Here is a 114,290-nt window from a genome sequence, read left to right as displayed (position 1 = left end):
GTTGGCGAGCTGATTGCCGCCTTTCTCGAGCAGTGCGACGTCAAAACCGCATTCGGTGTCATCTCGATCCACAACATGCCGATCCTCGACGCGATCAACTCGCGCGGCAACATCCGGTATGTCGGCGCGCGCGGCGAAGCGGGCGCGGTGAACATGGCCGACGGGCTGGCCCGCGTGTCGGGCGGCCTCGGTGTCGCGTTCACGAGCACCGGCACGGCGGCGGGCAACGCGGCCGGCGCGATGGTCGAGGCGCTGACGGCCGGCACGGCACTGCTGCACATCACGGGGCAGATCGAGACGCCGTACCTCGACCAGGATCTGGCGTACATCCACGAAGCGCCGGACCAGCTCACGATGCTCGATGCGATCTCGAAGGCCGCGTTCCGCGTGCGCACGGTCGAGACCGTGCTGCCGACGATCCGCGAAGCCGTGCGCATCGCGCAGACGGCGCCGACGGGCCCCGTGTCGGTCGAGATCCCGATCGACATCCAGGCCGCCGAGATCGAATGGCCGGAAGATCTCGCGCCGGCGCACGTCGCGGTGCGCGAGCACGACGACGCACGCGTCGCGAAGCTCGCCGACGCGCTGGCGGCCAAGCGCCGTCCGCTGCTGTGGCTCGGCGGCGGCGCGCGTCATGCGCGTGCGGAAGTCGAACGCCTGGTGAAGCTCGGCTTCGGCGTCGTGACGAGCGTGCAGGGCCGCGGCGTGCTGCCCGAGGATCATCCGGCGACGCTCGGCGCGTTCAACGTGCATTCGGCGGTCGAAGCGTTCTACAAGACCTGCGACGCGCTCGTCGTGGTCGGCTCGCGCCTGCGCGGCAACGAGACGCTGAAGTACAAGCTCGCGCTGCCGCAGCCGCTGTTCCGCGTCGACGCCGACGCGCTCGCCGACAACCGCGGCTATCGCAACGAGCTGTTCGTGCACGGCGATTCGAAGCGCGTGCTGGCCGAGCTGGCCGATCGCCTCGAAGGCCGCCTGTCGGTCGATCCGCGGTTCGCGGCCGATCTCGCGGCGGCGCGCGAAGCGGCCGTCGCGAGCGTGGCGGAAGGCCTCGGGCCGTACAAGCAGCTGGTCGATACGCTGCAGGGCGCGGTGGGCCGCGACTACAACTGGGTGCGCGACGTGACGATCTCGAACAGCACGTGGGGCAACCGCCTGCTGAAGATCTTCGAACCGCGCGCGGGCGTGCATGCGCTCGGCGGCGGCATCGGCCAGGGCATCCAGATGGGCATCGGCGCGGCGCTGGCCGGCTCGGCGGCGAAGACGGTCTGCCTGGTCGGCGACGGCGGCCTGATGGTCAACGTCGGCGAGCTCGTGACGGCCGTGCAGGAAAACGCGAACGTGATGATCGTGCTGATGAACGACCAGTGCTACGGCGTGATCCGCAACATCCAGGACGCGCACTACGGCGGCCGCCGCTGCTTCGTGCAGCTGCACCAGCCGGATTTCGCGCAGTTCTGCGCGAGCTTCGGCCTCACGCACTACCGGATCACGTCGCTCGACCAGGCGGAAGCGATCGTGCGCGAAGGGATCGCGAAGGAAGGGCCGGTGATGGTCGAAGTCGACATGCTGTCGGTCGGCTCGTTCGCATCGCAGTTCGCGGGCCCGCCGGTGAAGAAGGAAGAGACGCCGTCGGAGCGCCAGTATGCATAACGGCCAGCGACACGGGCATGCGCCCGTCGACGTCGCGATGATCGGCTTCGGCGCGATCGGTGCCGCCGTGTATCACGCGGTCGAGCACGATGCGTCGTTGCGCGTCGCGCACGTGATCGTGCCCGAGCATCAGCGCGACGCGGTGCAGCGCGAGCTCGGCGGTGCGGTGGAGGTCGTGTCGTCGGTCGACGCGCTGGCTCGCCGCCCCGAGTTCGCGCTCGAATGCGCCGGTCACAGCGCACTCGTCGATCACGTCGTGCCGTTGCTGAAGGCCGGCACCGACTGCGCGGTCGCATCGATCGGCGCGTTGTCCGACCTCGCGCTGCTCGACGTGCTGTCGCAGGCGGCCGACGAGGGCGGCACGACGGTGACGCTGCTGTCCGGCGCGATCGGCGGGATCGACGCGCTGGCGTCCGCGAAGCAGGGCGGCCTCGACGAAGTGCTGTACGTCGGCCGCAAGCCGCCGCTCGGCTGGCTCGGCACGCCCGCCGAGGAGCTGTGCGACTTGCGTGCGATGACCGGGGAAAAGGTGATCTTCGAAGGCAGTGCGCGCGACGCCGCGCGCCTGTATCCGAAGAACGCGAACGTCGCGGCGACGGTCGCGCTCGCGGGCCTCGGCCTCGACGCGACGCACGTGCGCCTGATCGCCGACCCGGCGGTCGAACGCAACGTGCACCGCATCACCGCGCGCGGCGCGTTCGGCGAGATGTCGCTCGAAATGAGCGGCAAGCCGTTGCCCGACAACCCGAAGACGTCCGCGTTGACCGCGTACAGCGCGATCCGCGCGCTGCGCAACCGCGCGGCCCGCTGCGTGATCTGAGCAGGCAGACAACCCGGACAACCAGGCCGACGCGGCCATTCGGGCCATTGAACGGCCGCCGGCGCCACGGCGCGGGCGGCTGCGCAGAGACAGATTTGTGGGACTTGTGACATGACTCCATTCGATACGAGCCTCGTACCCAACGGCGACATCCTGATCGGCGGCGAGTGGCGGCGCGGCCGCGGCGCGCCTTACGCGAGCATCTATCCGGCCGACCAGTCGCTGAACATGGAAGTCTCGACGGCGAACGCGGAAGACGCGGCCGACGCCGTCGTGGCCGCCGACGCCGCGTGGCGGCGCGCCGACTGGGCCGGCCTCAAGCCGCACCAGCGCGCGCTGGTGCTGTACCGGATCGCCGACCTGATCATGCAGCGTCACGAGGCGCTCGCGAACCTGCAGCGCCGCGACAACGGCAAGCCGATCGGCGAGACGCGCGTGCTGGTGGCGAGTGCGGCCAACACGTTCCGCTATTTCGCGGCGTGCCTGGAAACGCTCGACGAAGAACTGACGCCGTCGCGCGGCGACTACCTGACGATGAGCGTGCACGAGCCGATCGGCGTGATCGCGGCGATCACGCCGTGGAATTCGCCGATCGCGTCCGACGCGCAGAAGCTCGCGCCCGCGCTCGCCGGCGGCAACGCGGTGGTGCTCAAGCCGGCCGAGGTGACGCCGCTCGTGTCGCTCGCGCTGGCCCGCATCTGCGAGGAAGCCGGCGTGCCGAAGGGCGTGCTGAGCGTGCTGCCGGGCAAGGGCTCGGTGATCGGCGACGTGCTGGTGCGCCATCCGCTCGTGAAGAAAGTGTCGTTTACCGGCGGCACCGAAGTGGGCCGCGGCATCGCGCGCATCGCGGCGGAAAAGCTGATGCCCGTATCGCTCGAACTCGGCGGCAAGTCGCCGACGATCGTATGCGACGACGCGGATCTCGATCACGCGGTGAACGGCGTGCTGTACGGCATCTTCAGCTCGTCGGGCGAAGCGTGCATCGCGGGTTCGCGGCTGTTCGTGCAGCGCTCGGTATACGACGCGTTCATGAAGCGCCTGGTCGCGGGCGCACGCAAGCTGCGCGTGGGCGACCCGACGCGGCCCGACACGCAGATGGGCCCGCTGATCACCGCGAAGCATCGTGAATCGGTGGAACGCTACGTCGCGCTCGGGCTGGAGGAAGGCGGCCGCCTGCTGTGCGGCGGCGAACGGCCGTCGGGCGACGGGCGCGAGGACGGCTTCTTCTACCAGCCGACGATTCTCGAAGGCTTGCCGAACAGCGCGCGCATCTGCCAGGAGGAAATCTTCGGGCCGGTGCTGGTCGCGATGCCGTTCGACGACGAAGCGTCGCTGATCGCGCAGGCGAACGACAGCGTGTTCGGCCTCGCCGCCGGCATCTGGACGCGCGACTACAAGCGCGCATGGCGCATCGCGCGGGCGCTGGAGACGGGCACCGTCTGGATCAACACGTACAAGCTGTTTTCGATCTCCACGCCGTTCTCGGGCTGGAAGGAGAGCGGGATGGGCCGCGAGAAGGGCCGTCTCGGCATCCGCGAGTACATGCAGCAGAAGAGCCTCTACTGGGGCTTGAACGACGCGCCGCTGCCGTGGGCGAACTGAGCGAAGGGGAATGACGCAATGAGCATCTTGGGTATCGAGCAGATCACGTACGGTGTCGACGACCTCGCGACGTGCCGGCGCTTTTTCGCCGACTGGGGCCTGAAGGAAGTCGCGCACGACGACACGCGCGCACGTTTCGAAACGCTGAACGGCTGCACCGTGCTGGTCGTGAAGGCCGACGATCCGTCGCTGCCGCCCGCATTCGAAGCGGGCCCGACGCTGCGCGAAGTCACGTGGGGCGTCGCGACGCAGCAGGAAGTCGACGCACTGCGCACGAAGCTGGCCGGCCAGCCCGGCTATTACGCGCAGGACGATGCGGTCGGCTGCATCGATCCGAACGGGATGGCGATCCGCATCGAGGTGACGCGCAAGCGCGCACTCGACATCACCGGCTCGCCGTCGAACGTGTGGGGCCGGACGGCTCGGGTCGACCAGCCGAGCCCGATCTATGCGCGCGCCGAGCCGGTCGAGGTCGGCCACGTCGTGTTCTTCACGAACTGCCTCGACGCGCAGGAGAAGTTCTATCACGAGCTGCTCGGCTTCGAGACGTCGGACCGCTATCCGGGCCGCGGCGCGTTCATGCGCTGCGCGCCGCACGGCGGCCACCACGACCTGTTCCTGCTCGCGTTGCCCAATGGCAAGCGCGGCCTGAACCACGTCGCGTTCACCGTGCGCGACATCCACGAAGTGTTCGGCGGCGGCATGCACATCGACCGCTGCGGCTGGGAAACGCAGCTCGGCCCGGGGCGTCATCCGGTGTCGTCCGCGTATTTCTGGTACTTCCAGAACCCGGCCGGCGCGCTGATCGAGTACTACGCGGACGAAGACGTGCTGACGCCCGAATGGCAGCCGCGCGAATTCGAACCGGGCCCGACCGTGTTCGCCGAATGGGCCGTCGACGGCGGCCTCGACGGCAACACGCGCCGGCAGAAGAATGCGAAGGCGCCGGAAGGCAAGTTCATGACGGAGCGCAAATCATGAGCGCAACGAACTCGCAGGAACCGGCCGCGCCTCGCACGGTCGTCGTGATCGGCGGCGGCCAGGCCGCCGGCTGGGTGCTGAAGACGCTGCGCGCGGAAGGCTTCGCGGGCCGTCTCGTGATGATCGCCGACGAGCCGCATCTGCCGTACGAGCGTCCGCCGCTGTCGAAGGCCGTGCTGGCCGGCGACGCGGACATCGAGACCGTGCGCGTCGTGCGCCCGGACGAATTCGCCGCGCTGAACGTCGAGGCATGGCAGCCGGAACGCGCGGTGTCGATCGACCGTGCGCGCCGCGTGGTGAAAATCGAAAGCGGCCTCGAAGTCGAATACGACCGCCTCGTGATCGCGACCGGCGGCACGTCGCGCCGCTTGCCTGACTCGATCGTCAGGACCCCGAACCTGCATTACCTGCGTACGCTCGACGAAGCGGCCGCGCTCGGCGAGAAGCTGCGCGCGAGCCGGCGTGTGCTCGTGATCGGCGGCGGCTGGATCGGCCTGGAGGTCGCGGCGACCGCGCGCAAGCTCGGCGTCGAAGCGGTGGTCGTCGAAGGCGCGCCGCGGCTGTGCGGCCGCTCGGTGCCGCAGGTCGTGTCGGACTTCCTGCTCGACCTGCATCGCGCGAACGGTGTCGACGTGCGCCTCGGCGCGGCGCTCGCATCGCTCGACGCGCAGCCGGACGACGCATCGAAGGTGCGCGCGACGCTTGCGGACGGCACGACGATCGACGCCGATTTCGCGGTGGCCGGCATCGGCCTCGCGCTGAATGCGACACTCGCGAGCGACGCGGGCCTCGCAGTCGACGACGGCATCGTGGTCGACGAGTTCGGCGCGACCAGCGATCCGGCGATCTTCGCGTGCGGCGACGTCGCGAACCATCACAACGGCTGGCTGAAGCGGCGCGTGCGGCTCGAATCGTGGGCGAACGCGCAGAACCAGGCGATCGCGGCCGCGAAGGCCGTGCTCGGCGTGCGCGCGCCGTACGCCGAGATTCCGTGGTTCTGGTCCGATCAATACGACGTGAACCTGCAGATCCTCGGCGATCTGCCGGCCGATGCGCAGCTCGTCGTGCGCGGCGATCTCGCCGCGCGACGTGCGACGCTGTTTTTCGTGGGCGACGGACATGTGAGAGGTGTCATCGCCATCAACAACGCGCGCGAGCTCAAGCTCGCACGCAAGTGGATGAACCAGGGCCGGGCAGTGAACACGGAAGCCCTGGCGGACACGACCCAAGCGCTTGCCTGACCGGCGAAACCGGTACAAAGACCCAGGAGACACCTCGCATGAGCACTTTCGACAACGTCGTGGCCGGCAGGGCCACGATGGAAGCTGCCGCCTCCACGCCCGGCGCGATCATCGCGCGGCTCGAGCGGCTTCCGGCCAACGCGATGCAGATCCGCGCGCGCGTGCTGATCGGCACCGCGACGTTCTTCGACGGCTTCGACGTGATCACGATCGCGGCGACGCTGCCGCTGCTGATTCACAAGTGGGGGCTGTCGCCGACGCAGATCGGCATGCTGATCGCGTCCGGCGCGATCGGTCAGCTGATCGGCGCATTCCTGTTTCCCGCGCTCGCGGAGAAGCATGGCCGCGTGAAGGCGATCGCGTGGAGTTCCGCCGTGATCGGCATCACCAGCATCGCGTGCGGCTTCGCGCCGACGTTCGAGGTGTTCGTGCTGCTGCGGATCCTGCAGGGGCTCGGCCTCGGCGGCGAGCTGCCGGTCGCGGCGACGTACATCAACGAAATCACGCGCGCGCACGGCCGCGGCCGCTTCGTGCTGCTGTACGAAATCGTGTTCCCGATCGGCCTGCTGGTATCGATGGCGCTCGGCGCGTGGCTCGTGCCGCGGTTCGGCTGGGAGATCATGTATTTCGTCGGCGGGCTGCCGCTGATTCTCGCGCTGGTACTCACGCGTCTGGTGCCGGAATCGCCGCGCTGGCTCGCGTCGCGCGGGCGGCTCCCGGAAGCCGGGCGTGCGGTCGGCGTGTTCGAAGCGTCGGTGCGCGGCGAACTGCCGCCGGTCACGCAGGTGGCCGCGTACGACGAGATGGTGCGCCAGCACCCGAAGCGCCGGATGAGCGACCTGTTCAGCGCCGCGTATCGCAAGCGCACGCTCGCGGTGGCGACGCTGTGGGCGACCTGCGGGTTCATCCAGTACGGGCTGTCCACGTGGCTGCCGACGATCTACAAGAACTTCTATCACGCGCCGCTGCAGCTCGCGCTGAATCTCGCGGTGATCGGCTCGGTGATGGGCGTGCTCGGTTCACTCGCGTCCGCGCTGCTGGTCGACAAGCTCGGCCGCAAGCCGGTGATCGTGTGGTCGTTCGTGCTGTGCGCGCTGTCGCTGGCGTTCGCGGGCATCTACCACGCGTCGTCGGTGTACGTCGTCGCGACCTTTTGCTCGCTGTCGCTGGGGCTGATGGCATCGGGCTTCATCACCGCGTACGTCTATACGCCGGAACAGTATCCGACGAGCATCCGCGCGTCGGGCTGCGGGCTCGGCAGCGCGTGGCTGAAGATCGCGTCGTTCGCGGCGCCGATGATCGTTCCGCACGCGATCATCGGCGGCAATCTCGCGCCGGCGTTCTACCTGATCGGCATCGTGCCGCTGATCGCCGCCGTGACCGTTCATTTCGTCGGGATCGAGACGAAGGGGAAGGTGCTCGAAGCGCTCGAGGCATAAGCGCGGCGCGTGGCAAAGGCGATGTGGAAGGCCCGGACGATGTGTCCGGGCTTTTTTCGTTTCGGGCAGCGGATCGTGCGTGCCGGACAGCGCGAACGCACGCGATGGCCGGCCTCCGGACAGCGTGTTCTAATTCATGCTTGCGTTTTTTCCCCGGCCGCTGCGATGCCCTTGTTCGAACCCGTCACGCTGCATACGTCCCGACTCGTCCTGCGTCCGCTTCGCGACACGGACGCTCACGCGTTCTTCGACCTCTGGTCCGATGCGCAGGCGATGCGCTATTCGTCGTTCGCGCCGCTCACGGATTGGCGGCAGGCCGCCGAGCGCGTCGCGCGCAACCTCGCGACGACCGCCAGCGGCCAGGATCTCGTCTGCGTGCTCGAAGCCCGGGACACCGGCGACGTGCTCGGCGAATGCGTGCTGTTTCATGCGCACGAGCAATGCCGGCGTGCGGAAATCGGCTTCAGCCTGCGGCGCCGCTACTGGCGTGGCGGCTATATGCGCGAGGCCGCGTCGGCGGTCATCGACCACGCGTTCGGCACGCTGCGCCTGAACCGCATCGAGGCCGACATCGATCCGCGCAACGTCGCATCCGCCGCGCTGCTCGAACGGCTCGGGTTCGTCAGGGAAGGCGTGCTGCGCGAACGCTGGATCGTCGGCGACGAGGTGTCGGACAGCGCGCTGTACGGGTTGCTCGCGCGCGATCGTCGCGGGTGATGCGGGTGACGCGGCGTGTCCGGTGCGAACGAATGACGCATCGGCATCGTTCCCGTAGTCGCGACGCAGGCGCGGCGGCCGATCCGGTCGGCGGCTTGCCGGATTGCCGTGTCGAACGTACGCTTTGCCTACCCCCGACTCCATCAGCAGGTTACCGCCCATGCAAGCCCATCCTCTGCGTCTTTCCCCCGGCGACGATCTGCGCGCGTCGATCGAGCAGGCGTTGCGTCGACTCGACGCGCATGCAGCATTCGTGATCCAGGGCATCGGCAGCCTGAACGTCGCGCAGCTGCGCTATGCCGGCGTCGCTGCGCCGACCGAGCTGCGCGGCGATCTCGAGATCCTGACGCTTGCCGGTTCGGTCTCGCCGGACGGCGCGCACCTGCACATGGCGGTGTCCGACGCGCACGGCCGCGTCTCGGGCGGCCACGTCGCGAGCGGCTGCGTGGTGCGCACGACCGCCGAGATCCTGCTCGTATCGTTGCCCGCGCATCGTTTTTCCCGCGAGCACGATGCGCTCACCGGGTTCAACGAGCTGGTGGTCCGTCCGGCGAAAGACTGAGATCGCGCGGGCCGAGTCGTTCACGATCGTGCGTCCATCGCAACGACGCACGACCGGCGGCGACGTCAACGGACCGTCTTGCCGACCACATGGCGCCGGCAATGTTCGAGATACGCCTCTTCGTGCGCGGCCATCAGTTCGATGATGCTTCGCCACAGCCATGACGGCGCGTCGGCCGTCTTCGGGTGCTGGCGCCGCAACTCGCCGCACCACGCGCGTTGCGTCGCGTGGTCCATCTGCGCGGCATGCGCGTTGCCGATCACCAGCGCCAGATAGCGCGCGACTTTGACCGCATCGGCCTCCGACATCCGTTCCGCGTCCAGTTTCAGATCCTGCGGCATCAATTCGCGTATGACGACGGGGCATCCGTCGAGGCGTGCCGCGCACATCCGGCTGCCCAGCATCGGCGATACGTGCCGCGCGCCTTCGAGCACCCGTTGCGCGGGATCGCGCGGCATGCGCACGCCGGGATCCTTCGGGGCCTTCGCCGCCGCGGCCTCCTTGATGTCGATCAGATACGGCGGATGGCCGTCGGAACACGCGTCGTCGATATCGAGCATGACCGCGAAGCGGCGCCGTCCGAGCGAGCTGCATCCCTTTACCCAGAAGGCGGCGTCGAGCACCTTCATCCTCGCGTCGCGGTGTGGCGCGCGGCTGAGCGCCGCGCCGATCGACGAATCCGGGGTGGATTCGAACAGCGCGTGGATGGCGCTCCGCTCGCGCTCGGACAACGGCCAGAAGCGTTTGCCGAGCGGAATGCGCGGCGTGACGTTCTGGATCGTCTGCCGGTCGAGCTTGCGCCACGATCGGTGCAGCGCCGCCTTCATCGCGATCTTGATCGCGGCTGGGCGTTGCAGGTGACTGGTCTCGGCGCGGTGCCGGCTGTCGAACGCCTGCTCGTATCCGGCGATGAGCGCTTCGACCATCCGCCACGTGATGATCCCGGGCAGATCGGAACTGCGCGCCGCGGTCGCGAGCGAGAAGCCGAGACGCAGCAGGTCGTGTACGGGATTGCCGATCACGCTCTGGTCGAGATCGCGGATCTGCACGGCAACCTCGCCCGTCTTCGCCGCGACGGGCCCCAGATTGCCGAGATGGCAGTCGCCGCCGATCCACACCGCGGGGCCGTCGGGCAGGGTGCCGGAGCGATGGTCCGCGAGCCATGCGTAGAAGCGCTCGGCGCTGCCGCGCGTATACGTGTGTATCGAGCGCGCCATCTTGAGGCTGCGCAGGCGCGCGAGAATCTGCGCGCGCTGGTCGCTGGACGGCAGCCGTGCCGATCCCGGTGCTTTCTTCGCCACGATGCGTTCTCCTTCTGTTCCGCGGCATGCGTCGCCGGTGCGTGTGCCGGCTCGCGTGACGCCGGTGTATCCGGTGCCGCGCCGGCCGGCGCGGCTTCACCTGCTCAACCCGGCACGAACACGCCCAACGCCGCGACCGCCATCGCGAACGTCGCGAGCCAGCCGCCCCAGGCCAGCAGGCCGGTGATCGCGAACTTGCCCATGATGCGCGTGCTGTGGGCCATCAGCATCATCACGACCATGATCGGCACGGCGGTCACGCCGTTGATGACCGCACTCCAGTAGAGCGCGCGGATCGGGTCGAAATGCATGAACGTGATCGCGACGCCGCCGATGATCGCCAGTGCGATGACCGCATAGAACTCGCGCGCGACGCCGAATTGCAGCGCGAGGCTGTTGCGCCAGCGGAAAGTGCCCGCGGCCGCATAGGCGGCTGACCCCGCGAGGACCGGCAGCGCCAGCAGGCCGGTGCCGATGATTCCGAGCGCGAACAGCACGTACGCGAAGTGCCCGCCGATCGGCTCGAGCGCCCGCGCGGCATCCGCCGACGTCTTCACGTCGATGTGGTGCAGGTTCAGCGTGGCCGCGGCCGTCAGCGTGATGAAGAACGCGATGACGTTCGACACGCCCATCCCGACCCACGTATCGAAGTTGATCCGGCGCAGCTGCGCGGGGGCCTGGTGAGGCGCGTGCCGCAACGACTGCTGGTTCGGCACCGCGCGCAGTTCCTCGACTTCCTGCGATGCCTGCCAGAAGAACAGGTACGGGCTGATCGTGGTGCCGAGCACGGCGATGACCGTGGTCAGGTAGGCGGCGGAGTACTGGACGCGCGGCAACACGAGCGCACGGCCGACCTCGCCCCACGGGACGGGCACGATGAGCGCCACGGCGACGTAGGCGAGCAGGACCAGCGCGGTCCATTTGAGCAGGCGCGCGTAGCGGTCGTACGGCACGAGGATCTGCAGCAGGGCCGATGCGCCGCCGAGGCACACGACGTAGAGTTCTTGCGGGCCGTTCAGCAGGAGCTTGACCGCCGCGCCCATCGCCGACAGGTCGGCCGCGATGTTGATCACGTTCGCGACGATCAGCAGCACGACGGTGACGTAGAGCAGCCACGGGGGATAGTGCGTGCGTATGTTCGACGCGAGGCCCTTGCCCGTCACGCGGCCGATGCGCGCGCTGACCAGCTGGATCGCCGTCATCAGCGGATACGTCAGCAAGAGCGTCCACAGCAATTCGAAGCCGAACTGCGCACCCGCCTGCGAGTACGTGCCGATGCCGGACGGATCGTCGTCCGCGGCACCGGTGACGAGGCCCGGCCCGAGGCGGCGGAGCCACGTTGCGGCACGCGGACGCTGCTCCGCGGAATCGAGGGACTCGTTGTCGTTCATGATCGCGACTCGTGGGGAGGGGGCAATCGAGTCGCAATTGGCATGCCCAGGAGGAAGGGGCGGCTGGGGCGGGCGGGTTACGGGATGCGGCCGCCAGACGCGGTGCAACCGAACGCAACTTGACGCGATGGAAAACCGGCTCGGCTAACGGGCGGGAAGCGGCGGTACGAAAGGGAGCGCACGACGTGCTCGCGTGCTCGTGACGGGGGGAACCCGGTAGGAGAAGCGATGGACGGTGCCGAGCGATTCGCGCAAGTCGCTATCGCTGCGACGTGCGTGACGTGTCGCGGCGAACGCTCATCGGTCGCCGCGATCGTCGGATGGTTGGCGTATTCGTACTGCCGCTACCGGCGAGCCAATGCCGCCGGTGGCAAGCGAAAGAACCTCGGAAGGCGCCACGGATCACAGTTGGCGCCCAGGCGCCGCGACACGCATGCGACCGGCGCGGCGCCCGGTCGGCCTCAACGGGCCGCCACCGCGACGTCCTGATTACCGCGCCCGGACACGAGGCAGCTCGACATGAACGCTTCGCTCTGGCTGTCGGCCGCCGCGCTGCCGAAGCCCTTGCCGAGCGCGGCGTATTTCACCTGCTCGGCGCCCTGCGAGCAGGCGGTCGGGCTGGCATCGCGGCCTTGCGCGTGCAGCAGTGCGCGATCGCCGATCAGATAGACCAGCAGCGCGAAAAAAGCGATGTGTACGACTCGTCTCATGGTTCGTCTCCTCGTCGCTCAAGCGTAACGCGGAGACGTTTCTCGAAGCACTTGGGGCTTCCCCCGGTAAACGTCTGCAGAAATGACGATAGGCCCGGTTGATCGCGTCCCGTTTTTACCGTGCGGACGACGAAAAGGCACGTTGGCCGCCCGCACCGCCGCGCGATTGACGCGAGCTTGACGAATGTCAGACGGCGGGCAGGGCGAGACGGTCGTGCCGGCGGTCAGAGCGATAGCATGAATGCATGTTTCAACGGAACGCGATGCGCGGCAGGCGATGGGCGCTGCGGCTCCGAATGCAGCGGGTACGTATTGAACATCGCTATCGAATTAGTGAGGAATCCAAATGCTTAACGTATCGTCCGTCCTGATCAGTCTCGCGCCGATGTGGGCGATTCTGCTGGTTGCATCGTCAGCCGCGACCTATCTCGTGTTCTGGCGCAAGGTCATCAAGTAAGAAGCGGCAAGCGCCGCATCGCGTGCCGCTCATCTGACCGCCGTCACCGGCACGTTCGAAATCCGCACGAGGCGGCCCATCATGCTGCGACCGAACATCGACAGCATCTGATGAAACGGATCGTGCCGCGGCGCGACGACGACGATTTCGTCGCAGCCCGTCTCGGCCGCAACGGCCGCGATCGTGTCGGCCACCGGCCCGACCTTCTTCACGACGCTGTATCGGACGCCGGCTTCCCGCAGCACCCGCTCGGCCGTCGCCAGATCGTCGCACGCGAACTGGTCCTCGATCGAGCGCAGTCGCGACAGCGAGTGAAATGCCTCGAGCCGCGTCGCTTCGAGCGGCGGCTGGACGTTGATCAGCACGATTTCCGACGCGCAGCGTTCGCGATACAGGAAGGTCGCATGGCGGACCGCCTGCAGCGAACGCGGCGAATGGCCGACCGGAACCAGCAGTTTGAGCATGGGAGATGCTCCGGAATCGAGATGTTTGCAGCGTAGCGCGGCGCCGGATCGCCCGACCTAAAGAGATCGGGCGGCCGCGTAAAAATGTCGTCAACGTCCGCCGCGCCTATTAGAAATATAAGAAATTTAAGTTTATGCGCATAAACGTTTTCACTGACCGGCCGCGCGGCGGCCCGGGGCGGGCCGTCGAGTGGCGCACCACGCCGATTTAGTCGGATCCTCAATGAATCGCGGCGGAAAATATCGGAGGTCGGCGATCCGGCGTCGCGTAGAGTAGTGCATCGGCCGCGGCGCGGCCTTCTCCCGGGCTGTCCAGATCGTTCGGGACGGACCGCCGCCACGCTGCGGCCCGCCATTCCATTCCGATTCCAGGAGACCTCGCATGCCGCATGGCGCCCCGCAGCTTCTCGCACCCGCTTCCATCACAGTCGACCCGATCGTGCGCCTGTCGGCCGGCGAACTCGCGTCGGCGATCCGCGGCAAGGCGGTCTCGTGCGTCGAGACGATGCGTGCGTATCTCGATCACATCGAGCGCGTGAACGGCGCGGTGAACGCGTTGATTTCGCTGCGCGATCGCGCCACGCTGCTCGCCGAAGCGGCGCAGAAGGACGCGGCACTCGCCCGCGGCGAGTACCACGGCTGGCTGCACGGAATGCCGCAGGCGCCGAAGGATCTCGCGATGACGAAAGGGCTGCGCACGACCTACGGCTCGCCGATCTTCCGCGATCACGTGCCGCAGGCCGATTCGGTCGGCGTCGGCCGGATGCGCGCGGCGGGCGCGATCTTCATCGGCAAGACCAACACGCCGGAGTTCGGCCTCGGCTCGCATACGTTCAACGAAATCCACGGCGCGACGCGCAATCCGTACGACCTGACGAAGAGTGCGGGCGGCAGCAGCGGCGGCACGGCGGCGGCGCTGGCCGCGCGCATGCTGCCGGTCGCGGACGGCAGCGACTTCGGCGGCTCGCTGCGCAATCCGGCCGCGTTCTGCAACATCTACGGCTTGCGTCCGTCGCAGGGCCGCGTGCCGCGCTGGCCAGGCGTCGACGTGTTCATGCAGCAGCTCGGCATCGAAGGGCCGATGGGCCGCACGGTCGGCGACGTCGCGCAGCTGCTCGCGATCCAGGCCGGCTACGACTCGAACGATCCGCTGTCGCTCGCGGAAGATCCGGCCGTGTTCGCGAAGCCGCTCGACACGGACCTGCGCGGCAAGCGCATCGCGTGGGTCGGCGACTGGAACGGCTATCTCGCGACCGAGCCGGGCGTGCTCGCGCAGTGCGAACAGGGCCTCGCGACGCTGCGCGAGATCGGCTGCGACGTCGATGCCGCGCTGCCGGCGTTCGCACCGGAGCGCATCTGGCGGCTGTGGCTCGCGCATCGGCACCTGCTGTCCGGCGGCGGGCTGCTCGCGCACTATCGCGACCCGGCACGGCGTGCGCTGCTGAAGCCCGAGGCGATCTACGAGGTCGAAGGGCTGCTCGCGATGCAGGGGGCCGAGGTGTTCGACGCGAGCGTCGAGCGCACCGCGTGGCACCAGGCCGTGCTGGGCTTCTTCGATCGCTACGACTTCATCGCCGCGCCGACCGCGCAGGTGTTCCCGTTCGACGTCGAGCAGCGCTGGCCGAAGGAAATCGCGGGCCGCGCGATGGATACCTACCACCGCTGGATGGAAACGGTCGTGCCGTGGACGCTGGCCGGCTGCCCGGTGATCAGCGTGCCGGTGGGCTTCAACGATGCGGGGTTGCCGATGGGGATGCAGCTGATCGGCCGGCCGCGCGCGGATCTCGCCGTGCTGCAGCTCGCGCGCGGCTACGAGCAGGCGGCCGACTGGGTCGGCCGGCGGCTGCCGGGCTGGATGGCTGCGTAATGCGACGGCCGGCGGGCCGGTGACACACGCCGAACGCAAGTGACGAACCGGGCGGCCGCGTGCCGCCCGGTTCGTTTCCACACCTCGAAACGCGCTGGCTAATCCTGCCATTCGTGCGCCGGGCATCACGCTGTCGCACAACAGCGCCGGCCGACACCGGCGCAGCGCCGGCGCATACCGGGCGTCGCCGGGATTGCCGCGATGCAGGAACGAATCGCGGCGCCAGCCCTATATCACGCGGCAAATCCGGATGAATCCGCGCGCCGGGCGACGGTCGTGCCGGGCGATTTCGTATCGATGTGTTTCAGTCGTTGCGGCGGCGCGCGGCGCGCTTCGACAATATCGGCCTCAAACATATTCGGGCACGAGGGAAACACATGAAGCACATTCGCGCGACGGGCAAGCACCTGGCATCGGCGGGCATCGCCTTCGGCATCATGCTCGGCGTGAACGGCACCGCCCATGCACAACTCGACCTCCAGTCGATCGGCTCGGCGCTGCTCGGCGGCGGGCAACAGCAGGCCGCACCCGCGCAGGGCGGCGTCGCGCAGTTGATGCAGGCGTACGTCGGCGCGAACCAGCAGGTGCTGGTCGGGCAGTCGTCGCTCGCGTCGGCGATGGGGCTCACCGGCGCGGCCGGTCAGGCGCAGCAGGCAGCCGGCCTGCTCGGCGGCGGCAATGCGCTGACGCCGGCCGCGCTGTCGCAGATGGGCGGCGCGCAGCAGTCGGTGTCGCAGGCGCTCGGCCAGGCGTTCGCGAGCGGCGGGGCGTCGCACGGCCCGATCGACAAGCAGGCGTTCAGCAACGGTCTGGCATCGCTCGGCCAGGGTCTGACGCAGTACTCGCAGCTGCAGTCGGGGCTCGGTAATCTCGGTTCGACCAGCGCGGCATCGCTGCTGCAGTCGGGCCTGAATCCGCAGAACATGCAGGCCGCGTCGTATATCGCGCAAAGCGCGCCGGGCCAGTTGCAGTCGCTCGCGTCGACGCTCAGCCAGGCCGTGCAGTTCGCGACGAGCCAGGGCATTGCGGTGCCGTCGGTCGCGTCGTCCGCGCTGAAGCTGCTGCCGTAACGCGGCCGCACCCGCTGCGGCGCCGGCCGCGCGCGCGGCGATCCGGGATGGCCCCGCGCAACATGGGGATATCGCTCGATGCTATCGTGGCGTGTTCCCCGTTTCCGGTGCCGGTTCATGACTGACTCGTTCGACCTCTCGCGCTACTTCGCCCGCATCGGCTACGACGGCCCGGCCGAGCCGACGCTCGACGTGCTGCGACGGCTGCACCTGCTGCAGCCGCAGGCCATTCCGTTCGAAAACCTCAATCCGCTGACCGGCGCGCGCGTCGCGCTCGACCTGCCCGCGATCGTCGACAAGGTGGTCGGGCGCCGCCGCGGCGGCTACTGCTTCGAACTCAACAAGCTCTTCTACACCGCGCTCACGACGATCGGCTTTCGCGTGACGCCGCTGATCGCGCGCGTGCGCTGGATGCGGCCGCCCGAGCTCGTCACCGCGCAGACCCACATGCTGCTGCGCATCGATCTCGACGGCGCGGCGTGGCTCGCCGACATCGGCTTCGGCAGCGCGACGCTCACCGCGCCGCTGCGCTTCGTGCCGGGCGAGCGGCAGCTGACGCCGCATGGGGCGTTTCGCGTCGTCGACGCGCCGGTCGACGGCGAATTCGACATGCAGTTCCAGATCCCCGACGGCTGGCAGACGACCTACCGGTTTTCGCTGAAGCCGGCCGAGTGGATCGACTACGACGCCGCGAACTGGTTCACGTCGACCTATCCCGAGTCGATCTTCGTCAACGACCTGATCGCCTGCCGCGTGCTGCCGGACGGCCGGGCGGCGCTGTTCAACACCGTGCTGACGCTGCGCGACGCGGCGGGCGCGGGGCGCACCGTCACGTTCGACGACGCGGCCGCGTGGGGCGCGTGCCTGCGCGACACGATCGGCATCGATACGACCGGCTTCGACCTCGACGCGTTGTTCGCGCGGGTGGCGGCGCGGGCGAACACGATGTAATGCGTCGCGGGCCGCGACATGAGCGTACGCAATCCCGACGGCCGTGCGTGGCGCCTGCGGGCGCCGCACCAGCCGCGCGCATGAGGACGAGACGATGACCGACCTTCATCCGGACGCCCCTGACAGCACCGCCGCGCGCGTCGCGCTGTGGCGCGCGCTGCACGTCGAGCTCGATGCGCCGCCGCACGTGCTCGTGGACGAAATCGGACTGCGCCTGCTCGCGCCGGCGCCCGGCTGGCAGCAGCGCGGCGACATGGATCCGCAGTTCACGCGGCCGTTTCGCGCGTCGATCGTCGCGCGGGCGCGCTTCATCGAGGATCTCGTCGTCGAGCAGGCCGCGCGGGGCGTGAGCCAGTACGTGATCCTCGGCGCGGGCCTCGACAGCTTCGCGCAGCGCCGGCCCGAGATGGCGTCGCGCCTGACCGTCTTCGAGGTCGATCCGCCCGCGCCGCAGGCGTGGAAGCGCCGCCGGCTGACCGAGCTCGGCTTCGGCGTGCCGGACTGGCTGCGGTTCGTGCCGGTCGATTTCGAAGCGAAGCAGTCGTGGCGCGACGCGCTCGTGCGCGCGGGCTTCGATGCAGGCAAGCCGGCGGTCGTCGTGTCCACCGGCGTCAGCATGTACCTGACGCGCGACGCGAACGCGGCGGCGCTGCGCGAAGTCGCGTCGCTCGCGCCGGGTTCGACGTTCGCGATGACGTTCCTGCTGCCGCTCGAGCATGCCGATCCGGACGTGCGCCCGGGGCTCGAAATGGCCGCGAAGGGCGCGCGCGCGAGCGGCACGCCGTTCATCAGCTTCTTCATGCCGGCGGAGATCCGCGCGCTCGCGACCGGGGCCGGCTTCGCGCGGGCCGAGCATGTGTCGGCCGCGGAACTCACGCGCCGCTACTTCGCCGATCGGACCGACGGCCTGCGCCCGCCGGACAACGCGGAAGAGCTGCTGGTCGCGACGGTGTGACGTCGCGACCTTCCATCACGCGCGTTCGAGCACGGCCATCTCGCGCACGATCACGAGCAGCACCGCGAGGCTCGCGCCGCCCGAGGCGCGCAGGTCGGCGAGCAGGTGCTCGTAGCGTTGCAGCGCGGCTTCGCGGCGTTCGCGCCACGCGTGGACGATCGTCTCGGGCGCCGTCGAGTCGGCCGATTCCGCGAGCGCGCTGGTGGCGAGCGTGCGCTTGAGCCGCGCGACTTCCGCGAGCGCGGCCGCGCGCGCCAGCATGTCCCAGTGCGTCGGGGTCGGCAGCGAGGCCGCGCGTTCGCCGATCCACCCGTAGTTCAACAGCGTGCCGAGCGAGAAGTAGACGCCCGCGACCAGCTCGAGGCTGCGATCGCAGGTCGCGGCCACTTCGGCGATGTCGAGCAGCGCGGCCGAGATGTCGCCGCTCGCGACGCGTACCGCGAGCGCGCTCTCGACGCCGGCTTCGACCAGCGCGCGCTGCCGCTCGGACAGCGCCTCCAGATCGGCGGTTGGCAGCAACGACGGCAATTGCGGCGCGATGCGCTGCACCGCGTCGCGGCACCGCGCGATCAGGCCGGCGACGCCGCCGTCGGCCACCGTGCCAGACTGCAACTGCCGCAGGAACCACAGCGCCGCGCGCTCCAGCAGCCGCGCGACGTCGACGAACATGCGCGCCTGCACGTCGTCGGCGACGCGGTTGTCGAGCGCGTCGATGTCGCGCCACACCGCGTCGAGATCGAACACGTCGCGCGCCATGATGCAGGCGCGCACGATGTCGCCCGGCTTCGCGTCGGTTTCCTCCATCAGCCGGTGCACGAACGCGCAGCCGACCCGGTTGACGAGCGCGTTGGTCAGGTGCGTCGCGAGAATCTCGCGGCGCAGCGGGTGGCGCTGCATCGGTTCGCTGAAGCGCTGTTGCAGCGGCTTCGGGAAATAGTCGACGAGCATCGCGGCGACGAGCGGATCCTCGGGCACGTCGGATTCGAGCAGCGCGTCGTACAGCCACATCTTGCTGTACGCGAGCAGCACCGCGCGCTCCGGCGACGTGAGGCCCTGTTTCGCCGCCTGCCGTTCGGCGATCTCGTCGTCGGTCGGCAGGAACTCGATCACGCGGTTCAGGCGGCCCGCGCGTTCGAGCCAGCGCATCAGGCGCGCCTCGGCGTCGAGCAGCTCGACGCCGTAGCGGCCCGCGATCGACAGCGCCTGCGTCTGGTAGTAGTTGTCGCGCAGCACGAGCAGCCCGACTTCGTCGGTCATTTCCGCGAGCAGCGCGTTGCGCTGCTTCTCGGTCATCTCGCCGTCGCCGACGACGAGCCCGAGCAGGATCTTGATGTTGACTTCGTGATCCGAACAATCGACGCCGGCCGAGTTGTCGATCGCGTCGGTGTTGATGCGCCCGCCGCGCTGCGCGAACTCGATGCGGCCGAACTGCGTGCAGCCGAGGTTGCCGCCTTCGCCGACGACCTTGCAGCGCAGGTCCGCGCCGTTCACGCGTACCGCGTCGTTCGCGCGATCGCCGACCTGCTGGTGGGTTTCGCGCGCGGCCTTCACGTAGGTGCCGATGCCACCGTTGTACAGCAGGTCGACCGGTGCCTGCAGGATCGCGCGGATCAGCTCGGTCGGCGGCAGCGCCTGCGCGTCGATGCCGAGCGCGGCCTGCACGGCCGGCGACAGCGGGATCGTCTTCGCGGTGCGCGGGTAGACGCCGCCGCCCGCCGAGATCACCGACGTGTCGTAGTCGGCCCAGCTCGAGCGTTCGAGCGCGAACATCCGCTGGCGCTCCGCGAAGCTCGTCGCCGGGTCTGGGTTCGGGTCGAGGAACACGTGGCGATGATCGAACGCCGCGACGAGCCGGATATGCGGCGACAGCAGCATCCCGTTGCCGAACACGTCGCCCGACATGTCGCCGACGCCGACCACCGTGAAGTCGGTCGTCTGCGTATCGATGCCCATCTCGCGGAAGTGCCGCTTCACCGATTCCCACGCGCCGCGCGCGGTGATCGCCATCTTCTTGTGGTCGTAGCCGACCGAGCCGCCGGACGCGAACGCGTCGTCGAGCCAGAAACCGTATTCGTGCGAGATCGCGTTCGCGTAGTCGGAGAAGGTGGCCGTGCCCTTGTCGGCCGCGACGACGAGATACGGATCGTCGGGGTCGTGGCGCACCACGTCGGGCGGCGGCACGATCGCGTTGCCGGCGAGATTGTCGGTCAGGTCGAGCAGGCCGCGCAGGAAGGTCTGGTAGCACGCGATGCCTTCGCGCATCCACGCTTCGCGATCGCTCGGCGGCGGCGGGTTCTTCACGACGAAGCCGCCTTTCGAGCCGACCGGCACGATCACGACGTTCTTCACCATCTGCGCCTTCATCAGCCCGAGCACCTCGGTGCGGAAATCCTCGCGACGGTCGGACCAGCGCAGCCCGCCGCGCGCGACGCGCCCGCCGCGCAGGTGCACGCCCTCGACGCGCGGCGAGTACACCCAGATCTCGAACATCGGCTTCGGCTCGGGCAGGCCGGGCACCTTCGCCGGATTGAACTTGAACGACAGGTACGGCTTCGATTCGCCGTTCGCGTCGTGCAGGAAATAGTTGGTGCGCTCGGTCGCGTTGATCACGCCGAGAAACTGGCGCAGGATCCGGTCCTCGTCGAGGTTCGGCACCTGGTCGAGCGCCGTCTCGATCGCCTTCAGCAGGCGTTCGGCCTGCACGTCGCGCGTGCCGCCCGTGGCCGGGTCAAAGCGCACCAGGAACAGCTCGACGAGCTGCCTTGCGATCGCCGGGTTGCCGGTCAGCGCGCGCTCGATATAGGCGTCGCTGAACGTCGAGCCGACCTGCCGCAGGTATTTCGCATACGCGCGCAGGATCGTGACTTCGCGCGCGCTCAGGTGCGCGCGCAGCACGAGGCGGTTGAAGTCGTCGTTCTCGATCCGGCCGCTCCAGATCCGGTCGAACGCATCCTCGAACAGGCCTTTCACACGCTCGATGTCGAACTCGGTATCGTCGGCGAGTTCGAGGCCGAAGTCGTGCACCCAGGCGGGCGCGGCATCCTGCGTCTGGATCCGGTACGGCCGCTCCTCGTCGACGCGCACGCCGAGATGCTCGAGCATCGGCAGGCTGCGCGACAGCGCGATCGGGTCGCCCGCGCGATACACCTTGAAGCGGAACGCGCGCGCGTCGGCCTCGATCGGGCGGTACAGGTTCATCGCCAGCTGGCCCGACGCCTTCACGCGCTCGATCAGCTCGATGTCGCGCACGGCCGTGCGCGCCGGATAGTCGTCGCGATAGCCGGCCGGGAACGAGTCCGCATAGTGCTGCAGCAGGCGGTTGCCTTGTTCTTCGCCGAACGCGTCGAGCAGCGCGTCGGCGAGATCGTCCTGCCAGCGGCGTGCCACCTGCACGAGCCGCGTTTCGAGTTCGCGCGTGTCGACGTCGGGCATCGTGCCCGGTTCCGCATGGACGACGAAATGAATCCGCGCGATCGCCGATTCCGACAGCAGCGGCGTGAACTCGACGTTCACGCCGTTGTACGCATCGACGAGCAGCTTCGCGATGCGGCGGCGCAGGTCGGTGTTGTACTTGTCGCGCGGCACGAACGCGAGGCACGACACGAAGCGGTCGAAGCGGTCGCGCCGTACGAACAGGCGCGTGCGCTGGTGTTCCTGCAGGCGCAGGATGCCCAACGCGATGTCGTAGAGCTGGTCTTCGTCGGCCTGGAACAGTTCGTCGCGCGGATAGGTTTCGAGCACCGTCACCAGCGACTTGCCGAGATGCCCCTTCGGCAGGAAGCCCGCGCGCCGCACGATGTTCGCGCATTTGCGGCGCACGATCGGTATCTCGGTGTACGAACCGAAATAGGACGTCGACGTGTAGAGTCCGATGAAGCGCCGTTCGCCGGTCACCTTGCCGTCGGCGCCGACGAGTTTCACGCCGACGTAGTCGAGATAGCCGGGCCGGTGCACGGTCGCGCGCGAGTTCGCTTTCGTCAGGAAGATCGGCCAGGGGCCGGTGATGATCTCGGCGGCGGCCGGCGGCAGCGGCGTCACGTCCGGCGCACCGGGCGCGCGCAGCGATTCGCGCAGCAGGCCGCAGCCGGAGCCTTCGACGCCGCGCAGGCCGAAACCCGTGCCGTCCGACACGAGCGCGTAGTCGCGCTGGCCGAGGAAGGTGAAGTGGTCGGCGACCATCCATTCGAGGAACGCGCGCGCCTCGATGTCTTCCGCGGTGGATTCGCGGGCCTTCATGTCCTTGATCGTCGCGCGCGCGATGTCGACGATCTTCGGCCAGTCCTCCACCGATGCGCGCACGTCGCCGAGTACGCGCGCGATGTCGTTGCGCAGCGTGTTGAGCAGCGCGGCGTCGCCGCAGCGGTCGACTTCGAAGTGGATGAACGACGCGAGCTGCGACTGGCCGTCGCCGGCCGTCGCGCCGCCGGCGTCGACGCGCTCGATCGCGCCGTCGCCGCCGCGCCAGATGCGGAACACCGGGTGCAGCGCCGAGTGCAGCGCGAGCCCGAGGCGGTTGACGGCCATCGTCACCGAGTCGACGAGGAACGGCATGTCGTCGTTGACGATCTCGATCACCGTGTGGTCGGAGTGCCAGCCGTGCTGTTCGAGGATCGGGTTGTACACGCGCAGCCGCTCGCTGCCGGGCACGAATTTCTGGGCGGTCTGCCAGTGCGCCATCGCGGCGCCGTAGAGGTCGGCGATGCCGCGATTCTGCAGATCATCGGCGTCGACGAAATCGTAGTAATGACGCAGGAACGGTTCGACGATCCGGAACGTGGCTTCGGGCAGGCGTCCGCGCGCGAATTCGACGACATCGGAGAGCAGGTGTGCGACGACTTCTTCGTTCTTCGCTTCCATGGCGGTCTCCTGGTCGGGTGGCCATTGGCTGCTGCGTCTGTGCCGCATTATATGCGCCGATTGCGTGACAACGCGATGTGCGGGCGCACAACGCGGCGCAGGGAACGAAGGCCGCGTGCGACGCCGGTGGCCGGCGTCGCACGGGCGGGTCAGGCGAGGTCCGGCGGCTTCAGGTCGGGGTGCCGCGCGTAGAGCGGATTCATGAAATCGAGCAGCATCGTGGTCAGCAGTTGCGACACGAATTCGCGGTAGGCGACGAATTCCGAATCCGGACACGACGCCTTGACGGTCAGCAGGGAGCGATCCAGATCGGCTCCCATTTGCAAGATCATGTCGCTAAGGGCACTTGCGATTTGCTTGTCAGAGATCACTTTTTTGCCTTTTTGGCATCCCGCCAACGCGTTACAACTGTTGACGCAGAGATGACAAACTGGCGCCAAGTGGCATGCGTCCAAGGGCCGGACGCACACCAATCCCGGGGCGCGTCAGCGTTCGTCGCTCCACAGCTTGCCGCCCGTCGCCCAGTTCCCCTTCTTCACGTCGGCGAGGATGATGTCGACCGAGCCCGGGTCGCAGCCGAGCGTCTCGCACGTGACGCGCGTGATCGCTTCGACGAATGCGCGCTTCTGCTCGACCGTGCGGCCTTCGAACAACTGGATATTGAAAGTCGGCATGACTGGATGCTCCGATGGTTGGGGGTAGGGAAGTCGGGACGCGAGCGGCGTCAGTCGCGATACGACTGATCGATCCGGTCGAGGCGGCGCAGCAGCGCCGGCCATTCCAGTTCGCCCTCGATCGCGCCGCCGTCGCGCAACTGCGCGGCGGTGCGCTCGGCGACGGCCGGCTCGGGCAGCACGAGCGGCCCGCCGCCTGCCTGCGCGCGCACCTGGATGTCGCAGGCCTTGATCAGCGTATCCATCAGCACATATGCCTCGGCGACGGTCCGGCCGACCGTCAGCGTGCCATGGTTGCGCAGCAGCATCGCGGATTTCGCGCCGAGGCTGGCGGTCAGCCGCGTGCCTTCGGCCGGCGAGAACGCGAGCGCCTCGTAGTCGTGGTACGCGAGGTCGCCGTGAAACCGCAGCGCGTGCTGCGACGCGGGCAGCAGCCCGTCGCGCTGGATCGACACGGCGATGCCGGCCGTATTGTGCAGGTGCATCACGCAGACGGCGTCCGGCCGCGCGGCGTGCACGGCCGCGTGCAGTGCAAAACCGGTCACGTTGACTGCGTATTCGCTCTCGCCGATCCGGTTGCCGGCCAGGTCGATCTTCACGAGATTCGATGCGCGAACCTCGTCGAACGCGAGGCCGAACGGGTTGATCAGGAAGTGCCCGGGTTCGCCGGGCACGGTCGCGGAAAGATGCGTGTAGATCAGGTCGTCCCAGCCGTTCAGCGCGACGAGGCGATAGGCGGCGGCGAGATCGACGCGCAACCGGCGCTCGGCGTCCGAGATCGGGCCGCCGGGCTTCACGGTGTCAGGACGGTGTGCGAACGACGACATCGGGTTCTCCGAGGGTGAAGCGGCGCGCGACGATCACCGTGATCCACGCGGCGATCGCGAACGGGGCCGTGAACGCGGGGAGGCCCGCGCGCGTCGCGAGCCACTGGATCAGCGCGGCGAGCGCGGCGGCCGCGAACGCCGCGCGCGGCCCGCGCGGCATCAGCGCGAGTGCGGCGAGCGCGCCGTTGAAGCCGAGCAGGCCGTCGGCGAACGACGCGCCGTTCGCGCCGGCCGCGATCAGCAGCACGGTCGACACGATCGTGCCGCCGAGCGCGAACGCAGCCGCGCGGCGCGACGCGACGGCGAGGCCGGCGACGATCAGCGCGCCGGCCCACGGGCCTTGCGCAAAGGTGGTTTGCGCGACGCCCGACAGCAGCGCGTCGGCGATGGAAGGCAGCGTCAGCGGCGCACCGGCTGTCGCGTCGCCCGCATGCTGCGGCGCGACAAACGGCAGCCACAGCGCGGTGACGGCGAGGCACGGGCTCGAATACGGGCACTGGCGCCAGCGGGCGAGCGGCACACGCATCGCGCGTTGCACGAGCGCCGCGCCGATCGCTGCCAGCGGTACCAGCGCGACGGCGGCGAGCGAGGCAGGCGCGAACAGCACGGCGATCAGCGCGGCGAGCGCACCGTTGAAGCCGTGCAGCCCCTGTTCGACGTCGCGGCGCTCGGCACCCGTCAGCACCGCCGTCATGCTGGCGGCGGCCGAGCCGACCAGCGCCGCGGACGCGAGCCGCAGGTCGGTCAGTGCCAGCGCGGCGAGCAGCAGCGCGCCGGTGACGGCATGCGCCTGCAGCACGATCTGCCCGATGCCGCGCAGCAGGATGCGCAGGTCGATCGACGGCGAGGCGGGGCGGGCGGTAGGCATGGCGGCGGTGGAACAGGACGAGCCGCGAGCATAGGACACAATGCCGTGCACCGGAATAGGGAATTCTGGATAGTCAGGATTTGTGGCGCATGCCCTGAGTTGGGGCGGGGCGCGAGTTTCGGCGTCTTGTCTGCCCGGGGCAATGGCGCTTTCGCGGGATTGCGGGGCCGGGAAGCGAAATTTTGGCCGCAGCCGGATTTTTCGTGCGTATGCTGACGCGTCGGCGTTTTCGGGGAGGAACGAATGCGTGAACTGCGCTGGGCGTCGCTCGAGGGCGACGGAATCGAACACCTGACGTTCGACCGGGGGGACGCCGGCATCGTCGTCGAAAGTGCCGTGGTCGGCCAGCGGTACGGCCGCGCGTACGGGCTTGCGTACCGGGTCGAGTGCGATCCGCAATGGCGGGTCAGGTATGCGGTGCTCAAGGTGATGGGCGGCGGCACGCTGGAACTGCATGGCGACGGGGCCGGGCACTGGCGCGACGGTTCAGGCAGCGCGCTGCCGGAGCTGGATGGCTGCGTCGACATCGACATCGCGGCGACGCCGTTCACGAACGCGCTGCCGATCGGCCGCCTCGGGCTCGCACACGGCGAGCGGCGAGCGATCGACGTCGCATACATCTCGACGCCGGACCTGAAGGTGACGCCGGTCAAGCAGGCATACGCGTGCATCGAGCCGGGCCGGCGCTACCGCTACGAAGGCATCTTCCGGAATTTCACGGCCGAGATGGACGTCGACGCCGACGGGCTCGTGATCGACTACGAAACGCTGTTCAAGCGCCTGCCGCCGTTGCGCTGAACCGCCGCTCGCGGTGCCGCGGGTGCTGCCGCGACCGCCGGTCGTTCATGCGTCGAGGCAAACCGGTCGATCCGCGCCGCGATCAGGTCGGGATTGTGCACCACGACCCAGTGCCCGCCGTCGATTTCCTCGCGCACGTGCTCGCCGAGCCAGCGCTCGAGATCGACCGACATTTCGGGCGTCACGTAGCGGTCGTGCACCGGCACGAGGATCTGCACCGGCGCCTGCGCATACCGCTCGCGCGGCTTTCTCGCCCGCGCGAGGAAATTCGCGCGGTAGAGCTGCAACCCGTTCAGCGCGTTCTTCAATTGCGCGGGATCGCGCTCGGGCCGCACGCGTTCGGTCAACTGCAGCCAGCGCGGCCACAGTGCGGCGCCGCCGAGGCGCCACACCAGCGACGGCACGACCGGCAGGTGGAAGAACGCGATGTACCACGATTTCAGGCTCTGCCTGAGCCGCATCTTCGCGCGGAACACGTGGTCGAGGCACGGGCCGGAGATCGACGTGTACGACGCGATCCGGCCGCGCAACGCAGGGTCGGTCACGGCCTCCCAGCACTGGATCGACCCCCAGTCGTGACCGACCAGATGGAACGGCCGCGCGCCGCAGGTCGCGTCGGCGACGGCCTTCAGGTCGTCGGCGAGCCGCGCCAGCGTGTAGTCCGCGCGGCGGCGCGGCGCATCGGATGCGCCGGCGCCGCGCACGTCGTACGCGATCACGCGGTAGCGCTTCGCGAGCCGCGCGCGGACCGGCGCCCACACGGCCGACGAATCGGGATAGCCGTGCACGAGGATCAGCGGCGGCGCGCGGCGCGGGCCGCTGACGTGGACGGCGAGTTTCACGTCGCCGGAGCGGACGGTCAGCATCTCGTGCGTGCGCGCCATGACGTCATGCCTGCGGAACCGGATGCAGCGGCACGCGGCGCGGGGCGGCCTGGGCCGCATGGCGCGCGTTGGTCGCGTCGATGTTCGCGAGCAGCGTGTCGAGCCCTTGCAGGTACTGATGGTTGTCGTGGTCCCACGGATGGAAGCCCGGACGGAAGTAGTCGAGCCATTCGCGCGTGATGCTCGGGAACACGCCGGTCCGCGGGCTGTACAGATACTTCACGAGCCGCCACATGCCGCCGAACCTGCCGTGTTCGCGACGGTGCGCGCGCATCAGCCGCACGTGGAAGTCGAACACGATCGTCCAGAACATCAGGGTCGTGAGCAGCATCGTGCTGGTGCGCAGCAGGTAGCTGCCGAGGCCCGGCTTCATCACGGCGTTCCATACGTCGTACGACACCGCCTTGTGCTCGGTTTCCTCCATCGCGTGCCACATCCACATCTGCTGATAGCCTTCGACCGACCCGTCGATCCGGTGCTCGTGGCCCGACAGCAGCTGGTTCGCGAGGATCGCCGTGTAGTGCTCGAGCGCGATCGTGATCGCGAGCTGCATCGAGTGCGGCAGCGTCTTCTTGAAGAAGCCGAGGATCGTCCAGAGCCGCTTGTCGAGCTTGTGCGCGGGCAGGCCGGACGACTGCAGCAGGTCGTTGTACTCGATGTGCTCGCGCGTGTGCATCGCTTCCTGGCCGATGAAGCCGAGCACCTGCTTCTTCAGCTCCGGATCCTCGATGCGGTCGCGGTAGTGGCGCACCGAATCCATGAAAAAGCGCTCGCCGGCCGGGAACAGCAGCGACAGCGCGTTCATGAAGTGCGTGACCGGCACGCCCTGGACGTGCCAGTCCTTCGCGCGTTCGGGCGGCAGCGCGAAACGGATGTCGCGCCGCACCGGCATCATGTTCGGGGTCGTCATGATTGTTCTCCTCCCTGATTGCCTGCGTTGTTGTAGGTGGCGTGAAGCGGCGCGGCGGCCGGCGTGCCGTAGCGGGCGGCCGCGCGGCGGGCCTTCGCGGCCTCGCGGCGCGTCGTGAGCACGACGAGCGCCTGGTACGCGGCCGGCAGGATGCGCGCCATCCAGTCCGCGGCCTTCGCGTCGCGGCCGATCAGCACACGCCGCTTGTTGCGGCGCACGCCGGCGAGGATCGTGCGCGCGGCGTCGTCGGCGGTCGTGATGAAGAACTTCTCGAAGCTGTCCTTGCCTTGCTGCTCGCTCTCGACGATGAAGCCGACCATGTTCTTCGCGACGCGGCTCGACTGCGCGATGTTGGTGCGGATGCCGCCCGGATGCACGCAGGTGGCCGACACGCCGCACTTCATCATGTCCAGTTCCTGGCGCAGCGATTCGGTGAAGCCGCGCACCGCGAACTTGGTCGCGTTGTAGCCGCTCATGCCCGGCTGCGCGAAGATCCCGAAGATGCTGGACGTGTTGATCACGTGACCGTCGCCGCTCGCCTTCAGGTGCGGCAGGAACGCCTTCGTGCCATGCACGACGCCCCAGAAGTTGATGTTCACGATCCACTCGAGATCGCCGTATTCCATCCCTTCGATCGTGCTCGACAGCGCGACGCCCGCGTTGTTGAAGATCAGGTTGACCTTGCCGTGTTCCTGCGCGGTATCGTCCGCCCACGCGAACATCGCGTCGCGGTCGCCGACGTCGAGCACGCGCGTCGACACGCGCACGTTCGGCGCGATCGCGCGGACGATCCGCTCGGTTTCGGCGAGGCCGACGCCGTTCTTGTCGGCGAGCGACACGTGGCAGCCGGCCTGTGCGAGCTGGACCGCGAGCGAGCGGCCCATGCCCGAGCCGGCGCCCGTGATCGCGGCGACCTTGTTGGCGAAATCTCTCATGTCGTTGGCTCCTTGTCTGGCTCAGGCCGCTTCGGCGGACGTGGAAGCGGAAGCGGCGGACGCGGCGGGCGCGGCGACGGGCCGCCCGCTCGTGTCGTGGTGCGGCGCGCGATACGCGTGGTAATCGGCGATCGAGAAGTGCGCGGTCGCCTGGCGGAAGCGCCAGGTGAAGCCTGGCCACAGCGTCGTGTTCTTGCCGGTGCGCGGGTCGAGGTACCAGCTCTTGCAGCCGCCCGTCGACCAGATCGCCTTTTGGAGCCGGCCCTGCAGGTCGGTGTTGAACTGCGCCTCGACGAGCGGGCGCACCTCGATCGCATCCGCGCGTTCGCGCTGCATCGCGTTCAGCGCGCCGAGGATGTATTCGATCTGCGACTCGATCATGAACACCATCGAGTTGTGGCCGAGGCCGGTGTTCGGGCCGACGATCATGAAGAAGTTCGGGTAGCCCGGCAGCGTCGTGCCGAGATACGCGTGCGCGCCGTCGCGCCACGCATCGACGATGTCGAGGCCGCCGCGGCCGATGATCGCGCCGCGCGGAAACGGATCGGCGACCTGGAAGCCCGTGCCGTAGATCAGGCAGTCGACTTCATGACGCTTGCCGTCGGTCGTCACGACCGCGTCGGCTTCGATGCGCTCGATGCCGGTCGTGATCACGTCGACGTTCTTGCGCGACAGCGCCGGGTAGTAGTCGTTCGAGATCAGCACGCGCTTGCAGCCGAGCGTGTAGTCGGGCGTGACCGCACGGCGCAGTTCCGGATCGGGAACCTGCTTGCGGATATGGCGCAGCGCGAGCTTCTGCACGTTCTTCATCAGCGACGGATGGATCGCGAAGCCGAGCACGCGCGATTCGAGCATCCAGTAGATGCCGCTGCGCACCGCCTTCTGCGTGAACGGCAGCGTGCGGAACAGCCACTTCTCGAAGCCGCTCAGTTTGCGGTCGGGCTTCGGCATGATCCACGGCGGCGTGCGCTGGAACAGCGCGAGTGTCTTCGCGCGCGGCGCGATCTGCGGCACGAACTGGATCGCGCTCGCGCCGGTGCCGATCACCGCCACGCGCTTGCCTTCGAGAGGGTAGTCGTGATCCCACTGCTGCGAATGGAACGCGCGGCCCTTGAAGGTCTCGACGCCGGGAATCGCCGGCAGCGCGGCGCGCGACAGCCCGCCCATCCCCGACACCAGCACGCGCGCCGACAGCCGCTTGCCGTTCGCGAACGTGAGGCGCCAGCGTCGTGCGGCCTCGTCGTATTCGGCGCGCTGCAGCTCATGGTTCAGGCGCAGGTGCGGGCCGACGCCGAAGCGCTGCACGCAGTCTTCCAGGTACGCGCGGATCTCCGGCTGGGGCGCGAACATGCGCGTCCAGCGCGGGTTCGGCGCGAACGAGAACGAATAGACGTGCGATTGCACGTCGCAGGCACACCCGGGGTAATGATTGTCGCGCCACGTGCCGCCGACCGACGCGGCCTTCTCGAGCACGACGAAGTCGGTCACGCCGGTCTGCCGCAGGCGAATGGCCATCCCGAGACCGGCGAAGCCGGTGCCGATGATGGCGATGTCGGTGGTTTCGTCCGGGCCGTCGTGGCCGGGCGGGCCGAAAGGCAACGTGCGAGCATTCATCCGGGTGTCTCCGATTTGGCTCATTTTTTAATGTTACATTGGTTGATGTAACGATAGTGGGTGAACCCGGAAACCGCAAGAGGCTAGAAGCGGCGCTCTAAGGGCCGGAAGCCGCGCGGGAAAAGGCTGAGCGGGGTTTGGAACGGTCTGCTTTCCGCATTGCGGAATGTGCGGAAACGGCCGCCGGCAGGGCTGGAGAGGCGGGAGACGAAGGCCGCCGACACGCGGCGACCTGTTTGAAACGCTATCAGGGACGGATCGGGCGGGCGGCCGTCTCATGGAAAACCCCGGCGACGATCGTGATCTGCGCGAGCGCGTAGAGGCCCCAGATCAGGTAGTCGATGCCGGGAAAGCCGCCGAGGAAGCGTCCGACGCCGATCAGCGTGTCGGAGCCGACGAAGATCAGGCTGCCGACGGCGACCAGCGGGCCGCGCGTGCGGGCCGCGAGCGCGAAGCTCGCCATCGCGCACAGCACGAGCATGTAGACGGCGACGGGTACGAGTAGTTCGCCCAGATGCGGAAGGAACGCTGCATAGAACGCCGGCGCGGCGATCCACAGCCCGATCAGTGCGAGGAAGCGCCAGCCGTGCGGCCGCGCGCGCCAGCGCACGAAGATCGCGCAGTAGCACAGGTGCGTGAGCAGGAACGCACCGAGGCCGAGGACGAACGACAGCGGCCACTCGGGCAGCGCGAGCAGCACGTCGCCGAGCACGGCCGTGACGAGCGCCGCGCACAGCCACGCGCGTTCGCGCGGTGCCGCGCAGGCGCTGCCGGCCGCGAGCAGCAGGATGCCCATCGCGGCTTTCGCGGCGGCCTGGCCGGGATAGGGCGCGGCGGCGAGCGACAGCCCGTACAGCAGCGCGGCGGCGATGGCGAGCGGCCAGAGCCGGCGATAGGGGGCGGGAAGCGTGGCGATCAAGGCGGGTGTCTCCGGGGGTGTCGTCGTCTGCGGTGGACGGCGCGCCGGCGGGGGCGCGGCTGCGGCCATTATCCGGAAGAAAGGGCGGGCGAGAACCGGCGAATCCTTCTAGGCGCGGCATGGCGACGGGGGGCGGCGGTGCGGCGGTCCGGCGGCATGGGATCGGGCGATGCGGCGCCGGTGCGCCTGCCGCCGCGCTGATCGTTTCGATGCGTTTGCCCCGGTCGAACCGGGGCAACACGGCGGTTTCGGCTTGCTATCATCGCCGCGTATCGACGTTGTCCCGCCCGGCCGCGCTACAGGGTTCGCAGGCCGGCGCGACGGCCGCGCCCGGCGAGGGCATGCCGCCGCGTTTTCATTGAATCCGTGCCGAGTCCCGCCAGCGCACCCGATGCAGTGGCAGGGGCCGGTCCTCCTGACCAACAGGTTCGACATGACCGAACTGCTCCACGGCGACGGCGCGATCCGTCGCACGACGCCATACGGCTCCTCGATCGAAAACACCTATGCGGGCGTGCTGTCGTTCATGCGTCGCAACTATTCGCGCGCGCTCGACGGCGTCGACGTCGCGATTTCCGGCGTGCCGCTCGACCTCGCGACGACCTATCGCTCGGGCGCGCGGCTCGGGCCGGCCGCGATCCGCGCGGCGAGCGTGCAGCTCGCGGAGCTCAAGCCGTATCCGTGGGGCTTCGATCCGTTCGAGGATCTCGCGACCGTCGATTACGGCGATTGCTGGTTCGATGCGCACAACCCGTTGTCGATCAAGCCGGCGATCGTCGAACATGCGCGCACGATCCTGCGCTCGGGCGCGAAGATGCTGACGCTCGGCGGCGATCACTACATCACGTATCCGCTGCTGGTCGCGCACGCGGAGCGCTACGGCAAGCCGCTGTCGCTGATCCACTTCGATGCGCACTGCGATACGTGGGCCGACGACGAGCCGGACAGCCTCAATCACGGCACGATGTTCTACAAGGCGGTGAAGGAAGGGCTGATCGATCCGGCGACGTCGGTGCAGGTCGGCATCCGTACGTGGAACGACGATTTCCTCGGGATCGAGCGGCTCGATGCCGCGTGGGTGCATGAGCATGGTCCGCGCGCGGCGGTGGAGCGGATTGTCGACATCGTCGGCGCGCGGCCCGCGTACCTGACGTTCGATATCGACTGTCTCGATCCGGCGTTCGCGCCCGGCACGGGGACGCCGGTCGCGGGCGGGTTGTCGTCCGCACAGGCGCTCGCGATCGTGCGTGCGCTCGGGGCGGTGAATCTGGTCGGCGCGGATGTCGTCGAGGTTGCGCCTGCTTACGATCACGCGGACATCACCGCGATCGCCGCTGCGCATGTTGCGTGCGATTTGCTGTGTCTGTGGCGGCAGAAGAAGGTGGCGGGGCTTTGAAGTCGGGTGGGGCTGGCGGACACGGCCATAGCTTCCCGGCCCATTGCCGACCTTCAACGCCCCAACGTCAAGCCGAAAAGAGGACGTTCAACCCGACGCATAAAGCCCCATGCGGCCCGGCAACACCGCTTGCCGCTCAGGGATCGTTGACCGTTTCGGGCTCTGCCGGGATCAGGATTTCGAGCAGCTCGCAATCATCCGACCAGCCTATTACGGTATGGCGGATGCCCGGTGGCTGAATCCAGCACGACCCGGCCACCAGCCGCTGCGGTCCAATGCCTTCAAAGTCGGTCTGAAACCAGCCCTTCAGGCAGTAAACCAGCTGAAACTGCACGTCGTGGTGGTGTCGCACGCTCAATTCCGGACGGAACGGCGCAATCATGCGGACTACGTGCGCTCTGACAAGGCCGCTGGTTGCCGCCGCAACGCCCAAGTCCCGGTAAGTGGAGTAGCCGCGCAGGCCGCCAGTCTTGAAGTCGTCCTCCGCGTAATGGCTGATGACGAAACGCTGCGGCGCGTCGGGAAGAAAATGTTCCATGCACCCCTCCGAAGGAATGGGTCAGTGGAAAATGAAATACCGAACTGATCCGGAAAGCAATCGGTAGCGGCACGCACGCGGGGACGTCGACGTAATTGTCCGAGCAGAACCAAAACAGGCCGACGGGCAGGGTACCCGTCGGCCTGTTCGAAACGAGTGCGAACCGTGCGTTACTTCGCCGCGAGCGCGCTTGCCACGCCCTTGTCGGTCCACGCGTTATCGGCGACGTTCAGCTTCTGCGGAATCAGCTTCGCCGCATGGAACGCATCGGCCACGCCCTGCTGAACCGCGACGATCTTCTCATCGACCGGCACCGCGCCGAACGGCACACGCTTGATCCACGTTTCCACGAGCGGCTGCGGCAGGCCGACCTTCGGCGCGATCAGCGCGGCCGTCTCGGCCGGATGCCCGTTGACCCACAGGCCCGTCTCGCGCAATTGCTTCAGGATCGTGCCGACCACGTCGGCATGTTGCTCCGCGAAGCCACGCGTTGCCTCGTAGAAGTTGTTCGCGGGCGTGAGGCCCGTGTAGTCGGACAGCGTGCGGATCTTCAGCGAATTCTGCGCGGCCGCGTAATACGGATCCCACACGGCCCACGCGTCGACGTTGCCGCTCTCGAACGCGGCGCGCGCGTCGGCGGGCGGCAGGTACACCGGGTGAATTTCGTCGTAGCGTACGCCGGCCTTTTTCAGCGCTTCGAGCAACAGGTAGTTCGCGCTCGAACCCTTCTGCAGCGCGACCTTCTTGCCGCGCAGGTCGGCGAGCGAGCGGACCGGCGAATCGGCCTTCACGAACACGGCCTCGTTGTGCGGCGACGGCGGTTCCGCGGCGACGTACACGAAGCGCACGCCGGCCGCCTGCGCGAACACAGGCGGCGGCGCGCCCGTGTAGCCGAAGTCGATGCTGTTCGCGTTCAGCGCCTCGAGCAGTTGCGGGCCGGCCGGGAATTCGAACCACTGGACGGTGTAGCCGAGCGGCTTGAGCCGCGTCTCGAGCGAGCCCTGCGTCTTGACGACCGACAGCAGGCCGGCCTTCTGGTAGCCGATGCGCACGACCTTGTCGGCGCTGCCTTGCGCGAACGCCGATGTGGCGGCGACGGCGACGAGCGCCGTCGCGGCGGTGCGGGTGATCCAGCGGGTGAAACGAATCATCGAACGGACTCCATGCGAAACGTCTTCGGGGAGCGGCGTGTGCCGCTCGGTTGGAAGAATCGTCGCATGGGCGGTCGGGCCCGCAAACCAAGCAATGCCGATATGAATATGACGGCGGCGGTCCTATGCTTTGTCGCCGTCGCCTTGCGGGCCGGACGCATCGGACCTATCCGACGTGCCGGCCTGGCGTGCCGCTTCGTCACTGAGTTTCCTGTCGAGGATCGTCGCGACGCGGCCGCCCAGATACGCACTGGCGGCGTTCTCGAGCGCGCGGTTCGTCTCGCCCTCGACGAACACGGCCGCGAGCGGGCGCAGGCGCCAGATCGCATCGACGAGCGCGGGCACGTCGGTGACGGGCGGCAGCGTGCCTTCGTCATAGCGGTCGAGCCGCTTCACGACGAGATCGACGAGCAGCCGCGCGATCGCGTCGAAGTGCGGCCGCGCGAGGCTGATCACGTCGAGCAGCTCGCGCGGCGGGATGCCTTCCTTCGTCATCGCGGCTGCCGCCTCGAGCAGCGCGGGGCTTTTCGCGACGAACGACAGGCCGCGCCGTTCGAGCAGGCCGAGTTCGGTCACGCGCGACAGTTGCGACGCCGTCTGCGGGCCGAACATCTGCGCGAGTTGCGCGAGCGAATAGGTTTTCGGCAGTTCGTGCGACCAGCGGCCGCCGATCGCGTTTTCCAGGCCGAGGATCGAGCGCAGGTCGTGACCCTCGTCGATCGCCATGATCAGGTCCTGGATGTTCGACAGCGTGTAGCCGCGCGCGAGCAGGTGGTTGATCAGCTTCAGGCGCGCGACGTGCGTGTCGTCGTAGATGCCCACGCGCCCGCGCTTCTCGGGCGGCGCGAGCAGCCCGCGATCCTGGTACGCGCGGACGTTGCGCACGGTCGTGTCGGACACGCGAGCGAGTTCATCGACCGTGTACTCGTTGCGGGAATCCGGCGCGGCCTCGTCTGGCATGGTTGGAGTCTGTTTTGACATGCGGCCATTCTAGCGCGACGCGACAGGCTCGGGCGCGGCGGGGAGCGTGCGTGCGCCGTCGCCGAGCGCGCGCTGCATCAGCGCGGTGTCGATCCAGCGGCCGTGCTTGAAACCGACCGCCTTCAGCACGCCGGCCGGCTCGAAACCGAACGCGCGGTGCAGCGACGTCGACCCGCCGGTGCCGCCGTCGGCGATCACCGCGATCATCTGCCGCCACGGGCCGGTTTCGCAGCGCGCGATCAGTGCCGCGAGCAGCGCGCGGCCGATGCCGCGGCCGCGCTGCGTGTCGTCGATGTAGATCGAATCCTCGATCGTGTGGCGGTACGCGCTGCGCGTGCGATACGGCGTTGCGTACGCGTAGCCGGCGATGTGGCCGTCGCATTCCGCGACGAGATAGGGCAGCCCGTGACGCAGCACTGCGTCGCGGCGCGCGCGCAGTTCGTCGACGTCGGGCGGCGCCTCCTCGAACGACGCGACGCTGTGGCGCACGTGGTGCGCGTAGATCGCGTGAATGGCGTCGAGATCGGCATCGGTCGCGTCGCGGACGACGCAGGCGGCGGGTGTGGCGGACATGGCAACGGGCGGAGGCATGGGCAAACCCTTACTATGCGGGCGATTGCCCGGCGCGTAAAGCGACGGCCGGGCGACGGCCGGACGTCGCGCGTCGTCGCATTCAGTTCGGCAGCCGCTTCCTCTGCGTATCGCGCGGCAACTCGTTGAAGCGGGCGAAGTAATAGCCCGAAAAGCGGCCGAGGTGGCCGAAACCGAACGTCAGCGCCGTATCGGTAATGCTGGCCATCGGGTCGGTCAGCAGTTGCACTCGGGCGGCGTCGAGCCGGATGTTGCGCAGCAGTTCCATCGGGGTTGCGCCGTGGTAGCGGCGGCACAGCACGTTCAGCGTCCGGAAGCTGACGCCGGCCGCCCTGGCGAGATCCTCGAGCGAAATGGGCGCGCAGAGTCGCGCATGGATGAATTCGAGGAGCGCGTCCATTTGCCGGATGCCGCCCGGGGATCCGGATGTCACCGGTGGGTTGCACGCTTCCGGTGACGCGAGGGCATTCCCGGTTGCCGACGGCGGCGGGCAATGTACGAGCAGGAATAACGCGAGGCTGCGTTCGAAGTGGTCGCGCCACTCGGCCCGAATGCCGCCGTCGCCGGCCAGCGCGAGGACGTTGAGCAGCGACTGTGCGATCAGGTCCCATTGCGAGGCCAGTGCAGGCGGCAACAGAAATCCCGGCGCGAGGGCGGGCGGTCCGTCGTCGGGCGGGTGGCCGGAAACCGCCCGCAGCAGCGCATCGGGGACCTTGACGATCAGTTGCCGGGTGCCGGGCCGCCAGCGCAGGCGCACGCGCGTCCTGGGCGCGAGCACGGCGGTCCGTCCTTCGAGCACGTCCATCACATGTCCGTCGCAGTCGATTTCGGCGCCGCCGGCGAGCGACGTGTGGACGAGCGAAAAGCCGTCGAACGGGCGCGGCACGACCTCGACTTCGGCGCCGTACTGCAGCGCGTAGACGCTCAGACGATTCAGTCGCCCCTTGAAAAGCGCAGCGTCGGGCACGCCGTGCTTCCAGCGCAGCACATGCTCGGCCAGTTCCGCCGAAACCTGCTCGTGCGCATCCGTGCGCGATCCGGATCGGAACAGGCAATTCCGGTACAGCGCGGACAGCACGTCCGCATTCGGCGTGAGGGGCATGGGGCGTCTCCTGTGCGGCATTTCCGTGCAGTGCATCCGGCTGGGCCGCGGATGCGCGTCGTGCCGCATCGGTTTTTCTTGCGTGCGCGAAATCTCCTGAATGGATGATATTGATCTTCGTCAGGCTTGTCTAAGGTATCGCACGGGGTTGCAAGAATCGGACAGTCCTGTCCCCGCTCAGGAAAAATCCGGATAGCGCCCGGCGTGAGAAAAAAACGGATTGAATTCGTGCGCGGCCTGCAAATTCCGGATAGTGGGAATCATTGTGGCTTCCTACACTGCGTCGACGTTCGACCGGAAGCCGGTGCATCTCGTAAATAAATTCGGATAACTACTAAATATGCGGGCCGGCCGATCGTACTGATTCGAAGCCTCCCCACTGGAAAAGGAAGGAACTCCATGCGTCAAATCAATCTGCAGGCGCTCTCGGACGATGCGCGGCTGGGCCCGCTGCACGGTGTCGTGCTGTTCTGGTGCGCGCTGATCATCGTGTTCGACGGCTACGATCTCGCGGTGGCCGGCATCGCGCTGCCGGCGATCATGAAGAACATGGGCGTCAGCCCCGCGCATGCCGGCTTCATGGTGAGTTCGGCGCTGTTCGGCATGATGTTCGGCAACATCGTGTTCGGGACCGTCGCCGAGCGGATCGGGCGCCGGCGGGCCATCGCGGCCTGCCTGACGCTGTTCAGCGTCTTTACCGCGGCGGCCGGGCTGGCGCCGACGCCCGCGTTGTTCGGCGCCGCCCGCTTTCTGGCGGGGATCGGCATCGGCGGCGTGATGCCGAACGTGATCGCCCACATGACCGAGTACGCGCCGCGCCGCATGCGCAGCACGCTGGTGACGCTGATGTTCAGTGGCTATTCGGTGGGCGGCATGCTGGCGGCCGTGATGGGCAAGGGGATGATCGAGGCGTACGGATGGCGGTCGGTGTTCGTCGCCGCGGGCGCGCCGGTGCTGCTTGTCCCGCTGCTCATGAAATGGATGCCGGAATCGATGTCGTTCCTGATCAGGCGCGGCAGGACGGGCGAGCTCGCGCGCATCGCGTGCCGGCTCGATCCCGCTTACCGGCCCCGACCGGACGACTGCCATGTCTTGCCGCGGGAGGAACAGGCGGGCAACGCGCCGGTGCGCCGGCTGTTCGACGACGGTCGCGGGTTCAGCACGGTCATGTTCTGGATTGCCTGCTTCATGTGCCTGTTCATGGTGTACGCGCTCAGTTCGTGGCTGACCCGGCTGATGGCCGGGGCGGGCTACAGCCTCGGTTCCGCGTTGACGTTCGTGCTGGTGCTGAACGCCGGCGCGATGGTCGGCGCGATCGGCGGCGGCTGGCTGGCCGATCGCTTTCCGATCAAGACGGTGCTCGTTTCGATGTATCTGCTCGCGGCGATCTCGATCACGCTGCTCGGCTACAGGATGCCGACTGCGCTGCTGTTCGTGCTGGTCGGGCTGGCCGGCGCGTCGACCATCGGCACGCAGATCGTCAACTGCGCGTATGCGGGGCAGTTCTACCCGGTCGCGATCCGCTCGACCGGCATCGGCTGGACGCTGGGCATCGGCCGCGGCGGGGCGATCCTGGCGCCGATCGTCATCGGCGTGCTGGTCGGCATCGATCTGCCGCTGGAGCGCAACTTCATGGCGATCGGGCTGCCCGCGCTGGCGGCGGCGCTCGCGGTCGGCCTGATCGATCATCGACGCTCGGCTTCGCATCGAGATCAGGCGGGCAGCCCCGGCGAACGGCAGCAGGCATATGTCAAGCAATCCTGAGCAGTGCGCCGGCGCAAATGCGGCACGACGGGGCGCTGCGTCGTGTGGCGCATGGAAAGCCCCGGTCATGCGGACCGGTTCCGCTGAGAGGCGGACGGTTGCGAAGCGGCGAGCGCTTGCATGGGCGCTGATGGCGGCATCCGGCATCGCGCATGCGCAAGGCGGCACGACGTTGTACGGCATTGTCGATACTGGCGTTTCCTATTACAACCGAGCGGCGAAGGGCGGATCGACGGTGGACATGCCGCACCTGACGGGCGCAATGCCGTCGCGGTGGGGCGTGAAGGGCGTCGAGGAGATCGGCGGCGGATACCGGGTGTTCTTCGTGCTGGAAAGCGGCTTCCAGCCCGGCACGGGCCGGCTCGGTGGCGGCGGGCGATTGTTCGGCCGGCAGGCGAACGTCGGGCTGGGCGGCGCCTATGGAACGCTCACGCTCGGCAGGCAGATGAACATGACGGCCCATGCGCTCGCCAACGCCGACGTGATCGGGCCGTCGATCCATTCCCCGAGCAACTTCGACGCGTATCTGCCGAATGCTCGAAGCGACAATGCGATCGGCTACCTGGGCAAGTTCGGCCGATTCACGATCGGCGGCACCTACAGCTTCGGGCGCGACGCCGCCGGGCCGGCCGGCCCCTCCGCCACCGGCTGCGCGGGGCAGGTGCCCGGCAATCCGCTCGCGTGCCGGCAATATACGGCGCTGGTCGCATACGACACGCCGCGTTTCGGTTTCGCCGCGTCCGGCGATGTCAAGCGCGGCGGACCGGGCGCGGCGGCGCCGCTCGGCAGCAGCGCCCATACGAGCACGCACACCGTCGTCGACGGCTACGCGTTGGTGGGGCGAGCGAAGCTCGGCGCGGGGTGGATACGAAACAACGTCGCGGCCTCGGCCCATGTGCAGACCGATATCCTGTTCGCCGGCGTGACCTACGCGCGGACGCCGGCGGTATCGTTCGACGCGCAAGGCACGCGCTACCTGCAACGCGGGTCGGCGCGCAATACCGGCGCGAGCGCGACCCTGCTGGTCGGGCGTGCCAGTTACCTGCTGTCGAAGCGCACGCGCGTCTATACGTCGGTCGGCTACATGCTGAACGGCCCGACGGCGGCCAAGGCCGTCGCCGCCGGCGGGACGGTCGACGCGGGGCGTGACCAGTTGGGAATCATGGCCGGGTTGCAGCAGAAGTTCTGACGGGGCCGGGGCGTCAGAGCCGCCCCTCGGCCGCATGCACCGCGTCGGCGATTGCATCCGCGACGCGTTGCACGCGCGGCGACCGGCGCACGTCAGGATGAACGACGAGCCAGATTTCGCGCTCGATGTCGCAGCGTGGTGCGGCAGTGAGTTCGACGAGCGCCGCGGGGGCGGCTGCGTCGGTTGCCGCGGCGGCACGGGCGGGTTGGTGGGCGTTGGCGCGGGCACCGGCCGCGGCGCGGGGACCGCCGGTTTCGGATTCGCCGGGCGACCGGGACGCTGCCGGCAGGGCGTCGAGTGCTGGATCGTCGACGAGAAAGCGCGGCAGCAGCGCGATTCCCGCACCGGCCACGCACGCACGATGCAGCGCGGCCAGGTCGTTGGCGACGAACGCGAAGCGGCGCCCGGCCGCGAAGCGCTCGAGCCATTGCTGCTGCGGCATTTGCGCGAGCGCGTCGTCGTAACCGAGGAATGCCCAGGTGTCGGGCGGCGTGGCGGCCCAGTCGGGCGACGCGCACAGCGCGAAGCGCATCGTGCCGAGCCGGCGCGCGGCCAGCCCCGGCTCGTTCGGTCGTGACAAGCGCACGGCGAGGTCGGCTTCGCGCGCATACAGGTTGGCCGCGTGCATTTCGCCCATCAGGTCGATCCGCAGCGCGGGCCACGCGCGCTGCGCGCGGGCGAGCCGCGGCGCGAGGAAGTGGCTCGCGAACACCGGCGACGCGGACACGCGCACCACCCCCTCGAGCGCCGCCGCCCCCTGCGCGGCGCGCGCGAACGCATGTACGTCGGTTTCGACGCGCGCCGCATGTTCGGCGAGATGCAGCCCTTCGTCGGTCGGCGGCCAGCCGCGCGGCAGCCGGTCGAACAGCCGGATGCCGAGCGCGGACTCCAGCGCGTCGATGCGCCGGGCAACCGTCGAATGCTGGACCTGCAGCGCCCGCGCCGCGGCCGACAGGCTGCCGCCGCGCATCACCGCGAGGAAATAGCGGAGGTCGTCCCAGCTCATCGGCGGCGCGGACACTGCCGTTGGTTCGGTCGAATTTTGCACGGTAGATGGGCGCATAACGGGAATTCCGTTCGATTATGCACGATGGGATGATCGTGTCACTTCATTCGATTGCGAGGAACGTCATGACCCAAACTGCCACCGCCACCCGGATCGGGATCGACCGCTACGGCGACGCCGGCGTGCTGCGCCGCGTCGATGCGCCCGTCGCGCCGCCCGGCGCCGGCGAGGTGCGGATTCGCCAGACCGCCGTCGGCGTGAATTTCGTCGACATTTATTTCAGGACCGGCGCGCACCCGTTGCCGGCATTGCCGGACGCGCTCGGCGTGGAGGCGGCCGGCGTGGTCGAGGCGGTCGGGCCCGGCGTGACGGCGCTCGTCCCGGGCCAGCGCGTTGCCTATGCGGGACTGCCGACCGGCAGCTATGCGAGCCTGCGCACGCTGCCTGCCGAGCGCGTGGTGCCCGTGCCCGACGGCGTGAGCGACGACGCGGCCGCGGCCGGGCTGCTGAAAGGCATTACTGTTTACATGCTGCTGCACCGCGTGCGGCAGGTCGGCGCCGGCGAGACCGTGCTCGTGCATGCGGCGGCCGGCGGCGTCGGCTTGCTGGCGACGCAGTGGGCGCGCGCGCTCGGCGCACGGGTGATCGGCACGGTCGGCTCGGCCGCGAAGGCGGCGCTGGTGCGCGCACACGGGGCGGAAGCGGTGGTCGATTATCGCGAGGCGGATTTCGTCGCGGCGGCCCGCGCGTTCGGCGGCGGCGCGGGTGTCGACTATGCGATCGACGGGATCGGCGGCGACGTGCTGACGCGTACGCTCGGCGCGGTCCGGCCGTTCGGGATGGTCGCGAGCATCGGGCAGGTCGCCGCGATCGGCGCGCGGCAGACGATCGATCTCGACGAACTCGGGCCGGCCCGCTCGATCGCGCTGGCGCGGCCGAGCGTGCTGGGTTTCATCGCGCGTGACGTGGCGGGGTATCGGGAAGCGGCGCGCGCGACGCTCGAGCGGCTCGCGGGCGGGATGCACGTGGAGATCGGCGCGCGGCTGCCGCTCGAACAGGCGGCCGACGCGCATCGCTTGCTGGAGTCGCGGCAGACGACGGGCGGGGTGGTGCTGGTGCCGTGACGGCGGGCGGGGCGGCACGGCGATCGCAAATCGGGAGAACGGTCGCCTCGTGGCTTCGATCGGCCGGCGATCGCTGCCGCCGGCCTGCGAATCAGTTGTGCTTGCGCAGCGGCGCGCTCTCGACGAACCAGGCGAGCACGAACGCGATCGCGATCACGCCGGCCGCCGCGAGATACACCACATGCAGCGACCCGGCGAACGCATGCAGGTAAGCATCGCGCACCGCATCCGGCAACTGGTGCACGGCCGCCGGGCCGAGCGCGGGCGGCAGCTCGGTGCCGGCCGGCAGCGCCTGCACGATCCGCGACTGCAGCCCGTGCGAGAACAGTGCGCCGAACGCGGCGACGCCGAGCGAACCGCCGATCGAGCGGAACAGCGTCGCGCCCGACGTCGCGACCCCCATGTGCCGGAATTCGACCGTGTTCTGCACCGCGAGCGTCAGCACCGGCATCACCATGCCGAGCCCGATCCCGAGCAGCGCCATGTATGCGTACATCGTGTGCAGCGGTGTGTCGAGCGACAGCGTCGACAGCAGCGCCATCGCGACACCGCCGATCAGCGTGCCCGCGATCGGAAACGGCCGATACGTGCCGAGCCGCGAGATCAGCCGACCGCTGACCACCGACATCGCGAGCATCCCGCCCATCATCGGCAGCAGCTGCATCCCGGCCTGCGACGGCGTCGAGCCTTTCACGACCTGCAGATAGAGCGGAATGAACGTGACCGACCCGAACAGCGCGATGCCGACGACGAAGCCGATCAGGCTCATCAGCACGAAGGTGCGCTGGCGGAACAGTTCGAGCGGCATGATCGGCTCGGCCGCGAGCCGCTCCTCGTAGATGAAGCCGCCGACCGCGACCACGCCGAGCACCAGCGTCATCCATAGTTGCGGCGACGACCACGGCAGCAGCGAACCGCCTTCGCTCGTGAACAGGATCACGCAGGTGAGGGCCGTTGCGAGGAACGCCGCGCCCATGTAGTCGATCCGGTGCTTCACGTGCGCGGTATGCGGCCGGAACGCGATGCCGATCACCGCGAGCGCGACGCAACCGAGCGGCAGGTTGATCGTGAAGATCCAGCGCCACGACAGGTGTTCGACCAGGAAGCCGCCGAGCAGCGGCCCGACGATCGTCGCGAGGCCGTACACGCCGCCGAACATCCCCTGATAGCGCGCGCGGCGGTCGGGCGGCACGAGGTCGCCGATCGCGGCCATCGTGACGACCATCAGCCCGCCGCCGCCGAGCCCCTGCAGCGCGCGCAGCACGATCAGTTGCGTCATGTCCTGCGCGATGCCGCACAGCGCGGAGCCGGCGAGAAACAGCACGATCGCGGCCTGCAGCACGATCTTGCGGCCGTACAGGTCGCCGAGCTTGCCGTACAGCGGCAGCACGACCGTCGACGACAGCAGGTACGCGGTGACGACCCATGACAGCTGGTCGAGGCCGCCGAGCTCGCCGACGATGGTCGGCAGCGCGGTCGACACGATCGTCTGGTCGAGCGCGGACAGCAGCATGACGAGCAACAGCGCGGCGACGATCAGCCCGGTCGGCGCGTCGCGGCGGGCCGCGTCGGCGGCCGGCGGGGCAAGGAGGGTATCGGTTCTCATCGAGATATCTGCCATGGCAGGGAATTGAGCGAAATATAGAGATAATTTATTGCCTGGTCAATTTCTGCCGGGCCTCGATTTGTTGCATCGGTAACAGGAGATTGCCGGCCGGGAAAAATTGATCGCGATCAGCCCGACGGCGGACCGGACTCAAGTTTTTTGCAGGCAAACCGTAATCCAGAGTGCCGCGGACCGATTGCCGCGGCACCCTTTATCGCTCCCGTCCCGTCATGAACCTGAACGCCCTGTTTTCCCGTTTCTCGATCCGTACGCGGATTTTTTCCACGCTCGGGCTCGTCGCCGTGCTGCTCGTCGTGTCGGGCCTGATCGGCCTGACCGGCATGCAGCGCTCGAACCGCGCGCTCGACGAAGCCTATACGCGCGAGCTGGCCGCGAAGACCGCGCTGTCCGCCGCGAGCCTGAACCTGACGATCGTGCGCACCACGCTCGACCGCGCGATGCTGCATCCGGAGGCGCCGGACGTGCCCGAGCTCGTCAACAAGGCCGAGGGCTATCTCGCGAAGGCCGACGCCGCGTGGCGCACCTACGCGACGATGCCGCACGACGGCGACGAAGGCCCGCTCGCGACCCGGCTCGACGCCGCGCGCCAGGCGCTGATCGGACAGGCGTTGAAGCCGATGATCGATGCGATCCGCGCGGGACGCCGCGACGACGCCGACCGCCTGCTGATGACGGTCGCGCCGCCGCTGTCGGTCGCGCTCACGCAGGCGACCGACGCGCTCGACGCGTACCAGGCCGCGCGCGGCAAGGACGTCTACGACACCGCGCAGACCTATTACGGCTGGATGCGCGCGGGCGCGATCGCCGGCATCGCGTTCGGTCTCGCCGCGTGTCTCGGCTGCGCGGTCGGCCTGCATTTCGCGATCACGCAACCGGTGAACCGCCTGCTGTCGCATTTCCGCCGCCTGTCGGACGGCGACCTGACGTCGGAAGTGCGCTGGTCGTCGCGTGACGAGATGGCCGAGCTGGTCAAGGGTGTGACGGGCATGCAGCGCAGCCTTGCCGATACGGTGCGCCAGGTCAGCCAGGGTTCCGAAGCGATCTCGACCGCGACGCACCAGATCGCGGCCGGCAACACCGACCTGTCGCAGCGTACCGAGGAGCAGGCGTCCGCGCTGCAGGAGACGGCCGCGAGCATGGAACAGCTGACGGCGACCGTGAAGCAGAACGCCGATCACGCGGTCGAGGCGCAGGCGTGCGCGGACAACGCGAGCGAGATCGCGACGCGCGGCGCGACGGTCGTCGGCGAGGTGATCGGCACGATGAACGAGATCGACCAGAGTTCGCAGAAGGTGGCCGACATCATCGGCACGATCGAGGGCATCGCGTTCCAGACCAACATCCTCGCGCTGAATGCGGCGGTCGAAGCCGCGCGCGCGGGCGAGCAGGGCCGCGGCTTCGCGGTGGTCGCGGGCGAGGTGCGCACGCTCGCGCAGCGCTCGGCGTCGGCCGCGAAGGAGATCCGCACGCTGATCGGCGAGTCGGTCGAGCGCGTCGCGACGGGGTCGCGGCTGGTCGGCGTGGCCGGCGCGACGATGCAGGACATCCAGCAGGCGATCGGCCGCGTGACGGGCATCATGACCGAGATCGCGGCCGCGTCGAACGAGCAGCGCGACGGGATCGAGCAGGTGAACCGCGCGGTGTCGCAGATGGATCAGGTGTCGCAGCAGAACGCGGCGCTGGTCGAGCAGGCGGCGGCGGCTGCGGCGTCGCTCGAGGAGCAGGCCGATGGGCTGCGGCGGGCGGTGGGGGCGTTTCGGGTGGCGTGATCGTTAGCGGGGCGGGCAACACACCGGGGCGGCATCGTGGCTGTTCAGGCGTGGCGCCCGCGACGCGCTTCGCGATGAGGCTCAGTCCAGGTTGTCCCGAATGATCCGGTCGAGAACACTGGCGTCGTCCGCAGGGCTTTCAGAGCCGATCAATTTACATCCTTCCACGAGCTCATCTTGGAATACGTTCGCTTCGACACGCTCAAAACAAAGGCAATCTGGCGCGAAGCCAATCCCACTTGGTGGGCGGAATTTTCAGATATTTGTTGTGGTTTGACTCATCGGTCAAGTCGATGTAGCGGACCACATTGCCCTCATAGCTTAAGGGTTGGTGAAAGCTTTTCCCGTGATACCAGTTGACGGAGAAGTATCTCTTCGCCACGAGCTCGCCCTTGTCGTTGAAAACCTTCAGTTCTATTTTGTCATTCGTCCCGTTCTGATCATTTCCGCCAGTGCCGCACATCATGAATCGATAGTAGACTCCATTCATGTGTCTTATGCCGCCGTCTAATGTTTCCGGGTGATCGTAAAAGTCGCATCGTCCATAGGCAGGGCGGTTGAGGTGAATGGCCAGGCCGGTGGCGATATAAAAGATAACAACTAAGCCAATGTATCTGATGGTTCTAGTCTGCATATCTCACCAAGATTGAGATCGATCGGCTTATTCAGCTTTAGATAGACGGGTTTTGAATATATCATGAAGTCCTTGCCTCGTTGATGCTTTTCTCTCCAGCGATTATAGTCCGCGTTGTAGACTGGAAAGTAAACGTCGGATTTTTTGAATTTTCCAAGCAAGCCTTTTCGCGTGTCTACGGGTTTGTTGATGCTTTTCGCCCAAATATCGAGGTCGGTTTCCCGCTTTGGCGAACTGGAGTCGGCGAGCATTGAGCCCGGCGCAATGACCACTCCGAACTTGTTCCAATGCCCCAAATACTGCTTTCCGTTGAATGAATAGTTGTCTTTCACGTAGGCATAGATGTGCGTGATTTTTCCGGTGGCATTGATGCAGTAGAGGTTTCCTGATTTCTCGTATTTGAAGTATCTTTCACTTGAAATCTCAACATTTCCTATGGCGATGTAGATGTTGAAATTGGCCAGTGCTCCCGTGAGATCCGTTGGGGAGAGATTTTCCAGGGTATCCCAATTTATTATTGGTAGCAGCTGAAATTGCCAATCGTTGTGAAATTTTGGCAAATCGCGGATGAATCGTGAGGTGTTGAAATTGAATGTTGAATTTCTTTCGAGAAATAGTTTTTTAACGAAAGGCTTGGCGATGTTGGTTGCTGTTTCTACGGATCGCCTGCTATAAATGCCGTTCGCGAGGAGGTATTCGAATTTCCTCCGGATGCTGCCAAATTTCAACGTCCAATCGAGTGTGATGCTGTCGTCGTTCAATGGCTGGGGTGACGTTGGCTCGTCGTTGTACGTATGCGCAGAACCAGCGAACCAGATTCGCGCAAGCTTGGCTGAGACTTTCCAGCCCAGATTGTCCATCGCAATCGGCACGTCCTGGAGGTCGAAGGCCGGTGGGTTGTCGCAAACTTCCGATTCCCGTTGCTTCGGCGGTTCCTGCGTGATCGTCTGAGCGGCTTTCGGCTGAGGCCGAGATTGAGGCGCGGCACTTTGTTTCGGCAGTTTCGAGGCTTGAGAAATTGTCTCGGGAGGCGGTGGCTTTTGCCCCGGTGCAGGCCTGTCGATGGACACGCTTCTCTGCGTATCGAGAGGAATGCATCCCCGATGGCCCTTGTATTCCTTCAGTTCTGGTCCGAACCAGCCTTTTTGCGGCTTGTAGTACGGCACCTTTTTTACATCGGTCATGGAATATTCCGTTTGCAACGAATGGCCTGGCATCGTACTGACAGGCTGCAAACGGATAAATCGCCAGGTGCTGCCGGAACCGGGCGAAAGACGGCTGGATAAGCGCGCCGGGCAGAACGAAATGTGCCCGATTGTCAATGAACATCACGACGGAGAGCATCCTCGTGCCGAGAGAGTCGTTCCGCCGCGTCATCCACCCGCAAGCTGCGCCGCCGAGCGAGCCGACGCGACGAGCAGCAGCTTCATCGTCGCGCGCGTCGCGCCGACGAACAGCTTGCGGGCCGCACGCGCATCGAGCGTGTCGAAGTCGATCTCGGTGAGGATCACGCACGGCGCGGACTGGCCCTTGAAGCGGTAGATCGAATCGAGCAGCACGTCGCCTTCGCGATATTCAGGGTTGCCGAACAGGTCGTACTTGCCGGTGAAGCGCTTGACCCGGTGCGGGCCGAGCTGGTCGAGCCGCGCGAGCACCGAGCTTTCGCGGCCGCGATACGACAGCACCGCGATGTCCTGCTTGCGGAAGCCGAGCGACAGCGCGTGCGTGATCGCGCGCTTGGTCGCGTCGATGCACGCTTCGGCGAGTGCGTCGCCCGACGCGCCGTCTTCCCCGTATGACGACACCGACGGATCGGAACCGTCGAACGGGCTGCCCGAGCGCAGTTCGGCCGCGAGCGGCTCGACGCGGCCGACGACGTCGCGCACGAATTCGAGCAGGTCGCGCGGGCTGCGGTAGTTCGTCAGCGCCTTCAGCGTGACCCAGCCGGGCAGCGCGACGGGCTCGCGCAGATAGAGGTTCTGCAGCGGGTCTTCCAGCCACCACCACGCGGCGTCCGGCGCCAGCAGGCGCTCCAGTGCCGCCGCCCACGGCGCGTGGAAGTCCTGTCCTTCGTCGACGATCAGCACATCGAAGCGCCAGCGTTCCGGAATCGGCGCTTGCGCGAAGCGCGCCTCGAGCCGCTCGAACGCGCCGGGCGTGTCGAAGTCGGGCGTATAGCCGCCGTCGCGGGCGACCCAGTCGCACAGCTGATGGTAGTTCGCGATCTTCGCGCCGGGCGGCGCGATGCGCGCGATGTAGTCGGCGAGCGGCCGGTTGAAACACACGTAGAGCACGCGCTTGCCGGCCGCGACCGCGTCGCGCATCGCCTGCACCGCGAGCTGCGTCTTGCCCGAACCCGCGGTGCCCGTCACGCGCAAGCGGAACGGCGTGAACTCGAGCTGGCGCGCCCACTCGGCAAGCCCGCCCGACAGCCGCGTGACGAGCGTGCCGGCTTGCCCGACGAGCGCGCTCGTGTCGGGCGTGAGCGCCAGTTCGTCCGCGAGGAAGTGATGCAGCTTCGCTGCGTTCGGCAGCGGCTCGTCGTGCTCGGGCAGGATCTGCAGGATCACCTGCGCGAGCTGCGCCTTGCGCGACGCATCGACGATGCGGTCGGCCGCGACGCCGGCGATCGCCGTCTCGCGGATCGCGTAGTCGGGGCAGTACAGCAGCGCCTCGACGCCATAGACGCCCGCGCCGAGCCCAGCGGTCAGCCGCCGGTGCAGCGTCTCCTGCGTGCGCGCGAGCTGGATCGGGACGTTGCGCTCCTTCTGCAGGTAGACCTTCACGAGCCCCTTCGGCGTTTCGCGCAGGAAGCCGGCCTTCTGCTCGATCAGCAGCACGCGGCCGGCCGGGCTCACGACGACGAACGCCGCTTCGCCGAACACCGAGAAACCCTGGTCGGCACGCGTCCAGTGCACGCCGTGATAGACGGTGTAGTTGTCCGGCAGCGCGTGTTCGAGGGCGGCAAGCGTCTCGCGCTCGCGTTCGGCCGCGCCGGTGGCGGCGAGGCTTTTCCAGTCGTCGGGAATGAGGCGGGCCATGAAGTCGGGCGGCGGATGCCGGTCGTGAACGGGGTCCGGCTATTGTACTGAGGAACCTGTTCACGACCGCCGCGCCGCCGGGGCGCCGGCCATGCGAAAGAGGTAGACGGCGTGCGGGAATTACCCGCGTGCGAGCCGCTTCGCGAGGTCGGCGCTGAGGATCGCCATGCGCGCGGGTTTTTCGTAGCAGACGACGTCGAATGCGCGGATCACTTCGCTGATGTCCGCTTCGCTCGCGCGGCCGGTGAGCAGGTCGCCCGTCAGCACGAAGATCGGCGCGCCCGGATTGTCGGACGTGCGCACCGCCTTGATCGCGGTGGCGGCCGTGCTGTCGTCGAACAGCCATTCGGTGACGACCGCGTCGAACGCCTGGCCCTGCAGCGCGTCGACGAACGGTGCGAGGCCGTCGAACGCGGCCGTCGAGAATCCCTGCCGCTCGAGATAGCGGCACAACTCGGTCGCGCTGACGCGATCGGGATCGATCACCGCGACGACGAGCTTGTCGCTCTCCGCGCGGCGCGGATAGATCTCGATCTTGTGCACGTCGTACGCGTTCTGATACAGCACGCCCGTATGGCGCAGCACGCGCCAGCGGCCGTTCTGTTCGTACGCGACGAACTCGGGGCGCGCGCCGGCTTCGAGCGGCGCGCCGATCCAGGCGGTGCACGGAATTTCGGCGACGCCGGCGTACAGGACGGCCTCCTGCGAATAGGCGCCGACCATGCCGGGGTCGAGCGTCTGCGCGCCGAACAGTTGAGCGGCGGGCTCGCCGTAGGCTTCGGCGACTTTCTTGATTTGCGCGAGCGTCCAGGGGCTGCTGCCGCGCAGCTTGCGGTGACCCTGCGAAAAGCTCAGGTCGAGGATGCGGCACAGCTCGGTGGTTTGCTGGCGCTTGCCGATGCCGTTGCGGGTCATCAGCTCGCGCACGCGCTCGGCAACCGCGAGGGAATCCGTGGTGATTGCTTCAGTGGTCATGCTACGGGAACGGATCGTGACGTTCAGAACGACGCCTTGCGGCAGTCTCGGCGGACAGTCTTTACGACGTCCAGGGGCGAGCCGACCGGCCACGCGCGGAAAAGATAACTTTACCGCAAAACGAGTGTCATTCCATGTCGCAATCGGTGCCTTTCTGTGAAAGGTGTGTCACGACGTTACGCTAGATCCACAGGCGTGCGTCAGGCACCACTGGCCCGTTCGCAACCTTCGGACGCGGATCGCGAGACGCCGGGACACGATTCCTCGCCGAGCGGCACGTAATCGCACCGCACTGCCGACGAAATGCACCAGAGCAGGGCGTGTCGGCGACCCGAAGCGCGGCATCGTGCCGCTGCGTCGGCGACAAATTTTTACATGGCGTCCGAGTCGTGCCAGCTGGCCCCGGATCTTACACGCGGATGGTTCGACGGCTTACTCTAATGAAACCGATGGGGATGCTCTGGTCGGGCACGCGCATGAACGCGGCGGAACCCCATGCTACGATTCGCCCGTCTCAAAATAGTGTTGAAGCGATGCAGAAGAAATTTGTGATGCGCGGGTACGAAATGAACTGCGAACCGCGCGTGACGGAGGACGGCAAATATGCCGCCCAGGTCGAGGTCACGAAGCTGGGTTTCAGCCGCGAGGCCGCTTTCCGCAAGCTGGGCGAATTCGATACCGAAGCGGACGCCGTCGCCTACGCGAAAGCATTCTCCGAAGCCTGGTTGAGCCGCTACGCGTAGCGCGTCGTTTGCCCGGGCACGACGGGCGCCGGCTCGACCGGCCGGTGCATGCACTGTGAGCCATTAGGGCGCCGAACGGGCGCCCCCCATTCAAAGCGAAAATCACGAGTAACGCCCGGAGGCGCGGCGGGGTCGCGCGCACCTTCTCGCCTTTGCCGCGTGGCGCCGTTGCCGCATGGCGACGCGCCCGGATCGTCGCGCCCGGCAGAAAGGTTCGCGGAAGGCGATGGACAGCCGGCCCGCGATTGATTCCTGATGGTTTCGAATATCCGGGGAAGCGAGTAGATTCATCGCCCGGGTTGTGAGGTATCGTTCGATGCTCGATTGAAGGCAACGCAATTGGAGGCAGCGAATGGCCACTTTGTGCATGCAGATCGTCGTTCTCGGTAAAACTGTCCAGCTCATGTTGTCGTCGGAGCACCGTACTGCCAGGATTTACATCGTCGACGCCGACGCGGGCAGCCATCCGCCCCGAACGATGAGCATCGAACAGTACGTCGACGCCGGCATGACGGACGACGAGATCGCACGGCATGTGCTCGAAGTCGTCACGATGTCGATCGAACAGCTCGCGCGGCTTCAGCCGTACAACCGCACGGTGCGCGCGCAAACGCGTCGGTTGAGCTATCCACACTGATCACCCCGATACCGGTTGCACCGGGATCGTCCCGGCGCGAACCGCGCCTTTCGATCTTCGATAACGTCCATGTGGCGCGATGACCTCGCGGTCATCGCGCCTTCGGCATTGATCAATGAAGCATGGCCTGCCCGACGCATTGCACGGGAAAGTATCGTCATGTCGTCATGATCAGGAAAACGAACGACATCGAAGAACCCTCGAAAAACGACCACCGAATTCGAATCGCCTTACGCCGGCATATACGTGAACGGCTCTCCGTCTTCCCGCTCGACGGACAGCAGCCGCTTGAGTTGATCGAGCGCGAACAACTGCTTGCCTTCCGCGGCCGCTTCGGCGATCGCGGCATCGACGAGTTTTCGCGCGCGCGCGAGGATCACGGATCGCTGACGCGCGATCTCGAGCACCATGCGTTGCTCGATGTTCTGCCGGCTCGATTGCCTGTCGCTCAGATGGCGCCAGCGATCGCGAAGCTCGGCCCAGGTGATGCGCTGGAATTCCGGAATCGTGCAGGGAAGCGTGCCGGTTTCCGCGGGTTCGGGCTGCGCGCGCAATGCACATCGCAGCACTTCACGCGCGCGCCATTCATCGGAAAACGGTGCATACACGTCGCGCGAGCGGCCGATCGGATTCGCGCGCTCGATTTCCTTTTCGAGCAGGTAGGTCAGCCGTCTCAGTGCGGAACCGTGCGCGAGCATGGCCGGATCGAGCACGCGGATCCCGCGCGATGCATCCGCGACGTGCGCTTTCAGTTCCCACAGCGTCAGACGAAGGTGCTGCACCTCGAGGATCAGGCGCTGGACGTCGGCGTAGGTGCACTTCGTCCACCATTCGGTGAGGTCGTTCAGCTTCGGGGGATCGAATGGGGGGAGGATCATGTTACTGCTGAAGAAATACTGTATGGATATACAGTTTATCGCGCGGTAACATAGCGCCGTCAAGGCGAAAAAACAGGGACGGTCGACGGGCAACCGTCACCGATGGCGGGGCCGCGGCCGCGCACCGGATCGTTCATCGACTTTCCCCCACGTTCGCCCTCCCGATCCTCAATCCGGGCGCCTGTCCGGCGCATGCCATCGCGAACGCCGATGAGTGTGCCGGCGTATCGACGCCAACAGAGAACAATGACGACCACCTATCCGCTGCACGACGCATTGACGCACGCCGACACGGCGTTTCCGGCCGAAGCCGACATCGTGATCGCCGGCGCCGGCATCATGGGCTGCGCGGCCGCCTACTACCTCGGCCTGCGCGGCCTGAAGGCCGTCGTGCTCGACAAGTCGCGCATTGCCGGCCAGCAATCGACGCGCGCATGGGGCTTCGTGCGGCAGCAGGGCCGCGAGTCCGCCGAAGTGCCGCTGATGATGGCCGGCATGCGGATCTGGGAAGGGCTCGAGCAGGCGCTCGGCTTCGACCTCGAATGGCGGCAGGGCGGTTGCCTCTATATCGCCGACAACGACGACGACTGGGCGTCGTTCCAGGCGTGGCTCGCCGTTGCGCGCGAACACGGGCTCGACACGCGCACGCTGACGCGCGCGGAAATCGACGAACGCGTGACCGGGCTGTCGACGCAGGCGCGCACGCTCGGCGGGCTGTATACGGCGACCGACGGGCAGGCCGAACCGCGCCGCGTGGCCGCCGCGTTCGCGGCGCGCGCGACGCAAGCCGGCGCGCGTTTCTTCGAAGGCTGCGGCGTGACGGCGATCGAGACGGCCGGCGGCGCGGTCGTCGGCGTCGTGACCGAGCGCGGCACGATCCGCACGCGGCGCGTGATCTGCGCGGCCGGCGCGACCAGCTTCCGGCTGCTCGACGGCGTCGGCATCCGGCTGCCGCAGCAGGCCGTGCGCGGCACCTGCATGCGCACCAACGTGTTGCCCGACGTGTCCGCGTCGACGATCTGGGGGCACGGCCTCGGCATCCGGCAACGCAGCAACGGCGCGATCAATCTCGCCGACGACATGCAGGTCGACGTCGACCTGACGCTCGGCCATCTGCGCGGCCTGAGCCTGTTCTGGCCGGAATTCTGGTCGCAGCGCGAGAAGTTCCGGCTGCATTTGAATGGCGCCGCGTGGCGCGATGCCTGCGCGCGCATCGGCGGCGGAGGCGGGCCGATCGAGCCGCGCGATCCGCAGCCGCAGCCGAATCGCGCGCATGCGCCGCGCGCGCTCGCGAAGCTGAAGGCGATCTTCCCCGCGCTGAAGGACGCGCAGATCGTCGAGGCCTGGGCCGGCCTGATCGACGTGCTGCCCGACGGGATTCCGGTGATCGACGCGCCCGGCACGCCGTCCGGGCTCGCGATCGCGACCGGCTTCTGCGGGCACGGCTTCGCGATGGGGCCGATCGTCGGGCGGCTGCTGGCCGAATGGGTCGATACGGGCGCGCCGTCGCTCGACCTGGCGGCGTTCCGCGCCGGGCGTTTCGCCGACGGGACGATGGTGCGGCCGCGCAGCATGCTGTAGCGGACGGGCCCGCGTGTTCCCGTCGTAGAATCGAGCCCGCAATCTTCAGGAGATTCCCCGTTGGCAACGCCCTCCGACAAGCGCCGCTCGTTGCGCTCACGCCTGCGTCGTGCCCGCGATCCGTGGCAGGCGCCGCGTGCGCGCACGCTGTTCACGCGTCCCGCGACGTCGCCGCGGCGCACGCTGCTGTTCCGTCTCGGCGCGGTCGTGGTGCTGTGCATGCTCGCGTTTCTCGTGCTGTATCTCGATCGCGACGGCCTGCGCGATTCGACCAAGAGCACGCCGATGAATGTCGCCGATCTCGTGTACTTCACGATGGTCACGGTCGCGACGGTCGGCTACGGCGACATCGTGCCGGTCACCGCGCGCGCGCGTCTGATCGATGCATTCTTCATCGTGCCGATCCGCATCGGCATCTGGTTCATCTTCCTGGGCACGGCGTATCAGTTCGTGATCCAGCGCGTCATCGAGGAATTCCGCATGAAACGCCTGCAGAAGCAACTGTCCGATCACATCGTCGTGTGCGGCTACGGCCTGTCGGGGTCGATCGCCGTGCGCGAGCTGCTCGAAAGCGGTGTCGATCCGTCGACGGTCATCGTGATCGACGCGCAGCAGCAGGCGCTCGAGGCAGCGACGTCGCTCGGCGTGACGGGGCTGCTCGGCGATCCCGCGCACGAGGATCTGCTGCAGCAGGCGCAAGTGCGCTCGGCGAAGGCCGTGATCATCTCGGTGACCGACGACCCGACCGCGATCCTGCTGACGCTGTCGGTGCGCAGCATCGCGCCCGAGACGAAGATCGTCGTGCGGATCCAGGAGAACCTGTATCAGCGGCAGCTGCGGCAGGCGGGCGCGGACGTGATCGTGTCGTCGACGAAGATCGGCGCGCTGCTGCTCGCGGATGCGGTGCATAGCCGCTACATCGTGCCGTTCGTGAACGACATGCTGTCGACGCGCGGGCGCGCGACGCTGCTGGAGCGCGAGGCATTGCCGCACGAAATCGGCTGCATGACGAACGTCGTGCCGGGCGCGATCGTCGTCGGGCTCGATCGCTGCGGGAAGATCCATTCGTTCTACGAGGATCCGCCGTGCCGGATCGAGGCGGGGGATACGCTGGTCGTGATTCAGTCGGCGCGAATTCCGGATCCGGATGTGTGAGGGACGGTTGTGCAGCATCCCGGCATCGTGCGCCATGCCGCGCGGTGACCGGGGCAACCCCGCTTGATATGTCCCCGCGCGTTATTTAGTATGAGGTAATCGCGTCGTGCGCCGCGCACGAGCGTGATCATCGAGGAGACACATGCAATTCAGGTCGACGGCGCCCTATACCATCGTCGTGATCGGTATCGTGATTGCGTGCGCGCTCATGGGTCTGTGCGTGTTGCAGCTGTTCCAGAGCCGTAACGACGCGCTCGCGCGGGCGAGCGAAACCTCCCGCAATCTCGGCCTGATCGCCGAGCGCGACATCGAACGCAATTTCGAACTCTACGACCTGTCGCTGCAGGCTGTCATCGCGGGGCTTCAACGTCACGACGTGATGACCGCGCCCGCGAGCTTGCGGCGCGCCGTGCTGTTCGATCACGCCATGACGGCAGAGTTTCTCGGCTCGATGCTGGTGCTCGACGCCAGCGGCAACATCGTCCTCGATTCCGCCGGCGACGAGCCGCGTCACGGCAATTTCGCCGATCGCAAGTATTTCACCATCCACCGCGACAATCCGGACGCAGGGCTCTACGTCAGCGATCCGTTCATATCGCGCCTGCGAAGAGGCTCGCCCAGCATCGGGCTCTCGCGGCGGATCTCGAACCCGGACGGCTCGTTTGCCGGCGTCGTGCTCATTGCGGTCAACCTCGAGTATTTCCACCAACTGTTCGCCGGCCTGTCGCTTGGACAGCACGGCTCGATCTCGCTGATCGGCAACGACGGCGTGATGGTGATGCGCCAGCCGTACGACGTGCATACCATCGGGCGCAACATCAGCAAAGCCGCGACCTTCCGGCGATTCCAGACCGCGCCGGAGGGCTCGTTCTCTGAAACGTCGTCGATCGACGGCGTGCGCCGTCTCTATTACTTCAAACATCTACCCAAGCTCCCGCTGATCATCATGGTCGCGGAAGCGGAGCAGGATATCTATGCGGCCTGGCGGCACCGCGCCGTGACGATCGGCGCGCTGGTGGCGACGTTCGGCGCCGCGTTCATCGGGGTGTCCTTCATGCTCGGCACGCAACTCCGGCGCCGGATGCGCGCCGAGTCGGAACTCGTGCTGCTCGCCCGCACCGACGGTCTCACCGGCCTGAACAATCGCCGCAGCTTCGCGGAAGTGCTGGACCGCGAATGGCGCCGCGCGCGGCGCGCGCGATCGGTGTTCTCGTTGCTGTTCGTCGATGTCGACCGCTTCAAGGCCTACAACGATACCTACGGCCACCAGGCGGGAGACGATGCGCTGGCTGCGGTTGCGCGCTGCATCGGCGACAACATTCGCCGGCCGGCCGACACCGCAGCCCGCTATGGCGGAGAGGAATTCGTCGTGCTGCTCCCCGATACCGCCGAGACGGGTGCCGCCCAGATTGCCGAGCGGATTCGCGCGGCGATCGACGAGCTGCCGCTCGAACACGCCGGCAGCGAACACGGGCACGTCACGGCCAGTATCGGCCTGGCGAGCTGGACGCCCGAGCACGATGCCGAGGCCGAGGCCGTGATCAAGGCTGCCGACGAAGCGTTGTACTACGCGAAGGCGACCGGCCGGAACAAGGTCGTCGCGTTTCAGCCGCCGGCATGACGCGTGGCGCGACGTGCAGGCGCGTGGCCGCGCTCGAATTGCCTCGAGCCCGCCGCGGTCGCGATTGCACCTGCGCGTGCCTGCCAGGCGTACGCGGCCGCGAAACTTTATGACGTACACCGAATAATTTATCGGTTTATATCGGTTGGGAATGCCGGATCGCGGGAACAGAATCGTCGCTTCCGGAACCCGAATGCCTGTGTGTCGACGCTCCAGCATCCACTTTTCATGTGATGGCGAGCGTGCATGCACGTGTCGGGTTCCTGTCTCCATGTGGACATCGCCGGCCATGCGGCGAACAAGGGAATGCGATGAGTTCGATCGATCTGAACGCAGTCACGCCGGTTTCCGCGCCCATCCGCTCCGCGAGCGATGTCGCGCGCCTGATCAATACGACGGACAGTTCCGTCAGCCACGCGCGGATGATCGTGCTGCTCGCGCTCGGCGGCGTGTTTCTCGACGCGTACGACCTGACGACACTGTCGTACGGCATCGACGACGTCGCGCGCGAATTCGGCCTGACGCCCGCGCTGACGGGGCTGGTCGGCTCGGCGATCATGATCGGCACGATCTTCGGCAGCCTGATCGGCGGATGGCTGACCGACAGGATCGGCCGTTATCAGGTATTCATGGCCGACATGCTGTTCTTCGTCGTCGCGGCGATCGCGGCCGGGCTCGCACCGAACGTCTGGGTGCTGATTGCCGCGCGCTTCGTGATGGGGCTCGGGGTCGGCATCGACCTGCCCGTCGCGATGGCGTTTCTCGCGGAATTCTCGAAGTTCAACGGCCGCGGCAACAAGGCGTCGCGGCTCGCTGCATGGTGCCCGATGTGGTACGTGGCGTCGTCGGTGTGCTTCCTGCTGATCTTCGGCATGTATTTCCTGCTGCCGGCCGAGCATGCGGGCTGGCTGTGGCGCGCGTCGCTGATCTTCGGCGCGGTGCCGGCGCTCGTCATCATCCTGGTCCGGAATCGCTTCATGAACGAATCGCCGTTGTGGGCCGCGAACCAGGGCGACCTGGCCAATGCCGCGCGCATCCTGCGCGAGTCGTACGGCATTCACGCCCATGAAGCGGACGACGCGCCGCGCGAGCCTAGCCCGCCGCCCGTGCGGATTCGCGTGCTGTTCCAGCGTCCGTATCTCGGCCGAACGATCGTCGCCAGCGTGATGAACCTGTGCATTCCGTTCGAATACACGGCGATCGCGTTCTTCCTGCCGTCGATCCTGTCGCAGTTTCTCGGCGCGGGCGTGTTCGAGACGATCGCGGCGTCGCTTGCGCTGAACGTGCTGTTCGCGTTGACGGGCGGCTTGCTGGGCATGCGTCTCGCGTATCGATATCCGTCGCGTCACGTCGCGATCGCGGGCTTCGCGCTGCAGTTCGTCGCACTCGTCGCGCTCGCGCTGGCGGGGCATCCGCACGGCGCGCTCGCGATCGGCCTCGTGCTGCTGATGCTCGGCACATGGCTGTTCGCCGAAGGTTTCGGGCCGGGTGCGCAGATGATGATCTATCCGACGCTGTCGTATCCGGCGGCGATCCGCGGCACCGGTGTCGGCTTCGGGCGCTCGCTGTGCGGGATCGGCCAGGCGCTCGCGCTGTTCGTGCTGCCGATCCTGCAGGCCCGTCTCGGCACGGACATGTTCTGGGTCGTCGCGGTCAGCGCGGCCACGCCGATCGTGTTCCTGCTGATCGTGCGTCATGAACCGACGGCGCGCGATATCGACGCCGAGGCGGCCGCGTGAATGCAGCGCTTGCCGGAACCCGCAAACAAGTTCGCCGCGATGCCGGCCTTCGCGCTACATTGGCGTCATTCGCCTTCAGCCGAAGGCCGACCCGGAGTCGAACCATGCAACGCCAGACCGGCAACCTGTTCAGCCTCGAAGGTGCGCGCGGCGACGACGAGCGCGTCGACGTGCTCGTCGCGGGATCGCGCCTGAACGTCGAGCGGATCGTGTCGATGGGGCACACGAGTCCCGATGGATTCTGGTACGACGATTCGCGTGCCGAATGGGTCGTGCTGCTGTCAGGCGCCGCGGTGCTCGAGTTCGAAGCGGACGCGACGCTGCACGACATGCGCCCCGGCGATTACGTGCTGATCGAACCGCATTGCCGGCATCGTGTCGCGTGGACGCATCTTGAAGAACGGTCGGTCTGGCTCGCGATCTATCACGATCGATGAAACGTGCGGCGACTTATCGACCTGGCCGCCGCCGGCTGAAGCGCTGCTCGACGACGTTGGTTCCCCATTGCGCGCCCTCCGATTCGCTGGTCAGCGCAAAACCGAACGATTCATATAGGTGGCGTGCCGAATCCAGCCCCTTGAACGTCCACAGGTAGGTCTCGTCGAACTGCTGCTCATCGACGAAATGCATGGCGCGCGTCATCAGTTCCCGTCCGATCCCGAAGCCACGCAATCCATCGTCGACGATGAACCACCGCAAATGTGCGATTCCCGTGGCTTTATTCCCGTCTATCGCGACCGAGGCGAGCGCGCGGCCGTGTTCGGCATGGAGCCACAGAGCCTTGCCTTCGGCCGGCAGGGTGCCGGCAAATTCCGCGAGTTCGGTCGCCACCTTTTTCTCGAAGAAAGCGCCGAACCCCCAGTGTTCCGAATAGAACCGCGCGTGAAGGCTTGCTATGTCGCCGATACAGCCGGGCTGGTAGCCGTCGACGATCTGCGTGGTGTCCGCTTTAGGCGTGCGCGCGTCGGTGGCATTGTCTTGCGCGAGCGCATCGCTATAAAGCGCGAGGGCGCGGACGAGGGTTTGCTGGTCCGCCGGAACCATCCGGCGTAACGCATTCGACACCTGACGTGTCGCAAACTGGTCGATCTTCTTGCGCAGTTTCTGCCCGTCGGCAGTCAGGTACAGCTGCGTCGCACGCGCATCGTCGGGCGAGATGCGGCGCGTCACGAAGCCGGCCATTTCGAGCCGCGAAAGCTGCCTGCTCGTGTTCGATTTATCCAGACGCAGAATGCTGCCCAGATCCTTCGCGCTGATGCCGGGCGCCATGCCTATCTCGAGAACGGCGTGAACGGCAGACGGCGCCAGATCGCTGTCGGCCAATGTCGCCCGCATGAAACCCAGTTCGCGAACCAGTTTGCGCGAGAAGTCCCGAAGCTCGAGGATCGTCGCTTCGCGCGTCTTCGACGGAATATCGATGAGGTCCATGGCGAGCCCGGGAAAGTTGCGTGTCGCAAGTAATATTAGTTGCGACACGCAACTTGTCAAGGACGAGCGGCGCCGGGCAGCCGGGCGACGTGCCCGGCATCGCGGCCCGGCGCGGCAGAAACGGCGCGGCGCCGGGCTTTATCCCCGTCCGACGAACGGCATCGTCGTCGCCATGATCGTCATGTTCAGGATATTCGTGTCCAGCGGAAGAGTCGCCATCTGAACGACCGCATTCGCGACATGCGTGACGTCCATCCGCGCCTCGGGCGCCATGCGGCCGTCGGCCTGCAGCACGCCTTCCGTCATGCGATCCGTCAGCGACGTGGCCGCGTTGCCGATGTCGATCTGACTGCACGCGATGTTGTATGCACGGCCGTCGAGCGCGAGCGACTTGGTGATGCCGGCCACCGCATGCTTGGTGGCCGTGTACGCGATCGTGTTCGGGCGCGGCGTATAGGCGGAGATCGAGCCGTTGTTGATGATCCGGCCACCCTGGGGCGTTTGCGCCTTCATCAGGCGCCACGCGGCCCGCGCGCACAGAAAGACGCCCGTCAGGTTCGTCGCGACGACGTCGTTCCACACGTCGAACTCGTGCTCGTCGAGCGGCACGGCCGGCGCATTGCGCCCGGCATTGTTGAAGAGGACGTCCAGCCGCCCGAACCGCTGCGCGATCTGCGCGAATGCGTGTTCGACCGACGCTTCGTCGGTGACGTCGGCCGGAAACGCGTGTGCGTCGCCACCGTCGGCGACGATCGCCTCTTTCGTTTCACGCAGCGAGGCTTCCTTGCGTCCGAGCAGCGCGACGGCAAATCCGGCGTTCGCGAGCGCGATTGCCGCGGCACGACCGATGCCGGATCCGGCGCCCGTGACGGCGGCGAACTTCTTCGAGGCAGACATGGCTTGATTTCCTGCGGGTTGGATGAGGAAAGCGGCGGCGGGCGCGCGATGGACTCGCCGCGCCGGTCGAAGCGACATCCTACCGCGCACGCCGGATTTCGCGACGCGAGCGGCTATGCCTTGCGCGTCGGCGCGGCCTTGCGTCCACGCGTTCCGGCTTCCGCGAACAGGCTGACCACGACGTCCCTGAGCCACCGGTTGCCCTCATCCTGATTCACGCGCGCATGCCACAGCATGTGGATCGGCGCGCCCGGCAGCGTGACCGGCAACGCGCGCCAGCCGAGCGAAAACGGCGCGGCGAGCTGCAGCGCCAGGTGTTCCGGCACGGTCGCGATCAGGTCGGTGCGCTGCAGGATATAGCCGACGCTCATGAAATGCGGCACCGTCAGCCGCACGCGGCGCTTCACGCGGCGGCGCTTCAGCCATTCGTCCACCTGGCCGTGACCGGTGCCGGCCGACACCACGACGAGATGCTCGGCCGCTCGCCATGCGTCGACGGTCAGCGGCGCGTCCTCGAGAGGATGCCCGCGCCGGAACAGGCACACGTATCGCTGATCGAACAGTCGGCGCTGATAGAACCCGCCCTGCAACTGCGGCAGCAGGCCGATCGCGAGATCGACGCGGCCGTCGGCCATCTCGTCGGCGAGATTGACGCTCGTGTTGCGCACCGTATTGAGCGCGATGCCCGGTGCCGTGCGCGACAGGTGTTCGAGCAGCGCGGGCAGGAACACGACTTCGCCGATATCGGTCATCCCGATCGTCATCGTGCGCGATGCGCGCAGCGGATCGAAACCGGTCTCGGGGTTGAGCGCGGCATGCAGCGTCGACAGCGCGTGCGCAACCGGTTCGGCCAGGCGCAGCGCGAACGGTGTCGGCACCACGCCGCCCGGCCCGCGCACGAACAGCGGATCGCCGAGCCGGCGGCGCAGCTTCGCGAGCGCGTTGCTGACGCCCGGCTGGCTCATGTTCATCTGCTCGGCGACGGTCGACACTCGCCGCTCCTGCATCAGTCGCTGAAACAGCAGCAACAGATTGAGGTCGATCTCGCTCAGTTCCATGGTTCCGGGTTGTCTCCGATCATTCCATTTGGTGATGAAGCAGATTCCCTGCATTTTATTGTGGGATAAGGGGGCGCTGCTGAAAATACCGATACGGCGCTCGCATTCGACAGGCGCGCCGCGCGGGGCGCGCGCACCGCGGCCTCGACCACTCACCATCTGAATATCGGAGACACGTTCATCATGCAGACGAATCTGAGGATCGCGATCGTCGGGGCCGGCATCGGCGGCTTGACGCTGGCGCTTGCATTGCGCGAGCTGGGCATCGACGCGCAACTGTACGAGCAGACCGACGTGCTGCGCGAGGTGGGGGCAGCCGTCGCGCTGTCGGCCAACGCGACGCGCTTCTACGAACGGATGGGATTACGGCCGGCTTTCGACGCGGTGTGCGCGGAGATTCCCGGCCTCGTCTATCGCGACGGGCGCAGCGGCACGGTGATCGGCCATCATCGCGGTGAACCCGACTATCGCCGGCAGTTCGGCGGCGCGTACTGGGGCGTGCATCGCGCGGACCTGCAGGCGATCCTGTCGAAGGCGGTCGGTGTCGGGCAGATTCATCTCGGCCATCGGCTCGTCGATCTCGCGCAGCATCCGGATCGCGTCACGCTGAGCTTCGCCAATGGCGCACGCGTCGACGCCGATCTCGTGATCGGCGCGGACGGCGCGCGTTCGATCACGCGGCGCTGGATGCTCGGCTACGACGACGTGCTGTATTCGGGGTGCTCGGGCTTTCGCGGCGTGGTGCCGGCCGAGCGGATGGACCTGTTGCCCGATCCCGAGACCATTCAGTTCTGGGTCGGGCCGCACGGCCATCTGCTGCACTATCCGATCGGCGACAACGGCGACCAGAACTTCCTGCTGGTCGAGCGTCATCCGTCGCCGTGGCCGTCGCGCGACTGGGTCATGCCGGCGCAAGAGGGCGAGCAGTTGCGCCTGTTCAAGGACTGGCATCCGGCGGTGGTGCAGATGATCACCGCGGTGCCGATCAGCCAGCGCTGGGGGCTGTTCCACCGGCCGCCGCTCGGCCGCTGGAGCCGCGGGCGCGTGACGCTGATCGGCGACGCCGCGCATGCGCTGGTGCCGCATCACGGGCAGGGCGCGAACCAGTCGATCGAGGACGCGATGGTGCTGGCCGCGCAGCTGGCGAAGGCCGGGCGCGGCAACTGGCGCGAGGCGCAGGAAGCGTACGAGCGGCTGCGGCGCGGCCGCACGCGCAAGGTGCAGTACGCGTCGATCTCCGCGGCCGACGTGCTGCATCTGCCCGACGGGCCGGCCGCGCAGGCGCGCAATGCGCGTCTCGGCGAGCGCGACAGCGTGCTGCATCACCTGGACTGGATTCACGATTTCGACGCGCTCGCCGATGAACCGAACGAGCGGCAGGGCGGGACGTGGCTGTGAGCGGCAGGGCGCGGTGCGATCGGCGGCAGCGCGACCGGTGATCGGCGCGGCAGTTGCGCGGTCGTTCGTCGGGGCGGCTGGCCGCCCTCGTGCAGGCTGGCCAGCCCGGCTGGCCGTCACGCGTAGTCGGCCACCTGTTGCGCGTCGCGCTTGACCTGTTCGATGTCGCGAAACCTCGCGGCCGGATGGGCGTCCGGCAGCCGCGCCGACGCACCGAACAGCTTCTCGCGCAGCGTGCCCGGCGCATATTCGGTCGGATAGACGCCGCGCCGCTGCAACTCCGGCACGAGGTAGCGCACGATGTCCTCGAAGGTTTCGTGCGCAACGGCATACGCGAGGTTGAAGCCGTCGACGTCGGTCGCGGCGACCCATTCCTGCAGGATGTCCGCGACGGTCTGCGCGGAGCCGACGAACACGGGCCCCATCCCGCCGATGCCGCCCCACGCGGCCAGTTCCTCGATCGTCCACGCGATATCGCCGCCGGCCAGATGCTCGACGGCCGACACGATCGCGTTCGTCTCGACGCGCCGGACGGGATCGGTCGGCGCGTACTGGCCGAAATCGATGCCGGTCCAGCCGGACATGAACACGAGCGAGCCGTCGTACGACACATAGCGGCGGTACTCGTCGAACTTGGCCTGCGCCTTCTCGTCGGTCTCGTCGACGATCACCGTGACGAGGTTGTAGATCAGCACGTCGTGCGGGTCGCGGCCCGCGGCGGCGGCCTGCGCGCGCACGTCGGCGACATAGCGCGCGAGTTGCGGGCGGGTCGGCGCGGCGACGAACACGCATTCGGCGTGCTGCGCGGCGAACGCCTTGCCGGGGCCGGACGCGCCGGCCTGGAACAGCACCGGCGTGCGCTGCGGCGACGGCTCGCACAGATGATAGCCGGGCACGTCGAAGAAGCGCCCCTTGTGACCGATCTCGTGCACCTTCTCCGGATGCGTGAACACGCGGCCGTCGCGATCGCGCACGACCGCGCCGTCTTCCCAGCTGCCTTCGAACAGCTTGTACAGCACCTCGACGTATTCGGCCGCGACCGCATAGCGGTCGTCATGGGTGCGCAGTCCGTTGTCGCCGACGTTCTTCGCGCCGCTTTCCAGATACGACGTGACGATATTCCACGCGAGCCGGCCCTTCGTGTGATGGTCGGCGGTCGACAGCCGGCGCGCGAACGTGTACGGATGCTCGAACGTCGTCGACGCGGTGATGCCGATACCGAGATGCTCGGTCGCCATTGCGATCGGCGCGGCGAGCTGCAGCGGATCGTTGACGGGGATCTGCGCGGCCTGGTGCAGCGCGTGGTAGTTGCTGCCCTGGTAGACGTCGTAGTAGCCGATCACGTCCGCGATGAAGATCGCGTCGAAGATCCCGCGTTCGAGCACGCGGGCGAGATCGGTCCAGTAGTCGAGATCCTTGTACTGCCACGAACGATCGCGCGGATGCGCCCACAGGCCGGGTGACTGATGGCCGACGCAATTCATTTCGAACGCGTTGAAGCGGATGGTCTTGCTCATCGCGCCGCTCCCGTTTCCGTGCCGGCTTGCGCACCTGCACCGTTGCCGACGCGCCAGACGAACGGTGGCGTGCGTCCGTTGATGACCCAGTCGCCGACGATCCGCGCCTTGTAGACGAGCGGATTGTGCGATGACACCGTGCGCGCGTTGCGCCAGTGACGGTCGAGCGCGGTCGTGCTGCGCGTCGCGGATGCGCCGAGCGCGTCGAACAGGCGCGTCGCCGCGCGCAGCACGAGTTCCGACACGACGAGCTGGCTCTGCGCGGATTCGATTTCGGCGGCGACGTTGGCGGCATGTTCGGCTTCGTCGTCGCCGCCGAAGCGTGCGACGTACGCCTGCTGCAGCGGTTGCGCGGCGCGCAGCGTGAGCGCATCGGCCGCATAGGCCCACGACGCGATTTCGCCGATCACCTGCTGGAGCTGCGCATCGTCGCCGGCGCGCGCGGCGTTGCCGTGGCTGTACACGCGCGTGCGGCCGCGCACGAGCTCGCCCGCGTCGCGCACGATCGCATGGCCGATGCCAGCCAGCGTGGCGACGTGGAACAGCTGGTAGAACGCGGTCTGGTATTTGAAGCGGCGTGCGAAATCGATCACGTGGTCGGCGTCGACCGCCGCATTCTCGAAGCGCGTCGTGCCGCTGCCGGTCGTTTTCTGGCCGAAGCCGTCCCAGTCGTCTTCGAGTATCACGCCGGGCTGCCCGGTGGCGATTGCGACGATCACGTCGCTGCCATCCTCTTCGCGCTGCGCGAACACGTCGATCCAGTCCGCGAACAGGCTGCCGGTGCTGTAGAACTTCCGGCCGTTCAACACGAGCCGGCCGTTCTGCTCCGATACCTTGGTGATCGTCTGGCCGAGCGGAACGTCGCCGGCCTCCGACCACGCATTGCCGACGAGCTGGCCGGTCGCGAAACGATCGAACCACGTCGTGCGCTGCGGCCCGGGCGGCGCGTTCAGCCAGTCCTCGACGAACGCGAAGTGGCCGCGCAACGCTTGCGGCAGATTGGAGTCGGCGGCGGCGAGTTCGGTCAGCAGCCGGAACAGCTGCGGCAGCGACGCGCCGGCGCCGCCGTCACGCACCGGCAGCCGTATCGCGCCGAAGCCGGCGGCCTTGAGCCAGCCGATCGCTTCGTACGGCAGTTCGCGGCGGCGTTCGCGCTCGGCGGTGCCGGCGGCAATCCGGTCGAAGATCGGCCGGAACCGGCTCGCGAGCGCGTCGTAGTCGGTGCCGGTGGACAATTCGGTATCTGCGTGCGACGAAGTCATGCGGGGTTCCTCGTAGGGCGGGGCCGTTTGCACCGGGAGCCCAGTATAGGAAGCACGACGCGCACGTTCCAATAACGGATTCGCAGATCGTTATCGTCGCTGCGCATTATGCGAACGGCACCGTGAAACGTCGACGCCAGGGCGTCGATCGCGACGCCGAAGCGCGGAAGCGGATGCGGTGCCGTGCGATGTCGTTTGTTATCCGAAGGAATATCGTTACGAGAATCGCTCGGTTTGCCGGCCTGCGGCGCGCTGCTAGATTGAGTGCTTTCGTGATTCGACAGGAGAGCCCGATGTCAGATACGAGCGCGACGATTCAGGACCGGCCGGCCGACGCAAGACCGCAGGTGGCCCGCGTGATCGCCGACGACGCGCAGGCGATCGCGGTTGCGCAGGCACTCGCGCAACGGCTGGCCGAAGGGGCGGCCGAGCGGGACCGCGAGCGCCGGCTGCCGCGCGACGAGATCGAATGGTTCTCGCAGTCGGGGCTGTGGGCGATCACGGTGCCGAAGGCCTACGGCGGCGCGGGCGTCTCGAACGTGACGCTCACCGAGGTGATCAAGATCGTCGCGGCGGCCGATGCGTCGCTCGGGCAGTTGCCGCAGAACCACTTCGGGCTGGTCGACGTGATCGCGCTGGCCGGCACCGATGCGCAGAAGCGCCATTTCTTCGCGGAGATCCTGAGCGGCAAGCGCTTCGGCAACGGCTTCTCGGAGAAGGGCACGAAGCACGTGCTCGACCTGAAGACGCGCGTGCGGCGCGACGGCGACGACTATGTCGTCGACGGCACGAAGTTCTATTCGACCGGCGCACTGTTCGCGCATTACGTGCCGGTGCTCGGCCTCGACGATACGCAGCAGGCATGGCTCGCCTACATTCCGCAGCCGACGCCGGGGCTGACCGTGATCGATGACTGGTCGGGCTTCGGGCAGCGCACGACCGCGAGCGGCACGGTGGTGCTGGACAGCGTGCGCGTGCCGGCTTCGCATGTGTTGCACGCGCAGCGCGTGTCGGACGAGCCGACGCTCAACGGCCCGCTGTCGCAGATCATTCAGGCGGCGATCGATGCCGGCATCGCGAAGGCCGCGATCGCCGATACGGAGGCGTTCGTGCGCACGCGCACGCGGCCGTGGGTCGACAGCGGCGTCGAGCGGGCGGCCGACGATCCGTTGATCGTCCGCGAGATCGGCCGTCTGCACATCCAGCTGCATGCGGCGGAAGCGCTGCTCGAACGTGCGGCGCGCACGCTCGACGAGATCGGCGCGCGCGGCACGGTGACCGACGACGATGTCGCGCGTGCATCGGTCGCGGTCGGCGAGGCGAAGGTGTTGACGACCGAGATCGCGCTGCTAGCGGGCGAGAAGCTGTTCGAGCTGGCGGGCACGCAGTCGACGCTCGCCGAACACAATCTCGACCGGCACTGGCGCAATGCGCGCACGCACACGCTGCATGATCCGGTGCGGTGGAAGTATCACCTCGTCGGCAACTACTACCTGAACGGCGTTCGGCCGGCGCGTCACGCGTGGAATTGAATCGGCCGCGAGGCAGCGCGACAGCGCGGCGCGCGCCTTGCGCCGGTGACGCCGGCGCAGAGTAGGAAGCGGCGTCAGGTGATCGTTGTGCGGTTGCCTGACGCGTCGGCCGGCTCCATTACGTCACGCATTACTTCACGCATTCCAGCGCGTACTTCAACCCCGACCCGAGCACCCCGCGCCACACGTCCCACGTGTGCCCGCCATCGACGATGCGCAGTTCGGCCGGGTTCTGCGCGCGGCGCAGCTGCGTGTACAGCACGCTCGATTCGGCCTGGATCGTCAGGTCGTCGTCGCCGGCCGCGATGAACATCGGCACGCGCCAGTTGCGCGCGAAATAGCCGCGCATCAGGGCCGGGTAGTTCAGCTCGTGCCACACGCGCGGGTCGAACTGCCGGTCGCCGAACACGCCGACATAGCGCGCGGCGGAATTGAGCGGCGGCTCGTTCGCGTAGATCGCCGGGCTCAACAGCATCGCGCCGCAGAACAGGCCCGGTTCGAGCAGCGAGAAACGCAGCGCGCCGAAGCCGCCCATCGACACGCCGCCGATCGCGCGGCCCGCGCGCTGGTTCGACACCGCGAAGTGCGCTTCGACTTCCGGCAGCAGGTCGTTCAGGAACGCGCTCTGCATCTTCTCCTTGCGGTCGACGTACCAGTCGGTGCCGCCTTGCGGCATCACGATCACGACGGGCGGGATCTCGCGGCGTTCGATCAGCGTGTCGGCCGTGGCCTGCAGCCGGCCCTGCGTGATCCAGTCGTTTGCATTGCCGGCATTGCCGTGCAGCAGGTACAGCACCGGGTAGCGCGCGCCTTCCGGGTTATAGCCGGGCGGCAGGTAGACCGTGTACGACCAGTCGCGCTTGAGCGACGCCGACCGGAACGCGCGCAGCACGACGCTGCTGCCCGGATTCACCGGCGGTTCCTGGGCGGCCGGCGCCACCGTTGCGGGCGGGACGATCGTGGGCGCGGACGTCGCCGGCGCGGCCGCGGGCCCGCCCGGCGTGGCGTGGGCAGTGGCGATGGAGCCGGCGATCAGGGCGACGGCGAACGGAAGGGCGAGTCGGCGCATGGCGAAGCGTTTCAGGAGAGGCGCCCGCTATCGTAGCAGCGGCGCGTGACGGCGCGGCACGTCATCGCCGCGTACGGAACGGGAACGACAGCCGCGACACCAGCGGCGCATAAAGCTTCGCGACGAGATACAGCAGGCCCATCGCGACGACGTCGGCGGCCAGGCCGAGCGGCACGTCGAGATAGCCTTCGGTCGCCTGGTAGAGCAGCGAGTCGACCGCGAGCGAGATGCCGGTGCCGGCGACGAAGCACAGCAGCCCCTGGCGGCCGATCGTGCCGATCCACGGCATCGCGTGCGCGACCTTCTTCATCCACCCGAGGTGCACGAGCTTGGCCGCGAGCCACGCGATCGCGAGGAAGTTCGCGAGCCGCAGCGCGCCGAGGTTCTGCTTGATCGACGGATCGGTCGGGAACGGCTCGACGCGCAGCCGGTAGTACGCGCCGGCCGCGACGATCGCGAGCGACACGGCCGTCAGCAGCCAGCCCTGGGGTTTCGGCGCGAGCGTCTGGTAGACGGGCTGGCAGCGCGCGATCACGCCGAGCACGAACAGGAACTGCCACGCGAACGGGTTGAAGTCCCACGGCGCGCCTTCGACGGTCGGCAAGAAGCGCGCGACGTGCGGCGCCGCGTACCAGAGCGAGCCGCTGAACGCGAGCATCAGCCACGGCTGGGTGCGCGCGAGCGGCAGCGCGAGCGGGACGAGCAGCGCGAAGAACGCATACATCGGCAGCACCGACGCGAGATACGGCTGGCGGCGGAACAGCAGGATGTCGCGCAGCGCGGCGAGCGGCTTGTGGAGCAGGCCGTCGAGATCGTTGGTCGGCATGTTCGGGCCGTCGATCGAGAACGCGTTCAGCACGGCGGTGATCAGCAGCATCAGGCCGGCCGTCACGAGGAATGCGCGGTAGATCTCGAACGCACGGCGGATGAAACGCTGGCGCGCGGCGGCCTCGTCGTGGCGCTCGGCGAGCGAGTTGTACGCGATGGCGGTCGCGAAACCGCCGAGGAACACGAACACCTCGGCCGCATCGCACAGCGCGTACGCATGCAGCGTCACGCGCGACAGGATGCTGCCGCCGATGTGATCGACGACGATCACCAGCAGCACGAGGCCGCGGAAGAAATCGAGTTCGGCGTAGCGGCCGGCCCGGGCGGCGGCGGTCATCGGGCCGCCTCCCGGCGCGCGCCGCGTGCGCGGCCGGCACCTGCCGCGCATGAATCGGGGTGAAGCATGAATTCGTGAAGAAATGACGAACGGATGCGCATTGTGCCACCGATACGGTGCCGTCCGGGTTTACGCGGATAGCGGGCCGGCCGGCCGCTGCCGATAAGCGTGCTCATGGCATCGGAAAAACAGGGCAGTTGGACGAGCGCAACGCTTTGCTGGCCGCGCCCACGCCCCGATGGACGGGCGGTTTGCGACGTGACACCATTTTGTCCTCGCGGCCGCACACCGCGCAGTCCGCCCTGCGGGCCACCTCTATAAAACAGACCAAACAATCGCCGGGCGAATGGCCTGCCCGGCACCCGGCTCCGGAGATCCGTCATGAAGAAGCACGTCATTTTTGCCGCCGCGCTGGCTGCTTTCGCCGCGCCGGCCTTCGCGCAGGACAGCGTGACGCTGTACGGCCTGATCGACGAGGGCTTCAACTACACGAACAACGTGAGCGTGAACGGGGTCGGAAAAACGAATTACCAGCTCGCGAGCGGCTATGCGCAGGGCAGCCGCTGGGGCCTGAAGGGCAGCGAGGACCTCGGCGGCGGGCTGAAGGCGATCTTCACGCTGGAAAACGGCTTCGACGTGAACAACGGCCGGTTCAACCAGGGCGGCCGGATGTTCGGCCGCCAGGCGTTCGTCGGGCTGAGCGCGTCGCGCTTCGGCACGCTGACCTTCGGCCGCCAGTACGATGCGGTCGTCGACTATCTCGCGCCGCTCACCGCGAACGGCAACTGGGGCGGCACGCTGTTCTCGCACCCGTTCGACAACGACAACACGGACAACTCCTTCCGCGTCAACAACACGGTCAAGTACGCGAGTCCCGACTGGAACGGGCTGTCGTTCGGCGGCACCTACAGCTTCAGCAACAGCACGGGCTTCTCGACCAACCGCCAGTACAGCATCGGCGCGCAGTATTCGCTGGCCGGGCTGCAGGTCGCGGCCGCGTATCTGCAGGCGAACAGCCCGGGCGTCGGCAATGCGGGCGCGATCGCGGCCGACGACGCGAACTTCGTCGCCGACCGCCTGCGGATCTTCGGCGGCGGCATCAACTATACGTTCGGTCCGGCGACGGTCGGCTTCGTCTATACGAAGACCGACGTGAAGAACCCGGTGTCGACCGTCTACCTGCCGGCGTCGACATTCGACGGCCTCGGGCTCACGGCGACCAGGTTCCAGAACTTCGAGATCAACGGCAAGTACCAGCTCACGCCCGATTTCTATCTCGGCGCGCAGTACGTGTATACCGACGGCAAGTTCGACGCCGCGGCCGGTTCGTTCAAGCCGAAATATCACACCGTCGGGCTGATGGCCGACTACAGCCTGTCCAAGCGCACCGACGTCTACCTGCAGGGCGCATGGCAGAAGGTCGCCGGCGACAAGACGGGCACCGCGGCCGACGGCGGCTACGTGGTCGGGACGGACGGTCCGTCGTCGTCGGCGAACCAGTTCGCGGTGCGCGCCGCGATCCGCCACAAGTTCTGATGCGCTTGACCGGTCGGCGCCCGGGGTGGGTTGCCCTGGCGCCGGCCGTCGTCATTGCGCCCGGTGCGCGTCGTCGAGCGTGTGCGCGAGCCAGTCGACGAAGATCCGCACGCGCGGCGCCAGATGCCGGCCGTTCGGAAACACGACCGACACCGGCAGCGGCGCCGCATGCCATTCCGGCAGCACCTCGACCAGCGAGCCGTCTTCCAGCAGCGGCGCGAGCCCGTCGCGCGGCGCCTGGATCAGCCCGAGGCCCGCGAGGCAGCACGCGAGATACGCGTGCGAGCTGTTCACCGCGACCACGCTGCGCATCTTCACGGTCTGCAGCGCGCCGGAATCCATGTCCGCATATTCCCAGTCCAGCTCGCGGCCCGTGCGGCTCGAGAAATAGCCGACCGCGACGTGGTCGGGCAGATCGTCCGGCGAGCGCGGCATGCCGTATCGCGCAAGATACGCGGGCGACGCGCAGTTGATCTGCGCCATCTCGCCGACGCGCCGCGCGACCAGCGACGTGTCGGACAGCACGCCGACCCGCACCGCGCAGTCGATCCCGTCGGCGACGAGATCGACGAAGCGGTCGGTCGTGCTCAGCACGACGCGCAGGTCGGGATAGCGTGCGTGGAAATCCGGCAGCGCCGGAATCACCTTGTCCAGTGCAAAGCGCTCGGGGAGGTCGACGCGGATCAGGCCGCGCGGCGACGCACCGGCTTCGTCGAACAGCGTCTCGGCGTCGTCCAGGTCGGCCAGCAGCCGCGTGCAGCGCTCGTAGTAGGTCGCGCCTTCCGCGGTCAGCGCGACGCGCCGCGTCGTCCGCTGCAACAGGCGCACCTTCAGGTGCTTCTCCAGGTACTGGACGGCATTGCTGACGGTCGGGCGCGGCAATTGCAACTGCTCGGCGGCTTTCGTGAAGCTGCCGAGGTGGGCGACGCGCGCAAAGATGCGCATTGCATGCAGATGGTCCATGCGGGGCGGAAACGTGACGGATCGGGAGGCTCCATTGTTAATCAGCGTCGAATGATTTGGTTGGGCGTTTCGCGTTTATCGCGCGCCGCATTACGCCCAGAATCCCGTTCATTCACTCACCACCGCGAGGAAACGGACATGGACAAGCGTCAACTGGGCCGCACGGGCCCGCAGGTATCGGCGATCGGGCTCGGCTGCATGGGGATGTCGGATCTCTACGGGCCCGCGGATCGCGACGAAAGCATCGCGACGCTGCACGCGGCGCTCGACAACGGGATCACGCTGCTCGATACCGGCGACTTCTACGGGATGGGTGACAACGAGATGCTGATCCGAGACGCGCTGCGCGGCCGCACGCGCGACCAGGTGCTGATCAGCGTGAAGTTCGGCGCGCTGCGCGATCCGGCCGGCGCGTTCGTCGGCTACGACGCGCGGCCGCAGGCGATCCGTAATTTCGTCGCGTATTCGCTGAAGCGGCTCGGCACCGACCACATCGACATCTACCGGCCGGCGCGCGTCGATCCGGCGGTGCCGATCGAAGAGACGGTCGGGGCGATCGCCGATCTCGTGAAGGCCGGCTACGTGCGCCACATCGGCCTGTCGGAGGTCGGGGCCGACACGATCCGCCGCGCGGCGGCCGTCGCGCCGATCGCCGACCTGCAGATCGAATACTCGCTGCTGTCGCGCGGGATCGAGACGGACATCCTGCCGGTGTGCCGCGAACTCGGGATCGGCGTGACGGCCTACGGCGTGCTGTCGCGCGGGCTGCTCGGCGGCGGCTGGAGCGCGGCGCGGCAGGGCGAGTGCGATTTCCGCGCGGCCAGCCCGCGGTTCCAGGGCGAGAACCTCGCGCACAACCTCGCGCTGGTCGACGCGCTGCGCGCGATCGCCGACGAGAAGGGCAGCAACCCGGCGCAGATCGCGATCGCATGGGCGCTGTCGCGCGGCGACGACATCGTGCCGCTGATCGGCGCACGCAAGCGCACGCAACTCCAGGACGCGCTTCAGGCATCTAAATTGCAACTAACGGTCGATGATCTCGCCCGCATCGAAGCGGCGGTTCCCGCCGGGGCGGCTGCCGGCGAGCGTTATCCGGCCGCGCAGATGGCGCACCTCGACAGCGAGCAGGGACGGGGGCCGGCGCACGGTGCCTGAACGGCGCGCATGGCGGTGCGACGGGGCGACGGGGCAACGGGGCGATGAGGCGATGAGGCGATGAGGCGATGAGGCGATGAGGCGATGAGGCGATGAGGCGATGAGGCGATGAGGCGATGGGTGGCGGGGTAGCGGGGTGACAGGCCCCGCCGGGCGGGCCCGAGCCAGCCTCAGGCAAAGCCAGATGGCCGACGGCGTGACGGTGGTTCACCATCGGCGCCGTATTCAACCGGACCGAACCCCCGCCATGCAAACGCATACGCTCACGATCATCGTGCTGGTCTTTCTGCTCGCCGGCGCGGTCAAGGGCATGATCGGCCTCGGGCTGCCGACGATCGCGATGGGGCTGCTGACGCTCGCGATGTCGCCGTCAGCCGCCGCGAGCCTGCTGCTCGTGCCGTCGTTCATCACCAACGTGTGGCAGTTGTGGCTCGGCCCGTCGTTCGGGCCATTGCTGCGGCGTTTGTGGCCGCTGCTCGCCGGGCTGACGCTCGGCACGCTGACGGGCGGGCTGCCCGCGCTCGCGGCCGGCAGCGCGTGGACCCGTGCGGCACTCGGCATCGTGCTGGTCGCATACGGCGGCTGGGGGCTCGCCGCCGCGCGGCTGCCCGCGCCGGGCCGTCACGAAAAGTGGCTGTCGGCCGCGGTTGGCTACCTGACGGGCGTCGTGACGGCCGCGACCGGCGTGTTCGTCGTGCCGGCCGTGCCGTACCTGCAGGCGCTGCGCCTGTCGAAGGACGACCTGATCCAGGCGCTCGGGTTGTCGTTTACCGCGTCGACGATCACGCTCGGCCTGCAGTTGCGCGTGACGGGCGCGCTGCAGACGGTCGATCTCGGCGTATCGGCGCTGGCACTCGTGCCGGCGCTCGCGGGGATGATCGGCGGGCAGTACGCGCGACGCGTGATGAGCGAGAAGGCGTTCAAGCGCTGCTTCTTCGTCGGGATGATCGCGCTCGGCGCCTATATGGCCGTGTCGGGGCTGCGGTAAGCAGTGACGGCCGGCAGCGTCACAGCTGCGCCTCGATCGCGGCCTTGTCGATCACCGACCAGACCTGCCGGATCCTTCCGTCGTGAAATTCGTAGAAGACGTTTTCGGCGAACGTGACGCGCGTGCCGTCGACGGCGAGCCCCATGAAGGTCCCTTTCGGCGCACAGGCGAAGCGCAGCCGGCATGCGATGCGCGGCGGTTCGCACACGAGCAGCCGGACCTCGAAATGGAGATCCGGAATGTCGCGGAAATCCTGCTCCAGCATCGCCCGATAGCCGGCCAGGCCGAGCGGCCGGTCGTTGTGGATCACGTTGTCGGCGACGTACCGGCCGAGCGCCGGCCAGTCCTGCCGGTTCAGGCAGTCGATGTAGGCGCGATAGTGCATCGCGAGTTCGGGTCCGGTCATGGCTGCGATGTCTCCTCGGGTATCGCCACGCTGTTGCGGCGCGCGCGACGTTCAGCGTGGCGGCATGTCGCCCGACAGATACGACACGAACGCCTGCGTGTATTTCGGCAACGCATCGAACGAGCGCGCGCAGAGCGTCAGCTTGCGGTGGCTCCACGCATCGGACAGCTCGACGAGCCGCACGTCCATCGTCTGCATCGCGCGTTCGGCCGCATGGCGCGACACGATGCCGATCCCCACGCCGCTTGCGATCACGCGGCAGATCGCATCGAAACTCTTCAGTTGCACACGGTAGCGGATACGCTTGCCGAGCGCACGCGCCTGGTCCGCCAGATGGACCTGCAGCGCGCTGCCGTCGGTCAGCCCGATGAAGTCCGCGTCGGCGATCTCGTCGAACGCGACCTTGTCGCGCGCGGCGAGCAGATGACCGGCCGGCACGACCGCGATCAGCCAGTCCTCTCTGAACGGCTTCTGTTCGAGCCCGCCGAGTCCGACCGAATCGGCGACGATGCCGACCTCGGCCGTCCTGTTGCGGATCGCATGCACGATTTCCTGGCTCGAGCGCTCCTCGACGCTGATCGACAGTTTCGGGTGAAGCGGCAGATACGCGGCGAGCGCGTCGGGCAGGTATTCGCTCAGCGACGCCGTGTTGCACAGCAGCCGGATATGCCCGCGCAGCCCCTGGCCGTATTGCTGCAGCTCGCCGCGCATGTGGTCGATCTGCTGCAGCACCGTGCGCGCGTGGTGCTCGAGCGCGCGGCCGGCGTCGGTTACCTGCGCGCCCGACTTGGTCCGGTGCAGCAGCGGCACGCCGAGCTCGTCCTCCATCCCGCGGATCCGCTCGCTGGCGGCCTGCAGCGTGATGTGGGTGCGCTCGGCGCCGCCCGTGATCGTGCCGGCCTCGCAGATGTTCAGGAAGAGCCGCAGGTCGGTCAGGTCGAAGCGCATGATCGGTGGGGGCGCGTAAGGATGGGTATGGCCGATAAGTTAGCAGGAACCGCCGCACCGGTCTCAGGCTGGGCCTGAGGCCCCGTTCGCCGGTTCCGCATTTTCGGGGCGGGATCGATGCCGGATCATGGCCGCATATCAACCGGGGGAGACTGTCATGCGGGTCGATTCGTCGTGGGGCGTGTCGTTCAAGATCGCGCTGCACGTGCTGTTCCTCTGCATCGGCATCGCGTGGGCCTGCGCGGAGCTGGTCGACTGGCTGCGTTGAGCGGGCGGGCGGTGCGGGCCGCATTGGCTCGCCGGCGCGCTCACGCGCGCAATGAAAGCCGTTCGAAATAATCGGCGCATCGCGAAATTTCTTCCGAATCGCCCGTCCAATACCGTCAAGTTTTTCCGAATCCGACCGTATTCCCGGTAACAAGTGTTTGCCGGCACCCGGTTCGTGATCGTTTGTCATCATTGTTTGCATCCGGTTACACGTCGCCCGTTCCGTTTTTGAGATGCTTGAAAGATTGTCAAACCGGAGTCGATCGTCCATGAAACAGCGCGAGATTTGCCGCAAGTCGGCGTGGCTGTCCGGCCTGGCCGCGGTGCTCGTCATGGCCGGTTGCGCCAGTACGCCGTCCGTCCCGCCGAGCGATACGCTGGCGGGCTCGACGTCGGGCCAGCCCGCCGCCGCGCCGGCGGCGCCGCCGGCGCCCATTCTCGTCGCGCAGAAGTACGTGGTGAAACGCGGCGACACGCTGTCGGGCATCGCGTCCGCCAACGACTGCAGCGTCGCCGACCTGCGGACCTGGAACAAGCTCGACGGGCGCGGCAGGCTGCGCATGGGGCAGGTGCTGCGCATCGTCCGGCAGCAGCCGCTGCAGGCGCCGGGCGCGTCGGCCAGCGCGCAGGCGGCCGCACCGGCCGCCGCGAGCAATGCGGCGGGCGCCGCGCAGGCGAGCGCATCGACGGCGAGCGACCGGCAGGTCGTGAAGGAGACCCGGCGCCATGCGGGCGCGGTGGCGCTCAGATGGCCCGCGCAGGGCAAGATCGTCGACGCATTCAAGCCGGGGCAGAACCGCGGCATCCAGATCGCCGGCCGGCCGGGCGACCCGGTTCGTGCGGCCGCCGACGGCCGCGTGATGTACGCGGGCACCGGCCTGAACGATTACGGCACCTTGATCATCGTCCAGCACAACGCCGATTTCCTCACGGCCTATGCGCACAACCGCAAGCTGCTCGTGAAGACCGGCGACATCGTGCGCCAGGGCGACGAGATCGCCGAGATGGGCGACCTCGACAACTCGCGTGTCGCGCTGCTGTTCGAGGTGCGGCGTGACGGCAAGCCCGTCAATCCGATGCCGTACCTGCCTTCGTCGCAAGGCTGACGCGAGCGGCGCGCGCTGCTACGCTAGGGTCTGTTCATGTGAGTCCCGCCGCATGCGGGGCCGACGGACGTCTTCGGGGATGCGCGGCGAATGCCGTCGCGAGCCGGCCGTCGGCGTGAACACGCGCGCATCGCCGCTGCGCGCGTGCGTTGCTCCGTGCCACCGTTTCCGACCGAACAGCCTTCATCCATGGAACACTCTCCGACACGCCGCTCGCTGTTGCTCGCCGCCGTCGCCGCGCCGTTCGTCGCCGCCTGCTCGTCGGCACCCGTCGCCGACCAGGGGCGCGCCCACGTCGCCCAGGCCGAACTCGCCGCGCTCGAAAAAGCGTCGAACGGCCGGCTCGGCGTCGCCGCACTCGATACGTCGAACGGCACGCGCATCGCGCATCACGCGCGCGAGCGCTTCCCGCTGTGCGGCACCTATGCGGTCGTCGCCGCCGCCGCGATACTCGCGCGCGGTTCGCTCGACGCATCGCTGCTGCCGCGCCGCATCCTGTATCGCCGCTACGAGGTCGTGGCCGGGTCGCCGGTGACGGAAAGCCATGTGGATACGGGGATGACGATCGCGCAGCTCTGCACCGCGCTGCTGCAGTCGGGCGACAAGGGCGCGGGGAACCTGTTGATGGGCGTGCTCGGCGGTCCGCAGGCCGTCACGTCGTTCGCGCATGAAAGCGGCGACACCGCGTTCCGGCTCGACCGCTGGGAACCCGAACTGAACCAGGCCGCGCCCGGCGACGAGCGCGATACGTCGACGCCGGTCGCGATGGTCGACATGCTGCAGCGGCTGCTGCTCGGCGACACGCTGCGCGAGCCGCAGCGTGCGCAGCTCACCGAATGGATGACCGGCGGCGCGACCGGAATCGCGGCCGGCGTGCCGCCCGGCTGGCGCAGTGCCGGCAAAACCGGCACCGGCGGCTACGGCACGACGACCGACGTCGCGGTGCTGTGGCCGCCATCGCGCGCGCCGATCGTGCTGGCCGTGTCGTTCACGCAGCCGCGTGCCGACGCGGCGGCACGCGCGGACGTCGTCGCGTCGGCGGCGCGTATCGCGGCGGGTGCGCTCGTTCCCACCGCCTGAGCGCGGCGGCACGCGCGGACGTCGTCGCGTCGGCGTCACGCATCGCGGCGGGCGCGCTAGTTCCTACGACCTGAGCGCCCGGCGCACCTCGCGTAAAGCCCGCGTTTGGCTTATCGTGTCGATCAGCGCGCGCCGATGTCGACGCGCGGTCCTGCCGCGCCGTCGTCCGGCGCGGTCGATCCGCGATCCGCGGTCCGTTTACCCGCCTTACCCGCTTCGTCATGCGCCGACTTCCGCCCCTGCACGCGCTGCAGATCTTCTCGACCGTGGCTCGCCACCGCAGCTTCACGCGCGCGGCCGAGCAGCTGTGCCTCACGCAGGGCGCGGTGAGCCGGCAGATCCTGACACTCGAAGCGCACTACGGCTTTCCGTTGTTCAAGCGGCACGCGAAGGGCCTCACGCTGACGGCGGAGGGCGAGCAATTGCTGCCGGTCGTCAACGAGAGCTTCGCGCGGATCGAGGACATCTCGATGAAGCTCACGCGGCAGCGCACCGATCTCGCGCTGAAGGTGCCGACCTGCGTGATGCGCTGGATGCTGCCGCGCATCATGCGCTTCCAGGGCGAGCATCCCGATCTCCACGTGCAGATCACGACCGCGTGGCAGCACGTCGTCGATTTCTCGGCCGAGCCGTTCGATGCGGCGGTCGTCTATGGCACGTCGCCGGGCGCGGGCGTGTTCGCGCTGCCGCTGTTCGACGAGCGGCTGACGCCGGTGTGCGCACCCGAGCTGCGGTACGCGACGCCGCTCGATGCGGTTGGCGATCTCGCGCGCCATACGCTGCTGCATCCGACGCGCGACCATCGCGACTGGCGCGCGTGGCTCGATTACGCGGGTGAGCGTGCCGTCGACGCGGAGCGCGGGCCGACCTTCGACACGCTCGATCTCGCGACGAACGCGGCGATGCAGGGCTTCGGCGTCGCGATCGGCGACGTGACGCTCGTCGACGACGACGTCAGCGCGCGCCGGCTCGAACGGCCGTTCGACATCGTGCTCGAGACCGGCGCCCGCTATTTCTTCGTCTATCCCGAGAGCATCGGCAGCCAGCAGAAGATTCGCGCGTTCAGCGACTGGATCGCCAGCCATCGCGACTGACGCGCCACGCGACGCCGGCGGCGCGTGTTGCTTACTGATAGGTGACGACGGCGATCATCGGCGCATGCGCGTTGCCCGGGCGGTCCGGTAAAACGATTGCGCGCGACGCCTGCGTAAAGGTCGTGGTCTTGATCGTGCGCAGGCTGGCCGCGTCGACGAACGCGACCTGTCCGGTCGCCGGACGCGGGCAGTCGGTGCGCACGTGGGCATGCGCGATATCGGCGGTGTCGAGCGCGAACGAGCACGGCGGCTCGACGATCATGCCGGTGAAGTGGATGATGCCGGACGCGCCGGCGGCAAATGACGAGGACGAGGCCAGAAGCGCGGCAGCCAGGGCAAACGAGGCGGCAAACAGGCGATGCTTCATGACAGGCTCCAGAGAGGAAGCGCGTCGCAGCGGGGCCGCTCGAATGGCAGTCCGTCAACGCTGCGGTGCTGTATGCGTAAACGGCAAATCCATCGGACCTCTTGAATGAAAAGACGGAAATAACGGCAATAAGCAAATGACGCCGTATTCCTTCAATCAATTTATCTCAAATTTGTGCGGTCGCAAGTCAGGGTATTGCCGGTGGCATAAGCTTGCGGAAGGAGCGTCAATGGATGCGGCATTTGCCGGTAAATCGTTGAGGATTCAACGATTCGAGGCGGGCGCGAATTGAGGTGTGCAAAAAGAAAAACGGCCGCTCGTGTGAACGAGCGGCCGTTGTGCACCGACGCGGGCGATGCGGCGGTCAGCCCGCGCGCTTGCGCACCGCGCCGACGATCACGAGCAGCACGATCGCGCCGATGATCGACGCGATCCAGCCCGCGCCCTGGCCCGGCGCATACCAGCCGGCAGCGCGGCCGATGTAGCCCGCGACGAGCGAGCCGACGATGCCGAGCACGATGGTCATCAGGATACCCATCTTGTCGTCGCCGGGCTTGAGCGCACGGGCGAGGAGGCCGACGATGAGCCCGACCACCAGGGTTTCGATGAATTGCAGCATGAACGCCTCCCTATAGCTGTTGAGCTGTTGACGAAAGGACATGGACCCGCGCGGCGCGCGAGGGTTCCATTCGGTGGCGCGTCGGCGCGCTGGCGCACCGACGCACGGGGTGCCGAGTATCGCACGCCCGCGCGTCGCGCACATGTCAGGCGACCGGATCGAGCCGGCGGTACCCTTCTGTCGCGCGCAGCAGCGTGCGCGTGTAGTCGCGTGCCACCTGCCCGGCGCGCACGTCCTCGATCCGCAGCTGTTCGACGATCTCGCCATGCTGCATCACCGCGACGCGCTGGCACAGAAAGCCGATCACCGCGAGGTTGTGGCTGACGAGGATCATCGTCAGGTTGCGTTCGCGATGCAGGCGGCGCAGCAGGTTCAGGATCTCCGCCTGCACCGACACGTCGAGCGCGGAGGTCGGCTCGTCGAGCAGCAGCACGCGCGGCTCGACGATCAGCGCGCGCGCGATCGCGACACGCTGGCGCTGGCCGCCCGACAGCTGGTGCGGATAGCGGAAGCGGAACGCCGGGCCGAGCCCGACTTCGGACAGCGCGCGGGCGATGCGCGCGTCGGCGTCGTCGATCCCGTGGATCGACAGCGGCTCGCGCAGCGTCTGGTCGACCGTGAAGCGCGGATGCAGCGACGCGTACGGATCCTGGAACACCATCTGCACTTGGCGGCGGAATGCGCGGTCGGGCGTGCCGCCGACGGGCCGGCCGTCGATCGACAGGCTGCCGCCCGCGAGCGGCACGAGGCCGGTCAGCGCACGCAGCAGCGTCGACTTGCCGGAGCCCGATTCGCCGACGAGGCCGAACACTTCGCCGTCGCGCACCGCGAAGCTCGCATCGCGCACGGCGTCGACATGGCCCGTGCGGGTCGGAAAACGGATCGAGGCGTGATCGACGTCGATCATGGTGCGGACTCCTGTTGTGCCGTCGCCGCGCCGGCAGGCGAAACGGTATCGAGCCATGCCGGATCGCGCCGCAGCACCGGCAGTTCGTCGGGCGGGTTCGCGAGCGGCGGGTTCGCCGCGAGCAGCCCGCGTGTGTAGGGATGCGTGGCGTTGCGCAGGTCGCGCGCGGCGCAGGTTTCGACGACGCGGCCCGCATACATCACCGCGACGCGATCGCAGAACGACATCACGAGCGGCAGGTCGTGGCTGATGAACATCAGCCCCGTGCCGTGCCGCGCGATCATCGCGTCGAGCACCGCGAGCACCTGCATCGATACCGCGACGTCGAGCGCGGAGGTCGGTTCGTCGGCGATCAACAGACGCGGACCGGTCGACACCATCATCGCGATCATCACGCGCTGGCCCATGCCGCCCGACAGCTCGTGCGGATACGCATCGGCGACGCGCGCCGGATCGCGGATCTGCACGGCCGCGAGCGCATCGACGATCCGTTCGCGCAGCGCGCGGCCGCGCAGCCCCGGCTCATACAGCCGGAATGCTTCGCCCATCTGCTTCGCGACCGTCATCACCGGGTTCAGCGAATACTTCGGATCCTGCAGGATCATCCCCATCTGGCTGCCGCACAGGCGCCGGCGTTCGCTCGCCGACATCGCGAGCAGGTCGTGGCCCGCGAAGCGCATCGTGCGGGCCGACCAGCGCGCGGCTTCGGGCAGCAGGCCGAGCAGCGCGCGGCCCGTCAGCGATTTGCCGGAGCCCGATTCGCCGACGATGCCGAGCCGTTCGCCGGGCGCGAGCGTCAGCGACAGGTCGCGCACCGCGTCGGACACGACGCCGTCGTGTCCGCGAAACCCGATCTTCAGGCCGTCGATCTCGCAGAGCGGCGCGGCGGCGTTGACGGAATTCAGTGACATGTCACGCTCCATGACGCGGATCGAAGACGTCGCGCAGCCCGTCGCCGAGCAGGTTGAACGCGAGGCTGACGAGCAGGATCGCCGCGCCGGGCAGCGTCGCGACCCACCACGCGTCGAGCAGCACGTTGCGGCCGGACGCGACCATGAAGCCCCATTCGGGGCTCGGCGGCTGCGCGCCGAGGCCGAGGAAGCCGAGGCCCGCGACGGTCAGGATGATGCCGGCCATGTCGAGCGTCGCGCGCACGATCACCGACGACATGCACAGCGGCACGATGTAGCGTAGCAGGATCCGCGGGCCCGATGCGCCCTGCAGGCGCGCCGCGTGGATGTAGTCGGCCTGCGCGATGCGGATCGTCTCCGCGCGCGCGAGCCGCGCATAGGCGGGCCACGCGGTGATCGAGATCGCGACGACCGCGTTGATCACGCCGGGCCCGAGCGCGGCCGCGAACGCGAGCGCGAGCACGATCTTCGGGAACGCGAGGGCGATGTCGGTAATGCGCATCAGCACGCTGTCGACGAAACCGCCGCAATAGCCGGCCGTCGTGCCGATCGCGAGGCCGATCGGCACGACGATCACGACCACGAGCAGCGCGATGCCGAGCGTGAGGCGCGAGCCGTCGATCAGCCGCGAGAGGATGTCGCGGCCGAGCTGGTCGGTGCCGAGCCAGTGCGACGGCGAGCCGGGCGGCAGCAGGCGGTCGGACAGCACCTGGCGCAGCGGATCGTGCGGCATGATCAGCGGGCCGACGATCGCGACGACGATCAGCGCGACCAGGATCGCGAGCCCGAACAGGTTGAGCGGATTGGCGGCGAAGCGGCGCCAGCGGCGATACGCGAGGCCGAACGCGGCCTGCGCGCGCGACGCGGGCGCATCGGAAAGCAGCCACGCGCGCAGCGTGAGACGCTCGGCATTCATGGTCGGGACACCTTCGGCATGGACGGGAAAGGAAGCAGGGCGGCAGCAGTCATGTCGCGGCAGCCCTCAGCGCGCACGCGGATCGAACACGCGGTACAGCGCGTCGGTCAGCAGGTTGACGGTGATGAACATCGCGCCGATCACGAGCGTCGCGCCGAGCACCGCGTTCATGTCGGCGTTCAGCAGCGCACCCGTCAGGTACGAGCCGAGCCCGGGCCACGCGAACACGATCTCGGTCAGCACCGAGCCTTCGAGCAGGTTGCTGTACGTGAGCGCGATCACGGTCAGGAGCGGCACCGCGATGTTCCCGAACGCGTGCCGCCAGATCACGCGGCGCTCGGACAGGCCTTTCGCGCGCGCGGTGACGATGTATTCCTGGCTCAGCTGGTCGAGCATGAACGAGCGCGTCATCCGGCTCAGGTACGCGACCGAGTAGTAGCCGAGGATCGCGGCCGGCAGCGCGATGTGCGACACCGCGTTGCGGAACACGTCCCACTCGCCCGCGAGCGCCGCGTCGATCAGCAGGCTGCCCGTGCGCGGGTCGACCATCCCGTCGTACACGGGATCGAGCCGGCCGGGGCCGCCGACCCAGTGCAGCCGCGCATAGAACAGCAGCAGCCCCATCAGCCCGAGCCAGAACACCGGCACCGAATTGCCGATCAGGCCGACGAAGCGCGCGACGTGGTCGATCGGCCGGTTGTGCTTCACCGCGGCCGCGACGCCGAGCGGCACGCCGATCGCGATGCCGATCAGCGTCGCGATCGTCGCGAGTTCGAGCGTGGCGGGGAACACGCGCCTGATGTCGTCGAGCACCGGGTTCGACGTCAGCAGCGACATGCCGAGATCGCCGTGCAGCACGTCGCGCGCGTAGATCATGAACTGCGTGACGAGCGGCTTGTCGAGGCCCAGCGCGATGCGCTCGGCCGCGTACGCCTCGGCCGACGCGCGATCGCCGAGGATCGCGAGCACGGGATCGATCGGCACCTTGCGGCCGATCACGAACGTCAGCGCGAGCAACCCCGCGAACGTGACGGCGAGCGTGAGCGCCCAGCGCAGCACGCGCAGCGCCCAGCGTACGGCCGGGCGGCGCGCGGGCAGCGTGCGCAGTGCTTCGAGGGAGGAGACGGGAGTCGACATGCGGCGAATCTTATTGCTTCTTCAGGTTACGGTACGACACGAGATCGTTGATCGGTCCGACTTCGAGCCCGCTCACGCCGGGCCGCGTCGCGACCTGCGCGACTTTCTCGAACATGATCACGAACGGCGAGCGCGCGAGCAGGTCCTTCTGCATCGCCTGATACCGTTGCGCGCGTTGCGCGGCGGTCGGCTCGGCGAGCGCGGCGTCGGTCTCCTTCGTCAGTTGCGGAATGTCCCAGCTGTTGCGCCAGGCCAGCATTTTATAGCTCGACTTGTCGGAGTTGTCGGGGTTCCATGCGAAACCCTGCGCATTGCTGTGCGGGTCGATGTAGTCGGCCGACCACTCGCCGATATAGATGTCGTGCTGGCGCGCACGGTATTTCGCGAGCGTCTGCTTGTTGTCGCCGGGAATCAGCTGCACCTTGACGCCCGCCTGCGCGAAGTTCGCCTGCACGGCCTGCGCGATCTCCGTATACGGATAGTCGTTGCGCACGTCCATCGTCACCGAGAAGCCGTTCGGCACGCCGGCCTTCGCAAGCAGCGCCTTCGCCTTCGCGACGTCGAGCTTGTACGGGTTCGCCTTCAGCGTGCCGAGGAAGCCTTCGGGCAGGAAGGTCTGGTGCACCTTGTAAGTCGTCTTCACGACGTTGGTCTGGATGCCGGAATAATCGATCAGCCACTTCAGCGCTTCCTGCACGTCGGGCTTCGCGAGCGTCGGGTTCTTCGTGTTCAGGCCGAGATAGAGCAGCGTCGCCTGCGGCGAGGCCATCACCTTCGCCTTGCCGGATTTCACGACCGACGCGAGATCGTCGGGGCTCAGGTCGCGCGCCGCGTCGACGTCGCCGTTTTCCAGCAGCAGGCGCTGGCTCGCCGCTTCGGGCACGTGGCGCAGCACGATGCGCTTCATCGCGAGCGGCAGCCGGTAGCCGTCGAAGCGCTGCAGCACGATGCTGTCGCCGGCCGCCCACTTGACCAGCTTGTATGCGCCGGAGCCGGCCTCGTTGGTCTTCAGCCATGCGTTGCCGAAGTCGTCGCCCTGCTGGTGCGACAGCAGCAGCTTCCTGTCGAGCACCGACGCGGGCCACGAGCCGAGCACGTTCAGCACGAAGGTCGGCGCGTATTTGTGGTCGGTCGTGATCGACACCGTCTGGTCGTCGAGTTTCTTCACGTTCGCGACGACGTTCGCCTTCGTGAGGCCGATGCCGGTCAGCACGGCGGCCGGGCCCTTGTCGAGCAGCACCGCGCGCTGGATCGACCAGGCGACGTCGTCGGCCGTCAGCGGGTTGCCCGAGTGGAACTTGAGGCCCGGGCGCAGCTTGAACGTATAGGTCAGCCCGTCGGGGCTCACCGTCCACGACTGCGCGACGTCGCCGTTGAATTTCGACGGATCGCGCAGGTCGACGCGCACGAGCCGGTCGTACGTGTTAGCGACGTATTCCTCCGGCACCAGCTCGTAGATCTCGCCGGGATCGAGTGTCGTGAATTCGTCGAGCAGCGTGGCCATCACGAACATGTCCTTCGGCGTTTCCGCGCGTGCGGCGGCAAGCGGAACGGCGGCGAGCACGGACGCGGCGGCCAGCGCCGCGACGAGCCGGGAGGTCAGGGGCTTCATGTGCGTTTCTCCATGTGTCGTTGAAGTCGTTGAAGTCGTTGAACGTGAACGGTGAAGGGAACGTGCAGTGTCGTTACATCAGGCGCCACGGGCCGCTCGCGGCGTTGTCGATCTGCGGCAACGCATGCGAACCGGGCAGCTCGTAGTGCCACCACTCGCTGTCGATATGCGCGAAGCCGGCCGCGTGCATCACGCCGAGCAGCAGCAGCCGGTTGCGTTGCACGGCTTCGGGCAGCCCCGCGTGGAAGTGGCCCGACGCGGCCACCATCTCGTCGAAGCCGGTGCCCATGTCGACCGCCTCGCCGTTCGCGTCGACGAGTGTCAGGTCGAGCGCGGTGCCGCGGCTGTGGTTCGAGCCGCGGCCGAGATCGGCGACGAAGTTCGGGTCGGGCAGGAAATCCCACAGCACCTGCTGCGCCTGCGGCGGCCGGTACGCATCGTAGACGCGCAGCGTGAAGCCGGCCTGCGCGGCGACGTCGACCGCGCGGCGCAGCGCGGCTTCGGCGGGCTCGAGCAGCAGGCAGTGCGCGCGGCGGTAGATCGCCTTGCCGGTCAGGTTGCGCTCGGTCGCGTAGACGAGATCGATCTCGACGCGATGCGTGGCGGGTGTGATTTCGACGAGGCGGGGTGGGTTCATCGGCAGTCGGGGCGCTCAGGATTCGAATTGGTCGAACGTGCGCTGCAGTTCGCGGTTGCGCGCGACGCGCCGGTCGATCGCGGGACCGAGGCGGTCGACCACGGCGGTGATCAGCAGGTTGAACAGGCAGGTGAGCGGCGCGAGCGAATCCCAGAACTGGCCGACGTCGGTCTTTACCTGCAGCAGGTCGGCCGGCCATTCACGCGCCCATGGGCAATAGAGATCGGTGACCAGCGCGAACGGCTGGCCGCGCTCGGCGGCCGCCTGGCAATAGCGGCGCGCGCTGCGCGAATAGGCACGCGTATCGGTGACGATGCAGTACGGCCGCTCGAATTCGGAGTTCAGCGAATCGACGTACGAGCCCGACTGGCCGTCGGAATAGAACACGCGAGGGCGCAGGTATTCGAGATAGCTGCTGAACGCATTGCTGATGCCGCGGGTCGACTGGATGCCGAGGATGAACACGGCGTCGGCATGCGCGATCCGGTCCGCGACCTGCGCGAACACGGGTTCTTCGGCGAGCCGGTAGACGTGGCGGATCGCGTCGAGTTCGCGATCGAGCGACGATGCCAGCGTGCCGTCGCCGCGGGTGCCGTCGCCGTCGCTCACGTGTGTGCCGGCGGCGCGGCGATATTCGTCGAGGCGATCGGTAATCATCCACGGGCGATCGCTGCCGCCGCGCAGTTCGCGTTTCAGATCGTCGAGGTTCCGGTAGCCGATGCTGCGCAGGAAGCGCCCGACCGAGATGCCGCTGGTGCCGGCCTGCTGAGCGATCTGGTCGGCGGTTTCGAGCCCGAGACGGTCGAGATTCGCGAGCATGTAGCTCGCGATGCGCTTCGCGGTCGGCGTCAGCTCGGCAAAGCGGGATTCGACGGTATGGGCGAACGCGCAGGTCATCGGTATGTTAGATGTTTGTCATCGGATGATTCGGTGTCATCCATCTAACAAAACCAAAATCATTCGCGCCAGCGGATAAAAACTATGGTTTGGCGGAGGGTGATAGGGTCGGGTACGCGTCCCCGACGGCAATGTCGCGATGCGTAATCACGCAGATTATTTCTGACAGAGATATTTTACGCTTATGTCTGTCAGCAATAATTTGCGTTTATGTCTGTCAGAGATATACTGCATTTATTGCCTACTGGACCCGAGCCGTGGATTTCATCGTCAATACGCCCGCGCAACTGGGCGAAATCCTGTCGTCCGCGCGTCAGGCCAAGGGGCTGACGCAAGCCGAGGCGGCGGCGCGCATCGGCGTCGGCCAGTCGCGCCTGTCGTCGCTCGAGACCACGCGCACCGCCAGCCTGTCGCTCAGCCAATTGCTCGAACTGACCGCGCTGTACGGTCTCGAGCTCAGCGTCCGCACAAAGGACGGGCGTGACGCTGCCGACATCGACTGGTAAGCGATGGGGCGCAACTCGCACACCCGCGCGCTGTCGATCTGGGCCAACGGCCAGCGGGTCGGGACATGGCGGATTCCGGCGCGCGGCGACATGGAGTTGCGGTACGACGCCGGCTGGAAGCAGTCCGCCGCGGGCCGCCCATTGTCGCTGTCGCTGCCGTTCGGCGTCGGCGATACGCCGTTGCGCGGCGAGCGTGTGAACCACTACTTCGACAATCTGCTGCCGGACAGCGACGCCATTCGTCGCCGGCTGGCATCCCGGTTCGGCACGGCGACGATCGAGCCGTTCGATCTGCTCGCCGCGCTCGGCCGCGACTGCGTCGGCGCGGTGCAACTGCTCGGCGAGGACGAGGCACCCGTCGGCCATGATCGCATCGACGGTACGCCGTTGTCGGACGACGAGGTGGCGCGCGTGCTCGATCAGGCGAGCGGGGTGGCAGGTGGCGCACAGGACGACGACGACTTCCGCCTGTCGCTCGCCGGCGCGCAGGAAAAGACCGCGCTGCTGTTTCACGAAGGGCGATGGATGCGCCCGCATGGCGCGACACCGACGACGCATATCCTCAAGCTGCCGCTCGGGCTGGTCGGCAACAAGCGTGCGGATCTCACCGCTTCCGTCGAAAACGAGTGGCTGTGTCTCGCGATCCTGCGCGCGTACGGCCTGCCGACGGCCGATGCCGAAATCGTGCGTTTCGGCGAGCACAAGGTGCTGTCGGTCGCGCGTTTCGATCGTGCGCTGCATCGCGAAGGCGGATGGTTGTTGCGCTTGCCGCAGGAGGATTTCTGCCAGGCGCTCGGTGTGCCGCCGCATCTGAAATACGAATCGCAGGGCGGCCCCGGCGTGCCGGATCTGGCCGCCATCCTGCGCCGGTCGGAAACGGCGCAGGCTGACCTCGACACGCTGTTTGCCGCGCTGATCGTGTTCTGGATGCTCGCAGCACCGGACGGGCATGCGAAGAACTTCAGCCTGCGCCTGCTGCCGGGCGGTCGGTTCCGGTTGACGCCGCTCTACGACGTGATGTCGATCTGGCCGGTCGAGGGCGACGGCGCGAACCAGTGGTCGTGGCACAAGGCCAAACTCGCGATGGCCGTGCACGGCAAGCGCAAGCACTACGCGATGCGCGACATCACGCGCCGGCACTTCAGCGCAATGGCCGAACACTGTCTGCTCGGCGATATCGCGACGCCGATCATCGAACGGCTGGTCGCCGCGACGCCGCACGTGATCGAGTCGGTCGGCGCGACGCTGCCGGCCGGGTTTCCGGCGCGGATCGCCGAACGCATTCTGGGCGGATTGCGGTTCGCCGCCGAACGTCTCGCCGAAACACCGCGCGCCTGACGTCGGGCGGCGAACCGCCTACGCGTCGTCCACTGCCTACTGCTGCATGTCCGGCGCCTCGCGCAGCCGCCAGATCGCGTTGCACTGCTGGCCGCCGAGGCTCGTCGAGCGCAGCGTGATGACGGTGCCGGCCGAGATCCGATACCAGAAATGGGTCATCAGATCAGGGCCCTTGTGCTGCGCCTGCCCATCGATCAGCACCTCGCATCGCAGCGGCGACGGCGAGCCGGACGGGTGCGTGATGTACACGTTCAGCCGCGCGATGTCGCGGGTCGCAGTCAACACGATCTCGTGGTTCCCGCTGCCGACGAGCATCGTGCCGCCCGGTTCGTCGAGCGCCTGCAGGTACGCGCCCGCGCTGCCCTCGATCGCGGCGGAGTTGACGGTCAGCCCGGCCGAACGCACGTATTCGGTCGCGGCGATGCGGGCGGCGGCCGTGTCGGACGGTGCCGGCGTGCCGTCCGACAGCGCGAACGGCATGCCGTCGCGCAATGCGGCGTCGACGTGGTTCGCGTAGTAGCGCCAGCGATCGAAGAAACGGATGTCGCCGGTCATGTGCAGCGCGCGGATCGGTTCGCCCTGATAGCGCAACGTCGTGGCGCCGTTGCTCGGGTCGAACGATTCGTGAATGCCGTTCTTGCTGACGAAGTTCTGGACCGGGTCGAGCAGCGCGGTTTCGCCGCGTGCGCCCCACAGGTGCAGGAACGTCGTGTCGATCCCGAAGCATTCCTGAAAGTCGGTGCCGATGCGAGCGACGCAGTCGCGCAGATGCGCCGCGAAACGCGCCCACGCGGTGGCCGTGCCGGCGACCAGTCCGGCCTGCAGCGCACCGCCGTGACGCGCCTGCACGTCGTCGACGACGAGACGCCAGTGCGCGTCGCGCCGCTCGCCGATCAGCGGCGTGACGACGAACGTGCAGAACAGCGGGTCGGGGCATGCGTACAGGCGGTCGTCGGCGATCCGGGAGAACAGGTCGAACGAGGACGCGCAGAACCAGATGTCCGCGTCGTACAGCGCGAGTTTCGTGATGTGCGGATTGCGCGCGCAATAGTCGGCGGCCTCGATGAAGCGGCCGACCGGCAGCGCATGCGCGCTCGACGCTTCGACCACGTCGACCGACTGGCTTTCCAGGATGCGCCGCTTGCGTTCGGACAGTCCGTAGCCGATGACGGCCACCTGCCCGTCGTAGCCTGTCTGCCGCAGCGACAGCAGGAACGGCACGAGCATCTCGTACCACGCGCGGTTGTTGTCGTTGATCGCCACGCAGACCGCGTGTCCGTTCGCATGCATGGTGCCTCCCGTTGCGCGTGCGCGGCTCAATAGCCGACGTGACGCTCGCACACGACCGCGCCGCAGCCGCGGCTGTCGTGATACGTGATGTGAAACTGCTTGTTGTCCCACAGCCACTGGAATACGGCCTGGTAGACGCCCGACGTGTTCATGTCGTGCAGCACGATCTTCTTGCGCGCGAGCGGGCCGAACCGGTTCAGTTCGGCGAGCGTCTGCTCGTACGTGTGCGTGGTGTCGATGAACAGCAGGTCGCACGCGAGCGGGTCCATTGCAAGGTCATCGGCAATCCTGAATTCGAAGTCGATCGCCAGTTCCTGCGCCGCGTGCTTCAGCTCGTCCTGGATGTGGAAATACTGATCGGTGATGTCGACCGACACGAGCCGCTTCGGCTGCGCGAGCATGAAGGCCGTCGTGGTCAGTCCGGTGAACACGCCCAGCTCGAGGATGCTGTCGCATCCGGCGGCCGTGCGGGTATAGAAGTCGAAGCGCGACGGGCTGTCGCCGAGCCAGCCGATCGGTTCGATCTTGTACTGGAGGAATTCCAGCCGCAGGTCTTGTAATGAGCGCATTGTGTAGTCCCCGAGCGAAGCGTATTGGATGACGGATGCGCCCGCGCGCCGGCGTTGCCGGTCGCGCGGGCAGCCGGCCTTATTTCGCCAGCGTCCGGTACGACACGAGGTCGTTGATCGGGCCGATCTCCGGCCCGGTCGTGCCGGGGCGCGTCGCGACCTGCACGACCTTCTCGAACATGATGATGAACGGCGAGTTCGCGAGCACGGCCTTCTGCAGCGCCTCGTAACGCTGCGCGCGCTTCGCGGGCGACGGCTCGACCAGCGCGGCCTCGGTGTCCTTCGTCAGTTGCGGGATGTCCCAGCTGTTGCGCCACGCGAGCATCTTCGTCTTCGACTGGTCGGAATTGTCCGGATTCCAGGCGAAGCCGCGCGCATTGCTGTTCGGGTCCATGTAGTCGGGCGACCATTCGCCGATGAAGATGTCGTGCTGGCGCGCACGGTACTTGCCGATCGCCTGCTTCGCATCGCCCGGGATCAGCTTCACGCGGATGCCGCCTTGCGCGAAGTTGGCCTGCAGCGCCTGCGCGATCTCGAGGTACGGATAATCGTTCGGCATGTCCATCGTCACGTCGAAGCCGTTCGCCAGGCCGGCCTTCGCGAGCAGCGCCTTCGCCTTCGCGACGTTCAGCTTGTACGGGTTCGCATTCAGCGTGCCGAGGAAGCCTTCGGGCAGGAAGGTCTCGTGGACCTTGTAGGTCGTGCTGACGATGTTGCGCTGGATGCCGTCGTAGTCGACCAGCCACTTCATCGCCTGCTGGACCTCGGGCTTCGCGAGATTCGGGTTCTTCGTGTTCAGGCTCAGGTACAGCAGCGCGGACACCGGCCACGACGCGACCTTGATCTTGCCGGCCTTGGTCAGCGCGGCGAGGCTGTCGGGGCTCAGGTTGCGCGCGGCGTCGACGTCGCCGTTTTCCAGCAGCAGCCGCTGCGCGGATGCCTCGGGCACGTGGCGCAGCACGACGCGTTTCATCGGGTACGGCGCGCGGTACTTGTCGAAACGCTGCAACACGATGCTTTCGTTCGGCGTCCACTTGGCGAGCTGGTACGGGCCCGAGCCCGCGTCGTTGGTCTTCAGCCAGCCGCTGCCGAAATCGTTGCCCTGCTGGTGCGACATCAGCAGCTTCTTGTCGAGCACCGACGCCGGGCACGCGCTCAGCACGTTGAGCACGAAGCTCGGCGCGTACTTGCGGTCGGTTTCGAGCACGAAGGTCTGCGGGTCGACCGCGCGCACCTTCTGCATCACGTTCGTTTTCGTGAGGCCGAGATCGGCGAGCACGCCGGCCGGGCCCTTGTCGAGCAGGACGGTGCGCTGCAGCGACCATGCGACGTCGTCGGCGGTGACCGGGTTGCCGGAGTGGAACGCGAGGCCGGGGCGCAGCTTGAACGTATAGGTGAGCCCGTCGGCGCCGACCGTCCAGGATTGCGCGATCTGCCCGTCGAAGCGCGTCGGGTCCTTCAGGTCGACCCGCACGAGCCGTTCGTAGGTGTTCGCGACGTACTCGGACGGCACGAGCTCGTAGATCTCGCTCGGATCGAGGGTCGTGAATTCGCCGAGCTGGGTGGCGACGACGAAAATGCCGGGCGGCGTCGCGGCCTGCGCCGGCAGCGCCGGAACAAGCGCGACGAGCGCGGCGCTGACGAACAGCCGGGACAGCAGGTGCTTCATGCGGGCTCCGTGGAAAGGGAATCGTGGTGCGATTCTCTCATCGACGGCCGCCCGGATGAAAAAATTCGACGGGCGCGCGGAACGGCGCCCGGGGGAAGCGGCTTGCGTGCCGGGCGCGGTGCCCGGCAGCGGCGGCGGTCAGATCACGCAGCGCGCGATCGCGAAGCGCATCGCTTCCTCGGCCGGCTCGCTGCCCGAGCCGCGCACGACCTTGACGACCGAACCGTGGCCCGACGGCGTGAGCGTGACGAAGTACGAGCGCGAGCCGACGGTGATGTCGGTCACGCCGTTGTGCTGCGATTGCTCGGTACCGGACAGGCGGCTGTCGAGGCAGTTGGCGATCGCGTGGGCCGGACGCGCCGACGACACGTAGATCATCGGCGCCGGGCCGGACGCGGCCGAGTCGGACGAGGGCGCGGAACCGCAGGCGGCGAGCAGGGCGGCGGGAATGAGCAGCAGGAATCGTTTCATGATCGGAATCGTCGTGTGTCTCGTGTCGAGGCTGGGGCGCGGGGTACGCGAAACGCGAAGCTTCGCGACGAAACCGCCGCAATCGTGCCGTTTTTGACGGTCGATACGGGCGGCGGCTGACGTCGGAGTATACCCGCGGCACTTGACACGAACGGCCGGCTGAAACGATTCGATACAACAACAAGCGCCCGCTGTCGCGCGGCGGCAGCGGGCGTTTCAAGCGATGGCGAATCGACGTTTGCCGGCGTTATTGGCCGATCTTGTGGCTGACCGCATTTTCCTGCTGGTTCAGCACGTGCTTTTCGCTCTGCGTAATGTGGCCGCGATCCTGCGCGGCCATGTCCCGCTCTTCCCGGCGGATCCTGCGGTCGTCACGGTGCAGGCGCGCGGCCCGGGCGTGCGACATCTCGCCTTCCTTCACTTCGTGACGGATCCGGCGATTCTGGTTGGCGAGACGCTGGTTGACCTCCTCGCGGCGCGGATGCGCCTGCTGCCACGGCGTTTCGGCGAACGCGGTGCCGGTCAGCACCGACATCAGGGTGGCGGCGATCGCGAGATGGCGGGTAAGGGCTCGCATGACGTTTTCTCCTGTCGTTGCGCGTCACGAAACGTGCGCGCTTGTCGAAAAAACGCTGTGCGGGCCCCGGCTGTTGACGTTTCCGGCTGTATCGCTTGCAAGTGATTATTACAGCGCGTCGGCCGTATCGGCCCGTCAGGTGAGCCGATACGCCGGGCCGGGCGTCACCTCCGCCGGCAGCGGCTCGCGGTTCAGTTCGAGCAGCGTGCGCTCGATCGTGCGCGTCATCGCATCGAGCGCGAGGTGGTTCGGCCCGTCGCCGAACGGCTCCGCGATCGCATGCGCGATCGCGTCGAGCGCGATCAGCGTATAGGCGACGAACACGGTGACGAACGGCGTCGCCGCGCCGATCGAATCGACGAGACCGAACGGCAGCAGCACGCAGTACGCATAGATGGTCCGGTGCAGCAGCACGTCGTACGAGAACGGGATCGGGGTCGACGCGATGCGCTCGCAGCCGCTCACCATCGACACCAGATCGTCGAGGCGCGCGTCGAGCATCCACAGCCGCGTGTCGGCGAGACGGCCCGCATCGGCGCGCGCGGCGAAGGCTTCGCGCAGTTCATGAACGATCGCGATCGGCGCAAACCGGGCGGCGACGATGCGCGCATAGGTCGCGTCGTCGAGCAGCGTGCGCAGGTCCGGCGCCGGAGCGGTGCCGCGCAGCTGATGCTTCAGCGCATAGACGAACGCGACGACCTTGCGCACGAACGCCTGCCGTGAGGCATCGTCGCCGTCGACCGCGCCGTAGCAGAGCGCCTGGGACACCAGCGTGCGCGTGGCGGTCAGCACGCCACCCCACAGCTGCCGGCCCTCGCGATAGCGTTCGTAGCTCGCGTTGTTGCGAAACCCCGCGAAGATCGCGAGCGTGAGACCGATCAGCGTGAACGGCGTCGGGTTCAGCGGCACCTTCTCGCCGAGCACGCGGCCGCCGCCCCACACCGCGACGAGGCTGATCGCGAGCGTCAGCACCAACTGCGGCAGGATGGTCGGCAGCACCGACCCGTTCCAGACGAGCAGCATCCGCAGCCAGTGCTCGCGCGGCCGGACGATCATCGCGGCGCTCCGTCAGGCGGCAGCCGACGCCGGCGCGGCCGCGCGATGCAGCAGCACCGGCACCGACTTCGACGTCGGCGTGTTGCACACGTCGCCGACGCTGTCGAGCGGCACCAGCGGGTTCGTTTCCGGGTAGTACGCGCCGATGCAGCCGCGCGGGATGTCGTATTCGACGAGCAGGAAGCCGTCCGCGCGCCGCTCGATGCCGTCGTGCCACACGGTTTCCATGTCGACCCGGTCGCCGGCCTTCAGGCCGAGCATCGCGAGGTCGTCGCGGTTGACGAACACCACGCGGCGCTGGCCATACACGCCGCGATAGCGGTCGTCGAGCCCGTAGACGGTCGTGTTGTACTGGTCGTGCGAGCGCGTCGTCATCAGCGTCATCAGGCGCTCGCCGTGCAGTGCGCGGGCGCGCTGGATCGGCGTGTCGGTCGGCAGCGCATGCGCGATGAAGTTCGCCTTGCCCGTCGGCGTCAGCCATTCGCGATCGCGCGACGCGACGCGCAGGTGGAAGCCGCCCGGCCGCGCGATACGCGTGTTGTAGTCGTAGAAGCCGTCGAGCGTCGCCTCGATCGCGTCGCGGATCTTCGCGTAGTCGTCCTTGTACGCGAGCCAGTCGATCTTGCCGCTGCCGAACAGCGCGTGGCCCATGTGCGCGACGATCGCCGGTTCCGACATCAGGTTCGCTGACGCCGGCTTGTTCATCCCGTACGACACGTGGACCATGCTCATCGAATCCTCGACCGTCACGCCCTGCGCGACGTTGTCCTGCAGGTCGATCTCGGTGCGGCCGAGCGTCGGCAGGATCAGCGCGTCGCGGCCGTGGATCAGGTGGCTGCGGTTCAGCTTCGTCGTGATGTGCACGGAGAGATCGCAGCGGCGCATGCCTGCCCACGTGCGCGGCGTGTCGGGCGTCGCCATCGCGAAGTTGCCGCCGAGGCCGATCAGCACCTTCACGTGGCCTTCGAGCATCCCTTCGATGGTTTCGACGACGTCGTAGCCGTGGTGACGCGGCGGCTCGAAGTCGAACACGTGGCCGAGCCGGTCGAGGAACGCCTGCGACGGCTTTTCCTCGATCCCGACCGTGCGGTTGCCCTGCACGTTCGAGTGGCCGCGCACCGGGCACAGGCCCGCGCCGGGGCGGCCGATGTTGCCGCGCATCAGCATCAGGTTCGTCAGCATCTGCACGGTCGCGACCGAATGCTTGTGCTGCGTGATGCCCATGCCCCACGTCGCGATCACGCGCTCGCTGCGCGCGTAGCGCTGCGCAAGGCCGTCGATCTGCTCGTACGGCACGCCGCTTTCGGCCGTCAGCGCGGACCAGCTTTCATTGCGCAGATCGTCGGCGAACGCGTCGAAGCCGGCCGTGTGCTCGTCGATGAACGCGGTGTCGAGCACGCGCGGCGCGCCGGCGGCGCGCGCGGCATCGTCGAGCTCCAGCACGCGCTTCGCCATCCCCTTGATCAGCGCGAAATCGCCGCCGATCGTCGGCTGGATGAAGGTCGACGCGATCTTCGTGCCCGACATCGTCAGCATCTCGAGCGGGCTTTGCGGATCGGCGAAACGCTCGAGCCCGCGTTCCTTCAGCGGGTTGATCGACACGATCGTCGCGCCGCGCTTCGCGCATTCGCGCAGCTCGCCCATCATCCGCGGATGGTTGGTCGCCGGGTTCTGGCCGAAGATCAGCAGCATGTCCGCGTGCTCGAAATCGTCGAGCGTGACGGTGCCCTTGCCGACGCCGACCGACGCCGGCAGCCCGCGGCTCGTCGCCTCGTGGCACATGTTCGAGCAGTCGGGGAAGTTGTTCGTACCGTACAGCCGCACCAGCAACTGGTACAGGAACGCCGCCTCGTTGCTCGCGCGGCCGGACGTGTAGAACGCGGCCTGGTTCGGGTCCGGCAGCGCGCGCAGGTGGCGCGCGATCAGCTCGAACGCGTCGTCCCACGCGATCGGCACGTAGCGGTCGGTCTGCGCGTCGTACACCATCGGGTCGGTCAGGCGGCCGTGTTGTTCGAGCTCGAAATCCGACTGTTCGAGCAGCTCGGTGACCGTATGCGCGGCGAAGAATTCGGGCGTCACGCGCTTGCTCGTCGCTTCGGCGGCCACGGCCTTCACGCCGTTTTCGCAGAATTCGAACGTCGATGCGTGCTGGCGGTCCGGCCACGCGCAACCCGGGCAGTCGAAGCCGTCCGGCTGGTTCTGGCGCAGCAGCGTGCGGTAGTTGCCGCCGGTGACCTTTTCCTTGATCAGGTTGATCGTGACGGCTTTCAGCGCGCCCCAGCCGGCAGCCGGGTGGGTGTACGGTTCGATGCGCGCGGCGGCGGATTTCTTTTTCATGATGCAGGGTGTCAGGGGCGATGCACGCAGAGTACGCGCGGCGCTCCGGCCGCTGTGTGTACACCTTTCATCTTCAAAAAAGAGTACAGTTTCGGCCATCCGGGCAGTGCGAACCGCAACTGTGTTGTTGAAGGGAAGTTGAAAGGGAGGCGCGTGAAGCGTTATGAACAACTGGCCGACGATCTGCAGGCGCAGATCGAGCGCGGCGTGTACCGGCCCGGCGAGCGGATTCCGTCGGTGCGCCAGGCGAGCCGGCAGCAGCAGCTCAGCGTCACGACCGTGCTGCGCGCGTACCTCGTGCTGGAGAGCCGCGGCCTGATCGAGAGCCGGCCGCAGTCGGGCTACTTCGTGCGGGCGCGCGCCACGGCGCCGGCCGAGGCAGAGCTGCACATGTCGGCGCCGGCGGCCGAGCCGTCGGCGGTGGACGTGAGCCGGCTCGTGCTGTCGACGTTGCGCACGATCTCGCGCGACGACGCGGTGCCGCTCGGCTCGCCGTATCCCGATGCGTCGCAGTTCCCGGTGCAGCGTCTCGCACGCTACGCGCAGACGATCGGGCGGCGCCGCACGCGCTGGGGCGTGATCGACGACCTGCCGCCCGGCAACCCGGAGCTGATCCGCCAGATCGCGCGGCGCTACGCGGAGCGCGGAATTCCGGTCGAGCCGGGCGAGATCGTGATGACGATCGGCGCGACCGAGGCGATCAACCTGTGCCTGCAGGCGGTCGCGAAACCGGGCGACACGATCGCGGTGGAGTCGCCGACGTTCTACGCGATGCTGCACGCGATCGAGCGGATGGGCATGCGCGCGCTGGAGGTGGCGACCCATCCGGGCGACGGCATCGATCTCGACGCGCTCGAACGGATCCTCGCGCGCGAGCGCATCGCCGCGTGCATGGTGATGCCGAATTTCCAGAATCCGCTCGGCTTCCAGATGCCCGATGCACGCAAGCGCGCGCTCGTCGAGCTGCTCGCGAAGCACGGCGTGCCCGCGATCGAGAACGACGTCTATCACGAGCTGCATTTCGGCGACACGACGCCGAGCGCGCTGAAGTCGTACGACCGCGACGGGCTCGTGCTGCATTGCGCATCGTTCACGAAGAGCCTGTCGCCGCGCTACCGGATCGGCTGGGCGATGCCCGGCCGCTACCGCGACCAGGTCGAGAAACTGAAATTCCTGAACACGCTCGCGACGCCCGCGATCGAGCAGCTCGCGATTGCCGAATACCTGAAGCACGACGGCTACGATTTTCATCTGCGGCGGATGCGCAAGCAGTATGCGCAGCAGGCGAGCCTGATGAGCGCGATGGTGCGGCGCTTCTTCCCGGAAGGCACGCGGTTGTCGCAGCCGCAGGGCGGGTACGTGCTGTGGGTCGAGCTGCCGCGGCAGGTCGATGCGATGAAGCTGTATGCGCTCGCGCTCGCGCAAGGGATCACGATCGGGCCCGGCCACATGTTCTCGGCAACCGCCGATTATCGGCACTTCATCCGGCTCAACTACAGCTATCCGTGGTCGCGGCAGATCGAGGAGGCGCTGAAGGTGGTGGGGCGGCTCGCGTCCGAGTGCGCGGGGCGGTGAGCGGCGCGGCGCCCGCCGCGACACACCGCATTGCCGGCCGCGCAGGCAAGCGTCACCGCGCGGACGGCGCGGGCAGTCCGGCTTGCGCCGTGTCGACCATCCGGCGCATGTCGAAGCCCGACGGATGCTGGTACACACGCAGCCCGAACTCCGGCAGCACCGCGATCAGGTGATCGAACAGGTCGGACTGGATCGCCTCGTAATCGACCCAGGTCGTCGTGTCGGTGAAGCAGTACAGTTCGAGCGGAATGCCTTCGGCCGTCAGCGGCAGCTGGCGCGCCATGCACGTCATGTCGCGGCGAATGTGCGGATGGCCCTTCAGGTAGTTCGCGACGTACGCGCGGAAGGTGCCGAGATTCGTCAGCTGGCGGCGGTTCGCCGGGCATTCGCCGGCCGCGCCGAGCGTGCCGTTCCATTGCGCGATCGCGTCGACCTTGTCTGCCAGGTAGTCCTTCAGCAGCGTCAGGCGTTCGAGCCGTTCGATCTCGTCGTTGCCGAGAAAGCGCACGCTCGTCGCGTCGATGAACAGCGCGCGCTTGATGCGGCGGCCGCCGGCCTCGGTCATCCCGCGCCAGTTCTGGTAGCTCTCGGTGATCAGCTTCCAGGTCGGCACCGTGATGATCGTGTGATCGAAGTTCGCGACCTTGACCGTGTTCAGCGTGATGTCGATGACGGTGCCGTCCGCGCCGGCCGACGGCATCGTGATCCAGTCGCCGATCCGCAGCATGTCGTTCGACGACAGCTGCACGCCGGCGACGAGGCCGAGCAGCGTGTCCTTGAAGATCAGCATCAGCACCGCCGACATCGCGCCGATGCCCGACAGCAGCAGGCCGATCTGCTTGCCGGTCGCGTCGCCGATCACGACGAGCGCGGCCGTGATGAACATCACGAGCTTGACGAGCTGCATCGCGCCTTTCAGCGACAGGCGCGGCTGGTCGCGCCGGCTCGTGCGATGCGAGTGTTCGAGCGCGGACAGCGTCGCGCTGATCGTCATCGACACCAGGAACACGATCAGCGCGAACAGCACCTTGTCGGCAGCCTGCGCGGCCACGGCGGGAATGCCGGGCACCGCGCCGAGCCCGAGCTTGATCACGACGAACGGCACGATGCGGTTCAGCCACTTGAATGCGCCGAACTCGAACAGCGCGTCGTCGATGCGGGTGGCCGACAGCCGCGCGAGGCGCGCGACCACGCGGAACAGCAGGAAATGGACGGCGGCGGCGATCGCGCCGGCGGCGGCGAGCAGGATGAGGATGCCGACGAGCGGCGCAAACCAGGATTCGTTCAGGGTCATAAGGGTGGACAGGGGCCTTCTCGTGCGTTGAATCTGTACCGCGACGCGGCGCGCGCCCGGTGAAGGGCACATGAAAGGGACCGTGATTGTGCCATCGGGTTCCGGCCGGATGCCGCGAATGCGTGACGCAGGGCTCCTCAACATTCTCGCCGTTGCGCGGATTTTCCTCGAGTCCTTGAGTCCTTGAGTCAGTGTGTTCACGCCGCGCAACATACTGTGCACTTGCCACGCATCGCCCGCTCGGGGCACGATGCGCGAACGGCTTCGCGAACCCCGCTTCCACGTCGTTCCGGTCAACCACGCATTTCACGCATGCAAGATTCCAACGAAAGCCAGCCGTCACGCGTGCGGCTGCTGAAGGGCATTCTGCCGGTTCGGCGCGCGTCGGCGATCCGCGACGTGTTCGCGGGCATCTCGCTCGCGTCGATGGATATCCCGCAGGTGCTCGGCTATGCGCGCATCGCCGGCATGCCGGCCGTGACGGGCCTCTATACCGTGTTCCTGCCGCTGATCGCGTTCGCGTGCTTCGGCGCGTCGCGCCATCTGGTGGTCGCCGCCGACTCCGCGACCGCGACCATTTTCGCGAGCCGCCTGTCGTCGATGGCGCCGGCGGGCAGCGCCGAGTACGTCGCGCTGGCCGGCATGGTCGCGCTGCTGACCGCCGCGATGCTGCTGCTCGCGCGCCTCTTCAAGCTCGGCTTTCTCGCCGATTTCCTGTCGCGCACGGTGCTGGTCGGCTTCCTGGCCGGCGTCGGCGTGCAGGTGTCGATCGCGATGCTCGGCGACATGCTCGGCTTGTCCGTGCCGTATCCGGCATCGCGCAGCGTCGCCCAGCTCGACTACGTCGTCACGCATGCGATCCACGCGCATCGGCCGACGCTCGCGCTCGCGGCGCTCGTCGTCGTCGCGATTCTCGCGTGCAAGCGCTTTGTGCCGCGCATGCCGATGCCGATGATCGCGGTGGCGGGCAGCATCGCCGCGAGCGACTGCTTCGGCTTCGCCGCGCAAGGCATCGCCGTGCTCGGGCCCGTCGCGGGCGGCTTGCCGCCGCTGCGCTGGCCGTCCGTCACGTGGCAGCAGTTCCTCGATCTCGTGCCGGTCGCCGCGTCGTGCTTCGTGATGATCATCGCGCAGAGCGCGGCGGCGGCCCGCGTGTTCGCGCAGCAGTACGGCGAGGACGTCGACACCAACGCCGACATCCTCGGGCTCGCGGCCGCGAACGCGGCGGCGGCGGTGGGCGGCGCGTTCGTCGTCAACGGCAGCCCGACGCAGACCGCGATGGCCGACGGCGCGGGCGTGCGCAGCCAGATCGGGCATCTGGCGTTCGCCGCGGTCGTCGCGGCGGTGCTGCTGTTCCTGAGTGCGTATCTGCAGTACCTGCCGCATGCGGTGCTGGCCGGCATCGTGTTCACGATCGCGCTCGGGCTGATCGACGTGCGCAGCCTCGCGGCGATCCGCAGGGAAAGCCCTGGCGAATTCACGCTCGCGCTCGTCACCGCCGCGGCCGTCGTGACGGTCGGCGTCGAGCACGGGATCCTGCTGGCCGTCGCGCTGTCGCTGATGCGGCACGTGCGCCACAGCTATCAGCCGCACACGATGGTGCTCGAAGCCGCCGACGGCAACGGGCGGTGGCTGCCGGTGCCGGCCCGGCCGGGCGCGATGACGGCGCCGGGGCTGATCGTCTACCGGTTCGGCTCCGACCTGTTCTTCGCGAACGACCATCGGTTCGCCGCCGAAGTGACCGAACTCGTCGACGCGTCGCCGGTACCGCTGCGCTGGTTCATCGTCGACGCGGGCGCGATCACCGATCTCGATTACTCCGCCGCGCGGACGATCACCGATCTCGTCAAGGCGTTGCACGCGCGCCGGATCGGCGTGCTGTTCGGGCGCGTGAACCGCTACCTGCTCGCCGATATGGAGCGCCACCGGATCACGGAGATCGTCGGCGCGTCGTGCATTTTCCCGACACTGCACCAGGCGCTGGAAGCGGCGGGCGTGACGCCGGCGCAGCAGGAGCCGGGGGTCACGTAGCGGAAATTGGAAGGTGGAAGGCGGAAGGCGGAAAGCTGGGGGAACGCGGGAGGCGGGAGGCGGAACGCGGGAAGTGGAACGCGGGAAGCTTCACCGCTAAGCGGCTGCGCGCACGCGCGCGAAGCCGTTGCGCAAATGGCGGGCCAGTTCCGCCGCGGCCGGCGCGTGCTGGCCGCGCGGCAGATGCAGGTTGATCGCGAAGTTCGGCAGGGCGGGCAGGCCGCTGTCGGCCGGCAGAATGTCGAGATCGGCCGGCACGGTGGACGCGAGCCAGACGGTCACCGCGAGATCGGAGCGCACGGTCGCGGCCGTCGCGTCGATGCTGCCGTTCTCGAACACGGTGCGCCACGCGCGATCGCAGGCCCGTAGCGCGTCGAGCACGGTCGGGCGGAACGCGCAGGTCTGGTCGACCATCGACACGGGCAGCGGCGTCTGCAGATGGGCGCTCCCGCCTTTCGCGCCGACCCACACCAGACGGTCGACGGCGATGCATTCGCCGCGCGACGGCCCGACCGGCGCCTCGATCAGCGCGACATCGATCTCGCCTTGCCTCAGCGCCTTGCGCAGTGCGGGCGACGCCGCGCACACGAGCGACAGCGCGACTTGCGGATGCGCGTGCGCATAGCCTTTCAGGATCGGCGCGAGACAGCTGCCGACGAGATCCTGCGGCGCGCCGATGCGCACAGCGCCTTCCATCGCACCGGCCGTCAGCTCGGTCAGCAGTGCGTCGTGCGCGGCGAGCAGCCGGCGCGCCTGCGCGAGCAGACGCTCGCCGTCCGCCGTGAGCAGCAGGTTGCGATGCTCGCGCACGAACAGCGGGCCGGACAGCGTTTCGAGCCGCGCGACCTGCTGGCTGACCGCGCCTTGCGTCAGGTGCAGCGCGCGGCTCGCCGACGTCATGCTGCCGTGATCGGCGACCGTGACGAAGGCGCGAAGCAGGGCGATGTCGAGGTTGCGTGTCATGGTTCGCATTATGAATGCTAATGACTGGCATAAAAAGCTTTCGCTGTCGTAATGCACGGAGCGCGGGTAAAACGGAGCTTCGACGACCCGAACCGGGAGCCCGTGTGCCGCTTCAAGACTATTTGCCGCTGCTGTTGTTCGTGATCGTGTCCACGGTGACACCGGGTGGCGCGACGACCCTCGCAACCGCATCGGGCGCGCATTTCGGCTATCGGCGTTCGCTGCCGATGATGACGGGCATCGCGGCCGGCCTGGCATCGATGGCCGCCGCCGCCGCGGCCGGGCTCGGCAGCGTGTTGCTGGCCCTGCCCGCGCTGCAGCTCGGGATGAAGGTGCTCGGCTCGCTGTATCTGCTGTGGCTGGCCACGCGCATCGCGCGCGGCGGCAAGCCCGGTGTCGACGCGGCCGTGCAGCGGCCGCAAGGATTCGTCAGCGGCGTATGGATGCTGTGGCATAACCCGAAGGGCTGGGCGATGACGCTCGGCGCGGCCGCGTCGTTCGCCGCGCTCGCGTCCGGCCCCGTGCGGCTCGGCGCGTTGCTCGGGCTGGCGTTCGGCGTGGCGGCGATGGCGTCGCTGTCGCTCTGGTGTTGTGCCGGGCTGCTGTTCGCGCGCGTGCTCCGTACGGAGCGGCAGTGGCGCTGCGTGAATGCGGGCTTGGGGATCCTGCTCGCGGCGTCGATCGTGCCGATGTGGCTGTAGCAGCGGCGCTGCGCGCACGGCGCAGCCGCGACACTCAGCGAGAACCGTCCCGCGCGGCCCCCGCGGGCCGTCCGCCCGCGCCGCTCGACCATCGCGGCAGCCGCAGTGTCGTCGCGAAGCTCGCCGCATGCAGTGCGCAAAGCAGGCCGAACGTCCACGCGTAGGCGGCCCCGTGCGTGCCGCCCGTCGACGCGGATTCGGCCTGCAGCCGCCACGCGAGAAACAGCGTGCACATCGTCGTGAACGTCGGGCCGCCGAGGCGCTGGACGATATTGAGCGACGTCGTCGCCATCGGCAGGTTGTGCCGCTCGACCGACGCATACGCGGCGGAAATCGACGGCGCGCCGATCGCGCTCTGGCCCATCCCGCGCAGAAACAGCGCGGGCACCAGCACGGCGGGATCGTAGCCGGCCAGCGCGAGATACACGAACGGCAGCGTCGCGGCGAGCGCCAGCAGCGCGCCGGCGGCGGCCAGCCGGCGCACGCCGAACCGGCTGGTCAGCGCGCCCATCGACGGATAGGTGACGAGCATGCCGAGCCCGAGCGGCGCCAGCAGCCAGCCCATCTCGCCGGGCGAGCGGCCGCACGCCTCGATCAGGAACACCGGAATCAGCATCTGGCCCGCGTAGATCGCGCCGTTCGACAGAAACTGCGTGGCCGCCGCCGCGCCGAACACGCGCGAGCGAAACAGCGCGAGGTCGATTAGCGCCCGCTCGCCTTTGCGCAGCTGGACGCGCAGGAACGCGGCGAGCAGCAGCACCGAGCCCGCGATCGCGGCGATGCCGGGCACCGCGTCGATGCGCTCCGCGCCATACAGGAACAGCACGAGCGCCGGCGACAGCAGCGCGAGGCCGACCCAGTCGAGTTCGCGCCGCTGCGTTTCCTCGCGGTCGCCGGGCAGGAACCACACGGCCAGTGCCAGCGCCAGCGCGCCGACCGGCAGGTTCACGAGAAACAGCCAGCGCCACGACGCGTACTGCAGGATCGTACCGGCGACGACCGGCCCCAGGATCGGTGCGATCAGCACGGGTACCGCCGCATAGCCGATCACGCGCGCCATCTGCTGGCCGGCCACGCGCGCGATCATCATCTGCGCCATCGGCGCGAGCAGCCCGCCGCTGACGCCTTGCAGCACGCGGAACGCGATCAGCGACGGCGCGGACCACGCGAGCCCGCACAGCGCCGACGTCAGCGTGAAAGCGGAGAAACACCACAGGTACAGCGCCTTCGCGCCGATGCGATCGACCAGCCAGCCGTTCAGCGGCAACACCAGCGTGAGCGCGAGCAGGTAGCCGCTCGTCACCCACTGGATCGTCGACAGGCTCGCGTGCAGATCGGTCGCGAGGCTCGACAGCGAGACGTTGACGATCGTCGCGTCGAGCTGCGACAGCAGCGAGCCGAGCGTCGCGACCGCGCTGACTTTCCAGATCGACGGACCGAGCCGTTCGGCCGCACGGCCCGGCGCCGGCCGCGCGCGTTGGTCGTTCACGCGCCGCGCCGGTCGAGCAGCGCGACGATCTCGTGCGCCGAGCCCGTCTCGCCGAGCCGCGGGAACAGCCGTTCGACGCTGTTCGTGTGCGCGTCCGCGTTGAGGTCGGTCATCGCATCGACCGCGAGCGTCACGTTATAGCCGAGTTCGTGCGCCTGTCGGGCCGTCGATTCGATGCCGATGCTCGTCGCGATGCCGGCCAGCACGATCTGCGTGACGCCGGCCGCCTTCAGGTACGCGTCGAGATCGGTGCCGGTGAATGCGCCCCAGGTCTTCTTCGTCACGGCGTGGTCGCCCGGCTGGCGGTTCAGTTCGGGCAGGAGCTCGGCCCAGTCGGCCGGGAACGGATCCTTGCGCGGCGGCAGTTGTGTCCGGCCCGGTGCGCCGCCGGCGACGTTGACGAGCACGACCGGCAGGCCGCGGCTGCGGAAGGCGTCGAGCAGTTCGCGCGTGCGCTCGATCACCGGTGCGACCGGGTGGGCGGTGGGCAGCGCGACGATGCCCTTTTGCAGGTCGATGACGACGAGTGCCGTATGCGTGTCGAGACGGGTTGTGCTCATGATGCGGATGCTCCGTGCATGGGGAGAAGGGGCACGTGCCGTACGAATGCCGCGCGGCACGCACGCGGGATCACTGCTCGCCGATGCGCCGGATCAGCGGAATCGCGGCGGCGAGTGTGCGGATGTCTTCGGCGTCGAGCTTCTCGATCGCGGCGCCAAGCCACTTGTGCTTCGCGGTGTTGCGCTTGCGCCGTGCAGCCAGGCCGGCCGCGGTCAGCAGGAACAGGATCTGGCGGCCGTCGGTCGGATGCGGCTCGCGTTCGACGAGCCCGTCTTCCTCGAGACCCGCGAGAATGGCCTTCATCGACTGCGGCTTCATCGCCTCGGCGCGCGCGAGATCGGCGGTCGTCATGGGGCCCTGTCGTTCGAGCCGCGCGAGCGCACTCGTCTGCGACATGCCGAGCCCTTCGGATTCGATCTCGGCGCGCAGCCGTCGAATCAGCTGGCCGACCGCGAGGGTCAAGTCGGCGGCGACGGTGTCGGCGGAAATGCGGGGTGTGCGTGGCGGAGTCATGCGGCGGATCATAGAACACGACAGTTAAACTTGCAAGTTTAGCTGTCTAGTTTGGCGGGCGTTCGCGATGCACGGCGCATGACGTACGACGCACCGCGCACCGACGCACGATGCGCCGGCGAGGCCGGGAGAGGAACAGCGGGCGGCGGCTCGGCAACCGCCGATTGTCGGACGGTGGGCAGTGTGCGGCCGGACGCTACGCGCGGCGCGGCAACGGAACCGGCACGACGTCGTTGTACTTCGGCGACGCATTTTCGTGCAGCAGGTCGCCGAGATATTGCGCGAGTTCGTCCGCGGCGAGCGCGGACGGAACGTGCAGGTTGGCCGGTCGCCGCTTGCCTTCGGTGCCGAGATCGAACACCGCCCAGCGGCCGTTTGAGCGCACGACGGCGAGCAGGCGTCCGAACGCGTTGAAACGGTACTCGTCCTGCATGGCATCGCTCCTTCGTGGATGAATGTGCCGGCCGCGCGCGTCGCGTTTACCGGATCGAGCAGGTCAGCCAGCGATGGATCTTCAGCGCATCGCTCGACACGCCGGCGCGCGTCGGTGCGCCGAGCAGCACGACCGTTTCGCGGCGGCCCTTCACGCGCATGCGCATCACGACGCCGTGCCCAGATTCGTTGATGAAGCCGGTTTTCTGCAGTCGGATCGGCAGGCGACCGTTACGCACGAGCGGATCGGAGTTCACGTACAGCAGCTCGCCGTCGCCGGCCTGCACGGTGGTCGACGTGTCCGTCGAGAAATAGCGGATCAGCGGATCCTGCGCGGCCGCGCCGACGAGCCGCGCGAGATCCTCGGCGGTCGACACGTTGTGCGGCGACAGGCCGGTCGGTTCGCGGAAATGCGTATCGCGCATCCCGAGCCGGCGCGCCTCGCGGTTCATCGCCTTAACGAACGCGGCACGGCCGCCCGGATAGTCGCGGCTCAGCGCGGCGGCCGCGCGATTTTCCGACGACATCAGCGCGATATGGAACATCTGGCGGCGCGACAGTTCGGCGCCGATCGGCAGCCGCGAACCGGTGAACTTGATCGTGTCGCGATCGCGAGAGGTGACGCGCAGCACGCCGTTCATCGGCCGGTCCGCGTCGCGTGCGACGACGGCGGTCATCAGCTTCGAGATCGACGCGATCGGCCGCACCGTGCGTGCGTTGCGGGCGAGCAGTGGTGTGCCGGAGTCGACGTCGAGCACGTAGGCCGCGCGCGAATGTAGCGAGCTCACCGCTCGCGGGCTGTAGCCGCAGCTCGCGAGCAGGCGCGGCTGCGCGGCGGGGCGCGGGCGAACCGCGTTCGTGCGTTTCGCGCGCCGGTGCTGCGGTGCGGGCGCCGCGTGACGCTTGACTGCATGATGCGTCACGCGCGGGCGGCGGTGCTTGACGGCCTTGTGCTTGCGGTGGGCGGGTTGTTTCTTGACGACTTTCGCATGCGCATGGGGCGTCGCCGTGCGATGCGGCTGCGCACGCTGCGCCGTCGCGTTCGTTGCGAACGCAAGTGTCAGGAACGAGAGGGCGATGAGCAGGGTGGTCCGGGCGCGAGGCAGGCGCGCGATGAGGCCGGTCAAGCGAGAGTCTCCTTTTCACGCGCGTTGCGGCGGCGCGAAATGCGTGGGCGGTCAGCGGGTGCAGGAAATTATAAGGTCGATTGTGTGGCGATGACGATGGATGTGCGCGCAATCGTGTGCGATCCGGGCGGAATGTCGAGGCTTTTGTGAAGCGCCGAACGCGTGCGGCGGGCAAAAGGCGCCCGCTGCGTCGAATCAGCGCGGCCAGTTCCGCCGCGACACGACCGCGAAGCTGATCGCGATCGAACCGGTGACGACACGCGGCGGCGTGTCGTCCAGCGCATCGCCGAAGCGGAAGCGGCGGCCGCGTCCGTCGGAGCGTGCGGTACGACGCTCGGGCATCGGCGTGTCGGGCTCGACACCGCCCGTGTCGGCGACGACCGTATCGCACGACATATCGGTCAGGCACTCGGCTAGATGATCAACAGGCATGACAGTGAATTCCGTGAAGGGCATGCCCGTATTGAACGCCACGCGGTTCGATCAGTAAAATGAATGTTTCGATCGCTACGATTCCTTTAAAGAATGGAATTGAAACTGCTCCGAACCTTCCTGACGGTCACCGAACTCAGCCATTTCAGCCGCGCGGCCGACACGCTGCACATGAGCCAGCCGGCGCTGAGCAAGCAGATCGGCGCGCTCGAGGCGAGCCTCGGCGGCAAGCTGTTCGAACGCGGCAGGCATGGCGCGGAGCTGACGCCGTTCGGTGAACGCTTCCTGCCCGACGCACAGGCGCTCGTGCGCGATGCCGACGAAATCCTCGCGCGTGCACGGGAGGCGACCAGCGGGCAGCGCGGCCATCTGCGGCTCGGCATCTGCCTGTCCGTGCTGACGCTCGTGCCGAAACTCGTCGCGGAATTCCGGCGCAGCAATCCGGGTGTCGCGGTCACGTTGAGCGACCTGTCGTCGTCCGAGCAAACCCGCCGGATGCGCGCGGGCAAGCTCGACGCGGGGTTCCTGCGCTTGCCGTCGGATGAAGGCTTGTCGTCGTTCAAGGTGATCGACGAGGCGCTCGCGCTCGCGGTGCCGCCGCACCTCGGCTTCAAGCGCGTGCCGGCCGATCTCGACGTGCTCAACGAGATCGGCTTCATCGCGCTGCAGCGCGCACGCGGCCCCGGGCTCGCCGCGCAGATCGACCGGTGGTGCGTCGGGCGGCGCTTCGTGCCGCAGGTCACGCAGCAGGCGGAGGACGTGCAATCGGTGCTCACGTCGGTCGCGGCCGGGGTCGGCGTCGCGTTCATTCCGTCGCACGCGCAGTACCTGCTGCGCGACGCGACCGTGTTGCCGCTCGCCGGCAGGGACGCGAAATGGCGCGTCGGGCTCGCGTGGCTGTCCGGCCGCGACGATCCCGTGACCACGCGTTTCGTGTCGTTCATGCGCGCCGCGATCAAGGGCGCGTGACCGGGCGTATAGTGTCCGCGATCGCCTTCCGCCCGAATGCCGGCCCGGCGCCGGCTCACGAACCCGACCCGATGACTTCAGAACCCGACGACTCCCCGCTCGATCCCGCACTCGTTGCGACGCTCGCGACGCTGCATGAAGCCGCGACCGATCCGTCCGGCAAAACGTGGTCGCTGCCGAAGATCGCGAAGCGCACGCAATTGCCGATGAGCACGCTGCGCCGCGTGCTGACGCAACTCGACGCCGCCGGCCTGAGCGCGACGACGCTGAACGACGACGGCACCGGCAGCGCCGCCTTGACCGAAGAGGGGCGCGCCGTGTGCGCGCAACTGTTCGGTGGGAACGACCGCGGATGAAAAAACGGGTCGCCCGAAGGCGACCCGTCATATTGCGGTTCGACATGCAACATCACCACCGCGCCGTCACCCCACCCATGACGGAATGACGGTAGGTCTGGTCGTTCAGCCCATGCCGGTAGCCGACGTCGAGATCGAGCCAGGGCTTCGGCGAGTAGATCGCGCCCGCGATCACGAACGCCGGATTCGCGCCGGCCGTGCTCTCGGTGTTGCGCGACAGGCCGATGTCGGCCACGAGCTGCACCTTGTCGGTCGCCTTGTAGAGCGCCGCGGCCGACACGGCCCAGACCGAGCGCAGGTCGCCCTGGCGGTTCGGCTGGTACGCGAGGCCCGCATTCGCGAGCAGCGAGAAGCGCGCGACGTCGGCTTGCGCGAGCAGCGTGGCGCCGGTGCCGACGCGGCCTGTGCCGAGCCCGCGATCGTCGTTGCCGGTCGGCATCGTCACCTGCGGTTTCAGCGCAAGCGACAGCGGCCCGCGTTCGACGAAGCGCCACTTCATGCCGATCTCGACATCGCCGATGCCTGCTCCGTGGTCGTCGGTGCGCGTTTGCAGATGCGTGTAAGGCGCGTTCACGTAGAGATCGACGTGCTCGCCGAACCCGCGCGTGAGCGTTGCGTTCCACAATTGATGGCGGCCGTTTTCGTCCTGTTTCGAGGTTTGCTCGCCGTTGAACTCGAACTGCCAGTTCGCGTTGCCCTGCGTACCCGTGTCGTCGCTGACGAGCGGATGGGCCGCGTACGCGTACAACGGCGCGAGCAGGGTGCTCGCGGCCGCGAGAGAAAGCATTCTTTTCATGAAGTCACCGTTGTCGTGTCGTGGGCGGCCGGCCCGCGCGGGCCGGCACGCCGTCGTTTCGGAGGCGATCAGAACCACTGCTTGTAGCGACGCACATAGATCGTCTTGACGATCTGCGCGAGCAGGATGTAGCCGACCATCGTCGCCGCGAGCCACAGCCAGTAGGTGCCCGGCAGGTGCATGAAGCCGAGCGAATCCGCGAACGGCGAGAACGGCAGCCAGCAGCCGATCGCGATCGCGGTGAACGTCGACAGCAGCACCGGCAGCGCGGCCGTGCTCTGCAGGAACGGGACCTTCTGCGTGCGCAGCAGGTGCACGACGAGCGTCTGCGACACGAGGCTCTCGATGAACCAGCCCGAGTTCATCACGATCTGGCCGCCCGAACCGCCGTGCAGGTGATACATCGCGCCCGCGCCGAACACGGTCCACATCAGCACGTAGGTCGTGATGTCGAACACCGACGACGTCGGCCCGACCCACAGCATGAAGCGGCCGATGTTGCCGGCTTCCCACTTGCGCGGCTTCTTCAGGAACTCGGGATCCATCTTGTCCCACGGCAGCAGCATCTGCGACGTGTCGTAGATCAGGTTCAACACGAGCAGCTGGGTCGCGAGCATCGGCTCCCACGGCAGGAACGCGCTGGCGACGAGCACCGAGAACACGTTGCCGAAGTTCGAGCTGGCGGTCATGTTCAGGTACTTCAGGATGTTGCCGAACGTCTCGCGGCCCTTGATCACGCCTTCCTCGAGCACCATCAGGCTCTTCTCGAGCAGGATGATGTCGGCGGTTTCCTTCGCGATGTCGGCGCCGCTGTCGACCGAGATGCCGACGTCGGCGTCGCGCAGCGCCGGTGCGTCGTTGATGCCGTCGCCGAGGAAGCCGACCGTGTGGCCGTTCGCCTGCAGCGCCTTCACGATGCGCGCCTTCTGCAGCGGCGTGAGCTTCGCGAACACCGTCGTGCGTTCGACGACCTCGGCGAGCGTCGCGTCGTCGAGCGCCTCGATTTCGGCGCCGAGCATCGGCTTGCCCGGTTCGAGACCGACCTGGCGGCAGACCTTCATCGTGACGGTCGGGTTGTCGCCCGTCAGCACCTTCACCGACACGCCGTTCTCGCGCAGCGCGGCAAGCGCCGGCGCGGCCGATTCCTTCGGCGGATCGAGGAAGGTCAGGAAGCCGCGCACGACGAGATCGCGCTCGTCGGCGGTGCGATATTGTTCGAGTTCGTCGCCGCGCGGGATCGTGCGCGTCGCGAGCACCAGCACGCGGAAGCCGTCTTCGTTGTACGCGTTCGCCTGTTCGAGCAGCCGCTTGCGTGCGACGAAATCGAGCGGACGTACGCCGTCCTCGTCCTGCACGTGGGTCGACACCGCGAGCATTTCCTCGACCGCGCCCTTGCAGATCAGCTGATGCGTGCCGTGCGTGTCCTCGACCACGACCGACAGGCGGCGCCGCACGAAGTCGAATGGCAGCTCGTCGATCTTCTTGTAGCCGTGCGGCTTCACGCGCTCGCCGATCTCGTCGGCGCGCGCGACCACCGCGATGTCGATCAGGTTCTTCTGGCCGCTCTGATGAAAGCTGTTCAGCCAACCGAGCCGCAGGATGTCCTCGTTCTTGTGGCCGGACAGGTCGAGATGGTGCTCGAGGATGATCTTGTCCTGCGTGAGCGTGCCGGTCTTGTCGGTGCACAGCACGTCCATCGCGCCGAAGTTCTGCACCGAGTTCAGCCGCTTCACGACGACCTTGCGACGCGCCATCGCGATCGCGCCGCGCGCGAGGTTCGCGCTGACGATCATCGGCAGCATCTCGGGCGTGAGGCCGACGGCCACCGCGAGCGCGAACGTGAGCGCGCTCAGCCAGTCGCCCTTGGTCAGGCCGTTGATCATGAACACGATCGGCACCATCACGAACATGAACCTGATCAGCAGCCAGCTCACGCTCGCGACGCCGCGGTCGAAGCTGGTCTCGATGCGCTTGTGGCTCACGACGTTGCGTGCGAGCGAACCGAAGTAGGTGTCTTCGCCGGTCGCGACGACCACGGCCGTCGCGGTGCCGCTCACCACATTGGTGCCCATGAAGCACACGTTCTCGAGATCGAGCAGCGACTTCGACGCATCGTTCGCGGCGGCGGACGAGCCCGTCGCGCCTGCGCCGGCCGACTTGCCGGCGACCGCGCCGAGCGTGTCGTATTTCTCGACCGGCAGCGCTTCGCCGGTCAGCACGGCCTGGCTGATGAACAGGTCGCGCGACGCGAGCAGGCGCACGTCGGCGGGGATCATGTCGCCGGCCGACAGGTGCACGATGTCGCCGACCACCACTTCACGCATCGGCACCTCGCGGCGCGCGGGCTCGGACACGTCGGTCACCGCGCGCTGCACGGTCGCCGTCGTGCGGACCATCGCCTTGAGCTTTTCGGCCGCGCGCAGCGACCGGAATTCCTGCACGAAGCGCAGCAGCGCGCTGATCGTGACCATCGTCAGCAGGATCGTCATCCCGACGAAGTCGCGATCGCCGGGCGCCGCGAAGTAGACGTCGGTGCAGAAGCTGATCGTGGCCAGCACCAGCAGCACGTAGACGAACGGATTGTGGAACGCGTGCAGCAGCTGGCGCGTCCAGTGCGGCGGCTTGTCGTGCGCGATCTCGTTCGGACCGTTGTGCTGCAGGCGATCGGCGGCCTGGTCGTAGGTGAGGCCGCGCGTGCTGGTGCGCAGCGACTTGAAGGTTTCTTCGAGCGGGCGGGCCGCTTCCTGCGCGGCGCGCATGTTGCGCGGTTCGTTCTGCTGACCGGGGCCGGCGTTGATGAAGCCGCGCTGTTTCTTTTGCGATGTTTGCGAAGTGTTGTGTCGTGTCATGAGTCGCTCCTTGCGCACGAGGCGGCGGGCGGGGAGCGACCGTGACGTCAGCGACGCACGAGCGCTCCCCGCCGCATCGCGTCAGGCGCGATCGGCTGTGGATCGGTGAAGGGGGGAACGCTCGCCGGCGCGCGGAGTGCGGCCGAAGGATCGATGCGCGGCGTCGCACCGGCGAGCGGTAATCGACTACTGTCGTCCGAGTTCATCTGCACTCCTGTCGGTTGCGAGTAGGCGGCACGGGCGATCGGAAGCCACGCACGCACGAGGGCGCGCGGCCGGACGGCACGCGAACGGAACACGCACGCAGCTTGCGCTGCGCGCAGCACGAACGTACGCACGCTGCAACGCAGGGTTGCGCAGCGCGGACATTCGGCGATATCGAAAAAATTCGGCGGGGGATTCTGGCCGGTCAGGCCGGAAGGACGCCGCATCCTGCTTCCCGGGATGCGGCAGAAGACGAGGCTCTGCGCGGTTTCCTCAGGCAGCAGTCAAGTTGGTCGAGGACCAACTACAACTCGCATCGGTGTTCACAGAACACTCCATGTAATTCAGACGGGGGCGATGGTAAAGGCTCGTTATGCGAAGCGTCAACCCTTTTGTCGGAAGATGCTTGCGAAATGTTATCGGCGCGATGCCGGACAGTCGGGACGCCGGAAACGCACGAGTCGCGGGGGGGGGGGGGGGGGGGGGCGGGGGTGGGGGGGGGGGGGGGGGGGGGGGGGGGGGGCGGGGGGGGGGGGGGGGGGGGGGGGGGGGCAGCGGCCCCACCCCGCGCGCCACCCCCCGGGGGGGCGGGGGGCGAGGGGGG

The 114,290-nt window shown here is 67.8% G+C and carries 102 protein-coding genes (1 of these 102 running past the window's edge); 40 read left to right on the top strand and 62 right to left on the bottom strand.

What is annotated here, in order from left to right; translation table 11 throughout:
- The 8 genes from DID98_RS09930 to DID98_RS09895 all read left to right on the top strand — a co-directional run.
- Window positions 1-1,653 carry the 3' portion of a thiamine pyrophosphate-binding protein gene (locus DID98_RS09930; protein ID WP_124570642.1) on the top strand. The gene continues 18 nt to the left of window position 1, outside the view, so only the last 1,653 of its 1,671 coding nucleotides appear in the window; its start codon lies beyond the left edge, outside the window; its stop codon occupies window positions 1,651-1,653.
- Complete coding sequence (locus DID98_RS09925; protein ID WP_044843178.1) at window positions 1,646-2,473, top strand: aspartate dehydrogenase; 828 nt, start codon at window positions 1,646-1,648, stop codon at window positions 2,471-2,473. Before DID98_RS09930 ends, DID98_RS09925 begins: the two co-directional genes overlap by 8 nt.
- A gap of 111 nt (window positions 2,474-2,584) precedes the next feature.
- Window positions 2,585-4,075 carry an aldehyde dehydrogenase gene (locus DID98_RS09920; protein ID WP_044843179.1) on the top strand — a complete coding sequence of 497 codons (1,491 nt, stop codon included), beginning with the start codon at window positions 2,585-2,587 and terminating at the stop codon, window positions 4,073-4,075.
- An 18-nt stretch (window positions 4,076-4,093) separates the two neighbouring features.
- Window positions 4,094-5,056, top strand: coding sequence for a VOC family protein (locus DID98_RS09915; RefSeq protein WP_124520782.1), 963 nt, complete (start codon window positions 4,094-4,096; stop codon window positions 5,054-5,056).
- On the top strand, window positions 5,053-6,297 hold the full coding sequence (locus tag DID98_RS09910) for an NAD(P)/FAD-dependent oxidoreductase (protein WP_044843181.1): 1,245 nt from the start codon (window positions 5,053-5,055) through the stop codon (window positions 6,295-6,297). The genes DID98_RS09915 and DID98_RS09910 overlap by 4 nt, the downstream gene beginning before the upstream one ends.
- A 38-nt stretch (window positions 6,298-6,335) precedes the next feature.
- Complete coding sequence (locus DID98_RS09905) at window positions 6,336-7,736, top strand: MFS transporter (protein ID WP_044843182.1); 1,401 nt, start codon at window positions 6,336-6,338, stop codon at window positions 7,734-7,736.
- 165 nt (window positions 7,737-7,901) lie between these two features.
- Window positions 7,902-8,453 carry a GNAT family N-acetyltransferase gene (locus DID98_RS09900; RefSeq protein WP_124570641.1) on the top strand — a complete coding sequence of 184 codons (552 nt, stop codon included), beginning with the start codon at window positions 7,902-7,904 and terminating at the stop codon, window positions 8,451-8,453.
- A gap of 160 nt (window positions 8,454-8,613) precedes the next feature.
- A complete protein-coding gene (locus DID98_RS09895; RefSeq protein WP_124520778.1) occupies window positions 8,614-9,015 on the top strand; it encodes a PPC domain-containing DNA-binding protein in 402 nt (133 codons plus the stop codon).
- Between the two features lie 65 nt (window positions 9,016-9,080).
- Here the strand turns inward: DID98_RS09895 and DID98_RS09890 are convergent, their stop codons facing one another.
- From DID98_RS09890 to DID98_RS09875, 4 genes are all read right to left on the bottom strand, one after another.
- The gene (locus DID98_RS09890) at window positions 9,081-10,316 is read right to left on the bottom strand and encodes a DUF2252 family protein (protein ID WP_124570640.1); all 1,236 of its coding nucleotides are present in this window, start codon (window positions 10,314-10,316) and stop codon (window positions 9,081-9,083) included.
- Window positions 10,317-10,420: 104 nt separating this feature from the next.
- The gene (locus tag DID98_RS09885) at window positions 10,421-11,707 is read right to left on the bottom strand and encodes an Nramp family divalent metal transporter (RefSeq protein WP_124570639.1); all 1,287 of its coding nucleotides are present in this window, start codon (window positions 11,705-11,707) and stop codon (window positions 10,421-10,423) included.
- 461 nt (window positions 11,708-12,168) lie between these two features.
- On the bottom strand, window positions 12,169-12,417 hold the full coding sequence (locus tag DID98_RS09880; protein WP_124520772.1) for an adhesin: 249 nt from the start codon (window positions 12,415-12,417) through the stop codon (window positions 12,169-12,171).
- A gap of 486 nt (window positions 12,418-12,903) precedes the next feature.
- Window positions 12,904-13,338 (bottom strand): universal stress protein, encoded by a 435-nt coding sequence (locus DID98_RS09875; protein ID WP_044843188.1) that lies wholly within the window; start codon window positions 13,336-13,338, stop codon window positions 12,904-12,906.
- Between the two features lie 382 nt (window positions 13,339-13,720).
- On the opposite strand from DID98_RS09875, the gene DID98_RS09870 reads away from it, so the two are divergent.
- From DID98_RS09870 to DID98_RS09855, 4 genes are all read left to right on the top strand, one after another.
- On the top strand, window positions 13,721-15,205 hold the full coding sequence (locus DID98_RS09870) for an amidase (RefSeq protein WP_124570638.1): 1,485 nt from the start codon (window positions 13,721-13,723) through the stop codon (window positions 15,203-15,205).
- Between the two features lie 377 nt (window positions 15,206-15,582).
- Window positions 15,583-16,275, top strand: a complete 693-nt coding sequence (locus DID98_RS09865) for a hypothetical protein (protein ID WP_044843190.1) — start codon at window positions 15,583-15,585, stop codon at window positions 16,273-16,275.
- Between the two features lie 117 nt (window positions 16,276-16,392).
- Complete coding sequence (locus DID98_RS09860) at window positions 16,393-17,226, top strand: arylamine N-acetyltransferase (RefSeq protein WP_124488167.1); 834 nt, start codon at window positions 16,393-16,395, stop codon at window positions 17,224-17,226.
- A gap of 94 nt (window positions 17,227-17,320) precedes the next feature.
- Window positions 17,321-18,181: a class I SAM-dependent methyltransferase gene (locus tag DID98_RS09855; protein WP_124570637.1), complete on the top strand. Its 861-nt coding sequence runs from the start codon at window positions 17,321-17,323 to the stop codon at window positions 18,179-18,181.
- Between the two features lie 15 nt (window positions 18,182-18,196).
- Here the strand turns inward: DID98_RS09855 and DID98_RS09850 are convergent, their stop codons facing one another.
- The 5 genes from DID98_RS09850 to DID98_RS09830 all read right to left on the bottom strand — a co-directional run bounded on the left by DID98_RS09850 (window position 18,197) and on the right by DID98_RS09830 (window position 25,407).
- Window positions 18,197-23,038: an NAD-glutamate dehydrogenase gene (locus DID98_RS09850; protein ID WP_044843192.1), complete on the bottom strand. Its 4,842-nt coding sequence runs from the start codon at window positions 23,036-23,038 to the stop codon at window positions 18,197-18,199.
- A gap of 149 nt (window positions 23,039-23,187) precedes the next feature.
- Window positions 23,188-23,409 carry a hypothetical protein gene (locus DID98_RS09845; protein WP_124520765.1) on the bottom strand — a complete coding sequence of 74 codons (222 nt, stop codon included), beginning with the start codon at window positions 23,407-23,409 and terminating at the stop codon, window positions 23,188-23,190.
- A gap of 114 nt (window positions 23,410-23,523) precedes the next feature.
- Complete coding sequence (locus tag DID98_RS09840) at window positions 23,524-23,712, bottom strand: 4-oxalocrotonate tautomerase (protein ID WP_124520763.1); 189 nt, start codon at window positions 23,710-23,712, stop codon at window positions 23,524-23,526.
- 50 nt (window positions 23,713-23,762) lie between these two features.
- Complete coding sequence (locus DID98_RS09835; RefSeq protein ID WP_124520761.1) at window positions 23,763-24,539, bottom strand: class II aldolase/adducin family protein; 777 nt, start codon at window positions 24,537-24,539, stop codon at window positions 23,763-23,765.
- Window positions 24,514-25,407: an urea transporter gene (locus DID98_RS09830; RefSeq protein WP_124520759.1), complete on the bottom strand. Its 894-nt coding sequence runs from the start codon at window positions 25,405-25,407 to the stop codon at window positions 24,514-24,516. Before DID98_RS09830 ends, DID98_RS09835 begins: the two co-directional genes overlap by 26 nt.
- Before the next feature lie 243 nt (window positions 25,408-25,650).
- Here DID98_RS09830 and DID98_RS09825 point away from each other — a divergent pair, with 243 nt between their 5' ends.
- Window positions 25,651-26,205 (top strand): putative glycolipid-binding domain-containing protein, encoded by a 555-nt coding sequence (locus DID98_RS09825; RefSeq protein WP_124520757.1) that lies wholly within the window; start codon window positions 25,651-25,653, stop codon window positions 26,203-26,205.
- Here DID98_RS09825 and DID98_RS09820 read toward each other — a convergent pair.
- The 5 genes from DID98_RS09820 to DID98_RS09800 form a co-directional block, all read right to left on the bottom strand.
- Window positions 26,166-27,089 carry an alpha/beta fold hydrolase gene (locus DID98_RS09820; protein ID WP_124520755.1) on the bottom strand — a complete coding sequence of 308 codons (924 nt, stop codon included), beginning with the start codon at window positions 27,087-27,089 and terminating at the stop codon, window positions 26,166-26,168. The genes DID98_RS09825 and DID98_RS09820 overlap by 40 nt on opposite strands.
- A 4-nt stretch (window positions 27,090-27,093) precedes the next feature.
- A complete protein-coding gene (locus DID98_RS09815) occupies window positions 27,094-27,999 on the bottom strand; it encodes a metal-dependent hydrolase (protein ID WP_124520753.1) in 906 nt (301 codons plus the stop codon).
- The gene (locus tag DID98_RS09810; protein WP_124520751.1) at window positions 27,996-28,934 is read right to left on the bottom strand and encodes an SDR family oxidoreductase; all 939 of its coding nucleotides are present in this window, start codon (window positions 28,932-28,934) and stop codon (window positions 27,996-27,998) included. Before DID98_RS09810 ends, DID98_RS09815 begins: the two co-directional genes overlap by 4 nt.
- 21 nt (window positions 28,935-28,955) lie before the next feature.
- Window positions 28,956-30,548, bottom strand: a complete 1,593-nt coding sequence (locus DID98_RS09805; protein WP_124520749.1) for an NAD(P)/FAD-dependent oxidoreductase — start codon at window positions 30,546-30,548, stop codon at window positions 28,956-28,958.
- Between the two features lie 247 nt (window positions 30,549-30,795).
- Window positions 30,796-31,467: a lysoplasmalogenase gene (locus DID98_RS09800; protein ID WP_124520747.1), complete on the bottom strand. Its 672-nt coding sequence runs from the start codon at window positions 31,465-31,467 to the stop codon at window positions 30,796-30,798.
- Window positions 31,468-31,900: 433 nt separating this feature from the next.
- On the opposite strand from DID98_RS09800, the gene speB reads away from it, so the two are divergent.
- Entirely contained in the window at window positions 31,901-32,863 is a 963-nt protein-coding gene (gene speB / locus DID98_RS09795; RefSeq protein ID WP_124520745.1) for an agmatinase, read from the top strand.
- Between the two features lie 136 nt (window positions 32,864-32,999).
- On the opposite strand, the gene DID98_RS09790 is transcribed toward speB, so the two are convergent.
- From DID98_RS09790 to DID98_RS09770, 5 genes are all read right to left on the bottom strand, one after another.
- On the bottom strand, window positions 33,000-33,401 hold the full coding sequence (locus DID98_RS09790; RefSeq protein WP_124520743.1) for a cupin domain-containing protein: 402 nt from the start codon (window positions 33,399-33,401) through the stop codon (window positions 33,000-33,002).
- A 170-nt stretch (window positions 33,402-33,571) separates the two neighbouring features.
- A complete protein-coding gene (locus DID98_RS09785) occupies window positions 33,572-34,552 on the bottom strand; it encodes a sulfonate ABC transporter substrate-binding protein (RefSeq protein ID WP_124520741.1) in 981 nt (326 codons plus the stop codon).
- A gap of 123 nt (window positions 34,553-34,675) precedes the next feature.
- The gene (locus DID98_RS09780) at window positions 34,676-35,533 is read right to left on the bottom strand and encodes a MerR family transcriptional regulator (RefSeq protein WP_124521827.1); all 858 of its coding nucleotides are present in this window, start codon (window positions 35,531-35,533) and stop codon (window positions 34,676-34,678) included.
- 9 nt (window positions 35,534-35,542) lie between these two features.
- Window positions 35,543-36,106, bottom strand: a complete 564-nt coding sequence (locus tag DID98_RS09775; protein ID WP_124520737.1) for a GNAT family N-acetyltransferase — start codon at window positions 36,104-36,106, stop codon at window positions 35,543-35,545.
- Between the two features lie 100 nt (window positions 36,107-36,206).
- Window positions 36,207-37,226: an AraC family transcriptional regulator gene (locus DID98_RS09770; RefSeq protein ID WP_124520963.1), complete on the bottom strand. Its 1,020-nt coding sequence runs from the start codon at window positions 37,224-37,226 to the stop codon at window positions 36,207-36,209.
- A 399-nt stretch (window positions 37,227-37,625) separates the two neighbouring features.
- Here DID98_RS09770 and DID98_RS09765 point away from each other — a divergent pair, with 399 nt between their 5' ends.
- On the top strand, window positions 37,626-38,990 hold the full coding sequence (locus tag DID98_RS09765; RefSeq protein WP_124520735.1) for an MFS transporter: 1,365 nt from the start codon (window positions 37,626-37,628) through the stop codon (window positions 38,988-38,990).
- Window positions 38,991-39,120: 130 nt separating this feature from the next.
- Window positions 39,121-40,179: a porin gene (locus DID98_RS09760; RefSeq protein WP_260439257.1), complete on the top strand. Its 1,059-nt coding sequence runs from the start codon at window positions 39,121-39,123 to the stop codon at window positions 40,177-40,179.
- A 13-nt stretch (window positions 40,180-40,192) separates the two neighbouring features.
- Here DID98_RS09760 and DID98_RS09755 read toward each other — a convergent pair whose 3' ends face one another.
- Window positions 40,193-41,185, bottom strand: a complete 993-nt coding sequence (locus tag DID98_RS09755; protein ID WP_124521824.1) for a LysR family transcriptional regulator — start codon at window positions 41,183-41,185, stop codon at window positions 40,193-40,195.
- A gap of 125 nt (window positions 41,186-41,310) precedes the next feature.
- Here DID98_RS09755 and DID98_RS09750 point away from each other — a divergent pair, with 125 nt between their 5' ends.
- Window positions 41,311-42,309 (top strand): quinone oxidoreductase, encoded by a 999-nt coding sequence (locus tag DID98_RS09750; protein WP_124520729.1) that lies wholly within the window; start codon window positions 41,311-41,313, stop codon window positions 42,307-42,309.
- Window positions 42,310-42,400: 91 nt separating this feature from the next.
- Here DID98_RS09750 and DID98_RS09745 read toward each other — a convergent pair whose 3' ends face one another.
- The gene (locus DID98_RS09745) at window positions 42,401-43,915 is read right to left on the bottom strand and encodes an MDR family MFS transporter (RefSeq protein WP_124488142.1); all 1,515 of its coding nucleotides are present in this window, start codon (window positions 43,913-43,915) and stop codon (window positions 42,401-42,403) included.
- A gap of 230 nt (window positions 43,916-44,145) precedes the next feature.
- Here DID98_RS09745 and DID98_RS09740 point away from each other — a divergent pair, with 230 nt between their 5' ends.
- Window positions 44,146-45,705, top strand: a complete 1,560-nt coding sequence (locus tag DID98_RS09740; RefSeq protein WP_124520727.1) for a methyl-accepting chemotaxis protein — start codon at window positions 44,146-44,148, stop codon at window positions 45,703-45,705.
- A gap of 202 nt (window positions 45,706-45,907) precedes the next feature.
- Here the strand turns inward: DID98_RS09740 and DID98_RS36205 are convergent, their stop codons facing one another.
- The 4 genes from DID98_RS36205 to DID98_RS09720 all read right to left on the bottom strand — a co-directional run bounded on the left by DID98_RS36205 (window position 45,908) and on the right by DID98_RS09720 (window position 50,355).
- Window positions 45,908-46,339, bottom strand: a complete 432-nt coding sequence (locus tag DID98_RS36205) for a hypothetical protein (RefSeq protein WP_260426896.1) — start codon at window positions 46,337-46,339, stop codon at window positions 45,908-45,910.
- Window positions 46,306-47,523, bottom strand: a complete 1,218-nt coding sequence (locus DID98_RS09730; protein ID WP_185500293.1) for a DUF6402 family protein — start codon at window positions 47,521-47,523, stop codon at window positions 46,306-46,308. Before DID98_RS09730 ends, DID98_RS36205 begins: the two co-directional genes overlap by 34 nt.
- A gap of 189 nt (window positions 47,524-47,712) precedes the next feature.
- On the bottom strand, window positions 47,713-49,380 hold the full coding sequence (locus DID98_RS09725; protein ID WP_124520725.1) for an ATP-dependent helicase: 1,668 nt from the start codon (window positions 49,378-49,380) through the stop codon (window positions 47,713-47,715).
- Between the two features lie 120 nt (window positions 49,381-49,500).
- Entirely contained in the window at window positions 49,501-50,355 is an 855-nt protein-coding gene (locus DID98_RS09720) for a helix-turn-helix domain-containing protein (protein WP_044843213.1), read from the bottom strand.
- A gap of 533 nt (window positions 50,356-50,888) precedes the next feature.
- Between DID98_RS09720 and DID98_RS09715 the strand changes: the two genes are divergently transcribed.
- Together DID98_RS09715 and DID98_RS09710 are read left to right on the top strand one after the other, a co-directional pair.
- Window positions 50,889-51,098: a hypothetical protein gene (locus DID98_RS09715; RefSeq protein WP_044843214.1), complete on the top strand. Its 210-nt coding sequence runs from the start codon at window positions 50,889-50,891 to the stop codon at window positions 51,096-51,098.
- A 352-nt stretch (window positions 51,099-51,450) separates the two neighbouring features.
- Window positions 51,451-51,735, top strand: a complete 285-nt coding sequence (locus DID98_RS09710) for a hypothetical protein (protein WP_124520723.1) — start codon at window positions 51,451-51,453, stop codon at window positions 51,733-51,735.
- 230 nt (window positions 51,736-51,965) lie between these two features.
- Here the strand turns inward: DID98_RS09710 and DID98_RS09705 are convergent, their stop codons facing one another.
- Window positions 51,966-52,613 carry a hypothetical protein gene (locus DID98_RS09705; protein WP_124520957.1) on the bottom strand — a complete coding sequence of 216 codons (648 nt, stop codon included), beginning with the start codon at window positions 52,611-52,613 and terminating at the stop codon, window positions 51,966-51,968.
- A gap of 246 nt (window positions 52,614-52,859) precedes the next feature.
- Between DID98_RS09705 and DID98_RS09700 the strand changes: the two genes are divergently transcribed.
- The 5 genes from DID98_RS09700 to DID98_RS09680 all read left to right on the top strand — a co-directional run bounded on the left by DID98_RS09700 (window position 52,860) and on the right by DID98_RS09680 (window position 59,146).
- Window positions 52,860-54,194 (top strand): FAD-binding oxidoreductase, encoded by a 1,335-nt coding sequence (locus DID98_RS09700; RefSeq protein WP_124520721.1) that lies wholly within the window; start codon window positions 52,860-52,862, stop codon window positions 54,192-54,194.
- A gap of 60 nt (window positions 54,195-54,254) precedes the next feature.
- Entirely contained in the window at window positions 54,255-55,349 is a 1,095-nt protein-coding gene (locus tag DID98_RS09695; RefSeq protein ID WP_044843218.1) for a TrkA family potassium uptake protein, read from the top strand.
- Between the two features lie 142 nt (window positions 55,350-55,491).
- Window positions 55,492-56,970: a sensor domain-containing diguanylate cyclase gene (locus DID98_RS09690; RefSeq protein ID WP_124488138.1), complete on the top strand. Its 1,479-nt coding sequence runs from the start codon at window positions 55,492-55,494 to the stop codon at window positions 56,968-56,970.
- Between the two features lie 311 nt (window positions 56,971-57,281).
- On the top strand, window positions 57,282-58,709 hold the full coding sequence (locus DID98_RS09685) for an MFS transporter (RefSeq protein WP_124520719.1): 1,428 nt from the start codon (window positions 57,282-57,284) through the stop codon (window positions 58,707-58,709).
- A 104-nt stretch (window positions 58,710-58,813) separates the two neighbouring features.
- On the top strand, window positions 58,814-59,146 hold the full coding sequence (locus tag DID98_RS09680; RefSeq protein WP_124520717.1) for a cupin domain-containing protein: 333 nt from the start codon (window positions 58,814-58,816) through the stop codon (window positions 59,144-59,146).
- A gap of 13 nt (window positions 59,147-59,159) precedes the next feature.
- Here DID98_RS09680 and DID98_RS09675 read toward each other — a convergent pair whose 3' ends face one another.
- From DID98_RS09675 to DID98_RS09665, 3 genes are all read right to left on the bottom strand, one after another.
- Window positions 59,160-60,137, bottom strand: a complete 978-nt coding sequence (locus DID98_RS09675) for a helix-turn-helix domain-containing GNAT family N-acetyltransferase (RefSeq protein WP_124520715.1) — start codon at window positions 60,135-60,137, stop codon at window positions 59,160-59,162.
- Between the two features lie 138 nt (window positions 60,138-60,275).
- Complete coding sequence (locus DID98_RS09670; protein WP_124520955.1) at window positions 60,276-61,034, bottom strand: SDR family oxidoreductase; 759 nt, start codon at window positions 61,032-61,034, stop codon at window positions 60,276-60,278.
- 113 nt (window positions 61,035-61,147) lie between these two features.
- Entirely contained in the window at window positions 61,148-62,092 is a 945-nt protein-coding gene (locus tag DID98_RS09665) for a LysR family transcriptional regulator (protein WP_124488134.1), read from the bottom strand.
- A 183-nt stretch (window positions 62,093-62,275) separates the two neighbouring features.
- Between DID98_RS09665 and DID98_RS09660 the strand changes: the two genes are divergently transcribed.
- Window positions 62,276-63,490: an FAD-dependent monooxygenase gene (locus tag DID98_RS09660; protein ID WP_124520713.1), complete on the top strand. Its 1,215-nt coding sequence runs from the start codon at window positions 62,276-62,278 to the stop codon at window positions 63,488-63,490.
- Between the two features lie 116 nt (window positions 63,491-63,606).
- Here DID98_RS09660 and DID98_RS09655 read toward each other — a convergent pair whose 3' ends face one another.
- Window positions 63,607-65,007, bottom strand: coding sequence for an LLM class flavin-dependent oxidoreductase (locus tag DID98_RS09655; RefSeq protein ID WP_124570636.1), 1,401 nt, complete (start codon window positions 65,005-65,007; stop codon window positions 63,607-63,609).
- Complete coding sequence (locus DID98_RS09650) at window positions 65,004-66,269, bottom strand: acyl-CoA dehydrogenase family protein (RefSeq protein WP_124520709.1); 1,266 nt, start codon at window positions 66,267-66,269, stop codon at window positions 65,004-65,006. The genes DID98_RS09655 and DID98_RS09650 overlap by 4 nt, the downstream gene beginning before the upstream one ends.
- Window positions 66,270-66,562: 293 nt before the next feature.
- Between DID98_RS09650 and DID98_RS09645 the strand changes: the two genes are divergently transcribed.
- Window positions 66,563-67,801: an SfnB family sulfur acquisition oxidoreductase gene (locus DID98_RS09645; protein ID WP_124520707.1), complete on the top strand. Its 1,239-nt coding sequence runs from the start codon at window positions 66,563-66,565 to the stop codon at window positions 67,799-67,801.
- Between the two features lie 130 nt (window positions 67,802-67,931).
- Here the strand turns inward: DID98_RS09645 and DID98_RS09640 are convergent, their stop codons facing one another.
- Both DID98_RS09640 and DID98_RS09635 read right to left on the bottom strand, forming a co-directional pair.
- Window positions 67,932-68,870 (bottom strand): esterase family protein, encoded by a 939-nt coding sequence (locus DID98_RS09640; RefSeq protein ID WP_124520705.1) that lies wholly within the window; start codon window positions 68,868-68,870, stop codon window positions 67,932-67,934.
- A gap of 61 nt (window positions 68,871-68,931) precedes the next feature.
- Window positions 68,932-70,035, bottom strand: a complete 1,104-nt coding sequence (locus DID98_RS09635) for an OpgC domain-containing protein (RefSeq protein ID WP_044843341.1) — start codon at window positions 70,033-70,035, stop codon at window positions 68,932-68,934.
- 381 nt (window positions 70,036-70,416) lie between these two features.
- On the opposite strand from DID98_RS09635, the gene DID98_RS09625 reads away from it, so the two are divergent.
- Entirely contained in the window at window positions 70,417-71,571 is a 1,155-nt protein-coding gene (locus DID98_RS09625; RefSeq protein ID WP_044843230.1) for a porin, read from the top strand.
- Between the two features lie 51 nt (window positions 71,572-71,622).
- Here the strand turns inward: DID98_RS09625 and DID98_RS09620 are convergent, their stop codons facing one another.
- Complete coding sequence (locus DID98_RS09620; RefSeq protein WP_124488127.1) at window positions 71,623-72,534, bottom strand: LysR family transcriptional regulator; 912 nt, start codon at window positions 72,532-72,534, stop codon at window positions 71,623-71,625.
- Window positions 72,535-72,672: 138 nt separating this feature from the next.
- Here DID98_RS09620 and DID98_RS09615 point away from each other — a divergent pair, with 138 nt between their 5' ends.
- Both DID98_RS09615 and DID98_RS09610 read left to right on the top strand, forming a co-directional pair.
- On the top strand, window positions 72,673-73,689 hold the full coding sequence (locus tag DID98_RS09615) for an aldo/keto reductase (RefSeq protein ID WP_124520703.1): 1,017 nt from the start codon (window positions 72,673-72,675) through the stop codon (window positions 73,687-73,689).
- Between the two features lie 247 nt (window positions 73,690-73,936).
- Window positions 73,937-74,677 (top strand): sulfite exporter TauE/SafE family protein, encoded by a 741-nt coding sequence (locus DID98_RS09610; RefSeq protein WP_124488125.1) that lies wholly within the window; start codon window positions 73,937-73,939, stop codon window positions 74,675-74,677.
- Between the two features lie 19 nt (window positions 74,678-74,696).
- Here the strand turns inward: DID98_RS09610 and DID98_RS09605 are convergent, their stop codons facing one another.
- A complete protein-coding gene (locus DID98_RS09605) occupies window positions 74,697-75,083 on the bottom strand; it encodes an ester cyclase (RefSeq protein WP_044843235.1) in 387 nt (128 codons plus the stop codon).
- Between the two features lie 51 nt (window positions 75,084-75,134).
- Entirely contained in the window at window positions 75,135-76,031 is an 897-nt protein-coding gene (locus DID98_RS09600; protein WP_124520701.1) for a LysR substrate-binding domain-containing protein, read from the bottom strand.
- 536 nt (window positions 76,032-76,567) lie between these two features.
- Between DID98_RS09600 and DID98_RS09595 the strand changes: the two genes are divergently transcribed.
- The 3 genes from DID98_RS09595 (at window position 76,568) to DID98_RS09585 (ending at window position 79,578) form a co-directional block, all read left to right on the top strand.
- Entirely contained in the window at window positions 76,568-77,404 is an 837-nt protein-coding gene (locus DID98_RS09595) for a peptidoglycan DD-metalloendopeptidase family protein (RefSeq protein WP_124488123.1), read from the top strand.
- Between the two features lie 189 nt (window positions 77,405-77,593).
- Window positions 77,594-78,484, top strand: coding sequence for a class A beta-lactamase (bla, locus tag DID98_RS09590; protein WP_124488122.1), 891 nt, complete (start codon window positions 77,594-77,596; stop codon window positions 78,482-78,484).
- 221 nt (window positions 78,485-78,705) lie between these two features.
- The gene (locus DID98_RS09585) at window positions 78,706-79,578 is read left to right on the top strand and encodes a LysR substrate-binding domain-containing protein (protein ID WP_124520700.1); all 873 of its coding nucleotides are present in this window, start codon (window positions 78,706-78,708) and stop codon (window positions 79,576-79,578) included.
- A gap of 31 nt (window positions 79,579-79,609) precedes the next feature.
- On the opposite strand, the gene DID98_RS09580 is transcribed toward DID98_RS09585, so the two are convergent.
- The 9 genes from DID98_RS09580 to sapR all read right to left on the bottom strand — a co-directional run bounded on the left by DID98_RS09580 (window position 79,610) and on the right by sapR (window position 87,581).
- Window positions 79,610-79,945 carry a type 1 fimbrial protein gene (locus DID98_RS09580; protein WP_124520698.1) on the bottom strand — a complete coding sequence of 112 codons (336 nt, stop codon included), beginning with the start codon at window positions 79,943-79,945 and terminating at the stop codon, window positions 79,610-79,612.
- 364 nt (window positions 79,946-80,309) lie between these two features.
- Complete coding sequence (locus DID98_RS09575) at window positions 80,310-80,564, bottom strand: GlsB/YeaQ/YmgE family stress response membrane protein (protein WP_124488210.1); 255 nt, start codon at window positions 80,562-80,564, stop codon at window positions 80,310-80,312.
- A gap of 145 nt (window positions 80,565-80,709) precedes the next feature.
- Window positions 80,710-81,471, bottom strand: coding sequence for an ABC transporter ATP-binding protein (locus DID98_RS09570; RefSeq protein WP_124570635.1), 762 nt, complete (start codon window positions 81,469-81,471; stop codon window positions 80,710-80,712).
- Entirely contained in the window at window positions 81,468-82,382 is a 915-nt protein-coding gene (locus DID98_RS09565) for an ABC transporter ATP-binding protein (RefSeq protein ID WP_124570634.1), read from the bottom strand. Before DID98_RS09565 ends, DID98_RS09570 begins: the two co-directional genes overlap by 4 nt.
- A 1-nt stretch (window position 82,383) precedes the next feature.
- Window positions 82,384-83,298 carry a nickel transporter permease gene (nikC, locus tag DID98_RS09560; protein WP_124492228.1) on the bottom strand — a complete coding sequence of 305 codons (915 nt, stop codon included), beginning with the start codon at window positions 83,296-83,298 and terminating at the stop codon, window positions 82,384-82,386.
- Window positions 83,299-83,364: 66 nt separating this feature from the next.
- Window positions 83,365-84,435: an ABC transporter permease gene (locus DID98_RS09555; protein ID WP_124570633.1), complete on the bottom strand. Its 1,071-nt coding sequence runs from the start codon at window positions 84,433-84,435 to the stop codon at window positions 83,365-83,367.
- A gap of 10 nt (window positions 84,436-84,445) precedes the next feature.
- Entirely contained in the window at window positions 84,446-86,047 is a 1,602-nt protein-coding gene (locus DID98_RS09550) for an ABC transporter substrate-binding protein (protein ID WP_124570632.1), read from the bottom strand.
- Between the two features lie 73 nt (window positions 86,048-86,120).
- Window positions 86,121-86,684 (bottom strand): D-alanyl-D-alanine dipeptidase, encoded by a 564-nt coding sequence (gene ddpX / locus DID98_RS09545; protein ID WP_124489615.1) that lies wholly within the window; start codon window positions 86,682-86,684, stop codon window positions 86,121-86,123.
- Window positions 86,685-86,699: 15 nt separating this feature from the next.
- A complete protein-coding gene (gene sapR / locus DID98_RS09540) occupies window positions 86,700-87,581 on the bottom strand; it encodes a sap1 transcriptional regulator SapR (protein ID WP_124570631.1) in 882 nt (293 codons plus the stop codon).
- A 257-nt stretch (window positions 87,582-87,838) separates the two neighbouring features.
- Here sapR and DID98_RS09535 point away from each other — a divergent pair, with 257 nt between their 5' ends.
- Complete coding sequence (locus tag DID98_RS09535) at window positions 87,839-88,087, top strand: helix-turn-helix transcriptional regulator (RefSeq protein WP_044843249.1); 249 nt, start codon at window positions 87,839-87,841, stop codon at window positions 88,085-88,087.
- Window positions 88,088-88,090: 3 nt separating this feature from the next.
- Window positions 88,091-89,425 carry a type II toxin-antitoxin system HipA family toxin gene (locus tag DID98_RS09530; protein WP_124570630.1) on the top strand — a complete coding sequence of 445 codons (1,335 nt, stop codon included), beginning with the start codon at window positions 88,091-88,093 and terminating at the stop codon, window positions 89,423-89,425.
- Window positions 89,426-89,461: 36 nt separating this feature from the next.
- Here the strand turns inward: DID98_RS09530 and DID98_RS09525 are convergent, their stop codons facing one another.
- The 7 genes from DID98_RS09525 to DID98_RS09495 form a co-directional block, all read right to left on the bottom strand.
- Window positions 89,462-90,715 (bottom strand): hypothetical protein, encoded by a 1,254-nt coding sequence (locus DID98_RS09525; protein ID WP_124570629.1) that lies wholly within the window; start codon window positions 90,713-90,715, stop codon window positions 89,462-89,464.
- A gap of 26 nt (window positions 90,716-90,741) precedes the next feature.
- Window positions 90,742-91,284 (bottom strand): class I SAM-dependent methyltransferase, encoded by a 543-nt coding sequence (locus DID98_RS09520; RefSeq protein ID WP_124520686.1) that lies wholly within the window; start codon window positions 91,282-91,284, stop codon window positions 90,742-90,744.
- Between the two features lie 79 nt (window positions 91,285-91,363).
- Window positions 91,364-92,953 (bottom strand): ABC transporter substrate-binding protein, encoded by a 1,590-nt coding sequence (locus DID98_RS09515; RefSeq protein WP_124520684.1) that lies wholly within the window; start codon window positions 92,951-92,953, stop codon window positions 91,364-91,366.
- Window positions 92,954-93,091: 138 nt separating this feature from the next.
- Window positions 93,092-93,424, bottom strand: a complete 333-nt coding sequence (locus DID98_RS09510) for a sugar ABC transporter ATPase (protein WP_124520953.1) — start codon at window positions 93,422-93,424, stop codon at window positions 93,092-93,094.
- A gap of 247 nt (window positions 93,425-93,671) precedes the next feature.
- Window positions 93,672-94,001 (bottom strand): hypothetical protein, encoded by a 330-nt coding sequence (locus DID98_RS09505; protein WP_044843255.1) that lies wholly within the window; start codon window positions 93,999-94,001, stop codon window positions 93,672-93,674.
- A 135-nt stretch (window positions 94,002-94,136) separates the two neighbouring features.
- Entirely contained in the window at window positions 94,137-95,057 is a 921-nt protein-coding gene (locus DID98_RS09500) for a bestrophin family protein (RefSeq protein ID WP_124570628.1), read from the bottom strand.
- Window positions 95,058-95,069: 12 nt separating this feature from the next.
- Window positions 95,070-97,394 carry an FdhF/YdeP family oxidoreductase gene (locus tag DID98_RS09495; protein ID WP_124489622.1) on the bottom strand — a complete coding sequence of 775 codons (2,325 nt, stop codon included), beginning with the start codon at window positions 97,392-97,394 and terminating at the stop codon, window positions 95,070-95,072.
- Between the two features lie 153 nt (window positions 97,395-97,547).
- On the opposite strand from DID98_RS09495, the gene DID98_RS09485 reads away from it, so the two are divergent.
- Window positions 97,548-98,969, top strand: a complete 1,422-nt coding sequence (locus DID98_RS09485) for a PLP-dependent aminotransferase family protein (RefSeq protein WP_124489623.1) — start codon at window positions 97,548-97,550, stop codon at window positions 98,967-98,969.
- Between the two features lie 52 nt (window positions 98,970-99,021).
- Here the strand turns inward: DID98_RS09485 and DID98_RS09480 are convergent, their stop codons facing one another.
- Entirely contained in the window at window positions 99,022-100,263 is a 1,242-nt protein-coding gene (locus DID98_RS09480; protein ID WP_044843259.1) for a mechanosensitive ion channel family protein, read from the bottom strand.
- 312 nt (window positions 100,264-100,575) lie between these two features.
- Between DID98_RS09480 and DID98_RS09475 the strand changes: the two genes are divergently transcribed.
- A complete protein-coding gene (locus DID98_RS09475) occupies window positions 100,576-102,294 on the top strand; it encodes a SulP family inorganic anion transporter (RefSeq protein ID WP_124570627.1) in 1,719 nt (572 codons plus the stop codon).
- 96 nt (window positions 102,295-102,390) lie between these two features.
- Here the strand turns inward: DID98_RS09475 and DID98_RS09470 are convergent, their stop codons facing one another.
- Window positions 102,391-103,266 carry a LysR substrate-binding domain-containing protein gene (locus DID98_RS09470; RefSeq protein ID WP_124570626.1) on the bottom strand — a complete coding sequence of 292 codons (876 nt, stop codon included), beginning with the start codon at window positions 103,264-103,266 and terminating at the stop codon, window positions 102,391-102,393.
- Window positions 103,267-103,361: 95 nt separating this feature from the next.
- Here DID98_RS09470 and DID98_RS09465 point away from each other — a divergent pair, with 95 nt between their 5' ends.
- Complete coding sequence (locus DID98_RS09465) at window positions 103,362-103,958, top strand: LysE family translocator (protein WP_124489625.1); 597 nt, start codon at window positions 103,362-103,364, stop codon at window positions 103,956-103,958.
- A gap of 34 nt (window positions 103,959-103,992) precedes the next feature.
- On the opposite strand, the gene DID98_RS09460 is transcribed toward DID98_RS09465, so the two are convergent.
- The 6 genes from DID98_RS09460 to DID98_RS09435 form a co-directional block, all read right to left on the bottom strand.
- Window positions 103,993-105,447, bottom strand: coding sequence for a DHA2 family efflux MFS transporter permease subunit (locus DID98_RS09460; protein WP_124570625.1), 1,455 nt, complete (start codon window positions 105,445-105,447; stop codon window positions 103,993-103,995).
- A complete protein-coding gene (locus tag DID98_RS09455; protein ID WP_124570624.1) occupies window positions 105,444-106,007 on the bottom strand; it encodes a cysteine hydrolase in 564 nt (187 codons plus the stop codon). Before DID98_RS09455 ends, DID98_RS09460 begins: the two co-directional genes overlap by 4 nt.
- A gap of 70 nt (window positions 106,008-106,077) precedes the next feature.
- Window positions 106,078-106,533, bottom strand: coding sequence for a MarR family winged helix-turn-helix transcriptional regulator (locus DID98_RS09450; RefSeq protein WP_124489628.1), 456 nt, complete (start codon window positions 106,531-106,533; stop codon window positions 106,078-106,080).
- Window positions 106,534-106,717: 184 nt separating this feature from the next.
- Window positions 106,718-106,954 (bottom strand): hypothetical protein, encoded by a 237-nt coding sequence (locus DID98_RS09445; protein ID WP_124570623.1) that lies wholly within the window; start codon window positions 106,952-106,954, stop codon window positions 106,718-106,720.
- Window positions 106,955-107,000: 46 nt separating this feature from the next.
- Window positions 107,001-108,080 carry a serine hydrolase gene (locus DID98_RS09440; protein WP_124570622.1) on the bottom strand — a complete coding sequence of 360 codons (1,080 nt, stop codon included), beginning with the start codon at window positions 108,078-108,080 and terminating at the stop codon, window positions 107,001-107,003.
- A gap of 195 nt (window positions 108,081-108,275) precedes the next feature.
- Window positions 108,276-108,512, bottom strand: coding sequence for a hypothetical protein (locus DID98_RS09435; protein WP_185500292.1), 237 nt, complete (start codon window positions 108,510-108,512; stop codon window positions 108,276-108,278).
- 93 nt (window positions 108,513-108,605) lie between these two features.
- Between DID98_RS09435 and DID98_RS09430 the strand changes: the two genes are divergently transcribed.
- Together DID98_RS09430 and DID98_RS09425 are read left to right on the top strand one after the other, a co-directional pair.
- Window positions 108,606-109,481 carry a LysR family transcriptional regulator gene (locus DID98_RS09430; protein ID WP_124570620.1) on the top strand — a complete coding sequence of 292 codons (876 nt, stop codon included), beginning with the start codon at window positions 108,606-108,608 and terminating at the stop codon, window positions 109,479-109,481.
- Between the two features lie 71 nt (window positions 109,482-109,552).
- Window positions 109,553-109,837, top strand: coding sequence for a transcriptional regulator (locus DID98_RS09425; RefSeq protein ID WP_044843344.1), 285 nt, complete (start codon window positions 109,553-109,555; stop codon window positions 109,835-109,837).
- A gap of 52 nt (window positions 109,838-109,889) precedes the next feature.
- Here DID98_RS09425 and DID98_RS09420 read toward each other — a convergent pair whose 3' ends face one another.
- Both DID98_RS09420 and mgtA read right to left on the bottom strand, forming a co-directional pair.
- Entirely contained in the window at window positions 109,890-110,633 is a 744-nt protein-coding gene (locus tag DID98_RS09420; RefSeq protein ID WP_124570619.1) for a transporter, read from the bottom strand.
- Window positions 110,634-110,701: 68 nt separating this feature from the next.
- Complete coding sequence (gene mgtA, locus DID98_RS09415) at window positions 110,702-113,482, bottom strand: magnesium-translocating P-type ATPase (RefSeq protein WP_124570618.1); 2,781 nt, start codon at window positions 113,480-113,482, stop codon at window positions 110,702-110,704.
- Between the last annotated feature and the right edge of the window lie 808 nt (window positions 113,483-114,290).

The organism is Burkholderia sp. Bp8984 (assembly GCF_003853755.1).
Taxonomy (GTDB): Bacteria; Pseudomonadota; Gammaproteobacteria; order Burkholderiales; family Burkholderiaceae; genus Burkholderia.
This window is presented reverse-complemented; position numbering and strand designations above follow the sequence as displayed.

Coding starts and splice junctions, on each gene's coding strand:
- DID98_RS09895 (WP_124520778.1), top strand. CDS start 8,614: ATGCAAGCCCATCCTCTGCGTCTTTCCCCCGGCGACGATCTGCGCGCG.
- DID98_RS09430 (WP_124570620.1), top strand. CDS start 108,606: ATGGAATTGAAACTGCTCCGAACCTTCCTGACGGTCACCGAACTCAGC.
- DID98_RS09665 (WP_124488134.1), bottom strand. CDS start 62,092: ATGGAACTGAGCGAGATCGACCTCAATCTGTTGCTGCTGTTTCAGCGA.
- DID98_RS09760 (WP_260439257.1), top strand. CDS start 39,121: ATGGCGGCATCCGGCATCGCGCATGCGCAAGGCGGCACGACGTTGTAC.
- DID98_RS09515 (WP_124520684.1), bottom strand. CDS start 92,953: ATGAAGCACCTGCTGTCCCGGCTGTTCGTCAGCGCCGCGCTCGTCGCG.
- DID98_RS09685 (WP_124520719.1), top strand. CDS start 57,282: ATGAGTTCGATCGATCTGAACGCAGTCACGCCGGTTTCCGCGCCCATC.
- DID98_RS09575 (WP_124488210.1), bottom strand. CDS start 80,564: ATGCTGCAATTCATCGAAACCCTGGTGGTCGGGCTCATCGTCGGCCTC.
- DID98_RS09720 (WP_044843213.1), bottom strand. CDS start 50,355: ATGACCACTGAAGCAATCACCACGGATTCCCTCGCGGTTGCCGAGCGC.
- DID98_RS09495 (WP_124489622.1), bottom strand. CDS start 97,394: ATGAAAAAGAAATCCGCCGCCGCGCGCATCGAACCGTACACCCACCCG.
- DID98_RS09605 (WP_044843235.1), bottom strand. CDS start 75,083: ATGACCGGACCCGAACTCGCGATGCACTATCGCGCCTACATCGACTGC.
- DID98_RS09815 (WP_124520753.1), bottom strand. CDS start 27,999: ATGACGACCCCGAACATGATGCCGGTGCGGCGCGACATCCGTTTCGCG.
- DID98_RS09790 (WP_124520743.1), bottom strand. CDS start 33,401: ATGGAACATTTTCTTCCCGACGCGCCGCAGCGTTTCGTCATCAGCCAT.
- DID98_RS09865 (WP_044843190.1), top strand. CDS start 15,583: ATGAAGCACATTCGCGCGACGGGCAAGCACCTGGCATCGGCGGGCATC.
- DID98_RS09830 (WP_124520759.1), bottom strand. CDS start 25,407: ATGCCTACCGCCCGCCCCGCCTCGCCGTCGATCGACCTGCGCATCCTG.
- DID98_RS09525 (WP_124570629.1), bottom strand. CDS start 90,715: ATGCATGCGAACGGACACGCGGTCTGCGTGGCGATCAACGACAACAAC.
- DID98_RS09925 (WP_044843178.1), top strand. CDS start 1,646: ATGCATAACGGCCAGCGACACGGGCATGCGCCCGTCGACGTCGCGATG.
- DID98_RS09455 (WP_124570624.1), bottom strand. CDS start 106,007: ATGAGCACAACCCGTCTCGACACGCATACGGCACTCGTCGTCATCGAC.
- sapR (WP_124570631.1), bottom strand. CDS start 87,581: ATGACCTGCGCGTTCGCCCATACCGTCGAATCCCGCTTTGCCGAGCTG.
- DID98_RS09550 (WP_124570632.1), bottom strand. CDS start 86,047: ATGAAGCCCCTGACCTCCCGGCTCGTCGCGGCGCTGGCCGCCGCGTCC.
- DID98_RS09600 (WP_124520701.1), bottom strand. CDS start 76,031: ATGCGCTTCGACCTGACCGACCTGCGGCTCTTCCTGAACATCTGCGAG.
- DID98_RS09745 (WP_124488142.1), bottom strand. CDS start 43,915: ATGAGAACCGATACCCTCCTTGCCCCGCCGGCCGCCGACGCGGCCCGC.
- bla (WP_124488122.1), top strand. CDS start 77,594: ATGGAACACTCTCCGACACGCCGCTCGCTGTTGCTCGCCGCCGTCGCC.
- DID98_RS09520 (WP_124520686.1), bottom strand. CDS start 91,284: ATGCGCTCATTACAAGACCTGCGGCTGGAATTCCTCCAGTACAAGATC.
- DID98_RS09785 (WP_124520741.1), bottom strand. CDS start 34,552: ATGATTCGTTTCACCCGCTGGATCACCCGCACCGCCGCGACGGCGCTC.
- DID98_RS09420 (WP_124570619.1), bottom strand. CDS start 110,633: ATGAAAAGAATGCTTTCTCTCGCGGCCGCGAGCACCCTGCTCGCGCCG.
- DID98_RS09905 (WP_044843182.1), top strand. CDS start 6,336: ATGAGCACTTTCGACAACGTCGTGGCCGGCAGGGCCACGATGGAAGCT.
- DID98_RS09855 (WP_124570637.1), top strand. CDS start 17,321: ATGACCGACCTTCATCCGGACGCCCCTGACAGCACCGCCGCGCGCGTC.
- DID98_RS09780 (WP_124521827.1), bottom strand. CDS start 35,533: ATGTCAAAACAGACTCCAACCATGCCAGACGAGGCCGCGCCGGATTCC.
- DID98_RS09435 (WP_185500292.1), bottom strand. CDS start 108,512: ATGCCTGTTGATCATCTAGCCGAGTGCCTGACCGATATGTCGTGCGAT.
- DID98_RS09885 (WP_124570639.1), bottom strand. CDS start 11,707: ATGAACGACAACGAGTCCCTCGATTCCGCGGAGCAGCGTCCGCGTGCC.
- DID98_RS09510 (WP_124520953.1), bottom strand. CDS start 93,424: ATGAAACGATTCCTGCTGCTCATTCCCGCCGCCCTGCTCGCCGCCTGC.
- DID98_RS09690 (WP_124488138.1), top strand. CDS start 55,492: ATGCAATTCAGGTCGACGGCGCCCTATACCATCGTCGTGATCGGTATC.
- DID98_RS36205 (WP_260426896.1), bottom strand. CDS start 46,339: ATGCAGACTAGAACCATCAGATACATTGGCTTAGTTGTTATCTTTTAT.
- DID98_RS09475 (WP_124570627.1), top strand. CDS start 100,576: ATGCAAGATTCCAACGAAAGCCAGCCGTCACGCGTGCGGCTGCTGAAG.
- DID98_RS09625 (WP_044843230.1), top strand. CDS start 70,417: ATGAAGAAGCACGTCATTTTTGCCGCCGCGCTGGCTGCTTTCGCCGCG.
- DID98_RS09660 (WP_124520713.1), top strand. CDS start 62,276: ATGCAGACGAATCTGAGGATCGCGATCGTCGGGGCCGGCATCGGCGGC.
- DID98_RS09425 (WP_044843344.1), top strand. CDS start 109,553: ATGACTTCAGAACCCGACGACTCCCCGCTCGATCCCGCACTCGTTGCG.
- DID98_RS09915 (WP_124520782.1), top strand. CDS start 4,094: ATGAGCATCTTGGGTATCGAGCAGATCACGTACGGTGTCGACGACCTC.
- ddpX (WP_124489615.1), bottom strand. CDS start 86,684: ATGAACCCACCCCGCCTCGTCGAAATCACACCCGCCACGCATCGCGTC.
- DID98_RS09750 (WP_124520729.1), top strand. CDS start 41,311: ATGACCCAAACTGCCACCGCCACCCGGATCGGGATCGACCGCTACGGC.
- mgtA (WP_124570618.1), bottom strand. CDS start 113,482: ATGACACGACACAACACTTCGCAAACATCGCAAAAGAAACAGCGCGGC.
- DID98_RS09505 (WP_044843255.1), bottom strand. CDS start 94,001: ATGCGAGCCCTTACCCGCCATCTCGCGATCGCCGCCACCCTGATGTCG.
- DID98_RS09805 (WP_124520749.1), bottom strand. CDS start 30,548: ATGAATGCTCGCACGTTGCCTTTCGGCCCGCCCGGCCACGACGGCCCG.
- DID98_RS09620 (WP_124488127.1), bottom strand. CDS start 72,534: ATGGACCATCTGCATGCAATGCGCATCTTTGCGCGCGTCGCCCACCTC.
- DID98_RS09850 (WP_044843192.1), bottom strand. CDS start 23,038: ATGGAAGCGAAGAACGAAGAAGTCGTCGCACACCTGCTCTCCGATGTC.
- DID98_RS09480 (WP_044843259.1), bottom strand. CDS start 100,263: ATGACCCTGAACGAATCCTGGTTTGCGCCGCTCGTCGGCATCCTCATC.
- DID98_RS09875 (WP_044843188.1), bottom strand. CDS start 13,338: ATGCTCAAACTGCTGGTTCCGGTCGGCCATTCGCCGCGTTCGCTGCAG.
- DID98_RS09770 (WP_124520963.1), bottom strand. CDS start 37,226: ATGCCCCTCACGCCGAATGCGGACGTGCTGTCCGCGCTGTACCGGAAT.
- DID98_RS09755 (WP_124521824.1), bottom strand. CDS start 41,185: ATGAGCTGGGACGACCTCCGCTATTTCCTCGCGGTGATGCGCGGCGGC.
- DID98_RS09775 (WP_124520737.1), bottom strand. CDS start 36,106: ATGTCCGCCACACCCGCCGCCTGCGTCGTCCGCGACGCGACCGATGCC.
- DID98_RS09670 (WP_124520955.1), bottom strand. CDS start 61,034: ATGTCTGCCTCGAAGAAGTTCGCCGCCGTCACGGGCGCCGGATCCGGC.
- DID98_RS09615 (WP_124520703.1), top strand. CDS start 72,673: ATGGACAAGCGTCAACTGGGCCGCACGGGCCCGCAGGTATCGGCGATC.
- DID98_RS09650 (WP_124520709.1), bottom strand. CDS start 66,269: ATGACTTCGTCGCACGCAGATACCGAATTGTCCACCGGCACCGACTAC.
- DID98_RS09820 (WP_124520755.1), bottom strand. CDS start 27,089: ATGGCGCGCACGCACGAGATGCTGACCGTCCGCTCCGGCGACGTGAAA.
- DID98_RS09715 (WP_044843214.1), top strand. CDS start 50,889: ATGCAGAAGAAATTTGTGATGCGCGGGTACGAAATGAACTGCGAACCG.
- DID98_RS09730 (WP_185500293.1), bottom strand. CDS start 47,523: ATGACCGATGTAAAAAAGGTGCCGTACTACAAGCCGCAAAAAGGCTGG.
- DID98_RS09500 (WP_124570628.1), bottom strand. CDS start 95,057: ATGATCGTCCGGCCGCGCGAGCACTGGCTGCGGATGCTGCTCGTCTGG.
- DID98_RS09645 (WP_124520707.1), top strand. CDS start 66,563: ATGTCAGATACGAGCGCGACGATTCAGGACCGGCCGGCCGACGCAAGA.
- DID98_RS09860 (WP_124488167.1), top strand. CDS start 16,393: ATGACTGACTCGTTCGACCTCTCGCGCTACTTCGCCCGCATCGGCTAC.
- DID98_RS09640 (WP_124520705.1), bottom strand. CDS start 68,870: ATGCGCCGACTCGCCCTTCCGTTCGCCGTCGCCCTGATCGCCGGCTCC.
- DID98_RS09580 (WP_124520698.1), bottom strand. CDS start 79,945: ATGAAGCATCGCCTGTTTGCCGCCTCGTTTGCCCTGGCTGCCGCGCTT.
- DID98_RS09920 (WP_044843179.1), top strand. CDS start 2,585: ATGACTCCATTCGATACGAGCCTCGTACCCAACGGCGACATCCTGATC.
- DID98_RS09585 (WP_124520700.1), top strand. CDS start 78,706: ATGCGCCGACTTCCGCCCCTGCACGCGCTGCAGATCTTCTCGACCGTG.
- DID98_RS09565 (WP_124570634.1), bottom strand. CDS start 82,382: ATGTCACTGAATTCCGTCAACGCCGCCGCGCCGCTCTGCGAGATCGAC.
- DID98_RS09740 (WP_124520727.1), top strand. CDS start 44,146: ATGAACCTGAACGCCCTGTTTTCCCGTTTCTCGATCCGTACGCGGATT.
- DID98_RS09570 (WP_124570635.1), bottom strand. CDS start 81,471: ATGATCGACGTCGATCACGCCTCGATCCGTTTTCCGACCCGCACGGGC.
- DID98_RS09470 (WP_124570626.1), bottom strand. CDS start 103,266: ATGCGAACCATGACACGCAACCTCGACATCGCCCTGCTTCGCGCCTTC.
- DID98_RS09705 (WP_124520957.1), bottom strand. CDS start 52,613: ATGATCCTCCCCCCATTCGATCCCCCGAAGCTGAACGACCTCACCGAA.
- DID98_RS09635 (WP_044843341.1), bottom strand. CDS start 70,035: ATGACCGCCGCCGCCCGGGCCGGCCGCTACGCCGAACTCGATTTCTTC.
- DID98_RS09675 (WP_124520715.1), bottom strand. CDS start 60,137: ATGGACCTCATCGATATTCCGTCGAAGACGCGCGAAGCGACGATCCTC.
- DID98_RS09880 (WP_124520772.1), bottom strand. CDS start 12,417: ATGAGACGAGTCGTACACATCGCTTTTTTCGCGCTGCTGGTCTATCTG.
- DID98_RS09810 (WP_124520751.1), bottom strand. CDS start 28,934: ATGAGAGATTTCGCCAACAAGGTCGCCGCGATCACGGGCGCCGGCTCG.
- DID98_RS09445 (WP_124570623.1), bottom strand. CDS start 106,954: ATGCAGGACGAGTACCGTTTCAACGCGTTCGGACGCCTGCTCGCCGTC.
- DID98_RS09555 (WP_124570633.1), bottom strand. CDS start 84,435: ATGTCGACTCCCGTCTCCTCCCTCGAAGCACTGCGCACGCTGCCCGCG.
- DID98_RS09700 (WP_124520721.1), top strand. CDS start 52,860: ATGACGACCACCTATCCGCTGCACGACGCATTGACGCACGCCGACACG.
- DID98_RS09835 (WP_124520761.1), bottom strand. CDS start 24,539: ATGTCGTCGTTCGCACACCGTCCTGACACCGTGAAGCCCGGCGGCCCG.
- DID98_RS09725 (WP_124520725.1), bottom strand. CDS start 49,380: ATGGCCCGCCTCATTCCCGACGACTGGAAAAGCCTCGCCGCCACCGGC.
- nikC (WP_124492228.1), bottom strand. CDS start 83,298: ATGAATGCCGAGCGTCTCACGCTGCGCGCGTGGCTGCTTTCCGATGCG.
- DID98_RS09610 (WP_124488125.1), top strand. CDS start 73,937: ATGCAAACGCATACGCTCACGATCATCGTGCTGGTCTTTCTGCTCGCC.
- DID98_RS09595 (WP_124488123.1), top strand. CDS start 76,568: ATGAAACAGCGCGAGATTTGCCGCAAGTCGGCGTGGCTGTCCGGCCTG.
- DID98_RS09870 (WP_124570638.1), top strand. CDS start 13,721: ATGCCGCATGGCGCCCCGCAGCTTCTCGCACCCGCTTCCATCACAGTC.
- speB (WP_124520745.1), top strand. CDS start 31,901: ATGACCGAACTGCTCCACGGCGACGGCGCGATCCGTCGCACGACGCCA.
- DID98_RS09655 (WP_124570636.1), bottom strand. CDS start 65,007: ATGAGCAAGACCATCCGCTTCAACGCGTTCGAAATGAATTGCGTCGGC.
- DID98_RS09765 (WP_124520735.1), top strand. CDS start 37,626: ATGCGTCAAATCAATCTGCAGGCGCTCTCGGACGATGCGCGGCTGGGC.
- DID98_RS09900 (WP_124570641.1), top strand. CDS start 7,902: ATGCCCTTGTTCGAACCCGTCACGCTGCATACGTCCCGACTCGTCCTG.
- DID98_RS09840 (WP_124520763.1), bottom strand. CDS start 23,712: ATGCCGACTTTCAATATCCAGTTGTTCGAAGGCCGCACGGTCGAGCAG.
- DID98_RS09910 (WP_044843181.1), top strand. CDS start 5,053: ATGAGCGCAACGAACTCGCAGGAACCGGCCGCGCCTCGCACGGTCGTC.
- DID98_RS09825 (WP_124520757.1), top strand. CDS start 25,651: ATGCGTGAACTGCGCTGGGCGTCGCTCGAGGGCGACGGAATCGAACAC.
- DID98_RS09680 (WP_124520717.1), top strand. CDS start 58,814: ATGCAACGCCAGACCGGCAACCTGTTCAGCCTCGAAGGTGCGCGCGGC.
- DID98_RS09450 (WP_124489628.1), bottom strand. CDS start 106,533: ATGATCCGCCGCATGACTCCGCCACGCACACCCCGCATTTCCGCCGAC.
- DID98_RS09710 (WP_124520723.1), top strand. CDS start 51,451: ATGGCCACTTTGTGCATGCAGATCGTCGTTCTCGGTAAAACTGTCCAG.
- DID98_RS09530 (WP_124570630.1), top strand. CDS start 88,091: ATGGGGCGCAACTCGCACACCCGCGCGCTGTCGATCTGGGCCAACGGC.